This is a genomic window from Streptomyces tubbatahanensis, from assembly GCF_022699385.1.
GTDB classification, from domain to species: Bacteria; Actinomycetota; Actinomycetes; order Streptomycetales; family Streptomycetaceae; genus Streptomyces; species Streptomyces diacarni.
Map to the genome: position 1 here is coordinate 4,779,004 of NZ_CP093846.1, position 113,850 is coordinate 4,892,853.

A 113,850-nucleotide genomic window follows, 5' to 3' on the forward strand; every position below is an offset into this window, starting at 1 on the left:
CGCCCGGGCGGATCTGGTTGAAGACCTTGGCGATCGCCTTCTTGTCGCGGACGTTGACGCAGCCGTGGGAGGCTCCGGCGTAGCCGCGGGCGGCGAAGTCGGAGGAGTAGTGGACGGCCTGGCCGCGGCTGAAGAACATCGCGTAGGGCATGGGCGTGTGGTAGAGGGTCGAGACGTGGTGGCGGCTCTTGAAGTCGACCTTGAACTGCCCCTCGCGGGTCGGCGTGTAATCGGATCCGAAGCGCACGTCCATCGCCGTACGCACCGTGCCGTCGACCATCCACGCGGCTGTCCGGCTGCTCTTGCTGATGCACAGTGCCCGCCCCGTCTTGCAGCGCGGGTCGGGCGCGGCCGGCGGGCGGGAGGTGGTGGGGTGGAGTTCGGTGCGGGTGGGCTGGTGGGTGCGGGCGCGCAGTGCGGTGAGCACCGGGTCGGTGACCTTGCCGGTGCGGGGCATGCCGCGCTGTTTCTGGAAGGCGGTGACCGAGCCGGCGGTCACGGAACCGTAGTAGCCGGTCGGGTTGCGGTCGAAGAGGCCCAGTTGACGCAGTCTGGCCTGGAGTTCGCGGACGTTCTCGCCGCGGGAGCCCGGTGCCATCCGTATGGCGCTCTGCGCCGCGGGCCGGGCGGGGGGCGCGGGCTTCGGGGCCCGGGTGGTCGGTGGGGATGCCTTCTTCGTCGCGGGTTTCGTCGCGGGTTTCGACGGCGGCTCGGCGGGCGCCTGTTGCGGCGCCTTGGAGACGCGGATCAGCGGCTCCTGCGCGCCGGTGCCTTTCGTCTGGCAGCCGGCGACGGCCCCCGCGGCCAGCATGACGGCGGCGGCCGCGGTGAGGCGGCGGTACGCCGGTGCTCCCCTCCGGTGCATCCCCAACCCCCCGGGCGGTTCGACGGATGTACGGACCATCACTGCCCAGTACGCCGTCCTCGTGAACCTGTGGAGGTCTTCGGGTGTGCCCGGAGTCTCGGCACCCGGTTGGTTACTGACGGGTTTCGAACTGGGTGCCGATCGGGGACAGTAGCCGCGAGGACGAACGACGAGCAGCGTGCGAGGTGTCCATGGCGACCGGTACCGGGGCGGGGCCCGCCGAGCAGCCGCGGGCGGGCGGTCACGGCCCGGGCCCTGTCCGCCTGCCGGGCCTGGCGGCGGCCGTGACCGCGCTGGCGGACGGCCAGGTGACCGCGCGGGAGCTGACCGAGCGGGCGCTGCGCGGCATCGAGGCGACGCAGCCCACGCTGAACGCGTTCCGCAGGGTCCGCGCCGAGGCGGCACTGGCCGAGGCGGACGCGGCCGACGCGGCGCTGTCCCGGGGCGAGCGGCGGCCCCTGCTCGGGGTGCCGCTGGCCGTCAAGGACGACACCGACGTGTGCGGGGAGCCCACCGCGTTCGGTTGCCGTGGCGACTTCCCCCGCAAGAGCGCGGACGCGGAGGTCGTGCGCAGGCTGCGGGCCGCAGGAGCGGTCGTCGTCGGCAAGACCAACAGCCCCGAGCTGGGGCAGTGGCCGTTCACCGAGGGGCCCGCCTTCGGCGACACCCGCAACCCGTGGAACCACGACCACACCCCGGGCGGCTCCTCCGGTGGCGCGGCGGCCGCGGTCGCGGCCGGCCTGGTGCCCGCGGCGCTGGGCTCGGACGGCGCAGGATCGGTCCGTATCCCGGCGGCGTGGACGCACCTGGTCGGCGTCAAACCCCAGCGGGGCCGCATCTCCACCTGGCCGGACCCGGAGTCGTTCAACGGCATCACCGTCTTCGGACCGCTCGCGCGCACCGTCGAGGACGCGGCGCTGCTGCTCGACGCCGCGAGCGGCAACCACCCGGGCGACCTGCACAGGCCGCCGCCCGTCGAGGCGCGGGCCGCCGTCACCCGCGATCCGGGACGGCTGCGGATCGCACTGTCCACCCGCTGGGCGTTCACGGCCACCCCCAAGCGGCTTGACCCGCGCGTGGAGGCGGCCGTGCGGGCGCTGGCCGAGCGGCTGGCCGCCCTCGGGCACCAGGTCGAGGAGGCGGATCCGACCTACGGGCCGATCGGGCTGACGTTCGTGCCCCGGGCGACGGCGGGCGTCCGCGCCTGGGCCGGGCGCGCCCCCGATGCCGCACTGCTCGATCCGCGTACCCGGGGCGCCGCCCGTACCGGACGGCTGCTGGGCGGCCCCGTCCTGCGTGCCGCGCGCGCCGCCGAGGGGCCGCTGCGCCGCCACGTGGGCCGCGTCTTCCACCGCTACGACGTGGTGCTGGCCCCGACGACGGCCACGCCGCCGCCCCGTGTCGGCGATCTGGCGCGGCTGAGCGGCTGGCAGACCGACCGCCGGATGATCGCGCACTGCCCCTACGCGTGGCCGTGGAACGTGCTGGGCTGGCCCGGCGTCAACGTGCCCGCCGCCGTCACCGGCGATATGCGGCTGCCAGTGGGCGCCCAACTCCTCGGCCCTGCGGACAGCGAACCCCTGCTGCTCTCCCTCGCCGCCCAACTGGAGGCCGACCAGCGGTGGCACGAGCGGTGGCCGCCGACGGTGTGACTCCGGCGGTGTGCGGGCGGGTGGGTCCGCACGCCTGTCAGCCGGACAGTGCCGCGAGGTAGGAGGTGACCTCCTGCGCGTCCTCGGTGATCAGCGCGAGGTAGCCGTCGGGGCGGACCAGGTGGAGCGCGCCTGCGGCGTAGGGCGGCGTGGCGGGGAGCGGATGCGTACGCACGTACGGTGGCAGGCCGGCCGGGGGAGTGGCGTCGCCGATCGCCAGGAGGGTCAGGTGCGGGCCGCGTAGCAGGTCGAAGACGCGCAGCGGGCTGCCGTCGGGCGCGGTGGCGGGGGCGTCCGGGGCGCGGTCGCCCGGTGCCGGCGTGCCCGTGTGGGGCGCCGTCGAGTGGGGTGTCGCGTCGGGCGCGGTCGGGTGGCGGGTCAGCGGGCTGTCGGGGTAGGCGAGGTCCAGTTGGTGGGTCTCGGCGCCGCGCTTGGCTGCACGGCGGTGGAGCCGGGTCGAGAGCCCGAGGACCGCGGCGGCCAGCGGCGCGCGTTCGGCCTCGTAGCTGTCCAGCAGTGCCACGTCGGCGTGCCCGTGCAGCACCAGGCCCAGTTTCCAGCCGAGGTTGTAGGCGTCCTGCACGCCGGTGTTGAGGCCCTGGCCGCCCGCGGGGGAGTGGATGTGCGCCGCGTCGCCTGCCAGGAAGACCCGCCCCGAGCGGAAGCGGTCGGCGAGGGCGGCGTTGACCCGGAACTCGGACGCGTACACGACCTCCTTCAGCTGTTCCGGCGCCAGGTCGGTGCGGGCTGCGAGGAGTTCGCGCAGGAGCGCTTCCCGTGTGGCTCCCGGGGCGCCGTCCAGGGTGGCGTGCTGGGCGACGAGTTGAAAGGTGTCGTCTCCGGGCATCGGGCACAGGGCGAGCGCGCCGTGTGCCCCGTGTGCGCTGTCGCGCCAGATGTGCCAGTAGCGCTGGTCGAGCCCGGCGAGCCGGACGTCCGCGACCACGCTCGGCTCGGCCTCCACCGTCTCGCCCGTCATGCCGATGCCCAGCGTGGTCCTCACCGTGCCCCGGGCGCCGTCGCAGCCGACGGCGTACGCGGCACGCACGGTGCGCACGGTGTCTCCGGTGGCGAGTTGGGCGGTGACGCCGTCCGCGTCCTGTTCCAGGCCGGTGAGCGCGGTGCCGAACTCCACCTCGCCGCCCAGCGCGCGCAGCCGTGCGAGCAGCAGTTCCTGGGTGCGCCACTGGGGCAGCATCCACACCTCGGCGTAGGGGGCGTCGGGACGGGGTGCGGCCCGCTCGATCATGTCCCACTCGACGGGCGGCTCCCCGGCGCGGTGCACCAGCATCCGGGGGTAGGGACCGCCCGCTGCCCGTACGGCGTCGACGATGCCGAGGTCGTCGAAGACCTCCATGGTGCGCGGCTGCAGCCCCTTGCCGCGGGCGCCGGGGAAGAGGCCGTCCCCGCGTTCGACGACGGTCACCGCGACGCCGCGGCGGCGCAGGTCGCAGGCGAGCGTGAGGCCGGTGGGGCCCGCGCCGGCGACGAGGACGCGGCCGTCCCCGTCCTTAACACTGTTAAGTGGAGTCATGACCGGAGCCTGCGCTTAACGCCGTTAAAATGTCAAGCGTGTCCGAGAGGAAAGACCAGGGAAGCCGCCGCCCGGCACGGAAGAAGGCGAGCCCCCCGCGACTGGACCGCACGCAGGTTGCCGAGACCGGACTGCGGATGCTCAACGAGACCGGTCTTGAAGGGCTCAGCCTGCGCAGGATCGCCAAGGAACTGGACGTCCAGGCCCCCGCGCTCTACTGGCACTTCGACAGCAAGCAGGCTCTGCTGGACGAGATGGCCACCCTGATGACGCGCGAGATGCGCCACCTCGAGTACCGGGTGGCACAGGACGCCGGCTGGGACGAGTGGTTCGCCGAGAGCCTGCGCGTCCTGCGCCGGGCACTGCTGCGCTACCGCGACGGCGCCAAGGTCTTCAGCGGCACCCGCATGACCACCACCGAACACGGCGCGGGCCAGGAGCTCTACCTGCGCATGATGACGCAGGCGGGCTTCACCGTGAACGCCGCGGCCCGCGCCTTCTTCACCGCCTTCAGCTACACGATCGGCTTCGTCATCGAGGAACAGGCCGTCCAGCCGCTCCCCGGCGAACGCGCCGAGGGCTACGATCCCGCGGAGCGCGCGGAACGCATGGCGGCCTTTCCCCTGGCGGCGCAGATCAGCGCCGACCTGTTCACCGACTATGACGCCCGCTTCGACGAGGGTCTGCGGGCGGTGATCGAAGGCCTGCGGGCCACGGTGCTGGGCGAACCGCCGGGTTGAGCGCCGAAGGCGGTGATGGTCAGCCCAGTGCGGCGCGTTTGAGCGCGCGGGCGCGGCGGGCCACGCGGCGGACCGCCGGGCTGCGCGGTACGAACGCGAACTGGCGCGGCACCGCGCCCGGCAGGGCCAGTGACGTCAGCCTGCGGCGCTTGAAGTAGCGGCGGGTGGCGGGGGTCAGGTGGTCCGCCAGGTAGCGCTCGGCCTCCTCGCGCAGGTGCGGGTAGGTCCTCGGCTGCATGCAGAAGCCGACCGCCCCGACCAGCCCCGCCACATCCTCGCCCCGCGCGGGGACGAAACCGGCTGAGGCGGTCGCGTCCAGATCCGGCAGCAGGGCGTCCACCAGCGTGACCGGAACCCGGTTGCTGTTCTCGTACGGCGTGACCCGCTCCAGCAGCAGCTCGGTTCCCGTACGGGCCGCGGGCAGCCCGTAGAAGGCGGAGGCGGTCAGCAGTGCCGTGGAGAAACAGCCCACCACCAGCGCCGGGCGCATCCGCGCGTACAGCGCCTCGGCCGGCACCGGCGCGGAGAGCACCGTGAGGCCGACACCCAGTTCGCCCGCCTCCTTCTCCAGGGCGCGGGAATAGCGCGCCGGAGCCACCGGATGCGGTTTGAAGACGATGTCCCCGTGGCCCCGCGCCGCCGCACCCCGCAGCATGCGCAGGTGCAGCTCCTCCTCCTCGTCCACGGTCAGGATGTCCAGCGCCGACAGGTACTGGCCCAGCAGCAGCGCCCCGCCCTCCGGCGCCTCGGCCGCCGAGGGCGGCACGTCGGCAGACAGTTCGGCCAGTACGGCGCGGAAGGCGTCCGCGGGCACCACCTCGGCCGGCACCCCGAACTCGGTCAGCAGCAGTGGCGTGAGCCCCGGCACCAGGTCCAGGTGCAGCAGGCGGCGCACCCGGCCGCCGACCAGCGGGTCGAGCTTGTTGCGGGTGGGGCCGTAGCTCATCAGCCCGTCCGCGTACACGTCGATGGGGGCGTCCGCGAACAGCCGGGCCACCGCGAGCGCGGGCTCGACCTGGAGCGATTCGAGGACGAGCTGGACCTCGTCCGCGGGCCCGTCGCCCAGGTTCCACAGCATCCGCAGGTGCCGCTCCCACAGCGGGGCGTCGTCCGAGCGGGGCGACCAGCCGCCGGGGTGGAACGGGCGGATCGTCTCGTTCCAGGAGAGCACCCTATCGAAGCGGCCGCGCAGCCTCGCGAAGCCCGGCATGGCATCGAGTGCCGGCGTGGTCTCCGGGTTGCCCGCGTTGTTGCTGACCAGCAGCAGCCGCTGGTCCGCGGCCTCGAAGTGACCCGCGTCCAGCGCGGCGGCCAGGGTGGCGGCGCCGTAGAGGGTGGAGGCGAAGAAGATCTGGGTGCGCATCAGGCCGCCGCCTCCGTCCGCTTGCCGGTCGGGTCGGTGCTGTCCGGGTCCGTGCTGTCCGGGTCCGTGCTGTCCGGGGCCGTGCTGTCCGGGTCCGTGCCGTTCGGGGCCGTGCCGTCCGGGTCTGTGCTGCCTGGGTAGGGGCCGTCCTGGCCCGCGCCTCCGGGGCGTCGGCGCAGGCGCCGCAGCCGGGAGGCGCGCTCGGCGTCCATCGAGTCCAGCGCCTGGCCGAGCACGTCGGGAGGCAACCGCTTGAGGGCCGCCGCGCTCATCGCCCGCAGCCTGCGCGCGACCTGCGGCTCGAACCTGCCGCTGGTGAGGTGGTGCGAGATGATCGCGCAGTAGGTGCGGACCGCCTTGGGCAACAGCACCTCCGCGTCGCGGTCCCGCGCCGTCTCCTCGATCACCTGGTCGAAGGCGCGGATGAAGTCCAGCTGCCGCACGTCGCCGATCTGCGTCAGCGACGAGGCCACCCCGCGCCGGTAGAAGACCCCCAGCAGGCCGACCGCGGCGAACGAGCGTGCCCGACGGTGCAGCCGCCAGATCCACGGCCGGTCCTCGGCGGTGCGCAGCCCGTCGGTGAAGTGCAGCAGCCCCTGATCCAGCAGCCTGCGGTGGTAGATGCCCGCCCAGGCGTAGGCGTAGTCCACGGACGTGCTGCGCCCGGCCGGCAGTATCGCCTCCCGCGGGTCACCCACCACGCCGCGCCGGCCGTGCGGCACCCGCGCCAGCGTGCGGGCCCGCGCCGTGCACTGCACATGGTCGGTGCGCACGAAGTCGCAGCCGAGGCGCTCGATACAGGCCACCAGGCGCGGATAGTGGCCGGGGGCCAGCCAGTCGTCCCCGTCCAGGAACGTGACGAACTCGCCGCTCGCCTCGGCCAGCCCCGTGTTGCGCGCGGTCGCCAGCCCGCCGTTGCGCGCGTGCCGCACCCGGATCACCCGCGCGGCACCGTCGAGATCCTTTTCGGCGCGCTGGAGAATCTCCGGCGTCTCATCCTGGGAAGCGTCGTCGACGAGAATGAACTCGAAATCCCGACGCGCGTTCGCACCCAGGCTCCGAAGTGTTTCTGCGGCGTACGACTGCACGTTGTAAAACGGCACGATGACGGAGAGCTTTACCACCCGAGGGACGGTAGGCGCTGCGCCGCCCGCCGTCTTGACCTGCGGCGGGCCGGGGGGTGAACGCCGCATGGCGGGATGGTGAACGGGGCGGCGGGCCGGGCGGGTTGGCCGTTCGTCGACGCGCTGTTAACCGTCTGTTGCCTCCGCGTTGGGCCGCCTTGCGGAATCCCTTCCTAACGTCGGCGACGTGCCCTCACCAGAAACTCCCACTTCCGCGAACACGCCGGGACCGCGTGCGTTTCCCGACCAGCGTGCCCACGCGGAACCGCACGGTTCCCCCACCCCCGGGCCCCGCCGGGTCGCGGTGCTCGCGGACTCCGACACCCGGTGGAAATGGGGTGCGTCGACAGCCCGCCGGCTGGCCCCCGGTGCCGTCATCGACGGGCTGCTGCTGCGCGCCCGTGCCACGCCCACCCCGCGCCAGCTCGCCGAGGTCGGCGTCACCGTCGACGTGCTGCGCGAGGTCACCACCCGGGAGTTCCTGCGGGCCGCCACCGGGCCCGGCGGCTACGACATGATCGTCCTGGCGTGCGTCGGCGGCGCGGTACAGGCCATGCTCCACGGACTGCGCCGGGCGACCGCCGGCACCGAAGAGGGCGCGCCCGCGCACCGCCCCGTGGTCGTCACCGGTTACGTCGGCGTCGTCTACGAGAAGCTCACCGACGGGTTGCTGCTGCGGCACGGCGCCGATCTCGTCCTCGCCAACTCGGCCCACGACACCGACCGCTTCCGCGCCGTGTACGAGGGCGTGGGCGCGCCCGCGGACGGGGTGCTCGAGTGCACCCTGCCGTTCCTCACGGACGCGCGGCCGGCCCCCGGTACCACCGTCACCCCCCGAGACGGTGACGGACGCGCCCCCCTCACTCCCCAAGGCGGCCGCGACACCCCCACCCCCCAAGACGGTGACGGACGCGACACCTTCACCGTCGTCTTCGCCGTCCAGCCCTCCGTCCCCGCCTCCCGCGAGGACCGCGCCTACCTGCTGCGCCGCGCCGTCGCCCACGCACTGCGGCACCCCGAGCGCGAGGTGCTGATCAAGCTGCGCAGCAAACCCGGCGAACACACCACCCACATCGAGGAACTGCCCTACCAGAAGCTCGTACGCAAGCTGCCCGGCGGCGACGGCACCGGCGGCGGCCTGCCGGCCAACTGCCGCCTCGTCTACGGCAACATGGGCGCGCTGCTGGACCGGGTGCGGCGCACCGGCGGCCTGCTGGTGACCGTCAGCTCCACCGCGGCGCTCGAATCCCTGCACCGCCACGTGCCCACCGCCGTCCTCACCGACCTCGGAGTGCGCGAAGGCCTGGGCAACCACTACTTCACCGGCTCCGGCTGCCTCGCCTCCTGGGACGAACTCGACGACGGCCTGCTGCCCGAGGCCGACCCCCGGTGGGCGCTGCGCCAGGGGGTACGCGGCGGTGACGGATACGCGGCCGCGCGCGAGCGGGTCGCCGCGCTGACCGCCCGCTCCGCCCGCACCGGGCTGCCGCCCCTGTCCCCGTACTACACGGCACGCACCGCCCCCGGTTACCTGCCCGGCATCCTGCGACGCTACGGACTCGGCCCCGACGGAACCCCCGTAGGACCGGCAGCGGGCTCGGACGACGCCGACGAAGAACCTGGCGCCGTCGGTGCCGCCGGACGCGGCCTGCTGCGGCGCGTGGTGCGCGAGGCGGCGCGCGGCGCCTACCGGCACGGGGTGCAGCGCGTCGCACCGCTCATCCGGAAGGCGGGAGAGCTGTGACGGCCCGCCCCGCGTCCCCCGCAGCCGCCCCGCGGCCCTCGAAGACCTCCCAGCCCCACCCAGGAGTCAACATGTCCTCAAGCCCCGCGGTCCTCGCGGTGATACCGGCCCGCGGCGGGTCCAAGGGCGTGGCCGCCAAGAACCTGGCACCCGTCGCCGGCGTGCCGCTCGTGGCCCGCGCCGCCCGCGAATGCCTGGCGGCGCGGAACATCACCGACGTCGTCGTCTCCACCGACGACCCGGCCATCGCCGAGGCCGCACGCTCGGCAGGGGCCGAGGTCGTCGAGCGGCCCCCCGCCCTCGCCGGCGACCTGGCCAGCAGCGAGGCCGCCGTCCTGCACGCCATGGACCAGTGGGAGGAACGGCACCGCACGCCGCTGCACACCGTGCTCCTCGTCCAGTGCACCAGCCCGTTCCTGGTACGGGAGGACGTCGAACGCGTCGCGGCCGCCGTCATCGACGACGGAGCCGACAGCGCCCTGACCGTGGCCCCCTTCCACGGCTTCGTCTGGCGAGCCGGCGAGGCGCCGGAGCCCGGTGACCACCAGGCACGGCCCGGTGGCCACCAGGCACGGCCCGGTGGCCACCAGGCACGGCCCGGTGGTCACCAGGCATGGCCCGGTGGTCACCAGGCACGGCCCGGTGGTGAGCCGGCGGTATCCGGTGGTGTGCCGGCGGCACCCGGTGTGCCGGCGGTGTCGGGCGGCCACGCGGGCAGCGCGTACGGCGTCAACCACGACCGCGCCGTACGGCCACGCCGCCAGGACCGGCCCGAGGACCTGCTGGAAACCGGCGCCGCCTACGCCATGGACGCCATGGGCTTCCGGGAAGCCGGCCACCGGTTCTTCGGGCGGACCGCCGTCGTCCGCACCGACCCGGCGCGCGTCCTGGAGATCGACGACCCCCACGACCTCGACCGGGCCCGCGCACTGGCACCCCTGCTCGACGCCGACCGCCAGGGCCCCGGCGCGCTGCCCACCCGCGAGGACATCGACGCGGTCGTCCTCGACTTCGACGGCACCCAGACCGACGACCGGGTGTACGTCGACTCCGAGGGGCGGGAGACCGTCGCCGTCCACCGCGGCGACGGCCTCGGCATCGCGGCCCTGCGCCGCGCCGGCCTCGATGTGCTGATCCTCTCCACGGAGACCAACCCGGTCGTCGCCGCCCGCGCCGCCAAGCTCCGGCTGCCGGTGCTCCACGGCATCGACCGCAAGGACCTCGCGCTCAAACAGTGGTGCGAGGAGCGCGGAATCGCCCCCGAGCGCGTCCTGTACGCCGGCAACGACGCCAACGACCTGGGGTGCTTCGCCCTCGCGGGCTGGCCCGTCGCCGTCGCCGACGCCCACGACGCCGTACGGGCCGCGGCCCGCGCCGTCACCACACGGCGCGGCGGAGCGGGAGCGGTCAGGGAGATCGCGGGGTGGCTGGTGGGGGCGGGGCTGGGAGGGGACACGGATCGCGCTCGTGGGGCCCACCCACAAAGGAACCCCCGCCCGAACCCGGCGCCCACCCCCGCCGCCTCCTGACCTGCAAAAACCCTACCCCGCCCCACCGCCACACACCCCCCGAACCACCCCACCGCCCTTCAGTACCCATCCCAGAAAAAAACCCCCGGAAATGGTGAACATGAACAGCAACGGCCTCAGCGCCAGCCCCCGTACCCGCGCTCTCGGTACCAAGACCGTCGGCCCCGGCCACCCCGTCTACGTCACCGGGGAGATCGGCATCAACCACAACGGGGATCTCGACAACGCGTTCGCTCTGATCGACGCCGCCGCCGAGGCGGGCTGCGACGCGGTGAAGTTCCAGAAGCGCACGCCGGAGATCTGCACGCCGCGTGACCAGTGGGATCTGGAGCGGGACACCCCGTGGGGCCGGATGACCTACATCGACTACCGGCACCGGGTGGAGTTCGGCGAGGACGACTACCGGGCCATCGGCGAGCACTGTGCCGCGCGCGGCATCGACTGGTTCGCCTCCCCGTGGGACGAGGAGGCCGTCGCCTTCCTGGAGAAGTTCGACGTGCCCGCGCACAAGGTGGCTTCCGCCTCCCTGACCGACGACGACCTGCTGCGTGCTCTTCGCGCCACGGGCCGCACCGTCATCCTCTCCACCGGCATGTCGACGCCGAAGCAGATCCGGCACGCGGTGGAGGTGCTGGGCAGCGAGAACATCGTGCTCTGCCACGCCACCTCCACGTACCCGGCGAAGGCCGAGGAGCTCAACCTGAGGATGATCCACACTCTCCACGAGGAGTTCCCCAACGTCCCGATCGGCTACAGCGGTCACGAGACGGGTCTGCAGACGACGCTGGCGGCTGTCGCCCTGGGCGCCGTCTTCGTGGAGCGGCACATCACCCTCGACCGCGCCATGTGGGGCTCCGACCAGGCGGCTTCCGTCGAGCCGCAGGGCCTCACCCGTCTCGTGCGGGACATCCGCACCATTGAGGAGTCCCTCGGTGACGGTGTGAAGAAGGTCTACGACAGCGAGCTGGCCCCCATGCGCAAGCTGCGCCGCGTCAAGGGCACGGTCGCCGAGGCGGCTGAGGCGGCCGGAACGGCCGAGACGACCGGCGCCCGCGCGGGGACCCCCGAACCGGCCGCGGTCTGACGCCGGCCTTCGACGCCCCGACGCGGAAACGGAGCGTGTGCGCAGTGTCCCGTAACCGCTCCGGCCTCGGAGCATCCGCGGACCCGTCCGCGACCGACCCCGGGGGCGGAGCCACCCCCGGGCCCAGGGACGGGGCTCTCGCGTTCGTCGAGAGCCCCGTCCAGCTCCTCAACGTCCTCGAGTGGGCGCACAACCATCCCGCGCCCGCCACCTCGACCCCCCTCACCCTCGTCGTCCTGCCGCCGACCGACCCGATGACCCGCGGTCAGCTGCGCCGTATGGCCGAGCTGGCCCGCGACGAGGGGATCATCGTGCGCTGGCAGGAGGCCAGGGACGGGGTCGCCGGTGCCCTCACCAGCCTGTTCGCCCTCTCCCGGCGAGTGCGCAGGGCCCGCACTCTGGTCATCGGGGATCCGTTCTCCCGCTACGTCCAACTGCTGCTCGCCCTCACGTCGGCGCGCGCGGCGCACCGCGTCACGGTGGTGGACGACGGTACGGCCACCATGGAGTTCGTCGCCCAACTGGCGCGCGGCGAGCGCTTCGTGCGCTGGCACCGGCGTGGCACCGGGGGCGGGGCGCGTACGTGGCTGTTCGCGCCGGTCTCCCGCCGCGCCCGCCGCCGCCTCACGCCGCGTGCGGACGGTTCCCGTCCCGTGGAGGTCTTCAGTGCCATGCCGGTGGAGGCGCCCGGCAACGTCACCGTCACGGCCAACGAGTTCGCCTGGACCCGCGCCCGTTTCGGGCCGCCCCGGTTGACCAGGGGCGCCGACCTGGTGGGTACGTCCCTGGTGGAGACCGGCGTCGTGGACACCGACCGCTATCTGGAGGCCGTCGCCTCGCTGGCCCGCGACTACGGGGCCACCCGCTATTTCGCGCACCGCCGCGAGAGCAGCGAGAAACTCCAGCAGGTCGCCGCTGCCACCGGGCTGGAGATCGTCCGTCCGGATCTTCCGCTCGAACTGGTCGCCCGGCGCGGCCCGGTCGGCCGTACGGTCCTCAGCTTCCCCTCCACCGTCGTCCACACGCTCCCGCTCGCCCTCGCCGGCACCGCCGTGACCGTGGCCGTCTGCGACATAGACCCCGCCTGGCTCACCCGCACCGCCTCGCCCCGCGCCCACAGCTTCCTGACGGGTGTCACGGGCACGGCCGCGCGGGCCAGGAGACTCCCGGCCGCGCCGCCGGCCACGCCGGAACCGAGCGCTTAGGCCGTCTCGTTCGCGGCAGCGTGCGCGGGGCGCGGCGCTCGCAGGCGCATCGTCGGCTGCGGCGTGGCATCTGCCGCGACGTCGGTCTCGGGCGTGCGGGGGAGCGTCGGCGACGGTGCGGGGGCGAAGGTCAGCAGCAGCCCGGCGACGAGCGCCTGGAGGCCGAGCGCCATGGCGAGCGTTTCGGGGATGTGGACGTCGAGGAGGACCATGGTGACGTTCAAGGCGAGGTGGACCGCGATCGCCGCGACGACACCGCCCCGCTCGTAGGCGTACCCGATCAGCATCGCCATCGGGACGACGCCGGCGGCGAAGAGGATGCCGCTCGGGCTTCCCAGGCCCAACTCGTGCTGCACGGTGCCGTCGAGGAAGAAGAGCGGCAGGTGCCAGACGGACCAGACGACGCCCAGCACGAGGGCGGTCAGGTAGCGGCCGAGCGAGGCCCGCATCCGCGGGTGGACGGTGCCGCGCCAGCCGGGTTCTTCCGCGAGCGGCCCTCCGATGAGCATCACGCCGACGAACGCGGCGAGCCCCCCGGCGTCGCGTACCGCGTCCTGGGCCCGCTCCAGGCTGAGCGTCGGGCCGCCGGCCTGCTGCGCGAGCAGGCTCCCCAGGAAGACCGTCGCCGCGCCGAGCACCATCAGCAGCGGCGTCCACAGCAGCGTGCCGCGCTGGAAGCGCACCGCGTGCGCGGGGGCGGCCTCGCCGCGTCGGCCGCGGCGGACGCGGAGCACGAGTGCGGCTGCCGACGGCCCGAAGGCGCCGAGGAGGTGGACGCCTGCCGCGGCAGGCGAGTTCGCCGGTCCGCCGAGTGCGAAGGCCGCCGTCCAGGCCGCCCAGCTCACTCCGAAGGCGAGGGCGAAGAAGAGGGTCAGGTCGCTCCGGTAGCTGCGGGGGCGGGTGGCGACCTGCGAGGTGTCATAAGAGGTGGGCATGCCAAGAAGCTCTCTATGGGTTGCTCGGGATGGACTCCGAGGCGGGCGACCGCCCCTCGCCGTTCTCAACTTCGAGAACGTTATCATGTGTGAGAGCAATGAGTCACGAGGGGCCACCGCACTCGTCGACGAGAGCGACACCCAGGGGCGACCGGGCCGGGAGGAGAGAGGGAGGAAGGGGGAGAGGGCGAGGGCGAGGGAGGAGAGAGGGCGAGGGTGGGGGGAGAGGGCAAGCGAACAGCTATACCCATCCCCAAAAGGACATAACCGCCGCGGGGGCGAGATTCTCTTCCCCTGAGAGGTTGAACTTTCGTGGATCTCTCGCCAGTTGCGGCTTCGGTGCGCCTACTCTTCGACCATGAACGAACTCCTGTCCCCTGCAGCCCCGGAGGTAGACGCACGCGGAGCCGCCGGCGTACTTCCCGAGCTGCCCGGCCGCCTCACCGAACCCCTCCGGCGCGAGCTCATCGCCTTCCGTCGCGACCTCCACATGCACCCCGAGCTGGGCAACCAGGAGTTCCGTACGACCGCGGCGCTCAAGACCCGGCTCGAACGTGCCGGCCTGCGCCCCAGAGTGCTGGCCATGGGGACGGGCCTGATCTGCGACATCCACCCCGGGCTCGGCCAGGAGCCGGCCGGTGCCCGGGCCGCCGGAGGAGCGGAGTCCGTCGAGGCCGCGCCGCTGCTGGCGCTGCGGGGCGACATCGACGCGCTGCCCATCCCCGACACCAAGGACGTGCCCTACCGCTCGACGGTCCCGGGGCGGGCGCACGCCTGCGGGCACGACGTGCACACCACCGTGGTGCTCGGAGCCGGCCTGGTGCTGGCCGAGCTGGCGCGGGCCGGGGCGCTGCCCCGTCCGGTGCGGCTGCTGTTCCAGCCGGCCGAGGAGGTGCTGCCCGGCGGCGCGTCCGACGCGGTCGACTGCGGGGTGCTGGACGGGGTGGGCTCGATCCTGGCCGTGCACTGCGACCCGCGGGTGGACGCGGGCCGTCTCGGTCTGCGGGCCGGACCGATCACCTCGGCCTGCGACCGGCTGGAGGTGGTGCTCAGCGGCGCGGGCGGCCACACCGCGCGCCCCCACCTGACGACCGACCTGGTCACCGCCGCGGCCAAGCTCGTCACGGAGGCGCCCGCGCTGCTGGCGCGCCGTGTGGACGCCCGCTCGGGCCTCGCCCTGACGTGGGGGCGGATCGAGTCGGGGCACACGTCCAACGTCATCCCGCAGCGCGCCGAGATGTCCGGCACCCTGCGCTGCCTCGACCTGCCGACCTGGCGCGAGGCGCCCGATCTGGTGCACGCGGCGATCGACGAGCTGGCGACGCTGCACCGCGCCAAGTGCGAGCTGACGTACGTGCGGGGGGTGCCGCCCGTCGTCAACGAACCGTCCGCTACGGCCCTGCTGCGCGAGGCGATGACCGCACGCGCCGGTGCCGCCTCGGTGGAGAGCACGGAGCAGAGCCTGGGCGGCGAGGACTTCTCCTGGTACCTGGAGCACGTGCCCGGCGCCATGGCCCGCCTCGGCGTGCGGCCCGTCGGCGACCGCCGCAGCCGCGACCTGCACCAGGGCGACTTCGACGCCGACGAGACCGCGATCACCACGGGCGTCGAGCTGTTCACGGCCGCCGCCCTCCTGCACCGCTCCTGATCGCCCCCGCTTCGCTCCTGGCCACCACGCGCGGCCCGGCGCGTGAGCGGCATCACCGCCCACCGCGCGCCGCCTCGCACCGAGAGCCCTCGTGTCCCGTTCCGGTCTCCACCGGGCCCCGGCCCGGTGGAGGTATGTCGGACATGGGGGCTCTCGGCGCGGGCTCCGGCGGGGGGCCGGAGCGCCGTCCGTTCGCGACGATCCGATAACGGCTGGTTCCCGTCTCCTTCTGCTGGAAATCTACGCGCGTTAATGTGTGCCCGTCTCAAGGGCCGGAACCCAACTGCGGTGCCGGAACCGGTGCTTCCACGACCACAAAGGGGACTCCGTTGCGTCGGGTAACAAAGCTGGCCACCGCGGTCGCCGCCACCGCGACTCTCGCTCTGACGGCCACCGCCTGCGGTGAAAGCTCGACGGAGTCGAGCGACGGCAAGAAGAGCAAGGGTGTCGGGCTCGCGTTCGACGTCGGTGGCCGGGACGACCACTCGTTCAACGAGGCGGCGGCCCGGGGCACCGACAAGGCCGAGAAGGAACTCGGCGTCAAGACCAAGGAGATGACCGCCGGGAACAACGAGACGGAGGAGACCCGCGAGCAGCGGCTCACCTCCCTCGCGAAGGCGGGCTACAACCCTGTCATCGGCGTCGGCTTCAACTACGGCAAGTCCGTCAACAAGGTGGCCAAGGACTTCCCCGACACGACGTTCGGCGTGGTCGACGAGCAGTCCCACGCCAAGAACGTGGTCGGCATGACGTTCGCGGAGAACGAGTCGTCCTACCTGGTGGGTGTGGCCGCGGCCAAGAAGACCAAGTCCAAGAAGGTCTCCTTCATCGGCGGCGTGGACAACGCGCTCATCCAGAAGTTCGAGGCCGGTTACGTCAAGGGCGTCAAGGACACCGACCCCAAGATCAAGGTCGAGGTCGACTACCTCTACAAGGAGTCCGACGAGGGCTTCAACGCCCCGGACCGCGCCAAGAACATGGCCAAGGGCATGCTCGCCCGCGGCAACGACGTGATCTACACGGCCGCCGGGCAGTCCGGCGCCGGCTCGATCGAGCAGATCAGCAAGAAGAAGGGCGCCTGGGCGATCGGGGTCGACTCCGACCAGTACCGCCAAAAGGGCCTGGAGAAGTACAAGGACGTCATCCTGACCTCGTCCGTCAAGAACGTCGACGTCGCCGTCTTCGAGCTGATCAAGAGCGTGAAGGAGGGCAAGCCGCTGAAGGGGAACCAGACGTTCTCCCTGAAGGAGGACGGTGTCTCCGTCGCCACCTCGGGCGGCTACATCGACGACATCATGGACGACATCAACAAGGCCAAGAAGGACATCACCGCGGGCAAGGTGGACGTTCCCACCCGGCCGTGACGTTCCGCAGGCGGCCCCGGGTGCCGCGCGGCGCAGCCTGTGCTGCGCGGCGTGACGTGCGGGGCCGTCTTCCCTTCGTACCTCCTCCGTACGTCGCACCCCTCTCGCACCTCGTACCGTCTTCGCACTTCCTTCCGCACCCCGTGTGCGCCTCTTCGTGGAGGGCCTTCACCCTCGCGCCGGGAATCTGAGCTCAACCAGGGAGCACGTCAGTCAAGTGTCCAGCGAGTCCAGCGGCAGCAGCAGCGCGCCGTCCGGGGCGGGCCCGGGGCCCGGTCCTTCCGGGAGCGCCGTCGAACTGCGCGGCATCACCAAGCGGTTCCCCGGAGTGGTCGCCAACCGCGACATCGACATCTCGGTGGCGCGCGGCACCGTGCACGCCCTCGTGGGGGAGAACGGCGCGGGCAAGTCGACCCTCATGAAGATCCTCTACGGCATGCAGCGGCCGGACGAGGGCACCATCGGCATCGACGGCGAGGACGTCGTCCTGCACAGCCCCGCCGACGCCATCGCGCGCGGTATCGGCATGGTGCACCAGCACTTCATGCTCGCCGACAACCTCACCGTGCTGGAGAACACCGTCCTCGGCGCGGAGAAGCTGCACGGCATCGGGTCCGGGGCCCGCAGGAAGATCGCGGAGCTGTCGGACGCCTACCAGCTCGGGATACGTCCCGACGCCCTCGTCGAGGAGCTGGGGGTGGCCGACCGGCAGCGGGTGGAGATCCTCAAGGCCCTCTACCGCGGTGCCCGCACCCTCATCCTCGACGAGCCGACGGCCGTGCTGGTGCCGCAGGAGGTCGACGCCCTCTTCGACAATCTGCGCGAGCTCAAGTCCGAGGGTCTGACGGTGGTGTTCATCTCGCACAAGCTGGGCGAGGTGCTCTCCGTCGCCGACGCGATCACCGTCATCCGGCGCGGCACCACCGTCGCCTCCGTGACGCCGCGCGAGACGAGCCCCAAGCAACTGGCGGAGCTGATGGTCGGCAGCGAGCTGCCGACCGCAGAGACGCGCGAGTCGACCGTCACCGACACCCCCATGCTCGAGGTGGCCGGGCTGCGGCTCGCGGCCACCGACTCCGACGGCGTCGAGCGTGCCGTCCTGGACGGGATCTCCTTCACCATCCACAAGGGCGAGGTCCTCGGCGTCGCCGGGGTGGAGGGCAACGGGCAGGCCGAGCTGGTCGAGGCCATCATGGGCATGAGCGACCCGGACGGCGGCACCGTCACCCTCGACGGGCGGGACATCTCGCACGCACCCACCCGCGCCAGGCGCGAGAGTGGCATCGGCTACATCCCCGAGGACCGGCACCGGCACGGGCTGCTGCTGGAAGCGCCGCTGTGGGAGAACCGCATCCTCGGGCACGTCACCGAGAAGCCGAACACCAACGGCCCCCTCCTCTCCATCCCGGGCGCCCCGCGGCTGCTCGCGCTCGGTGACGCGCGGGCCGACAGCGAGCGCATCGTCGCCGAGTACGACGTGCGCACCCCGGGCATCGAGGTCACCGCCGCCAGCCTCTCGGGCGGCAACCAGCAGAAGTTCATCGTCGGCCGCGAGATGAGCCACCACCCCAAGCTGCTGATCGCCGCGCACCCCACGCGGGGCGTGGACGTCGGCGCGCAGGCGCAGATCTGGGACCAGATACGCGCCGCCCGGCGCGAGGGCCTCGCCGTGCTGCTGATCTCCGCCGACCTGGACGAGCTGATCGGGCTCTCCGACACGCTGCGGGTCATGTACCGGGGCCGCCTGGTGGCCGACGCCGACCCGGCGCACGTCACCCCCGAGGAGCTCGGCTCGGCCATGACCGGCGCCGCCACGGGACACCTGGAGCACCAGGAGGAGCCCACCGGCACGGCCGCCGAGGACGCCTCAGGGGACCTCTCCGCGAACGCCTCCGAGGACGCCTCCGGAGACGTCTCCGAGGACGTCTCGGGGAACGACGACACGAACGGGGGCGCCCAGTGAACCGCCTGAAGGAGAAGTTCGGCGCCGGGGCCGTGCTCCAGGCGCTGGCCGCACCCGCGCTCGCGCTCGTCGCGGCGTTCGTCCTCTCCTCCGTCGTCATCGCGGCGACCGGTGAGGATCCCTTTCACGCCTTCTACGTGATGATCGACTTCGGCTCGAAGAGCGACAGCCAGGTCTGGATCATCAACAAGGCCATCCCGTACTACCTGTCGGCGGCGGCCGTCGCCATCGGCTTCCGCATGAACCTCTTCAACATCGGCGTGGACGGCCAGTACCGGGTCGCCGCCTTCTTCGCCGCGGTCGTCGGCGGGGCGCTCGCCCTGCCGGGGGTGCTGCAGATCCCGCTGATCATCCTCGTCGCGATGGCCGTCGGCGCGCTGTGGGCGGGCATCGCGGGCGTGCTCAAGACGACCCGCGGGGTCAGCGAGGTCATCACCACGATCATGCTGAACTCCATCGCGGGCTCGCTGATCGGCTACTTCCTCTCCGAAGACAAGCTCGCCGTCAAGGACGGCAACCTCTTCCACACCCCCACCATCCCCGAGGCCGCCCGCTTCTTCCTCATCCCCACCGACCCCGACCCGATCTACGGCACCGTCATCATCGCCGTCGTCATCGGCCTGGCCTACTGGTTCGTGCTGGGCCGCACCCGCTTCGGCTTCGACCTGCGGGCCGTGGGCCGCAGCGAGTCGGCGGCGAGCGCCAGCGGCGTGAGCGTGCGCCGGATGGTCGTCACCAGCATGCTGCTGTCCGGCGCCGTCGCGGGCCTGGTCGGCATGCCGACGCTGCTGAACAAGTCCTTCAACTACGGCACCGACTTCCCCACCGGCGTCGGCTTCACCGGCATCGCCATCGCCCTGCTCGGCCGCAACCACCCCATCGGCATGGCGCTGGCGGCCCTGCTGTGGGGCTTCTTGGAGCGCACCGGCATCCAGCTGGAGTTCGAGGGCTACAAGCAGGAAATCGTCGGCGTGATGCAGGGGATCATCGTGCTGTGCGTCGTCATCGCGTACGAGATCGTCCGCCGCGTCGTGCTGCGCCGCCAGCAGCGTGAGGTGGGCGCCGAACTGAGCGCCCGGGCGGGCGCGGGCGCCGAGCAGGACGAGACCGAGCAGAAGGCGGGGGCCTCCGCATGAGCACCACCTCCACACCCAAGCCCGCCGCGCCGAAGAACGTGCCGGCCGCGTCCTCGTCGGCGGGCGGCAGGCGGAAGCTGTCCTACCCCGTCGTGCTCCTGCTCATCGCCGGCGGCCTGCTGCTGCTCTCCCTCGTCCGGGTCGTCACCGGCGACGTACAGCTCTCCAACAGCGGACAGTTCTCCACCGCGATCGCCGCCGCCGTCCCCATCGGACTGGCGGGCCTGGGCGGACTGTGGGCCGAACGCGCGGGCGTCATCAACATCGGCCTCGAAGGCATGATGATGCTCGGCACCTTCGGCGCGGGCTGGATCGGCTGGCAGTACGGGCCCTGGGCCGCCGTCCTCGCCGGGATCGCCGGCGGCGCACTGGGCGGGCTGCTGCACGCGCTGGCCACCGTCACCTTCGGCGTCGACCACATCGTCTCCGGCGTCGCCATCAACATCCTCGCCCTCGGAGTCGTCCGCTACCTCGCCAAGCTCTGGTTCGGCGCCGAAGGCAGCGAAGCGGCCAAGGCGGGCGGCAACGACAAGCAGTCACCGCCCATGGACAACATGCCGTCCTTCACCGTGCCCGGACTCGCCGACGGGCTCGGCAGCATCGAGAAACACCACTGGTTCCTCGTCTCCGACCTGGCCGGCATCCTGCGCGCCCTGGTCAGCGACGTCTCCTGGGTGACGGTGCTGACGGTCGTCCTGTTCGCCGGCAGCTTCTTCGTCCTGTGGCGCTCCCCCTTCGGCCTGCGGCTGCGCTCCTGCGGCGAGAACCCCGTCGCCGCCGAATCCCTCGGCGTCAACGTCTACACCTACAAGTACGCGGCACTGATCATCTCCGGCGCCCTGGCCGGACTCGGCGGCGCCTTCCTCGCCGTCGGCGTGCACTTCTACCAGGAGAACCAGACCGGAGGGCGCGGCTACATCGGCCTCGCCACCATGATCTTCGGCAACTGGCGTCCCGGCGGCGTCGCCATGGGCGCCGGACTGTTCGGTTTCATGGACGCCCTCCGCGTCGTCGGCGGCGGCGCCACCGTGCACGCCATGCTGCTGCTGATGGCCGTCCTGCTGGCCGGCCTCGCCGTCTGGAAGTTCCGCGCCGGGATGCGGGGCGCGCGCGGCGCCCGTGTCCAGGCCGCCGTCGCCCTCGTTATCGCCGTACTGCTCGTGCTGTGGTACGCGCTGACCGACACCGTGGCCCTGGAGTTCGTCGAGATGACGCCGTACGTCACCACACTGCTGGTGCTCTCCCTGGCGGCCCAACGGCTCCGCGCGCCACGCGCGGTGGGCAAACCGTACCGTCGAGGCGAGGGAACCTAGCGTGCCAAGCGTGCCAGACAACTCCGGCCCCGGTCCGGCGACCGGCGCGGCAACCGAGGCGGCGGTCGACTGGGCGGCACTGCGCGGGAAGGCCCGGGAGGCGCTCTCCCGGGCGTACGCGCCCTACTCCGGCTTCCCCGTCGGCGCCGCCGCGCTGGTCGCCGACGGCCGCACCGTCACCGGCTGCAACGTCGAGAACGCCTCCTACGGCGTCGGCCTGTGCGCCGAGTGCGGACTGGTGAGCGAACTGTTCGCGACAGGCGGCGGCCGGCTGGTCGCCTTCACCTGCGTCGGCGGCGACGGCGTGGTCGTCGCCCCCTGCGGCCGCTGCCGCCAACTGCTGTGGGAACACGGCGGCGCCGGCCTGCTGATCGAAGCCCCCTCGGGAGTGCGCCCGCTCTCCGAACTGCTCGCGGACGCGTTCGGGCCCACCGACCTGGCCCGCTGACCCTCACCGGTCGTCGAACGAATCAGGGAGTACCCCCCCATGGACGCCATCTCCGTCATCCGCGCCAAGCGGGACCGCGAGGAGCTGACCGGCGAACAGATCGACTGGATCATCGACGCCTACACGCGCGGCACGGTCGCCGACGAACAGATGTCCGCCCTCGCGATGGCCGTCTACCTCAACGGCATGACCCGCACGGAGATCTCCCGCTGGACCGCCGCCATGATCGCCTCCGGCGAGCGCATGGACTTCACGGCACTGCCCCGCCCCACCGCCGACAAGCACTCCACAGGCGGCGTCGGCGACAAGATCACCCTGCCGCTCGCCCCGCTGGTCGCCGCGTGCGGCGCCGCCGTCCCCCAACTGTCGGGCCGCGGCCTCGGCCACACCGGCGGCACCCTCGACAAACTGGAGTCCATCCCCGGCTGGCGCGCCTCGCTCACCAACCCCGAGATGATGGACGTCCTGCGCGACGCCGGCTCCGTCATCTGTGCCGCGGGCGACGGCCTGGCCCCCGCCGACAAGCGGCTGTACGCGCTGCGGGACGTGACCGGAACGGTCGAATCCCTTCCCCTGATCGCCTCGTCCATCATGTCCAAGAAGATCGCCGAGGGCACCGGCGCGCTCGTCCTGGACGTCAAAGCCGGCTCCGGCGCGTTCATGAAGAACGCCGACGACGCCCGCGAACTGGCCACCACCATGGTGGAACTGGGCCGCGACCACGGCGTGCGCACCGTCGCCCTGCTGACCGACATGAACACCCCCCTCGGTCTGACGGCGGGCAACGCACTGGAAGTCCGCGAGTCGGTCGAGGTCCTGGCGGGCGGCGGCCCCGCCGACGTCGTCGAACTGACGGTCGCCTTGGCGCGTGAGATGCTCGACGCGGCGGGCCTGACCGACGCCGACCCCGCCAAGGCCCTCGCCGACGGCTCGGCGATGGACGTGTGGCGTCGCATGGTCACCGCCCAAGGTGGTGACGCGGACGCGGACCTTCCCCGGGCGAGGGAGCAGCACGTCGTCACGGCCCCCTCCTCGGGCGTCCTGACCCGCCTCGACGCCTACTCCGTCGGCCTCGCCGCCTGGCGCCTCGGCGCGGGCCGCGCCCGCAAGGAGGACCCCGTCCAGGCGGGCGCGGGCGTGGAACTCCACGCCCGCGTGGGCGACCGAGTCGCGGCGGGCGCGCCGCTGCTTACGTTGCACACGGACACCCCGGAGACGTTCGCGCACGCGGAAGAGGCCCTGACGGCCGCCATCGACGTGACGGCCTCGGGCACCTACGAGCCGACCCCGCTGATCCTCGACCGGATCGAGTGACAGCGGGATCGTCCCGTTCGAATGCGGCGGGGGCCGGGCGCGTCTACGGTCAGCCAAGGTAGCTCTTCTGCCCAGGCGCCAAGGACGTGCCCATGCCACCAGCCCGCGAACTCGACCCGACCGCCTCCCTCGCCGCCTTCCTCGGCCACAAGGTGCGCCGCGAACGGGAACGACGGGGCTGGACCCAGCAGCATCTGGGGGAGCAGGTCTTCATCTCCCGCGTCCGCGTCACCAAGATCGAGCTGGGCACGGACCCACCCAACCCTTCGCTGGCCGGCCGCTTCGACCGAGTGCTCGGGCTCGAAGGGGAGCTGGAGAACCTGGCGAAGGTGCTCCAAAACGACCAGGTACGGGACTACGCCCGTGCGTACCTGGCCCGCCAGTTGGAGGCCGAGGCTATGCATGACCTCTGGATCGTGATCCCTGGGCTTCTCCAGACGGAGGACTACGCAGGAGCGTTGATGCGCGAGGTGCAGGCCGGGGCCCCTGCCGAGATCGAGCGGTATGTGGAGCGCCGCATCGCTCGCCAGGCCGTGTGGGACCGTGCCGCTCCGCCGTGGATGTGGGCGGTCATCGACGCGGCTGTGCTCGGCCGCGTCACAGGAGGCCGCGCGACGATGCGCGGCCAGTTGATCAGGATGCGGGAGATGTGTGAGATCCCGCAGGTCAACCTGCAGTTTCTTCCGTCGACCGCAACTGTGATCCCCGGCTCGATCTCTATGCTGACGCTGCCGAATGGAGACCGAGGGGCTTACACGGAAGGGTTCGAGACCGGTGCTTACACCGAGGAACCGAGTGGAGTCGCACGCTTCCAGCGGGTCTATGATCGGTTGCACGCCAATGCGTTGAGCGCAGATGCGTCCATGAACCTGCTCGAGAAGGCCATCGAGGGATACTCATGATCGATCTGACCGCCGCGAGGTGGCGCAAGTCCAGCTACAGCGGGCCGACCAACGACGCCTGCGTGGAAGTGGCCGACGGCGTTCCCGGCGCTGTCGTCCCGGTCCGCGACTCGCAGGCCCCCGGCGGGCCGACACTGTGCTTCTCCACCCCCGCGTGGTCGCATTTCGTCCGTACGGTGGGGACTCCCGGCTTCACTGACCGCTGACCGCGCGTCGCTGCCGCATCGGCTGCTGCTGCGGCACCTTGCCGCATGGTCGCCAGAAGCAACCCTTCCGGATGCCAGGTGGTCTTACCTGACGTCGTGTTCAGAGGGTCAGCCTCTGCCGACTCGTTCCCGGTAACCGACTGGAAGGTGCACCCCGTGGCGCGCGATCCCGATTTCTGTGTGGAGGTTCCAGAGGACTTCGACGACACGGACGACGAAACTGGCGTGTATCCCATAGCCGCGAAGCTGTTCGTCGCCTCAACCGCCGCGGAGGTCTTCAGGAAGGCCCATGAGTGGGTGGGGGAACACGATATCCGCCTGGTGGATGTCGCATGGAACTGCTTGTGCGGCGAGGAGCAGACCTACGCGCTGAGCATCTACTTCGCGTTCGAACTGGACCCCGAAGAACCCTGACGACGCTTGCTGAAGCTGCGTGGGGCGGTGACCGAGCCCGCCCGCCCCTCGTCAGGAGTCGTCGGCGTCGTTCGCGTCTTCCGTGGCCGTAGTCCGCGTGCCGATGAGGCCCGTCAGGGCACCTCCCATGAACACCAGCCCGACGGCGACGATCTTGGCGGCCAGGGGGCCCAGCAGGGGGACAGGCACGGTGTCTTCCCACCGGAAGTAGGCCCACATCCCCACGAGCGCCCCCAGAACGACGAGCGCGACAGCGCCCCAGGCCGCCAGCTTTGCCCGCCAGGCCGGCACGCTCTCCGGTTCAGCAGTCTGCTCTACGTCCTTGCCGGTCACGACAAACTCTCCCTCGTGCGGTGACGATCGTGAGGGAGGACGCGAGAGCCTGGCCGGACGTTCCTCCGGCGCCCCCTGGCGGGCGTTCCAACCTGATTCAGGTCAAGTGCGTCGTCACTTTGGCTGCCCGTAGCACGCGTAGCACCTCTGCCATGGCTTCTGGAACGACGGTTTCGGCTGAGGATGAGTTGTGCCAGGTCAGGGTAAAAGGTGCGACCGGGCCGAAGTTGCCTCGAAGGCAGTCCTTAAGCGCGTCCAGGTTGGCGCCGTAGTATCCGCCGGGGCCGTTCATGGCTTCACCCAAAGCGCAGTACAGGGCAGCCGCGTCGGTGACGTGTGCGCCTTCGACGATGAACTCGTCGGCATCGGTGGCGGGGAGGGGATAGTGCCATGCGGCACGCAGGCGAGCGGCGTCCAGCCAGGCCGTTCTGCCTTCCTCGTCGAGTCTTGCCCAGACGTGGGACTCATGGCCGGCGGTGTCCTCAAGGGACCTCAGGACCTGGCCCTCGTGAGATGCGGGTGAAGGTATGTTGGTAAGCGGCGGGTGTGATGCCGAGATGTGTCCGGAACCCTGGTGAGATGGTACGGCGGGGTAGTTTGCCGCGTCCGAGGGGCAGTTGGATGTCGAGCCGTGCGGTGGGCCACTCCAGCAGGGGCGCCAATGACTCGTTCGCCTAGACTGGGGCGGGCTGGGCGGCGTACTGGATTGGCTGCCTTCCCGGTGCGGCGACAGGACCGCCGTGTTCCTGGCGATCTGGGCGGCGTACGCCGCGCCGTGGTCGGAAGGGGCCAGGCACAGGCAAGGATGCCTGCGTCGTGGTAGCCAACGACTTCCCCGGTACCGTCCGGGTCCGGTCAGCAAGGCCCCGGCGGGCCAGCTCCCCTTCCCCGCCTCGTTCTGATTCGACTTCCTCCGTGAGCTGAACAATTGCCCTGGCTGTGTTCAGAGATGGTTTCTGCGTCTCAGCGGCACACAGGGTGCGCTTCAGGCACTGCCCACTTTCTATCGGTGTACGACAAACCTAACCACTGGCCCATCTTCGGTTTCCACGACCCCTCCGTCAAAGCTGTATTCGGGGTGATCAGACTCCAGTGCAGCCCTCCAAAAAAAAGCGATTTCGCGGGCGAGGTTGGCCACCATTTTTTCTTCGATGGAATTACCTTCGTTAACATCCACCAGTTGCCATAGTCTTACTTGGTTCAGGGTGCTCTCGACGGCAGTGGCATTCCCGTTGAGGGCTTGATACCATTCTCTGAAATTATCCTCCTCGTATGCGCGTTCCCAGATTAGGCAGCCAGATACTTCAATGAATCTTGGGTGGAATACCTGAGCTGCGGACAGCCAGTCGGTCAAGTTCAGGCGGAGTGCGGCGTGGTCGAAATAATCGAGCTCGTCAAACGGGTTATTGTTCATGTGTGTGCCTGGATTCCTGAGTTCACCTGACTCTTCTCTATGGCAATGGAAGTTCGTCGGGGCGAGCGGGGCGCGGCATCTTCTTCCACGTCAAAAATTCCTGACCGGTCTTAGGGTTGACATGTTTCTCTGTTTCCAGAACGTGCGGTGCCGGTACGCCGCCGTGTGGGGCCGAGTCCGGGTCCACGTCTACTCGCTTCAACGGTAGCCCGTCGGCGTCGTAGACAGCATAGGCTGTCACGGAACCGTCATCCTTGCGGCGCACCAGGGTTTCGTCTGGGTTAGCACTCTTGGGAAATCTTCCGCTGTGAGGAGTGGCCTTCGACAAGTCCAGGCCACACCCAGCCAGTCCCAATGAGTCGATCATTCCGAGTGGGTTTCCCACATAAGTGTCCGGATTTGGTGAGGGGTCCAAACCAAGTGGGTCCGGTGTCAGGTAACGACCCGTCCCAGGGTCGTAGTACCGAAAATAGTTGTAGTGCAGGCCCGTTTCCGGGTCGGCGTATTGGCCTGGGAAGCGGAGGGGGCAGTCGACGGAACCGGACGGGGTTGGGAGAGGAGTACCCCAGAGGGTGGTGCGGGATTGCCAGGCGAGGTCGCCCTCGGGGGTGAGCAACTCCGTGGGGGTGCCGACGGTGTCGGTCACGATCGCGTGCAAGGCCGGCACCTTGAGGAGGGGGTCGCGGGTCGTTTGGGCCAGGGGGCGGTGGGTGCCCGGGGCGTAGTCCCACGTCGTCGTCGCGCCGTCCGCGGACGTCTGTTCGGTGACGCGGGTGCCGTCCCAGGTGAAGGTGACCGTGCCGGAGTCCGGGCCGGACTTGGAGACGCGGCGGCCCAGAGGGTCGTAGGCGTAATGCCAGGTCTCGCCTTGGGGGTTGGTCGCTGATATCAGGCGGTCCTCGGCGTTCCACCGAAAGGTCCAGGTGCGGGTTTGGCCGTTGAGGAGTTTGCGGGTCTTGCGTATGAGGCGGCCGGCGGCGTCGTGCTCGTACCGTGTGCGGCCTGCGCAACGGATGAGGGTGCCCTCGTGTTCGCGGTCACCCGGCACGGGATGAGCCGGGGCTTCGGCGTGGGACTGGTTGCCGACGGCGTCGTAGGCGTACTTCTCGCTCCAGCCGTGGGCCTGGACACCCACCACGCGCCCCACCGTGTCCAGGTCGTAGCGACGCGTCCCGCTCGTGAGTTCGCGGATCTCCGTGACGTAGCCGTCGGGGCGGTAGGCGTAGGTGCGGTGCTGGAGGATCTCCTCCCCAGCGGAGTGGATCGTCTGGTGCGTGAGACGGTCGGTGGCGTCCCAGCGCTGGGCCAGGGTGGCCGACCCGGCCGACCCGGCCGGCCCGCCCAGGCGACGGAGTGTTTCGCGGCCCGCCGCGTCATACGCGAAGGAGAGCGTCCCTCCCTGCGTGGACAACTCGATCGGGCGGTCCGCCGTGTCGTGGGCCCAGGTCGAGAGGTGACCGACGGGTGTCGTACGGCGCACCCGTCGGCCCGCCGTGTCGTAGGCGTACGACATCCGGCGGCCGTTGACCGTCTCGGACAGTACGCGGCCCACCGCGTCCCGCTCCAGCACGACGTCCGTCGCCGCGTTCGTGGCGCGGACCACCGCGCCCGCCGCGTCGTAGGCGAACGTCGTCACCTCGCCGCCGGTCTCGTCGCGTTGCTCGACGGGGCGGCCGTGGGCGTCCACGACGTAACTCAGCCGCTCACCGCAGGCGTTCGTCCGGACGCGGAGCCCGCCCGCCGCGTCCAGCTCATAGGTCTGCGTCGCCCCGTTGAAGTCCGTCTCCGCGACGAGGCGGCCCGCCGCGTCGTACTCGTAGCGCCACTCACGGGCCTGCGGGTTGGTGACCTTCACCAGGCGGAGTTCGGTGTCGTACGTGAACGCGTACTCCGCGCCGTCCGGGTCGCGCCGGGTGGCGGGGAGATCGAAGTGGGTGTGCGTGTACGCCGTGGTGTGCCCCGCCTCGTCCGTGTGGGCGACGAGGTTGCCCTCGCCGTCCCAGTCCCAGGACTCGCGGCTTGCGTCGGGGTTCTCGCGCCAGGCGGGTTTGCCCTCGATGGTCCAGCCGTGGCGAGTGGTGTTGCCGAGAGGGTCGGTGAGGGCGGTGACGAGACCGTGCGGGCCTCGGCGGACCCTGGTCGTGTGCCCCAGAGGGTCGGTCACGGCGGTCGGGAGGCCCGCCGCGTTGGGGGTGACGGTCGTCGTGTGCCCGAGCGGGTCGGTGAGGGAGGTGAGGTGTCCGGTGCCGTTGTAGGCGTAGCGGGTCACCGCCCCTGCGGGGTCCGTCGTCGAGGTGCGGTTGCCGGCGTCGTCGTACGTGTGGTGCCACACGCCGCCGTTCGGGTCGCGCACCTCCAGCGGAAGGCAGTCGTCGTCGTAGACGGCGGTGATCGCGCTGCCGTCCGGGCGTTCGATACGGGTCGTGTTGCCCAGGTCGTCGTACACGTAGCGGGTCGTGTGGCCCAGCGGGTCGGTGACGGCGACCGGGTGGCGGTTGGCCTCGTCCCACTCGGTGAGGGTGGTGTGGCCGAGCGGGTCGGTCACCGAGACGGTTCTGTACGCCTCGTTGTAGACGTAGACCGACTGGTGGCCGAGAGAGTCCGTGTAGCGGGTGGTGCGGGCTGCTTCGTCGTAGTGGAAGCGGCCGGAGAGGGTTCCGTCAGGTCCGACCGTGCGCAGCACCCGGCCCCGGTGGTCGTAGACGTAGCCGAATGCCGTACCTCTGCGGTCCTCCCAGGACGTGATGCGGTGGTGGTCGTCGTAGCGGTAACGGAGCGGCAGGCCCGTCGAATTGATGACCTGGTCGAGGTTGCCTGCCGCGTCGTAGCCGTACGTGACGAGAGTGGTGCTGCGTTCGCCGTGGAGCAGGCGCAGAGCGGTGACGCGGAGGAGTCCGGGGTCGGTGTCGACGGCTATGCGGTAGCCGCCGGAGTGGCTGACCTCTTGCGGGGCGCCGTCCGCGTCGTACGTCACCTCGATGCGGTTGCCCGCGCGGTCCGTGATCGCCGCCAGCGGCAGCTCGCGGCCCCCGGCGGGCAGCGGGACGAAGTGCAGGACGCGGTTCCGCTCGGGCGCGGTGATGGTCATGGTCCCGTCGGGTTTGCCGTCCCAGTGCAGCGGCCAGCGCGGGCCGGAGAGGGGCAGCGTGGGGGTCTCCGGCTGCGGGACGGGGTAGGTGAGCAGCCTCCCGTCGTCGGCTATGTAGACGATGCCCTGGTCGTCGAGTTCCAGCCGTTGATCCAGCGTGCCCGCCCAGCTGGGGCCGAACCAGCCGCCGCAGGCGTGTCCTGACGAGAAGAAGCGGGTCAGCAGCAGGGGCAGCACGCCCGGCAGGTGCACGTCGGTGGCTGACGTGAACATCGCGCCGGTCGCCACGTCGACCGGCTCGTTGACGCCCTCCCTCTCTGTGTCGCCCTTGTTCTCCCTCTCCGGATCGCCGTTCGCCCTCTCGCGGGCGCTGCCGTCGCGGCGCAGCGCCTTCTCGCGGCTCGCCAGTCGCTGGGCGGCGCTCTTGGCGGAGGCGGCGCCCTTGCGGAGGGCTCCTCCTCCGCCGGTGGCCAGGGCGAGGAGGAGGTCGGGGGTGAGCTGGCCGGCGGCGCGTGAGGGGTTGCGCTGCCACTCCTCCCAGTTGGTGACGGCTTTGGCGAACTCCTTGGGGTGGTGGGCGGCGTAGGCCGCGCCGTCGGCCATGCCCGCCAGTTGCAGGGAGGCGCCGTCGGGCCCGTCCTCGACCAGGTACTCGAACTGCTTCCACAGCCCCTTGGCGCTGTCCCCCATGCCGCCGAGGAACTCGCCGGTCTCCTTCTTGAAGCGGTTCCAGCCCTTGGGCGCGTTCGGAGCCTTCCGTGTCGCCTTCTCGAGCTTGCGCTTGGAGTCGTCGATGACGGTCTGGAGTTCCCCCTCCAGGGTGTCCAGGCGCCGGTGGCAGTCCTCCATCGCCGCCATACCGGGGTTCTCCGCCGGCGGCTTGTCGGGGAGGTTCTCGTCCTTGCGCTCGACCGCCTCGGCGTAGGCGGCGTCCTGCTTGACGTAGGCCTTGGAGGCTGCCCGAGCGGCGTCCGCGTCAGCGATGATCGGCTTGAGCCGCTTGTGCACGGATCGCAGCTTGTCGGCGTAGGCATCCAGCGCGGACGCGGCGGAGGTGAAGTACTTCTCGGCCTTCTCCAACTCCTTGGGCAGATCCGAGCTGGCCTTCTGGAACTCGTCCGAGGCAGCACCGGTCCACGGCAGGAGGGACAGGTCGGTCAGCTTGTCGTAGCCGTCCTTGAACGCGCCGGCGTATGCCTTGAGTTTGACGACCAGGTCGTCGACCTTGTCGGGGTCGCCGTAGATGACGTCGCTGGGCTTGGCGTGCGGCGGTATGCGCTCCCGACCGCCCTCTGTGACGTCCTTGCCCGTCATGCGACCGGCCCCTTCTGGCCCCCGTCGACGACCCAGCCCTCGCCGCCCTCGCCGGCCACCCGGTAGCGGGGGTTGGCCGGCAGGTCGCCCGTCACCTTCGTACCGTCACCGCCAGCCCCACCGCCGTCCCCGACGCTGCTGCCGCCGTCGTCGTCCAGCCAGGGTTCCTGGTAGATCTCCGGAGGCGGGTCGAACGTCGGACGGTCCCCGTCCTTCCAGGCGCGCAGTCCGTGCTCGCCGAAGGGGAGTTTGGCGATGTTGTCCTCGGTCGGTGCGAAGTCCTTGACCCGCAGCAGGTCCGCCATCATGTACGCCGCGATCACCTGCCGCAGTGTGTCCACGATCACGTCCGTGTGCTCGGCGACCCGGCCCATGCCGAAGCCCCATTCCTCCAGCATGTCCTTGGCGGGCTGCTCGATGTCGAACACGGCCGCGGTGGTGATGCCACTGGACAACGACTTCCAGTCGTCCTTGATCTTGTGTGCCGCCACGACCGACTCCTCCAACGGCCGCAGGATCTTCCGCACCTCGGCGATCTCGATCGCATAGCCCTCACCCGGCTTCGGCTCGCCCCCGCCGCCCGGACCGTCCCCCTTGTCACCTGCCACGTTTACCGCCCCTCAGTCTCAGCCGGGTCCGCCGCCTCAGCCGGGCCCGTCGTGCCCGCCGGGCCCGCCAGCGTGGTGCCGTCCAGCAGGAATGGCTGCTCTCCCAGCGGATCGACCAGCGCCCGTACCCCCTCGGGCAACAAGCCGACCAGGTCCTCGGCCGTGGTCGACGCCCATCCGCACGCCCCCGCGAACAACGCCAACCGCTCCCACGAGGTGAATACCGGCACCACCGGTCCCTCCGACGTCTCCGCCACCAGAAACCCGGGCGTCTCGGGACGCCGGAAATACAGGCGCACGGTGCGCAGTTGAGCCAGCTTCTCCGCCGGAGACAGTCGCGCGACCGTCGCGTCACGGACCAGATCCCGCAACGACATGTCCTACCCCCCGTCCGCAGCGTGACCAGCCGCGAACCCATCGTATGTTCGCACGTCAGTGCTGTCGCCGACGGGGCGTTTCCGTGGGGGCTCGGTCAGCGTCCTGCCGACAGACGTGGGGTCAGCAGCCGCCCCACCTCGGCCATGGCGTCGGGTGCGCCCAGGGCGCTGTGGGTGTAGGCCAGGTCGTGGACGGTGAGCGGACCGGTGATGAGGGGGTGCCAGGCGTCGGGGGAGGGGCGCGGGGCCGGGGCGGCGAGGGGGTCGGGTTCCGTGGCGCGGAGGTAGAGGGCCGGGCCCTCGTAGACGGCCGGGGCGTAGGTCGGCAGCAGGGCCGCGTAGTGGGACAGCATGCGGGTGACGGCGCGCAGTTGGGCCTCCTCGGCCAGCCCCGAGCCGAGGGCTTCGGTGACCAGGCGGCGGACCAGGTGGGGGTGCGCCGCGGGGTCGACGCGCAGCCGCGGATCCAGGGGCGCGGCGTCCAGCAGGGTCAGCAACTCCACCTCCTCGCCCTCCTTCTGGAGGTGCGCCGCCATCGCGTGGGCCAGCGCGCCGCCCAGTGACCAGCCCAACAGCCGGTAGGGGCCGCGGGCCTGCACGGCGCGGAGGCGGGCGACGTACTCGGCGAGCAGGCCGGGGAAGGTGGCGGCGAGTGGTTCGCGGGTGTCGCGCAGCCCCTGCGCCTGGAGGGCGTGGACGGGGACGGAGGGCGGCAGGTGCGGGGTGAGGGTGGCGTAGCACCAGCCGAGCCCCCCGGCGGGGTGGACGCAGAACAGCGGCCGGTCCTCGCCGCCCGCGCGCAGCGGGAGCAGCATGGCGTAGGCGTCGTCCGTGGTGCCGCACGGGTCGCTCGCGGTGTCGAGGAGCTTCGCCAGCTGGCCCGGGGTCGGCGCGTGGTAGAGCGCTCCGAGTGAGACGTCGGCGCCCAGTTCGGTGCGGATGCGGTTGAGCAGGCGGGTGGCGGTCATGGAGTGGCCGCCCAGGGCGAAAAAGTCGTCGTCCAGGCCGGTTTCGGGGACGCCGAGGACGGCGGCGAAGAGGGTGCACAGGGTGCGTTCGCGGGGGGTGCGGGCCGCGCGCGGGCCGGCGTCCGCCGCGGGGGGCGCCGTCGCGGCCCGCGTGGGCAGCGCGGCGCGGTCCAGTTTGCCCTGCGGGGTGAGCGGCAGCGCGTCGTGGGTGACGTACACGGCGGGCACCATGGCGGCGGGCAGGCGGCCTGCCGCCCAGGAGCGCAGTTCGGCGCCGGCGAGGCCGGTGGCGGGCTGCGTGTCGTCACCGGGGGCGCGCGGTGCGGGCACGATGTGCGCCGCCAGGTGCAGCGGGCTCTCGGGGGATCCGGTGCGCTGTGCCGCGACGGCGACGTGGGCGACGCGGGGGTGCGAGGCCAGTACGGCCTCCACCTCCCGGGGTTCGATGCGGACGCCGCGCAGTTTGATCTGCTCGTCGGCGCGGCCCAGGTACGCGAGCATGCCGTCGTCGGTCCAGCGGACGAGGTCGCCGGTGCGGTACATCCGCGCACCGGTCCCCGCAACCGCCCCAGCACCGGCCCCCGCAACCGCCCCAGCACCGGCCCCCGCAACCGCCCCCGCGTACGGGTCCGGCACGAAGCGTTCGGCCGTCAACGCGTCGGCGCCCAGGTAGCCGCGCGCCACCTGGGCGCCGCCCAGGTACAGCTCGCCGCGTGTTCCGGGCGGGACCAGGCGCCCGCAGTGGTCGAGGACGTAGGCGCGGACGTTGTGCTGGGGCCGTCCGATGACCGGCTCGTCCCGCTGCGCGTCGAGGCGGCACCACACGGCGTCCACGGTGCATTCGGTCGGCCCGTAGTAGTTGAGGACGGTGGTGGCGGGCAGCGCGCGCAGCCGCTGCCACAGGGTTTTGTCCAGCGCCTCGCCGCCGACCATGAGGGTGCCGGGCTGGTGCCTGCCGGCGGCGAAGAGGCCGGCGTCGAGGAGTTGGCGCAGGTAGGAGGGGGTCAGGTCGAGGAAGTCGAGGCGCCATTCCTCGATCCGGGCGACGAGCGCGGCGGGGTCGTGCCGCACCCCGTCCTCGGCCAGGTGTACTTCGTGGCCCGCGGCCAGGAACAGCCAGGCCTCCCAGGAGGTGTCGAAGGAGAACGACGCCGTCAGCGCGGCCCGCAGCCTGCCGCCGCCCCCGGCCCCGGCCCCGCACTCGGCCCTGGCCCCGCCCCCGGCCCCGCGGGCGGCGCGCTCCCGCGCCGCCGGGGTGATGAGGGAGACGAGGTGGTCGTGGAAGAGGTGGGTGAGCTGCCGGTGTTCGACGACGACACCCTTGGGGCGGCCGGTGCTGCCGGAGGTGAACGCCAGGTACGCGGCGTCCTCGGGGCGCGGGGGCCTGGTCAGGTCGCCGGGCGCGGGGTCGGTGGCGGGCTGGGCTTGGAGCCGGCGCCTCGTGGGCGCCGTGTCCGTCACGACGACGGGCACGGCGCACCGCGGCCCGTCGGTGCCCTCGCCGGTGCCCTCGCCCGTCAGGCGGGCGGCCGTCTCCTCGTGTGCCAGTACGCACAGCGGCGCGGCTTGCGCGAGCATCATCCGGGTCCGTTCGGCCGGGTGTCCGGCCTCCAGGGGCAGGCAGGCGGCGCCGGTCTTGAGGACGGCGAGGAGCGCGACGGCGTAGGCCTCGGTGCGGGGCAGGCCGAGGGCGATGGTGGTGCCGGGGCCCGCGCCGCGGGCGAGGAGTAGGTGGGCGAGCCGGTTGGCTCGCGCGTTCAGCTCGCGGCGGGTGAGGACGGCGCCGCCGCCGGCGGGGCCGCAGACGACGGCGACGGCGTCGGGCTCCTCCCGTACGCGCTGCTCGAACTCGGCGTGCAGCGGCGTGGCGGGGACCGGGAGCGCGGGGCCACGGCCCCAGGCGAGCACCTGGTCGCGTTCGGCCGGGGTCGCCAGGTCGATGTCCGCCACGCGGCGTGTGCCCTCGCAGGTGGCGAGCGTACGCAGCAGCGAGAGGAAGCGAGCGTGGTGGGCGGCGACCTCGGCGGCCGGGTAGGTGTCGGGGTCGGCCTGGAAGTCGATGCGCAGGGAGCCGTCGCTGGGGCGGTCGTAGACGTTGACGCTCATCCCGGTGACGGGGCCGTTGGAGAGGTTGTGCAGGACGGCCGGGTGGCGGCCGAAGCTGACCTGCGGGTCGTAGACCATCACGTTGATGCCCCAGTCGGCCATGCCTCCCGCCAGCGTGGGGGCGGCCTTCAGCTCCCGCACCATGTCCCAGAACGGGTACCGCTGGTGCCGTACCAGGCCCTTGGCCTGCGCCGCCGTGCGCCGCAGCAGGTCCTCGACGGTGCCCGCCGAGGGCGCGGGCACCCGCAGCGGCAGCACGTTGGCGAGCATGCACGGCACCTCGCGGGTGGCCCCGCCGCGTGCGGTGACGGTGACGTCGAGCATGACGTCACCCACGCTGCCGGGCCCGCCGGGACTCCCGGAGCCGACACCGCCGTCGGACGGGGCGGCCCCCGCGGACCCCACAGACCCCGCGGCCCCCGCAGCCCCCTCGGCGTGCTCCCGCTCGCCGAGCCGGTCCACGTACAGGGCCAGCGCCGCCATCGCCGCGGTGGCCAGCCCGGTACGGGCGCCCCGCGCCAGGGCGCGCAGACCCCGTGCGGCCTCGGCTTCGAGGTGCCCGCTCTCCCGCACGAACCGGCGCGCGGGGCGCAGCCAGTGCTGGGAGGCGTGCGCGGAGGTGCCCCAGGCGGCGAGCTGCTCGGCCCAGTAGGCGCGGTCGCGGGCCATGCGCGCGGAGCCGCGGTAGTCGGCCTCGTCGGCCAGCGCCTGCGCCAGGGGGGCGAGGCGCCCGTCGGGGGCGGGGGTCCCGCTCTCCAGCGCGGTGTAGAGCTGCGCCAGCCGCGGCAGAAAGAGCGTCATGGAGAAGCCGTCCATGACGATGTGGTGGATGGCCATGTAGAGCGTGTACCGGTCGTCGGCCGTGCGCAGCAGCGTGAAGGTGAAGGCCCGTGCGTGCCGCGGGTCCACGGGATTGCCGAGATCGGCCCACATCAGGGCGTGCGCGGCGGCGGCCGGGTCGTCCTCGCCGCGCAGGTCCAGCAGCGGCAGCGGCCAGTCCTCGCAGTCCTCGACGACCTGCCGCACCTGCTCCTCGGGCCCCGCCGTGCCCTCACGCTCGCTCGTGGTGAACCGGACGCGCAGCGCCTCCGTCTCGGCGACGGTGCGCCGCAACGCCCGCTCCAGCAGCTCCGGATCGACCGGGCCCTGGATCTCCAGGGCCTCGGCGGCCCGGAAGCACGGGTTGTCCGGGTCGAGTTGCTGGGCGTACCACATTCCTGTCTGCGCCGCCGTCAACGGCAGCCCTTCTCCGCTGCCGACCTGTCCCATCGAAACCAGCTCCTGATTGCGCCACACCGTCTGGGAGCACAACGAGAGGAGCTGTCAGAGGGCACCTTCCGACCGTGGCGCCGGTGTTCAGGCCTGTGCCGGCACCGCCGCGCGTCGGCTCGCGTACAGCGTGATCCCTCCGGCCAGCACCATGGCGCCCAGTGCCAGCGCGACGGTCGCGCTCCAGCCGCCCGCGGCGAACGCGGCGGCGCCCAGCGCACCGCCCAGGGAACTGCCCACGTAGTAGGACATCTGGTAGAGGGCCGAGGCCTGCGCGGGGCCGTGGGTGGCGGTGCGGCTGACCGATCCGGAGGCCACCGCGTGCCCCGCGAAGAACCCTGCCGTGATCAGGACGAGCCCGGCGACGACGGCGACCAGGCTGTCGGCGAGGCTGACGAGCAGGCCCGTGGAGGCGGTGCCGATCCCCAGGTAGAGGGTTCCGCGCCGGCCCAGCCGGGCGTTGAGCCGCCCGGCGGTGGCCGAGGCGAGCGTGCCCACCAGGTAGATGACGAAGATGGAGCCCACCAGGCCCTGGGAGAGCCCGAAGGGGGCGGCAACCAGCCGGTAGCCGATGACGGTGTACACGGCGCCGAAGACGACCATGAACAGCAGCCCGATCGCGTACAGCCGCAGCAGCAGCGGGTTGCCCAGGTGGGAGCGGACCGTCGCGGCGACCCGGCGCGGGTGCAGGGGCACGGGGGTGAAGTGCCGTGCCCGCGGTACCAGGAGCCGGAAGGCGACCGCGCACAGCAGGGAGGTGACGGCGACGGCACCGAGCCCGGCCCGCCAGCCCCACGCCTCGGTGACCCAGCCGGTGAGGATGCGCCCGCTCATGCCTCCGACGCTGTTGCCCGCCACGAACAGCCCGACGGCGCCCACCAGGTGGGTGCCGCGTACCTCGTCGGAGAGGAACGCCATGGCCGAGGCGGGCACGCCGGCCACCGCCGCGCCCTGGAGCGTCCGCAGGGCGATGAGGACCGGCAGGCTGGGGGCGAACGGGACGACGAGCGCGAGTGCGACCGCCACCGCCATGGAGACGGTCAGCATGCGGCGCCGGCCGAAGCGTTCGGACAGCGCGGCCAGCGGCAGCACGGCGACGGCCAGTCCGACGGTTGCGCCGGAGACGGTCCAGCTCGCCTGGTCGGGCGAGGCGTGCAGCGAGCGGGAGATCTCGGGCAGCAGCGCCTGGGTGGAGTAGAGCAGGGCGAAGGTCGACAGGCCGGCGGCGAACAGCGCGAGACGCATCCGCCCGTGCCCGGGGTCGCCGGGGCTCAGCTTCGTCGCGTCGGCGGCCTCCGCCGTCCCTTCGGCGGGACACCTATCAGCAGGGCCCGAGTCAGCGGGACCCGTATCAGCAGGACACGAAGAGGCGTCCACCGGCTGGGTGGACGCCCCGGTATCGAGAGCAGGCATGGCTCGAACGTACGAACTCTCCTCTCATCCGTCCAATGCATGAAAGTGCGAGAATCGATGCCCGTCCGCATCACCGCAGGTAAGGGCCGCCCGTGTCACCCTCCCGTAGCGTGGAAGACAGCTCCGTCACACCGCGGCCCGCCTCGGTCGGCGCGACGGCGCCCACGGTGTACGCGCTCACGCCCCGCCTCGCGCAGTTCGCGGCCGTCGCCCGCCACGAGCACGTCACCCGCGCCGCGCAGGAACTCGGCGTTCCGCAGTCCTCGCTCAGCCGGGCCCTGGCCCGGCTGGAGGCCGACCTGGGCGTGGCCCTCTTCGCCCGCCACGGCCGCACCGTCTCCCTCACCCCGGCGGGCCGCACGTTCCTGGCCGCCGCCGAGCGGGCCCTGACCGCCGTCGAACAGGGCGCCGAAGCGGTGCGCTCCGACGCCGACCCCGCCACCGGCAAGGTCGCCTTCGGCTTCCTCCACACGCTCGGCTGGGAGACGGTCCCCGAACTGCTGCGCGCCTTCCGCGCCGACCACCCGCGCGTCCGCTTCGCCCTGGTGCAGAACTACGGTGACGCCATGCTGGAGCGGCTCCGCGCCGGAGAGCTCGACCTGTGTCTGACCTCGCCCGTCCCCGACGCCCCCGACCTCGTCGCCCGCCGCCTGGACGAACAGCGGCTGCGGCTCGTCGTCCCCGACGACCACCGGCTCGCGCGGCGCAAACGGATCCGGCTCGCCGAGGCCGCCGAGGAGTCCTTCGTCACCCTGGAGCCCGGCTACGGCATGCGGCGCCTCCTGGACACGATGTGCGCCGAGGCCGGGTTCACCCCCCGGATCGCCTTCGAGGGCGAAGAGGCCGAGACCATCCGCGGACTGGTCGCCGCCGGGCTGGGCGTCGCACTGCTGCCCCCGCCCGTCTTCCCCCGGCCCGGCGTACGGGAGGTGGCGGTGACCGCGCCGCGCGCCGTCCGCGAGATCGGGCTGGCCTGGTCCGCCGGGCGCCCTGACACGCCGCCGGTGGCCGCGTTCAAAGCGTTTCTGCTCAGCCGCAGGGGCCGACTCCTGCGCGCCGAACCCACCCACCACCCCGCCCCGGAGGACAACCGATGACCCCGCACCCGAACGGCCCCGACGGTCACGCGCACGGCCACGGGCACACCCACGCCCACGCCCACGGAGGCGACACCACCCCTACCCAACCCGACTGGGAGGCCCTCGCCGAGCACCTCGAACGCGAGGCCGAACTGAACGTGCCGTTCCTCGAGGAGGCCGCCGCCTGGCTGCACGACCTCACGGGCAGCCGCGAGGTCACCCGCGTCCTCGACCTGGGCAGCGGCCCCGGCGTCTCCACCACCGCACTCGCCCACGCCTTCCCCGGCGCCGAGACGGTCGCCGTGGACAGCGCCCCCGGGCTGCTGGAGCGCGCCCGCGCCCGCGCCGCACGCGAGGGGCTCGCCTCCCGGATCACCACCCGCTCCGCCGCACTCCCCGACGACGTCCCCGGCCTGGGCACCGCGGAACTGATCTGGACCAGCAACGTCGTCCACCACCTCGGCGACCAGCGCGCCGCCCTGGAGACGTTCGCCGGAGCGCTGCGCCCCGGCGGTGTCCTGGCCGTCCGCGAACGCGGGCTGCCCACCCGCTACCTGCCCCGCGACATCGGCCTGGGCCGCCCCGGCCTCCAGGCACGGCTGGACGCCGCCGAGGAGGACTGGTTCACCGCCATGCGCGCCGAACTGCCGGGCCACACCCGCACGGTGGAGGACTGGCCGGCGCTGCTCGTCGCCGCCGGGCTGACCCCGACGGGCAGCCGCACCTTCCTCACCGACCACCAGGCGCCCCTCGACCCGGTCGCCCGCGCCCACGTGCGCGGCCGCCTCGAACGCTTCCGCACCGGCCTCGCCGACAGCCTGGACGCCGAGGACCTCGCCACCCTCGACACGCTCCTGGACGACACCTCGCCCGAAGGCGTCCTGCGCCGCCCCGACGTCTTCTTCCTGACAGCGACGACCGTGCACACGGCGGTCCGCACCTGACCCGCGACGCCTGGCGCGCCCGCGCGGGAGCTACCGCAGACTCTTGCCGAAGCCGCTCGCCAGCGGCATCCGCAGGCCCAGGGGCGGGGGAGCCGCCAAGGCGTCGGTCAGGGGGCGGCACAGGTCGCGGGCGCACAGGGTGCCGAGGACGAAGTCCTGGGTGAGCGCGGCGACCTCGGCCGCGTAGCCGCGCAGCCCGTGCCCGTCCGTGTGCACCTCGAACCGGCACACCTGGGCGTTGACCTTCTTGGCGCGCTCGGCGAAACGGAAGGACAACTCCGGGTCCGTCCGCGTGTCGTTGGTGCCGTGCACCAGCAGCACGTGACGGCCGCGCAGGTGCCGTACGGGCTCCGCGTCGTCCGTGCCGTCCACACCGTCGGCACCGTCCAGCACGGGTCCGAGCGCGACGACGGAGGCGACCGCGGGATGGCCGGCGGCGCGCAAGGCCGCGCGTCCGCCGATGCCCCTGCCGACCAGGCAGACGGGCACGTCACCGTACCGGCGTACGACTTCCTCGACGGCCCACTCGGCGTCCTCGGCATACGCGCACCCGGCGCGCCGGGCCCGACTGTCCGTGGCCGTCCGGGGCTCACCGACAGATCCGGCACCGTCGCCCGCCGACGCCTCGCCGGGAGGCCTGTCGGCGCCAGGCGCCCCGGCGGGAGGTGTGTCGAGACGAGGCGCGTCGGTGGGCGGCGCGTCGGCGTGAGGCCGGGGTTTCCCGATGTCCTCGACACCGCCTGCGCTCGGGGCCTCGACGCCTCTCCGTGCCTCGTCAGCGCTCGGGTCCTCGACCCCGCTCCTCACCCAGCCGGCTCCCGCGCCTTGGGCGCCCGAGGCGGAGCGCGCGCCCCCGGGCGCGTCGGACGACGGGTCCGGATCCGCGTCCCGGCGGGCGGCAGCGGCGCGGTAGTGGACGACGTGCGCGGTCAGCGGGTCGTCCCGGGTTCCGGCGCGCCCCAGCCGGCGCGCCAGCGGCAGCGCGGCGGCCGCCGCCAGCGCGGAGCCGCGGAGCGCGCCGCCGTTGTCACCCGGCAGGACGAGCACGACGGCGTGCGGTGCCTGCCCCACGGCCCCGTGGGGCCGTCCCAGGCGTGCTTCCCTCTCGGGCAACGCTCGCTGAGCCATGGCGCAACAATGGCACGCCGCCGCGCGGAGGGAAGGGAGTTGACGCAAGGGAGTGGGGAAACCGGGTGGAAACCGCGTGGAAACCCGGGAACGGAGGTCCTGAACGCCCCGAAGGCCCAAAACCACGGGTTCCCCGCACACGGGTCAGCCGCGGCCCCCTCCCATCCCCCGGTCCGGGCCCGGCGCACGCACGGAACCGGACAACACCGAAAACTCTCCCTCGCCCCCCATGCGTTCTACGCGCGTAGGAGCTAGAGTGCCGTGATGGTAAGCGAATCCGAGAGCACCGTCCCCCAGGGAGTCGTTCCCGGGGGTGTCGTCCCCACCGCGGAGCAGATCCGCCGCGCACCGAAGGTTCTGCTCCACGATCACCTCGACGGCGGGCTGCGCCCCGCGACCATCGTCGAACTGGCCCGCGAGACCGGTTACGACGCGCTGCCGGAGACCGACGCCGACCGGCTGGAGAACTGGTTCCGCGAGTCGGCCGACTCGGGCTCCCTGGAGCGCTATCTGGAGACGTTCTCGCACACGGTCGGCGTGATGCAGACCCGCGACGCGCTCTTCCGCGTCGCCTCGGAGTGCGCGCAGGACCTGGCCGCCGACGGAGTCGTCTACGCCGAGGTCCGCTACGCGCCCGAACAGCACCTGCTGGGCGGCCTGACGCTGGAGCAGGTCGTCGAGGCGGTCGACGAGGGCTTCCGCGAGGGCGAACGGCTGGCGCACGCCGCGGGCCACCGCATCCGGGTCGGCGCGCTGCTGACGGCGATGCGGCACGCGGCCCGCGCGCTGGAGATCGCGGAGCTGGCCAACCGCTACCGGGACCTGGGCGTGGTCGGCTTCGACATCGCGGGCGCGGAAGCGGGTCACCCGCCCACCCGGCACCTGGACGCGTTCGAGTACCTCAAGCGCGAGAACAACCACTTCACCATCCACGCGGGCGAGGCGTTCGGGCTCCCCTCGATCTGGCAGGCCCTCCAGTGGTGCGGCGCCGACCGGCTCGGGCACGGGATGCGCATCATCGACGACATCCAGGTCGGCGACCAGGGAGACGTCAAGCTGGGCCGCCTCGCGGCGTACGTGCGCGACAAGCGGATCCCGCTGGAGCTGTGCCCCTCCTCCAACCTGCAGACGGGCGCGGCGCCTTCGTACGCAGAGCACCCCATCGGGCTGCTGCGCCGGCTCCACTTCCGTGCGACGGTCAACACGGACAACAGGCTCATGAGCGGCACGAGCATGAGCAACGAGTTCGAGCACCTCGTGCGGACGTTCCGCTACACGCTGGATGACATGCAGTGGTTCACCGTCAATGCCATGAAGTCGGCGTTCATTCCTTTCGATGAACGTCTCGCCATGATCAACGACGTCGTCAAGCCGGGATACGCGGCGCTCAAGGCCGAGTGGCTCTTCCCCACCGCCGCCGTCTGACCCCCGGTGACCAGCGCTTCCGCCGCCGCCTCGCGCCCCGCGGGCGGCGGCGGAAGGCGGCGGGCGCCCCGCCGCGCATCCCGTCTCGACGGCGACTTACGGCGTCGCCCGCGTGTTTGCGACTCCTCGGAATTCCTGGCTACGTTCGCCGGGCTGCTCAGGCCCCCGGGCCGCTGATGGCCCCTCACCGGGGCACTCACGCCCTGTTCGAGCTGCTCAAAGCCCCCACTCCGAGGACGTAAACACTGATGAAGCAGGTAGCCAAGAAGACCCTGGGTGTCGCCGCGCTGGGTGCGGCCGCCGTCGTGGCCGGCGCGGGTTCCGCCTCCGCCGCCCCCACCGACATGCTCGGCGGCGCGCCCGCGGGCAAGGCCCTCGGTCCGGTCGCCGAGACCGCGGGCAAGACCGTGGGCGACCTTCCGCTCCGGGAGGCCACCCAGGGCCTGCCGGGCGGGCTGTCCCAGCCGGTGGGCGTCGCCCAGCAGGCGCTGTCCGGGGCCCTGACGGGTACCCCGCTGGACGCGACCGAGACGGTGGCCGACAACGCGCAGAAGTCCACCGAGGGCAAGAGCTCGGCCCCCGGCGGCGGCATGCTCGGCGGCCTGCCCCTCGGCAAGGCCCTCCCGGTGGGCGGCTCCCACTGACGCAGCGCGGCGGCGGCCGCCGCTGAGGCAGGCGGCCGGGCCGACGGCGGCGGCGCCCCGCAGGGGCTCTCCACGGCGGAGGGGCTGCGTCACCCGTGGCGGGTGACGCAGCCCCTTTTCGTTCCCCCCCCGGTCACGTGGCGAACGGTCCGTCCCGCCGGTCAGTGCCCGGGGAAGGTGGCCTGGTGCCGGGCGCCCGCGAACCCGGCCTCATCGGTGCCCGCACCGTCACCGCGCGTGCGGAGGGCTTACTCGGATCTGTCGGAGGCTGCCGCCAGACGCGGCAGCGTCACCACGCTGACCTGTGGTGCTGTCGCTCGTTGGGGAGCAGCACCCACAGTGCCAGGTAGAGCAGGCACTGCGGTCCTGGCAGGAGGCATGAGACGAGGAAGAGGACGCGCATCGTGGTGGGCGTGGTGCCGAAGCGCCGTGCGAGGGCGGCGCAGACGCCGCCGATCATGCGTCCCTGTTCGGGGCGGGCCAGTGCGGGCATGAGGCTGCTCCTTCGTCGGTCGTTCTCGCTCTTCTTCCGACGATAGAACGGACCAACGGTACGAACATCGCACTACGGTGCCATCCCGACCCTGGTGGCTCTCGGGGTCGACCCCTGGGAGGTCTCCTCCCGCAGGCGTACACCGGTGCCGGTCCGACGCTCGGCCGTCCCGGACCGCTGCCCGCCGTCCGGCAGGCGGCCTCCTGTGCTGCGGTCGCCCCGGGAGCGCAGGCCGCGCCGCACCAGCGGGAAGACGAGCCCGGCCGCCAGCGCCACTCCCGCGGTGTTCAGCAGCACCGTGTCGACGTCGACGAGCTGCCCCGACACCCCTGTCTTCACCAACGTGAGCCCCACCGAGAGCATCGCCCCGGCGAAGACGGTGCGCGCCACGGTGCCCGGGAGCCTGCGGTGCAGGCGTCCTGTGGCCAGCGGCAGCAGCACTCCGAACGGCGCCGGCAGCAGCAAGGCGGGCCCCAGCTCCTCCAGCGCGACCCGCGGCCCGTCGGCGAGTGCGGCGCGGATGGTGGCCAGCGGTTGCAGGTTGGCGGGCGCCATCCAGGGAACCGAGACGGGGCGCAGCGTCAGCCAGCCGACGAGACACAGGTGTACCGCCAGCAGGAGGAGTCCCGCGGCGCGGATACGGGAGGCGGAGGTCAGACCGCCGGAGCCAAGGCGCTGCACGTCCTCAAGGACGCCTCCGCGTTCCGCCGCGGTTCCTTGCGGTGTCCTGAGCGGGTCAGGACTGTGTCACACGCGTGTCCCGGCTCGGGCCGCCGCACGTGTCCCACCGCCGCGTGTGTCCCGGCTGCCGCCGCTCCACGTCCGGCACGGGTGCCACTCACACCTCCGTGCCCGCCGTCTCGGCCGCCTCCGGACGAGTCCGCAGCCCGGCACCGCACTCGTAGCGCTTCAGTGGCGCCTTCGTCTCCCCGGCCGCCTCTTCCTCGCCGCCGTCGCCGCCGTCCGACGGGGAGCCGGCCGGGCCGCCGAGGACCACTCCGTCGTCGGCGTCGGCCGCCGCGGTGTCCGCGTACGTGCACACCAGCTGTGCCAGCGCGAACGACGGCAGCTCATCCGGTGGCCGGTTGAGCCGCAGCGCCTCGTCCGGGTCGCCGTCGGCGCCCGGCTCGACCGTCAGGTCGTCGGGCACGGCCGTGGTGAAGCCCGCCGCACCCTCCGTGGTGCGCGGCTGCCGCTTGAGCTCCTCAAGCAGCTTCCGCGCCACCGGCAGCCGCTGCGCGGACGAGCGCCCCTGCGGCATCCGTACCTCCCGCTCGACGGGCGAGACGCGGGAGCCGCACACCAGATAGACGCGGACGAGTGACCGCGCGCCGTCCGCTTGCGGGCTCTCGTGGCCGTCGGGCAGCACGCAGCCCACCCGGGAGGGGGCCGCGCCCGCGTCCACGGGGACGGAGGTGGCGCGGATGCCGCAGCCGGTCGCCACCGCGGCGAGGACGCACAGGAGTATGAGCGGCGCCGGGCGCCCGCGCCGGGCCCCGGCACGTTTCCGGGTGAGCGGCCCCGGCGGTGACTGCCTCCGCCGTGCGGAGCGGCTCATCGGTCTTCTCCCTCGTCCTGAGCGCCGTCGTCGCCGTTGCGCGGGCGCTCGCCGGTGCCTTCGCCGTTCTCGCGCTCCCACTCCTCGGCGACCCGGCGGGCGTCCCTGGGCAGGTGGAGGGTGAAGACGGCGCCGCCCTCGCCGCTGGGGGCGTTGTGCGCGGTGATCTCCCCGCCGTGGATGTGGGCGTTCTCCAGCGCGATGGAGAGGCCGAGTCCGCTGCCCTCGGAGCGGGGGCGGGAGGCGCTGGCCTTGTAGAAGCGGTCGAAGACGTGCGGCAGGACGTCCTCGGGGATGCCGGGGCCCTGGTCGGCGACCTCGATGGCCAGTTCGTCACCGTCCCCGCCGTCGGGCCGCTCGCGGGTGTGCACCGACACCCGCACCGGGGAGCCGCCGTGCTTGAGGGCGTTGCCGATCAGGTTGGCGAGGATGACGTCCAGCCTGCGCGGGTCGAGCCGGGCCATGATGCCCCGGTCCGCGTCCAGCTCCACCGCGTCCAGCCAGGCCCTGGCGTCGATGCAGGCGGTCACCTGGTCGGCCACGTCCACGTCGTCCAGCACCAGCCTGGCCGTGCCCGCGTCGAAGCGGGTGACCTCCATCAGGTTCTCGACCAGGTCGTTGAGCCGCCGCGTCTCGCTGACCACCAGCTGCACGGCGGGCGCGATCATCGGGTCGAGATTGTCCTGCTCCTCCTCCAGCACCTCGGTGACCGCCGAGATCGCCGTCATCGGGGTCCGCAGCTCGTGCGACATGTCGGCGACGAACCGCCTGCTGGAGGCCTCCCGCGCGCTCAGCTCGGCCACCCGCTGCTCCAGCGAGGCCGCCGCGTCGTTGAACGTGCGCGACAGCTCGGCCAGCTCGTCCGTGCCCGAGACCCGCAGCCGCGTCTCCAGCTTGCCCTCGCCGAGCCTGCGCGCCGCCTCGCCGAGCCGCCGCACCGGGCGCAGCACCGTCGTGGCCGCGGCCTGCGCCAGCAGCATCGCGCCGATCAGCGCGAGCCCGGTGGCGATCCCCAGCGACCAGCCCAGCGAGCTGAGATCGTCCCGCTCCGGGGCCAGCGACTTGAGCAGGTACCCCGTCGGCGTGGGCTCCTCGCCGATCACCTTCGCGCCGCCGACCAGATACGGGTCGCCGTCCAGCGTGATGCGCTGCCAGTACAGGTGGTAGGGGTGCTTGTTCTGCTTGGTGACCGGGCGCTTCTCCTCGACCGCGTGGCGCAGCCGGTCCGGTACGTCCCCCAGGGCGAAGTCGTCCTGGTTGGAGGCCGCGGCGCACCGCTTGCCGCTCTCCGTCTCGTCGACGAGCAGCACCTGGTAGTTCTGCGAGCTGCGCGCCATCTTCGCCGCCGCCTCGCGCAACTGCCCGCAGTCGACCTTGCGGGGCAGGTTGCCCGCGTTGTCCTCCATCGCCTTGCGGAAGTCGTTGAGCGCCGCGTTCTGGGCGCGGGTGAGAACGGCGTCGCGGTTGAGCCAGTAGGCGATGCCCGAGGCGGAGACCGCCGCCGTCAGCGCCACCAGCGCGAAGACGACGACGAGGCGGAGCCGCAACGTCGGCAGCAGACCGGCGAGCCGGGAGCGCAGGCGCGCCCCGAAGGAAGGGGCGTCGGTCACTGGGCGGTTCCGTTCTGCGTGCTCGTACGGTGCTGTGCGCCCCTGTGGTTCCGCGTGCTCGTACGGTTCCTGCTCGTGCGGTCCGTCACTGCGGCGGGTCCAGCCGGTAGCCGACGCCGCGCACCGTGCGGATCAGGGTGGGGGAGGACGGCACGTCCTCGACCTTGGCGCGCAGCCGCTGCACGCAGGCGTCCACGAGACGCGAGTCGCCCAGGTAGTCGTGCTCCCACACCAGGCGCAGCAACTGCTGGCGGGAGAGGGCCTGCCCGGGGCGTCTGCTCAGCTCCAGCAGCAACCGCAGCTCGGTCGGCGTCAGTTGCAGATCCTCGCCGTTCTTGGTGACCGTCATCGCCGCGCGGTCGATCACCAGCGAACCGAAGGCCGCCGCGTCGTTGGACTCCCGCTCGCCGCGCCGCATGACCGCGCGGATGCGCGCGTCCAGCACCCGGCCCTGCACCGGTTTGACGACGTAGTCGTCCGCACCGGACTCCAGGCCCACGACGACGTCGATGTCGTCGCTGCGGGCCGTCAGCAGGATGATCGGCAGCTGGTCGGTGCGCCGGATGCGGCGGCACACCTCGAAACCGTCGATGCCGGGCAGCATCACGTCCAGCACGATCAGATCCGGGCGCTGTTCGCGCAGCAGTTTGAGGCCGTCCTCACCGGACGCGGCGGTCACCACGCGGTGCCCCTGGCGGGTCAGACCCATCTCCAGGGCGGTACGGACAGCGTCATCGTCCTCGATCAGCAACAGGAAAGGCACGCGCGCCATTCTGGCCCATGGCGGCCCCATACTTCGACCGGCGGTCGGCACCCGGCAGCGACACGCCCCGCGACCTGCGCTGTGTGTGACCCGCCGCCCCTTGTGACACCGCTGTGACAGACGGGGGACCTCGCCATGAAATCGGGGCGGCAAGGTTTATCCCACAAGCAAGCGACCGGTTGGCTCCGAGGGGGCGCGAGATGAACACACTGCACAGCACCAACACCAGCGCAGTCCTTCACACGCGTCTGCACGTCCCCGCGGTTCCCGCCACACAGAACCGGTCGGAGATCTCCGGCGCCGAGACGGGCACAGCGCTGCTCGAGCACGGCCGGGAGCTCGGGGGGACACGGGGGTGTCCGCGCGGCACCGGACGGATGCGTACGCGAACGGTCTTCGGGCCCGCGGTCGAGGGGCTGAGGGGAGACGCCCCGGGGGGGAAGACGGGGGACCGGGGGGAGCCGGGTCACACCGGCGACACGTCGGGTGACACCGGCGACACGGGGGAGAACGGGAGCGAGGGGGGCTCCCGGGGCAGTGGTGAGTACAGGAAGGCGACGGCTCTCGGTACCGTCGAGGAGCCCGGGGGGACTCCGGAGACGGACGCGGACGCCGAGGCGGCGTTCACCGCCTACGTGCGCGAGCGCCGTGCCTCCCTGTACGCCACCGCCTACCACCTGACAGGCGACCGGTTCGAGGCCGAGGACCTGCTGCAGAGCGCGCTCTTCTCCACCTACCGCGCCTGGGGCCGCATCACCGACAAGGCGGCGGTCGGCGGCTACCTGCGCCGCACCATGACCAACCTGCACATCAGCGCCTGGCGCCGCCGGAAGCTCAACGAGTACCCGACGGAGGAGCTGCCCGAGACGGTGGGGGAGCAGGACGCGATGCGCGGCACCGAACTGCGCACCGTCCTGTGGCAGGCCCTCGCCCGGCTGCCCGAACTCCAGCGCACCATGCTGGTCCTGCGCTACTACGAGGGCCGCACCGACCCGGAGATCGCGGACATACTCGACATCAGCGTCGGCACGGTGAAGAGCAGCATCTGGCGCTCCCTCCGCCGCCTGCGCGACGACGAGGTCCTCAGCTTCGGGCGTGACCAGGAAGAGAGCTTCGACGAACTGGTCGCCTGACCGACGCGACCACACGCACGTCCACCTGACCCCGCGGGGACATGGGGCACAGGGGGCTACGGGGAAACAACGGGGATACGGGGGAGCAACGGGGAAAGGGAGAGAGCGGTTCCGCCTGGACAGGGGGTCCAGACGGAACCGCTTTCTTGTGTGCGCCGGCCCCCTGTTGGCGTGCGGACAAGCGCCGGCCCCCGGGTAGCGGCCGGCCCCTCTCACCTCCCCGTGACTGCCGCGGTGAGGTCCGTGGCCGTGCGCAGGCGGGTGATGCGGGCGTGGGCCTCCGTGTGGGCGCAGGGGGTGGCGCCCAGGGCGCGGTGGCGGGCGACGAGGGCGGGTTCGGCGCGCATGAGGCGCCAGCCTCTGCGCAGCAGGACGGGCAGCGGCTTGCGCGCCTCGCGGATGTCGCGCAGGAGGCGGCGGCGGAAGGTGGTGGAGGGGCGCCCCCGCAGGCAGATGGCGTCGGCCAGCAGCCCGAGGGCCGCGCAGCGTGCGGCGATGTCGGCGGCGAAGATGCCCTCCGCGAGGAAGAGGGGCGAGCCGTCGAGGGCGAGGCGGTCCGTGCCGGTGCGGGCGCTGCGGGAGAGGTCGTAGCGGGGGGCGGTGGTGGCGCCCTCGCGGCACAGTTGGGCGATGGCGCGGACGGCGGCGTCGGCGTCCCAGGAGCGGGGCGAGTCCCAGTCGACGGTGTCTTTCACGAAGGGGAGGGTGGGGTCGTCGCCCTCCTTGTAGAAGTCGTCGAGGCGCAGGACGGGCAGTCCGCTGCGGGCGGCCAGCCGGGTCTTGCCGGAGCCGGAGGGGCCGGTGACGAGGACGACCCGGGCGAGGACGGGCGCGGCGGCCCCGTGGTGCGAGGCGGCCCCGTGGTCCGGGGCGGAGGCCCGGTCCGCGGTGGCGGCGCGGGGCGTCGTGGAGGGTGCGTCCGGTGCGAAGCTGGCGGTCGGTGCGGGGCTCTCGGCCTGCGCGGGTACGTCCGCTGCGGACGCGGTCCGTGTGGGGGCGTCACAGGTGTCGCTGGAGTCGGTCACGGGCAACGATTGTCCGTCATGCACCCGGCGTCTTCGAAGGCCCGTACGAAAGTGGGATACGCGGCTCCTGTTGCCGACCGGCGGGCGGGGCCGACCGGCGGGCGGGGCGGACCGGGGCGGACCGGGACAGGGCGGGCCCCCTGCCGCCTCGCGGGGAAACCGGCCGCCGCGACCCGCGTACCGCCCCTCCCGGAAACCGTCCCTGGACAGGGAGAATGGCGTCCCGGACATCCGATGGAGAAGGGAGGCCCTTCCGTATGGCACAGGAAGTACGCGGGGTCGTCGCACCCGGCAAGAACGAGCCCGTGCGGGTCGAGACGATCGTCGTGCCGGACCCGGGCCCCGGCGAGGCCGTCGTCCAGGTGCAGGCGTGCGGTGTCTGCCACACCGACCTGCACTACAAGCAGGGTGGGATCAGCGACGACTATCCCTTCCTCCTCGGGCACGAGGCGGCGGGTGTCGTGGAGGCCGTGGGTGCGGGCGTCACGGATGTGGCGCCCGGCGATTTCGTGGTGCTCAACTGGCGCGCGGTGTGCGGCCAGTGCCGGGCCTGCAAGCGGGGCCGGCCCTGGTACTGCTTCGACACCCACAACGCCGAGCAGAAGATGACGCTGGCGAGCGACGGACGTGAGCTGGAGCCGGCGTTGGGCATCGGCGCCTTCGCCGAGAAGACGCTGGTCGCGGCCGGACAGTGCACGAAGGTGGACCCGTCGGTCTCGCCCGCCGTCGCCGGGCTGCTCGGCTGCGGGGTGATGGCCGGGATCGGCGCCGCGATCAACACGGGTCAGGTGACCCGCGGTGACTCCGTGGCCGTCATCGGGTGCGGCGGTGTGGGCGACGCCGCGATCGCGGGCGCGCGGCTCGCGGGCGCCGCGCGGATCATCGCCGTCGACATCGACGCGAGGAAGCTCGCGACGGCGGAGAAGATCGGCGCCACCCACACGGTCAACTCCGCCACCGCCGACCCCGTCGAGGCGATCCGTGAGCTGACCGGCGGCTTCGGCGCCGACGTGGTCATCGAGGCGGTCGGCCGCCCGGAGACGTACAAGCAGGCGTTCTACGCCCGCGACCTGGCCGGCACCGTCGTGCTCGTCGGTGTGCCGACGCCGCAGATGACGCTGGAGCTGCCGCTGCTGGACGTCTTCGGCCGGGGCGGCTCCCTCAAGTCCTCCTGGTACGGGGACTGCCTGCCCTCGCGGGACTTCCCCATGCTGATCGACCTGCACACGCAGGGCCGCCTGGACCTGGGCGCGTTCGTCACCGAGACGATCAACCTGGACGAGGTGGAGAAGGCGTTCGAGCGGATGCACGCGGGTGACGTTCTGCGTTCGGTGGTGATGCTGTGATGGCGGCCCGTATCGATCACCTCGTCACCAGCGGCGAGTTCCGCCTCGACGGGGAGACGCACCAGGTCGACAACAACGTGTGGATCGTCGGCGACGACACCGAGGCGGTGGTCATCGACGCCGCGCACGACGCCGACGCCATCGCCCAGGCGCTGGGCGGGCGCACGCTGCGGGCGATCGTGTGCACGCACGCGCACAGCGACCACGTCGACGCGGCCCCCGAACTGGCCGACCGCACCGGCGCGCCGATCCGGCTGCACCCGGACGACATGCCGCTGTGGAAGATGACCCACCCGGACCGCGACCCCGACGGTGAACTCGCCGACGGTGACGTGGTCTCGGTCGCGGGGGTCGACCTGACCGTCCTGCACACCCCGGGACACGCGCCGGGAGCCGTCTGCCTGTTCGCGCCGAGCCTGGGCACCGTCTTCACCGGCGACACGCTCTTCCAGGGCGGCCCCGGCGCGACGGGACGCTCCTTCTCCGACCACCCGACGATCGTCCGCTCGATCAAGGAGCGCCTGCTGACGCTGCCGCTGGAGACGGTGGTGCGCACCGGGCACGGGGACAGCACGACGGTGGGCGAGGAGACCGCGCACGTGTGACGGGGCGACGGGGTGACGGCCTGGAGGGCTACTGCCGGTAGCCCTCCAGGAAGCGGCCGATGCGCGAGATCGCGGCGTCGAGGTCGTCGGCGCGCGGCAGCGTGAGGACGCGGAAGTGGTCGGGATGGGCCCAGTTGAAGCCCGTCCCCTGGACGACCTGGATCTTCTCGCGGAGCAGCAGATCGAGGACGAAGCGCTCGTCGTCGTGGATCTTGTGGACCTCGGGGTCGAGCCGCGGGAACGCGTACAGCGCGCCCTTGGGTTTGACGCAGCTGACGCCGGGGATCTCGTTGAGTTTGCGCCAGGCCACGTCGCGCTGCTCGTGGAGCCGGCCGCCGGGCAGGACGAGTTCCTCGATGGACTGGCGGCCACCGAGCGCCGCCTGGATGGCGTGCTGGGCCGGGGCGTTGGGGCACAGCCGCATCGAGGCCAGCATGGACAGGCCCTCCAGGTAGTCGCGGGCGTGCTGCTTGGGCCCTGAGACCAGGAGCCAGCCGGAGCGGAAGCCGGCCACCCGGTAGGCCTTGGACAGCCCGCTGAAGGTGAGGCAGACCAGGTCGGGGGCGAGGGTGCCGACGTGGTGGTGGGCGGTGCCGTCGTAGAGGATCTTGTCGTAGATCTCGTCGGAGAAGACCATCAGGCCGTTGCGCCGCGCCAGGTCGAGGATGCCCTCCAGCACCTCGCGCGGGTAGACGGCGCCGGTGGGGTTGTTGGGGCTGATGATGACGACGGCCTTGGTGCGCGAGGTGATCTTGGCGGCCATGTCGTCGAGGTCGGGCAGCCACTCGGACTGCTCGTCGCACACGTAGTGCACCGCCTTGCCGCCCGCCATCGTCGTCACGGCCGTCCACAGCGGGAAGTCGGGCGAGGGGATGAGGATTTCGTCACCGTCCTCGACCAGCGCCTGCACGGCCATCGACACCAGCTCGGAGACGCCGTTGCCGAGGTAGACGTCGTCCACGTCCGCCTCGGGGAAGCCGCGCTGCTGGTAGTGCTGGGCGACGGCGCGGCGCGCGGGCAGGATGCCGCGCGACTCGGTGTAGCCGTGCGCCTGGGGGAGCATCCGCACCATGTCCTGGATGATCTCCTCGGGCGCCTCGAACCCGAAGAGCGCCGGGTTGCCGGTGTTCAGCCGCAGCACGCTGTGCCCGGCCTCCTCCAGCGCGTCCGCCTGTTCGATGACCGGACCCCGGATCTCGTAACAGACCTCGCTGAGCTTGTTCGACTGCCGGAACTCCATGCTCGCCCGCCCTCCTGCGCCTCACTTGGTTACTTGGTTCTACCAAGCCCGGACTTGGAAAGTCCAACCACATGTCTAGACTGACGGACATGCCGAGCCACGCGAGCGACCTCACCACCGGGCGGCCCCGCCGCAGCTACGACCAGTTCTGCGCCCTCGCGCGCGCCCTCGACTCCGTCGGGGACCGCTGGACGCTGCTCATCGTCCGCGAACTGCTGGCAGGCCCTCGCCGCTACACCGACCTCCACGCCGATCTGCCCGGCGTCAGCACCGACATGCTGGCCGCCCGGCTCAGGCACATGGAGGCCGAAGGGCTGGCCGAACGGCGCCGCGCGCCGCGCCCGGCCACCGGACACGTCTACGAACTCACCGCACGCGGCCGCACGCTGCTGCCGGCCCTGACCGCGCTCGCCGCGTGGGGAGCCCCCGCGCTGGGCAAGCCGCGCCCCACCGACGCGGTACGCGCCCACTGGTGGGCCCTCCCCCTGCGGGACGCCGTGCGGCGGGATGGCTCCGGCGACGTACCGGGCGTCGTCGACGTGGTTCTGCCCGAGGGCACCTTCCACCTGCGGCTCGACGAGGAGCCCCGGGGCGGACCCGCGTACGCGGAGGGCCCCGCGCCCGAAGAGGCCGGGGCGCGGCTCGAACTGGACGCCGACGCGTGCGCCGCTCTCGCCGACGGTTCGCTGACACTGGCGGACGCGGTGGCCGCGGGGACGGTCCGCGCGGCCGGGAGCGGTCCCTGGGCCCGGAAGCTGCGGGGCGAGTGACAACACCGCCGCGGTACGGAAACGCGGGCGTGCGCTCCCGTACCGGACGGGCCGCCGCGGCGACGGAAGAGGGGCCGCAGGAGGCCACCACGGCCCCTCCGGCCCCTCTTCTCCGTTCTTCCTCTGCGTTTTTCTCCCGCGTCGAACGTCAGGCGCCGACCGGGTGCCAGACGGTCTTGGTCTCCAGGAAGGCCGTCATCCGTTCGAGACCCGGCTGCGCCGACCAGTCCGGGTCCTGCGCCGCGGGCCGCAGCACGCGCTTGAGGTTCTCCGCGGCGGCGGCCTCCAGCTCGGCCGCCAACTCGCCCTCCGCGCCGGCCAGGTCGACCGCGTTGACGTCCGCGTGCGCCGCCAGCGGGCGGGCCAGCTCGGCGGTGTCACCGGAGAGGACGTTGACGACGCCCCCTGGCAGGTCGGAGGTGGCCAGCACCTCGGCCAGGGACAGCGCGGGAAGCGGGGCGTCCCGCGAGGTGACGACCACCGCCGTGTTGCCGCTGACGAGCACGGGCGCGAGGACGGAGACGAGCCCCAGCAGCGAGGAGCGCTGCGGCGCCAGCACGGCCACCACGCCCGTCGGCTCCGGGGTGGAGAGGTTGAAGAAGGGGCCCGCCACCGGGTTGGCGCCGCCGACCACCTGGGCGAGCTTGTCCGACCAGCCCGCGTACCACACCCAGCGGTCGATCGCCGCGTCCGCCGCCGCCTGGGCCTCCGCCTTCGGCAGGCCTTCCGCTGCGGCCACCTCGGCGGCGAACTGCTCCCGGCGGCCCTCCAGCATCTCCGCGACGCGGTAGAGGACCTGCCCGCGGTTGTAGGCCGTGGCACCCGACCAGCCGCCGAACGCCTTGCGGGCGGCGACGACGGCGTCCCGCGCGTCCTTGCGCGAGGCGAGCGGCGCGTTGGCCAGCCACTGGCCCTTCCCCGCCGCGCCGGCGGCTGATGTCGCTGCGGTCACCTCGTACACCCTGCCGCTCTCGGAGCGGGGGAACTTCCCCCCGACGTACAGCTTGTAGGTCTTCAGGACGGCCAGCCGCCCCCGTGACGTCTCAGGCGTGCTCAAGGTAGGCCTCCAGACCGTGCCTGCCGCCCTCGCGGCCGTAACCCGACTCCTTGTAGCCGCCGAACGGCGAGGTCGGATCGAACTTGTTGAAGGTGTTGGCCCACACCACCCCGGCCCGCAACTGGTTGGCCGTCTTCAGGATGCGCGAGCCCTTCTCGGTCCAGATGCCGGCCGAGAGGCCATAGGGGGTGTTGTTCGCCTTGGCCACCGCCTCGTCCGGCGTGCGGAAGGTCAGCACGGACAGCACGGGGCCGAAGATCTCCTCGCGCGCGATGCGGTGCGCCTGGCTGACGTGGGTGAAGACGGTCGGAGCGAACCAGTAGCCCTCGCCGGGCAGTTCACACGGTGCCGACCAGCGCTCCGCGCCCTCGGCCTCGCCCGCCTCGGCCAGCTCGGTGATGCGGGCCAGCTGCTCGGCGGAGTTGATCGCGCCGACATCGGTGTTCTTGTCGAGCGGGTCGCCCACGCGGAGGGTCGCCAGCCGGCGCTTGAGCGCGTCGAGCACCTCGTCGTGCACCGACTCCTGCACCAGCAGGCGGGAGCCCGCGCAGCAGACCTGGCCCTGGTTGAAGAAGATGCCGCTCACGATGCCCTCGACCGCCTGGTCGAGCGGGGCGTCCTCGAAGACGATGTTGGCGCCCTTGCCGCCGAGTTCGAGCGTGAGACGCTTGTCCGTGCCCGCGACGGTGCGGGCGATCTGCCTGCCGACGGCGGTCGATCCTGTGAAGGCCACCTTGTTCACGTCGGGGTGTGCCACCAGCGCCGCTCCCGTCGCCCCGCCACCCGTGACGATGTTGACGACACCCTTGGGCAGCCCGGCCTGGCGGCAGATGTCGGCGAAGAACAGCGCCGACAGCGGCGTCGTCTCGGCCGGCTTGAGGACGACCGTGTTGCCGGCGGCCAGCGCGGGGGCGATCTTCCAGGCCAGCATCAGCAGCGGGAAGTTCCAGGGGATGACCTGCGCGGCGACACCCAGCGGGCGCGGATCGGGGCCCAGCCCGGCGTAGGAGAGCTTGTCGGCCCAGCCCGCGTAGTAGAAGAAGTGCGCGGCGACGAGAGGAAGGTCGGCGTCGCGCGACTCGCGGATCGGCTTGCCGTTGTCCAGCGTCTCCAGCACCGCCAGCTCGCGGGAGCGCTCCTGGATGACGCGGGCGATCCGGAACAGGTACTTGGCGCGCTCGGCGCCCGGCAGCGCCGACCACGGGCCGAACGCGGCGCGGGCCGCCCGCACCGCCGCCTCGACGTCCTGATCACCGGCGTGCGCCACCTCGGCCAGCACCTCCTCGGTGGCCGGGGAGAGCGTCTTGAAGACCTTGCCCGCCGCGGCCTCGCGGAACTCGCCGTCGACGAACAGCCCGTAGGAGGGCGCCAGGTCGACGACGGCGCGGGACTCGGGCGCGGGCGCGTACGCGAACAGCTGCGACGCCGTGGCGGCCGCGCCGGCCGCGGGCGGGTTCGGCGGGGTGGTGTTGTCGGTCATGCTCAGTCCACCGTCACGTAGTCGGGGCCGGAGTAGTGGCCCGTGGTCAGCTTCTGGCGCTGCATCAGCAGGTCGTTGAGCAGGCTGGAGGCGCCGAAGCGGAACCAGTCGGGGCTGAGCCAGTCGCCGCCCGCCGTCTCGTTGACCAGCACCAGGTACTTGATCGCGTCCTTGGCCGTCCTGATACCGCCCGCCGGCTTCACGCCCACCTGGCGCCCGGTGGCCGCCCGGAAGTCGCGGACCGCCTCCAGCATGAGCAGCGTGTTCGGCGGCGTCGCGTTGACGGCGACCTTGCCCGTGGAGGTCTTGATGAAGTCGGCGCCCGCGAGCATGGCCAGCCACGAGGCGCGGCGGATGTTGTCGTAGGTGGCCAGCTCGCCGTTCTCGAAGATCACCTTGAGGTGCGCGTCGCCGCAGGCCTGCCGCACCTCGCGGATCTCCTCGAAGACCTGTAGGTAGCGGCCCGCGAGGAAGGCGCCGCGGTCGATCACCATGTCGATCTCGTCCGCTCCGGCCGCCACCGCCTCGCGGGTGTCGGCGAGCTTGACGGAGAGCGCGGCGCGCCCCGCGGGGAACGCCGTGGCGACGGACGCCACGTTGATCTCGCCCGCGCCGGCGTCGGCCAGCGCCCGCCGGGCGGTGGCCGCCATGTCCGGGTAGACGCAGATGGCCGCGACGCGCGGCGCGGTGCGGTCGCTCGGGTCGGGGCTCGCGCCCTTGGCGCACAGGGAGCGGACCTTGCCCGGGGTGTCGGCGCCCTCCAGGGTCGTCAGGTCGATCATGGAGATCGCCAGGTCGAGCGCGTACGCCTTCGCTGAGGTCTTGATGGATCGGGTTCCCAGCGCCGCTGCCCGGGCTTCCAGCCCGACCGCGTCGACACCGGGGAGTCCGTGCAGGAAGCGGCGGAGAGCGGCGTCGGAGCTCGTCACGTCGGGGAGGGTGCCCCTCCCGGCGTCGCGAGGGGCCGCATCGGTAGGCATGCTCACCAGAGCACCATATCTACGCGCGTAGCCGCGTGTCACCCCTCGGAATCGGAATGCGGTCGAACGCCGGCGGAAAGGGCCCTGCACCAACGGGAGAACGGCCCTGCACCAACGGGAGAACGGCCCTGCACCGACGGGAGAACGGCCGGGTACCAACGGGAGGACGAGTCGTGGACCCGCGGGAACGGCTCGCGCGTGAAGCCGTCCCCGGGTGCGGCAGCGCAGCGGGGCCGGCGGGGGGCGGTTCCGCCGCGTGTTTCGATGCCGTACCGCAATGTCCGCCATCCGGACGGTCGGGCACAATCGATCGCATGACGAGCGAGGACAAGCGCCAGGACGACGGCCCCGAGGGCCAGGGCGACGGGGGCCGAGCCGCGGGGGAGGAGTTCCCCGACCGGGTCTACCGGTCGCCCGCCGGGATGGCGGGCGGCATCGTGCTGCTCGCCATCGGCCTGTGGCTGGCCGGTGACGCCGTCTTCGGCGGCGAGGGCCGCACCCCGTGGCTCGCGCTCGCCGGGCTGCTGCTCGCCGTCCCCCTCGTCGTCGCCTTCACGCTGCGGCCCGCCGTCTTCGCGGGGGAGCGCCGGATGAAGGTGCGCAACCCCTTCCGCACCGTCGAGGTCCCCTGGGGCACGGTCGACACGATCCGCGCCGGCTACTCCAGCGAGGTCGTCGCCGGCGGCAGCAAGTACCAGCTGTGGTCGATCCCCGTCTCGCTGCGGGCCCGCAAGAAGGCGACCCGGCACAACGAGCGCGTGGCCACCGGGAGGCCGCCCGTCTCGCGCGGGCTCTTCGGCGGACGCGGGGTGCCCGACCTTGCGGGCGAGGCCGACGCGAGTGACAAGCGCGCCCCCTCCGACCAGGCGGTCGACGAGCTGCGTGCGCTGGTGGAGGACCACGGCGCCAAGGAGAAGTCCCAGGGCGAGGTCACCGTCCGCTGGTCCTTCGAGGTCCTCGCCCCCGCGCTGGCGGGCGCCGTGCTGCTGGCGGTACTGCTGGCGACGCAGTGACCCGCACCGCTGGCCACGCAGTGACCCGCACCGCTGGCGACGCGGTGACCCGCGCGGCGCCCGGCCGGCCCTGACGGCTCTCACCGCCCGGGCCGCGGTGCGGGCGGCGGCCCGTCGCGGTCCCGCCCCGATCGCCAGGGCAGGGGCGTTCCAGCCCAGGGAAAGAGCGCGCTGGTGTGGCCCGCCGTCGCGGCGCCCGGCCGGCCCCGCCCGTGCCGACGCCGGGCCGAAATGCGCCCGCGGCACCGGGTGTTTAGCGTACGCGGTCTGAGTACGCGCACTCATGTTCGCGCCCCTGGGCCGCCATAGCCTCCTGGCATGGGCATACACAGCACCGCCGCGCACGGGCCCGCACGCTGTGCGAGGGCCGGCGTCACAGGGGTCGGCGCCGCGCTGCCGGGGCGGGTCGTGGACTCCGAGCAGCTGCGGCGTACCGTCGCCGCGCACAGCGGGCTCGCGCTTCCCGAGCGGATGTTCGAGCGGGTCACCGGCATCGAGACCCGGCGGGTCGCCGCCGAGGACGAGTACGCCTCCACGCTCGCCACCCGGGCCGCCCGCACCGCGCTCGACCGGGCCGGGCTGGACCCGCTGGACCTCGACCTGCTCCTGTTCGCCTCCGCCACCAGGGACGTGGCCGAACCCGCCACCGCGCACATCGTGCAGGACGCGCTGGGCTCCCGGGCGCACGCGCTGGATGTGACCAACGCCTGCAACAGCTTCGTCGGCGGCATCGACCTGGCCCGCGCCATGCTGCTGGCGGGGCGGGCCCGCCGGGCGCTGGTCGTCACGGGGGAGACCCCGAGCCGGGCGGTGCGCCACGATCCGGCCGATCTCGGCCAGTTCCGGGACGCGTTCGCCGGCTACACCTTCGGCGACGCGGGCGCGGCCGTGGTGCTGGAGCCCGTCGCGGCCGGCGGCATCCTCGACGTCGACACCGAGACCCACTCGGAGCACTGGGCCGTCGGCGGCATAGCCGGCGGCGGATCGCGGCATCCGCGCGGTGACGCACACACCTACTTCCACGGTGACGGCGCCGCGCTGCGCGACGTGTTCGAGAAGGTCGGCACCTCCGTGCTGGACCGGGTGCGCCACCGCACCGGCCTCGGCTGGGACGACTTCCGGCACGTCCTCGTCCACCAGGTGACGGTCCCCTACCTGGAGCGGTTCGCCGAACTGACCGGCGTGCCGTGGGACCGGCTGGTGGTGACCGTGCCCGAACTCGGCAACGTGGCCAGCGCCACCCTCGGCATCCAGCTCGACCGGGTGCACGACCAACTCGACCCCGGCGACCGGGTGCTGCTGGTCGGGCTCGGCGGCGGCGTCAGCCTCATGACGATGGTCTGGGAGAAGTCGTGACACGGACAGCACCCGCACCCGTACCGGCAGCCGCAGCCGCAGCCGCACCCGCGGCACAGGGCACCGCGCCGGTCCCGGCGGTCCACCCCCTGTGGGTCGTGGTCCCGGCCCACCAGGAAGCCGCACGGCTGCCGGGCACCCTCGACGCGCTCGCCGCACAGACCGACAGGGACTTCACCCTCGTCGTCGTCGACAACGCCTCCACCGACGGCACGGCCCGCCTCGCCCGCCGGTTCGCGAAGCGGGCGCCGTTCCCCGTGCACGTCGTCACCGAACCGGAGAAGGGTGTCGGAAGCGCCGTGGACACCGGCTTCCGGTACGCCCTCGCGTACGGAGCCGCCGCGCTGGCCCGCACCGACGCCGACTGCCTCCCGCACCCTGGCTGGGCCGCCGCCGCCCGCGCCGCGCTCGGCAGCGGTGCGGGTCTGGTGTGCGGACGCGTCGTCGCCCGCGCCGACGAACACGGGCCCCTCGGCCGCGCCGCCTTCCGCCTCCTGGTGAGCCTCGCCGCGCTCTTCGGCAGGATCAGGCCCGCGCACCGGCGCCGCCACGGCTACCTGGCGCCCTACCGGATGCACGCGGGCAACAACATGGCGATCACCGCGCACCTCTACCAGCAGGTCGGCGGCATGCCGCGGCGCCCCTCGCCCACCGACCGGCTCTTCCTCAACCGGGTGCGCCGCCACACCAGCGCCGTCACGCGCGAGCGCCGCATGGTCGTCGGCAACTCGACCCGGCGGCTGCGCGCCTACGGACTGCTCGGCACCGCCCGCTGGTACCTCGACAAGGGCCCCGGACGACACAGAGAGGACCCACGCTGATGCTGGACACCCTCGTCACGGCGCTGCGCCGCGACCCGCACCTGCCGGCGCTGCTGGGCACCACCCCCGCGGGCGGCGTCCGCGTCCGTGCCACCCGCGGCGACCTGACCGGCCTGGCAGACCGCTACGCCGCCGCCCTCCACCGCAGGGGCCTGGGCCCCGGCGCCACCCTCGGGGTCGCCGTCCGGCCGGGACCGCGCGCCCTCGCCGTGCTGCTGGCCGCCTGGCGGCTGGGGCTGCGCGCCGCCGTGCTCGACCCCGGCGCCGGACCCGACGTGCTCCGCGCCCGCCTCGCCTTCGCCCGCCCCGACCTCGTGCTCGCGGACGCCACCGCGCAGGCCGTCGCAGGATGGGCCGGCCCGCTGGCCCGCCGCGCCCACCTCGCCTTGCCCGACCTCGCCGGGCTGGGCGGCCCGCTGGCCACGCTCGGGCCCCGGCTGCCCGGGTGCGCGCCCGCGCTGGAGACGGACTCTCCCGCCGCGCCTCCCCGCGCGGTGGACCATGCCGTCGACGCGGACGCGGACGCGGTCATCGTCTTCACCTCGGGCACCACCTCCCGGCCCCGCGCCGTCGTCCACTCCCGCGCGTCCCTGGCCGCCGGCATGGCGACGGTCACCGACCTGGTGCGCCCATCGGCGGGCAGCCCCGTGCTCGGGGGAACGTTCTTCGTGCTCGTACCGTCCCTGGCCGCGGGCGCCCCCGTCGCCCTGCCGGCCCGCCGACCCCGCCTGCTGGCCCGGCAGTTGCGCCGGCTGCGCCCGCAGGCCACCTACCTGACGCCGCCGCAGCTGCGGGCCGCCCTCGCGGCGGACGCCCGCTTCACCGGGCGGGTGTGGACCGGCTCCGCGCCGGCGGGCGCCGCGCTGCTCGGCCGCGTGAAGGAGGCCGGAGCATCCGAGGCCTGGGGCGTGTACGCGCTCACCGAACTCTTCCCCGCGGCCGCCGTCGAAGCGGCCGACAAGGCGGCGTACGAGGGAGACGGCGACCTGCTGGGCGCTCCGCTGCCCGGCGTCGAGGCCGAGACGGGGCCGACGGGAGAACTCTTCCTCTCCGGTCCAGGCGCCCGCCACCGCTACCTCGGCGAGGACCCCGACCCGTGGGTGGCCACCGGCGACCGCGCCCACCTGGACGGCCGGGGCCGTCTCGTCCTCGAAGGACGCGTGAAGGACATGGTGCTGCGGCGCGCGGAGAACATCTACCCGGGGCTGTACGAGCCCGCGCTCCACGTGCCCGGTGTCGATCTCGCGCTGCTCGTGGGGGTCCCGGTGGGGAACGGGGACGAGCAGCTCGTCGCCGTCATCCAGCCCAGCCCCGGCGCCGACCGCCGGCTGCTGCGTGCCGCGCTGCGGGAGCCCCTGCGGCGCATGGGCGCGGCCCGCCCCGACGGCGTGCTGCTCGCCGACATCCCCCTGAGCGGACGGTCACGCAAACCCGACCGTGCGGCGACCGCGCTGCTGGCCGCGGGGCGCCGCCGCCAGCTGGCCGGCCGATGAGGCGGCGCACCGGTCCCCGTGCCGGCACACCGGCCAGGGCCGCCCGGCCATCCGGTGTGCGGGCAGCCCGGCGCCGGGACCGGCGGGTCTACACCCGCGCGCACCCGCTGCTGTTCGCCCTGCTGGCCGCCGCACGCCGCCGTCCCGTCGTCCGGCTGGGCCGCACGGTGCTGGTGCACGACGCGGAGGCCTACCGCCACGCGCTCACCCGGCTGCCGCTGGACCGCGCGGCGGCCGGGACGACGGGCGGCGCCGTACGCGCACACGCGGGCGAAGGCGCACTCTTCGACCAGCAGGGCAACGGGCACCGAGGCACCCGGCGCACCCTCGCAGACGACCTCGGCTCGGCGGGAGTGGAGCGGCTGCGCCCGGTGTGGCAGCGGGTCATCGCCCGCCACCTCGCCCCCCTCGCGACCGGAGGCGAGGCCGACCTCGCCGCCCTGGCCCACGAGCTGGCGGGCGCCACGGTGTGCGCGCTGCTGGGCGCCGCCGCCGGACCGCGGGTGCTCGCGCGGGCCGCGGCCGAAGCGGCGGCAGCCACCGTCCGCGACCACCTGCCGGGACCCCGCCGCCCCGGCGCGGCCCGTGCCGCCGCCCGCGCCACCGCACGGCTGGAGAGCCTGCTGGCACAGGACCCCGCCCTGTCCGATCCGCCGGGCAGGGCGCGGTCCGGCCGGTGCGCGGCGGACCCTTCCGAGCCGCACGGGCGCGCCGGCGACGGGCTGCGCGCCGTGGTGGCGGTCGCCGCCGTCACCACGACGGTCGCCGCGCTGCCCCGTGCCGCCGCCTGGTGCGCGGACGCCGGGCTGTGGGAGCAGGCCGGTGACCGGCGCACGCGGGACGCGCTCGTCGGCGAACTGCTGCGGGTGACGGCGCCCTCGCCGCTGCTGCCGCGGGTGGCGGCAGCGCCGGGGACGCTGGGGGGCCGCCCGGTACGGGGCGGTGACCGGCTGGTCCTGGTGGCGCGGCACGCGGTGCGCGCCCACCGTGACGCGCCGTGCGGCGCCGCTCCGGCCCCGGCCGCCGTGGCGCACCTTGTCTTCGGGGCGGGTCCGCACGCGTGCCCGGGGGCGCGGCTGGCGCGGGCACAGCTCGCCGACCTGCTGGCCGCACTGGCCCCGTACCGCCCCGCCGTCGTCCGCGCCCGCGCCGACCGCCGGGCGGCTCTCCCCGCCTGGCGCACGCTCACCGTCCGCCCGGACCCGCGCACCGGCACCGCGCCCGAGGGGAAGCGCGGCATGGTGCCCGAGGAGAGGAGCGGCACGGCGCCGCAGCACGCTCCGGGGCCGCCGGGGCACGGCTGGGGGCCGCCACCTGAGCACCGCACCACCCGTCGGACAGGGGAGGAACCGTGACCACGATCGCCGTCACCGGAGCGAGCGGCTTCTGCGGCAGCCACGTCGCCAGGGCCGCGGCCGCAGAGGGCGCCGAGGTGGTGTGCGTGGGCCGGCGCCCGGGACCCGTCGGCCGTCACGTCCACTGGGACGCGGCGCTGGGCCGCCCCCCGGACCTGGGCGGTGCGGACACGGTGGTGCACTGCGCCGCCGCCGTGGGCGACCCCGTGCCGGGCTCGCCCCGCGAGGCGGCGATGCGCGCCGTCAACGTGGCGGGGACGGCGGCCCTGCTCCGGGCCGCGGCAGGCCGGCCTCTGGTGTGGGTGAGCAGCGCCAGCGTCTACGCCCCGGGACCGGAGCGGGCGCGGCTGCGGGAAGAGCACCCGGTGGGCGCCCAGCTGAACGCCTACGGGCGCACGAAGGCGGAAGGCGAGGCGCTGGCGCTGTCGGCCGGTGCGGTGGTGCTGCGGCCCCGCGCGGTGTACGGCGTGGGGGACCCGCACCTGGTGCCGCGGCTGCTGGGGCGGGTGCGGCGCGGCCTGTTGCTGCTGCCCGGCCGCGACGTGCAGCTGAGCCTGACGGCTGTGGAGAACCTGGCCGACGCCTGCCTGGCCGCCGCCGGTTGGCCGCCGGGCGCCTACAACATCGCGGACCCGGTCCCCTACAGCAGGGACGAGGCGGTCCGCACGGTCCTGGCCGCCCACGGGGTGCACGCCCGTGTGGGGCACCTTCCGGCGGCGTTCGCCCGCGCGGCGGCGACGGCCGCCGAGCGGCTGGCGCGGCGGCGCCCCTTGGCCGAGCCGCCGCTGACCCGCTACGCCGTCGCACAGTTGGCGCGCGGCGTCGTCCTGGACGTCACCAGGGCCCGCCGCCAGGGCTGGACGGCCCAGCGCACCCTGACCGACTACGCCCAAGACCTCACCCGGGGCCCTCGTCGGTAGAGCGGACGCGCCCCGAAGGGGCGCGGGGAACTGCCGGAGCACGAGCCGCAGGAAAAGTCCTAGTCGCCTTCGACGTGGTCGACCAGCAGCCGGGCGTCCTGCTCGGACAGGTCGATGCCGAAGGGGTCGGCGAACAGCTCGGGCAGCTCGGAGGGTTCGACGGTGCGTTCCTCTTCGGGGGCCAGGCCACTGGCGGCGGTGGTCGTCCAGGTGAGGCCGTCGAGCTGGTCGGTGCGGTCGGGGCGTACCCGCTGGAGGAAGGGGCGGCGGTTGAACGGGGAGTGGGAGCTGGTGGCGATGAAGTGGTTGCCGAGCGCGAAGTCGGCCGGGTACTGCGGGTTCTCGGTGAAGGTGTGGCGCGCTATCCAGCCGCCGTCGGCGTCCTGCTGGTGCAGCATCCAGCCCTCGGCACCCGGGGTGACCTCGGTGTGCCGCAGCCAGAACCTGCGCCCCTCGATGGTCGGCTCGTTGCCGTCCACCAGTTCGATGACATCCAGCGGGCTGGTGCCGAAGCCGATGTCGCTCAGCCAGCGGCGCCCCTCGACGGTGACCAGCACCATCGCGTGCGTCGCGGGGCGGATCTTGTCCGCGCCCATGCGGGGGCGGCCCGAGACGGCGGTGAAGGTGAACCCGAGCCGCTCCAGCGCCGCCGCGTAGAGCACGGTGTGCTCGAAGCAGTAGCCGCCCTGGCCGCGGCGCACCAGCTTGTCCTGGACGGTGTCCAGGTCGAGCGGGACATCGCCGTGCAGCAGGCAGTCCAGGTTGCCCCAGCGCACCGTCAGCACATGGGCCCGGTGCAGCGCGCGCAACGTGCCCAGGGCGGGGGTGCGCCGCCCCGCGTACCCCAGCCGCGCCAGGTAGGCGTCGAGGTCCAGCTGATCGCCGTGCCACATCGGGCGGGCTCCTCCGTTCGTGGTGGTCGTGGGGACGACACGCCCCTCCCACCCGAACTCGAACAAGAAGGCGACTATTCCGGTTGGTGCGCAGGTACGCACCAACCGGAACAGCCGCCCGACAGCCCTGCCCGACAACCCTGCCCGGCTACGCCGCTACAGCCCCGTCGCCCGCCTCAGGTCGTCCTTGAAGCGGGCCAGCACCGCGGCGCCACGCTCACGCGCCGGCCCCAGGCCGGCGGCGTCACCCACCGGAACGACGACCTCCAGATAGCACTTGAGCTTGGGTTCGGTGCCGCTCGGCCGCACCACCACGCGGCCGCCGCCGACCCCGTCGGCGCCTGCCAGCGAGTAGCTCAGCCCGTCCGTCGGCGGCAGCGACGCGGTGCCCTGGGTGAGGTCGTCCGTACGGGCGACCCCGAGCCCGCCCAGCGCCGTCGGCGGCTCGGCGCGCAGCCGCTCCATCGCCGCGCCGATCAACGACAGGTCGGACACCCGCACCGAGAGCTGGTCGGTGGCGTGGACGCCGTACTCGACGTCGAGGTCGTCCAGCAGCTCGCCCAGCGTGCGCCCCGCCTGCTTCAGCTCGGCGGCCAGCTCGGCGACCAGCAGCGCCGCCGTGATCCCGTCCTTGTCGCGGACGCCCTCCGGATCGACGCAGTAGCCCAGCGCCTCCTCGTAGCCGTAGCGCAGCCCGTCGACGCGGGCCAGCCACTTGAACCCGGTCAGCGTCTGGGCGTACGGCAGCCCGGCGGACTCGGCGATGCGCTCCAGCAGCGAGGAGGAGACGATCGTCGTCGCGAACGTGCCCTTGGCGTGCTTGTGGATCAGGTGGGTGGCCAGCAGCGCGCCCACCTGGTCGCCGCGCAGCATCCGCCAGCCGTCCTCGGCCGCCGCGTCGGGTACGGCGACGCCGCAGCGGTCGGCGTCCGGGTCGTTGGCGATGATCACGTCGGGGCGCTCGCCGTGCTCGGCCTCCCAGGCACGCGCGGTCGCGTACGCGCGCTCCATCGCGCCGGGCTCCTCCGGATTGGGGAACGCGACCGTGGAGAAGTCCGGGTCGGGCTCGGCCTGCTCGGCGACCGGCACCGGCGAGGGGAAACCCGCCCGCTCGAACGCCAGCCGCGCCGTCTCGTGGCCCACACCGTGCATCGCCGTGTGCACCACCCGCACCTCGCGCGGCGACCCCTCGGTCAGGACGGCACCCGAACGCGCCAGGTAGGCGTCGAGCACCTCACCGCCCAGCACCTGCCAGCCGGATTCCGCCCGGGGCACACCGGCGAGCGGGCCGACGGCGGCGATCTCGTCGGCGATCTGCCCGTCGGCGGGCGGCACGATCTGCAACCCGTCGCCCAGGTAGACCTTGTAGCCGTTGTCGCGGGGCGGATTGTGGCTGGCCGTGACCATGATCCCGGCGGCCGCGCCCAGGTGCCGCACCGCGAAGGCCAGCACCGGCGTGGGCAGCGGCGACGGCAGCACCGCCGCGCGCAGCCCCGCGCCGACCATCACGGCGGCGGTGTCGCGGGCGAAGTCGGCGCTCTTGTAGCGCGCGTCGTAGCCGACGACCACCAGCGGCTGTCCGCCCCCCTCGCCCCGCTGCTTCCGCAGGTGGGCGGCGATTCCGGCGGCCGCGCGGATGACCACGGAGCGGTTCATCCGCATCGGTCCCGCGCCCAGCTCACCGCGCAGACCCGCCGTGCCGAACTGGAGAGTGCCGGAAAACCTCTCCCGCAGTTCCTCCACCGCCCGCGCTTCGACGAGCTCGGCCAGCTCCTGCCGCGTCTGCGGGTCGGGGTCCTCGGCCAGCCAGTCGCGGGCCCGGGCGAGCAGCGCCTCGTCGGACTCCCGGGCCCGTGCGTCGTCCCGCCGGGCGTCGCTCATCGTGTCCGTCCTGCCTTTCGGGGAGGGGAGCCCTCGTGGTGGGGCTCTCTTGTGGGGGCTCTCACGGTGGAGAGCCGGAGACCGCGGGCGCGGCCTCAGAGCCGCTGGAGCACCTGGGCCAGCAGCGTGCCCATCCGGGAAGCCGAGTCGCGGCCCGCCTGCAGGACCTCCTCGTGGTTGAGGGGCTCGCCGGTCATGCCCGCCGCGAGGTTGGTGACGAGGGAGACACCGAGCACCTCGGCGCCCGCCTCCCGCGCCGCGATGGCCTCCAGGACGGTGGACATGCCCACCAGGTCACCGCCGATGGTGCGGACGAAACCGATCTCCGCGGGCGTCTCGTAGTGCGGCCCGGGGAACTGGACGTAGACGCCCTCTTCCAGCGTCGGGTCGATCTCCTGGCACAGCGCGCGCAGCCGCGGCGAGTACAGGTCGGTGAGGTCGACGAAGTTGGCGCCGACGATGGGGGAGGCGGCGGTCAGGTTGATGTGGTCGCTGATGAGCACCGGCTGGCCGGGGCGCATGCCCGCGCGCAGGCCGCCGCACCCGTTGGTCAGGACGATGGTCTTGCAGCCCGCCGCCACGGCCGTGCGCACCCCGTGCGCGACGGCCGCGACACCGCGGCCCTCGTACGCGTGCGTACGGCCGAGGAAGACGAGCGCGCGCTTGCCGCCCACCGTGTGGGAGCGGATCTTGCCCGCGTGCCCCGCGGCGGTCGGCGGCGGGAAGCCGGGCAGCTCGGTGACGGCCAGTTCGTGGTCGGGGACCCCGAGCGCGTCGGCCGCGGGCACCCAGCCCGAGCCCATGACGAGGGCCACGTCGTGGCTCTCCTCGCCGGTCAGGGCCCGCAGCTTGGCCGCGGCCTCGTCGGCGGTGCGGTAGGGGTCGTCGGGGATGTGCGTAGTGGCTGAAGCGTTCACGCGACGAGGGTAGCCCTTTCTCGCCTACGCGCGTAGACGTGGGACGCAACTCCGGACGAACACACGGACGAGTCCGTGCCGAGCCGCCTTACGTGTGTACGTTCCGTGCCCCGAGCGCCCCGCCCCCACGTCGCCCGCGCACCCAGTCCCTAACAGGGGCGCTTACGCAGCTCCATCACATAGTCGTGCGGCGCGCCCGCGGACTCCGCCGCATCCGCGATGTCGCCCAGGTAGCGAGCCGAGGGCAGACCCCCCTCGTACCCGTTGAGCACGTAGCACCACGCGGGCTCCTCACCGTCCAGCGTGTGCACCCGCACCCGCATCCGCCGGTATATGTCGAGCCCGACGCCCTCCCAGCGGTCCATCGAGTCCTCGTCCATCGGAGCGATGTCGTACAACGCGACGAACAACTGCGACCGCGGCGCCTCCACGAGGGTGGCCAGCGCGCCCTCCCACCCCATGTGCTCCCCACCGAAGGTCAGCCGCCAGTCGGTCATCCATCCGGTGCTGCGGAGGGGGGAGTGGGGGGCGCGGCGGGACATCAGGCGGGCGTCGAGGTTGCCGGCGTAGGCGGCGTAGAGCGACATCCCACGAGGGTAGCCGCCACACCCCTCGGGGCTCCGCCCCATCGCCCCCTCCTGGGGCGGGCCCCCCAGACCTCCCCCTTTACCAGTGGGGCCAGCCCACCCCCGGTGTTGCCGATCTCTATCCGGGGGGCTCCGCCCCCCAGACCCCCGGCCCCTCGCCGGGGAGGCTTTGGGGCGGCGCTGCCCCCCAAAGGCCCCCCGCTACGGGGGCTCCGCCCCCCTAGGAACCCCCGCCAAGGGGCTCCGCCCCCTGGACCCCCACATGAGACAGCACCACAGAACGCATTCGCCGGGCCGTCTCTTGCGTAAGAGGGGAACTGGCTCTCCCCCAGGGGGCTCCTAGGGGGGGGCGGAGCCCCCCGTAGCGGGGGGCCGTTGGGGGGCGGAGCCGCCCCAACGCCCGGCCGGCGAGGCCACGGGGGTTTGGGGGCGGAGCCCCCGACCACGGCCGAGGGCACCCTCACGGAAGAAGGGGAAGACCATGTCGAGGGGGCAGGGGCGCAGCCCCGAGGAGAGGGGGTACGCGGGGGCGGAGGCCCCAGCGAGGTGGGGTCGGGGTGGGTGCGGGACAATGGGGGGGTGACTCGGATCGTGATCATTGGCGGCGGCCCCGGCGGATACGAAGCGGCCCTGGTAGCCGCCCAACTAGGCGCGGAGGTGACCGTCGTCGACTGCGACGGCCTCGGCGGCGCCTCGGTCCTCACCGACTGCGTGCCGTCGAAGACGCTGATCGCCACGGCCGAGGTGATGACGAACTTCGACTCCTCGTACGAGGAGCTCGGTATCCGGGTGGAGGACAAGACCCATGACCCGGACGACCCGGCGAGGGTCGTGGGCGTCGATCTCGGCAAGGTGAACCGCCGTGTCAAGCGGCTGGCCCTCGCCCAGTCGCATGACATCACCGCGTCGGTCACCCGTGCGGGGGGCCGCGTCATGCGGGGCAGGGGGAGGCTGGAGCCGGGGCAGGCGGTGGATGGTTCCCGTACGGTCACGGTCACGGTGGCGGACGGCAGCCAGGAGGAGCTGACGGCGGACGCGGTGCTGGTCGCCACGGGTGGTCATCCGCGGGAGATCCCGGACGCCCGTCCGGACGGCGAGCGCATTCTGAACTGGACGCAGCTCTACGATCTGGAGGAGCAGCCCGAGGAGCTGATCGTGATCGGCTCGGGTGTGACCGGTGCCGAGTTCGCGGGCGCCTATCAGGCGCTGGGTTCCCAGGTGACGCTCGTCTCCTCGCGGGACCGGGTGCTGCCGGGGGAGGACCCGGACGCCGCCGCCGTCCTGGAGGATGTCTTCCGCCGTCGGGGCATGAACGTGATGAGCCGTTCCCGCGCGGCGTCCGCGAAGCGGACGGACGACGACCGGGTGGAGGTCACGCTGCAGGACGGCCGCACGATCTCGGGGACGCACTGTCTGGTGGCGGTGGGCGCGATCCCCAACACCGCGGACATGGGTCTCGAGGAGGCGGGGGTCCGGCTCAAGGAGTCGGGGCACATCTGGACGGACAAGGTGTCGCGCACCTCGGCCCCGGGCGTCTACGCCGCGGGCGACTGCACCGGTGTCCTCGCGCTGGCCTCGGTGGCGGCGATGCAGGGCCGGATCGCGATGTACCACTTCCTCGGTGACACGGTGAATCCGCTGGACCTCAAGACGGTCGCCGCGAACATCTTCACCGATCCGGAGATCGCGACGGTCGGCTACTCGCAGGCGGACGTGGACAAGGGCGCCATCGAGGCGCGCGTCGTCAAGCTGCCGCTGCTGCGTAACCCGCGCGCGAAGATGCAGGGCATCAGGGACGGTTTCGTGAAGCTGTTCTGCCGTCCGGGGACGGGGATCATCGTCGGCGGTGTCGTCGTGGCGCCCCGGGCGAGTGAGCTGATTCATCCGATCGCGATCGCGGTTGACAACAATCTGACCGTGGAGCAGATCGCCAACACGTTCACGGTGTACCCGTCGCTGACGGGGTCGATCGCCGAGGTGGCGCGGCAGTTGCACACGCGCAAGCTGGCCGAACTGCACTGAGGGGCCGCGGGGGCCCTGTCCGAAAGGGCCCCTATACCACGTTGGGTGCCCTCCTACGAACAACTTCTGTTAATCGGCGCATACCGCTGAAAGCAGACGGTCGTTGGCGTTACTGTCAGTTTCGTGTTCGCTGCGGAACGTCGTCAATTGATCCTTGAAATGGTGCGCGCCAACGGGGCGGTCTCGCTCCGGGAGCTCGCCCGCGTCGTCCAGACCTCCGAAGTGACCGTGCGCAGGGACGTACGGGCGCTGGAGGCAGAAGGACTGCTCGACCGCCGGCACGGCGGCGCCGTGCTCCCTGGCGGTTTCACCCGTGAGTCCGGCTTCCCCCAGAAATCCCATCTGGCCACCGCCGAGAAGACGGCCATCGCCGACCTCGCCGCCGGCCTGGTCTCGGAGGGCGAGGCCGTCGTCGTCGGAGCCGGTACGACGACTCAGGAGCTCGCGCGGCGGCTCGCGCGGGTGCCCGGGCTGACCGTGGTCACCAACTCGCTGCTGGTGGCGCAGGCGCTGGCCCACGCCAACCGGGTGGAGGTGGTGATGACAGGCGGCACGCTGCGCGGGAGCAACTACGCGCTCGTCGGCAGCGGCGCCGAACAGTCACTGCACGGGCTGCGCGTCTCCCGGGCCTTCCTGTCGGGGAGCGGGCTGACCGCCGAGCGGGGCCTGTCCACCTCCAACATGCTCTCCGCGAGCGTGGACCGGGCGCTGGTACAGGCGGCCGGGGAGGTCGTCGTGCTGGCCGACCACACCAAGCTGGGGACCGACACCATGTTCCAGACGGTGCCCACCGATGTGATCACCCGACTGGTGACGGACGAGCCGCCGCCGCACGACGACCGTGCCGAGACGGAGTTGCAGGCGCTCGCCGACCGCGGGGTGCAGGTCGCCGTCGCGGGCTCCGCCTCCACCGGGCGCGGCCGCCAGGACGTGCCGATGCCCACCCCGCGGCGGGCCGCCGCGCAGGGCGGGAGTCCGCCCCCCACCCACCTGCGGCCCACGGCCGCACCGGGCCCCCGGGTGGCCGACCTGGCACCGCGCCGCCGCTGACGCACAACGCGCCGTCGGCGGTGCCGGGCCCCCGCGCGGGGGCCCGGCACCGCCGACGGCGTCAGGGAAGGTGGGCGGCGCTCGCCGCGGCTCAGTCCTTGATCTCGCAGATGACGGCGCCGGAGGAGACCGAGGCGCCGATCTCCGCCTTGAGGTCCTTCACGGTGCCGGCACGGTGGGCGTTGAGCGGCTGCTCCATCTTCATCGCCTCCAGGACGATGACCAGTTCGCCCTCCTCGACGACCTGACCCTCCTCCACGGCGACCTTCACGATGGTGCCCTGCATGGGGGAGGCGAGCGCGTCACCCGAGGCCGCGGAACCGGACTTCTTGGCGGCCTTCCTGCGGGGCTTGCGTGCGCCGCCCTCGACCGCGGCACGCGCCAGCGGCATGCCCAGCGACGAGGGGAGGGAGACCTCCAGGCGCTTGCCGCCGACCTCGACGACGACCGTCTCGCGGGTCGCCTCCCCGGCGTCCTCGTCCTCGCCCGCCGACGGCGCGAACGGCTTGATCTCGTTGACGAACTCCGTCTCGATCCACCGGGTGTGGACGTCGAAGGGCTCGCCGGCGCGGCCGGTGATCTCGGGGGCGAACGCGGTGTCGCGTACCACGGTGCGGTGGAAGGTCAGCGCGGTGGCCATCCCGGACACCTCGAACTCGTCCAGCGCGCGCGCCGCCCGCTCCAGGGCCTGGCCGCGGCTCGCGCCGCTGACGATCAGCTTGGCCAGCAGCGAGTCCCACGCGGGGCCGATGACCGACCCCGACTCCACACCGGCGTCCAGCCGCACACCCGGGCCCGAGGGCGGCGCGAACGTGGTGACCGTGCCCGGGGCCGGGAGGAAGTTGCGGCCCGGGTCCTCGCCGTTGATACGGAACTCGAAGGAGTGACCGCGCAGCGGCGGGTCGTCGTAGCCCAGCTCCTCGCCGTCGGCGATGCGGAACATCTCGCGGACCAGGTCGAGGCCCGTGACCTCTTCGGTGACCGGGTGCTCGACCTGGAGACGGGTGTTGACCTCCAGGAAGGAGATCGTGCCGTCCTGGCCGACGAGGAACTCGCAGGTGCCCGCGCCCTCGTAGCCGGCCTCGCTCAGGATCGCCTTGGAGGCGCGGTACAGCTCGGCGTTCTGCTCGTCGCTCAGGTAGGGGGCCGGGGCCTCCTCGACGAGCTTCTGGTGGCGGCGCTGGAGGGAGCAGTCACGGGTGGAGACGACCACGACGTTGCCGTGCTTGTCGGCCAGGCACTGGGTCTCCACGTGCCGGGGGCGGTCGAGGTAGCGCTCGACGAAGCACTCGCCGCGGCCGAAGGCGGCCACCGCCTCGCGCACGGCCGAGTCGTACAGCTCGGGCACTTCCTCCAGCGTGCGCGCGACCTTCAGGCCGCGGCCTCCGCCGCCGAAGGCCGCCTTGATGGCGATGGGCAGGCCGTGCTCCTCGGCGAAGGCGACGACCTCGTCCGCGCCGGAGACCGGGTCCTTGGTGCCGGCGACGAGCGGGGCCCCGGCGCGCTGTGCGATGTGCCTCGCCGCGACCTTGTCGCCCAGGTCGCGGATGGCGTGCGGGGGCGGCCCGATCCAGTTGAGCCCCGCGTCCAGGACCGCCTGCGCGAACTCGGCGTTCTCCGACAGGAATCCGTAACCGGGGTGGACGGCGTCAGCGCCCGAGTCGGCGGCGGCCTTGAGGACCTTGGTCATGTCCAGGTAGCTGGCTGCGGGGGTGTCACCGCCCAACGCGTAGGCCTCGTCGGCCACCCGGACGTGGAGTGCGTCCCGGTCCGGCTCGGCATAGACGGCGACACTCGCGATTCCCGCGTCCCGGCACGCGCGGGCGACGCGGACGGCGATTTCGCCGCGGTTGGCGATGAGCACCTTGCGCACGATGACTCCCTCCTTGAAACAAGCTGAGTTTAGGTACTGGCGACACCTGACGCCGAGCCGCCCAGGGGGGTGAGCTTGCCCACACGGAGTGTCATGCGCGTCTCGCGCGGAACCGGATCTCCCCTCGTCATCCCACGGTACGCCGCTTTCGGGCACGGGTTGTCCGACTCAGGAGTGTGGGCTAACTCTCTGTCCCGGTGGTTCGGTGAAACCGGGGGTCTTTGTGGATTCCCTACGAGAGGAGAAGCGAAATTTTGCTGTGCGCCGTTTCCCTTGCCCCGGCATGTACCCGCCAGTAGCGTTCGCCCTGGCGAGTACACGTACCCGGAGTAACCCGGGCGCGTCGAGCGGGCGGGCCGCAACAGGCGTCCCGCCGAGGGAAGATGCAAGCCACAGAAGGGGTGGGCGCGGTGCCAGTGCGCAGACGAGCGGTGGCCGCGGTGACGGCGTTGGTGCTGACGCTGGAGGCCGTCGTACTCGTAGGACTCAATCTCTTCCTCGGCAAGGTCGCCGACGTCCAGCAGATGTCGCTGGCGGGCATCGAGCCGCGCGCCATGACGATCTCCGCGGTGATCGGCGCCGTGCTGGTCGGCGGCTACGTGCTCACCTGCGCGCTGATCCTCGCCCGCACGGCGATCCGCGACCTGCCGCCGCGCGGGTTCTGGCGCATCGTGCTGATCAGCTGCGCCGTCGTCCACGGTGTGCTCGGCGCCTTCTGTGTCGGCCTGGTGGGGTGGACGGCCTTCGTGGTGCTGATGGCCGTCCTCGGCCTCATCGTGTGGTCGCTGACCTGGTACGGCGCAGGCGACGACGAGCACGTCGAGCGGGCGCCCGCAAGCCGGGATGCGGCCGCCCCCGCGCAGGGCGAGGTCAGCGCGCCACCCACAGGTCGGTGACGGCGACCCCCAGCTTGGCCAGCAGCCTGCGCAACGTCGGCAGCGAGAGCCCCAGCACGTTGCCGTGGTCGCCCTCGATGCCCTCGACGAACGGGCCCGAGCGGCCGTCCAGCGTGAAAGCGCCCGCCACGTGCAGCGGTTCGCCGCTCGCGACATAGGCGGCGACCTCCTCGTCGGACGGTTCACCGAAGTGCACCGTCGTCGAGGCCGTCACCGAACAGCGCGCCTGAGCCGTCCGGGTGTCGACCACGCAGTGCCCGGTGTGCAGCACACCCGAGCGGCCCCGCATGTCCTTCCAGCGGGCCGCCGCCTCCGTCGCGTCCGCCGGCTTGCCCAGCGCCCGCCCGTCCAGCTCCAGCACCGAGTCGCAGCCCACGACCAGCGCCCCCGCCGCCTCGGCGCGGCCCGCCACCTCCGCCGCCTTCGCCTCCGCCAGCACCCGGGCCAGCTCCGAAGGGGTCGACGCGTCGATCGCGTCCTCGTCCACACCGCTGACGACGACCTCCGGCGCCATCCCCGCCTGCCGCAGCAGCGCGAGACGGGCAGGGGAAGCGGAGGCGAGGACGAGACGCGGAGAGTTCATGCGAGCCATCGTAAGGACCCGCAGGACGTGCCGCGCGCCCCCGCGCACGCGCCCGGCGTCCCCGGGCGGCTCACGAGTAGGCCACCGACAACAGCAGCAGCATCACGACCGCCACCACCACCAGCAGCACCCAGCCGAGACGGTGCACCTTCTCCTGGGCCCTGCGCAGTTCCGGCGGCGGCTCGTCGCGGGGGTCCGACCACAGCATGCGCCCCATGGTGGGACCGCGCGGGCGCCCCCGCCTGAGTACGCGTACTCAGATGCGGACGCCCCGCGGCCACCGGATGCCCCGGCGGGCACCGGCCCTGCCCCTCACCCCGGCCAGTACGTACGGTGCCAGGCGCCCGGGCCCGGCTGCGGCAGCCGGCGCGGCACCGTACGCGCCGGCGACGACCACGCCCCCGGCACCCGGCGGCCCGGCTCACCCGGCGCAACGGCCGACGCGCGGGCCCGCACCACCGCCAGCGCGGCAGCCAGCTCCTCGGGCGTCGGATTGCCCCGCACGACCCGGATGGGCGGCTCCATGGGCTGGGGGGACGTCTCCTGGGAATCCGTCATCGCGGCCTCCTCACAGCGGGATGTTGCCGTGCTTCTTCGGCGGCAGCTGCTCGCGCTTGGTACGCAGCGTGCGCAGACCGCGGGTGATGTGGCGGCGGGTCTCGGCGGGACGGATCACCGCGTCCACATAGCCGCGCTCGGCCGCCACGTACGGGTTGAGCAGCGCGTCCTCGTACTCCTGCGTGAGCTGGGCGCGCAGCTCCTCGGTCTCCTGCGGGGTGCCGGCGGCGGCCAGCTTCTTGCGGTGCAGGATGTTGACCGCGCCCTGCGCGCCCATGACGGCGATCTGCGCCGTCGGCCAGGCGAAGTTGAGGTCCGCGCCCAGGTGCTTGGAGCCCATCACGTCGTACGCGCCGCCGAACGCCTTCCGCGTGATCACCGTGACCAGCGGCACCGTCGCCTCCGCGTACGCGTAGATCAGCTTGGCGCCGCGCCGGATGATCCCGTCGTACTCCTGATCGGTCCCCGGCAGGAACCCCGGCACGTCCACGAACGTGAGGACCGGCACGTTGAACGCGTCGCAGGTACGCACGAACCGCGCTGCCTTCTCGCTCGCGTCGATGTTCAGACACCCCGCGAACTGCAACGGCTGGTTGGCCACCACACCGACCGGCTGGCCCTCGATCCGGCCGAACCCGGTGACGATGTTCGGCGCGAACAGCGCCTGCGTCTCCAGGAACTCCCCGTCGTCCAGCACGTGCTCGATGACGCCGTGCATGTCGTACGGCTGGTTCGCCGAGTCCGGGATGAGGGTGTCCAGCTCCCGGTCCTCGTCCGAGGTCTCCAGATCCGCCTCTTCGGCGAAGACCGGCGGCTCCGAGAGGTTGTTGGACGGAAGGTAGGAGAGCAGCGCCTTCACGTACTCGATGGCGTCCTTCTCGTCGCCCGCCAGGTGATGCGCGACGCCGGACGTGGCGTTGTGCGTCCGCGCCCCGCCCAGCTCCTCGAACCCGACGTCCTCACCGGTGACCGTCTTGATGACGTCGGGCCCCGTGATGAACATGTGCGAGGTCTGGTCCACCATCACCGTGAAGTCCGTGATGGCGGGCGAATAGACGGCTCCGCCCGCGCAGGGGCCGAGAACGAGGGAGATCTGCGGAATCACGCCGGAGGCGTGCGTGTTGCGGCGGAAGATCTCCGCGAACAGGCCGAGCGCCGCCACGCCCTCCTGGATACGGGCGCCGCCGCCGTCGTTGATCCCGATGACCGGACAGCCCGTCTTCAGCGCGAAGTCCATCACCTTGACGATCTTCTCGCCGTAGACCTCGCCCAGGGCGCCGCCGAAGATCGTGAAGTCCTGCGAGAACACGCAGACGGGGCGGCCGTCGATGGTGCCGTAGCCCGTGACGACACCGTCGCCGTACGGACGGTTCGCCTCCAGGCCGAAATTCGTCGAACGGTGGCGGGCGAACTCGTCCAGCTCCGTGAAGGACCCCTCGTCCAGCAGGAGTTCCACGCGCTCGCGCGCGGTCAGCTTGCCCTTCGCGTGCTGCTTCTCCACCGCGCGCTCCGAGCCCGCGTGCACGGCTTCCTTCGTGCGGTGCTCGAAATCCGCGAGTTTGCCCGCGGTGGTGTGGATGTCGAGGTCGTCGGACATCTCGGAGGGCTCCTAACCGTCACGGGGTGGCTACCGATCCGTAGGCTATCTGCGGCAAGCCCGTTACGGAGTGCGTCATTGACCACACCGCCAGCCCCCTTTCCCTGTCACAGCACCCTCTCTCCCCGTCTCCGAGCCCCTCTCACCCAAGAGCAAACCCCCACATACCCCCGGGGGCTCCTAGGGGGGCGAAGCCCCCGTAGCGGGGGGCCGTTGGGGGGCGGAGCCGCCCCAACGCCTGGTCGGCGAGACCCCGGGGCTTGGGGGCGGAGCCCCCAAACAGAGGGTGCCCCTCGGGGGTGGGCGGCCCACAGAAAGACGGAGGCCAAGGGGGGCCCGCCCTACAAGGAAGGGGCGAGGGGCGAAGCCCCCACAAAGAACGGGTCCAGGGGCCGGGGGCCCATGGGCGGGGGGAACAGCCGAGGGCGGCACATAGTGTGGCGGCATGACGCCCAACCGCTGGTCGGACCTGTCCCGCCCCCCGCTCAACCAAACAGCCCTCCGCCGCGCCCTCCTCCACGAGGAGAACCCGTTCTGGACGCACCTGGAGGTGCTGGAGTCCGTCACCTCGACCAACACGGAGCTGGTCTCCCGCACCCGCGCGGGCGAAGCCCGCCCCGGCACCGTCCTCGTCGCGGAGGAGCAGACCGCGGGCCGAGGCCGCCTGGGCCGCGCGTGGAGCGCACCGGCCAAATCGGGTCTGTTCTTCTCCGTACTGCTGCGTCCGCACGCGCCAGCCGAGCGCTGGGGATGGATCCCGCTCCTCGCGGGCGTCGCCGCGGCGGGCGCGCTCGCCCGCACGGCGGGTGTCGACACGGGGCTGAAGTGGCCGAACGACATCCTGGCCACGGGGGCGGACGAGGAGCGGAAGATCGGCGGCATCCTCGCTGAGCGGGTGGACGGCGAACACGTCGTGCTCGGCATCGGGCTGAACGTCACTCTGCGCGAGGAGGAGCTGCCGGTCCCCACGGCGGGCTCGCTCGCCCTCGCGGGCGCCCAGGGCACGGACCGCGACCCGATCCTGCGCGCCGTGCTGCGCGCGTTCGAGGACTGGTACGGCCGCTGGACGGCCGCGGACGGCGATCCGGCGTCCTCCGACGTCCTGGAGGCGTACGCGGCGGGGTGCGTGACGCTGGGCAGGTCGGTACGGGCGATGCTGCCGGGCGGGGAGGAGCTGCTGGGCGAGGCCGTGGCCGTGGACGGGGACGGTCGGCTGGTCATCGCCTCGGAACAGGGCGTGCAGCGTCCGGTCGCGGCCGGTGACATCGTCCATCTGCGTCCGGCGACCGGTAAGTGAGGTAGCGCACAACTGCCGTATGGTGGGCAATCGGCGGTGACATCGGGTGCCATCGGGCGCCGGGGTCCGGCTCACGGGCGGTGCCGGTGTGCCGCCGCGAGCAGGAGCGGCAAGAGGAACGGAAGGGCTGTGCGCAGGGACGACGCGAGGGCGCGACGCCACGTCGCGGAGGGTGCGGGGAGCCCCCGGTGACCGCGGACGATCCGGGTGCGCCCCAGCAGGGGCAGCCGGCCGGCTCCCGGGAGGACGACCCGGCGAGCGGCGGGGACGCCGACCCCCAGCGCACCGAACCCGAGCGCGCCGATCCCGAGCGCGCCGATCCCGAGCCCGTCGGCGAGCGCCCCGACCCCGCGCCCGCCGGCGAGCGCGCCGGCCCCGCGCGCGCCGCCTCGCAGGACCCGGTCCAGGCCAACTCGTTCGCCGAGGACGTCGGCGAGGCGGAGATCGTCGAGGACGACACCGATCCCAGCGCGCTGCGTATCGAGGAGCTGATCCTCGGCTCCGCGCGGCAGTACACCCCGTTCCAGGCGGCCCGTGCGGCGGGCGTCTCGATGGAGCTGGCGTCCCGTTTCTGGCGGGCGATGGGCTTCGCCGACGTCGGCCAGGCGCGCGCGCTGACCGAGGCGGACGTACTGGCACTGCGGCGGCTGTCCGGGCTGGTCGAGGCGGGGCTGCTGAGCGAACCGATGGCAGTGCAGGTGGCCCGGTCCACGGGGCAGACCACGGCGCGGCTCGCGGACTGGCAGATCGACTCGTTCCTGATGGGGCTGACGGAGCCGCCCGAGCCGGGGATGACGCGCAACGAGGTCACGTTTCCGCTGGTGCAGTTGTTGCTGCCGGAGCTGGAGGAGTTCCTGGTCTACGTCTGGCGCCGCCAGCTCGCGGCGGCGACCGGGCGGGTCGTGCAGGTCAAGGACGACGACGAGATGGTCAACCGCCGCCAGGCCATCGGCTTCGCCGACCTGGTCGGCTTCACCCGGCTGACCCGGCGCCTGGAGGACGAGGAACTGGGCGAGCTGGTGGAGGCGTTCGAGACGACCGCGGCCGACCTGGTGGCCGCGCACGGCGGGCGGCTCATCAAGGCGCTGGGCGACGAGATCCTCTACGTCGCGGAGGACGCGGGCACGGCCGCCGAGATCGGCGTGCGGCTGATCGAGACGATGGCGAACGACGAGACGATGCCGGAGCTGCGCGTCGGCATCGCCTTCGGCACGATGACGACCCGGATGGGTGACGTCTTCGGCAACACGGTCAACCTCGCCAGCCGGCTGACGTCGATAGCGCCCAAGGACACCGTGCTGGTCGACGGCGCCTTCCGTGCCGAGCTGACGGCTTCGGGGGCCGCTCCCGAGTCGGAGAAGGAGAGCGAGGACCTGTCGGGTTTCCGGTTCGCGCTCCAGCCGCTCTACCAGCGCCCCGTGCGGGGTCTGGGCGTGGTGGAGCCCTGGCTGCTGAGGCGGCGCACCCCGCCGGGACCCTGACCGCCTGCTGCGCGCGGGCGGCCGCCGGTGTCCGGGCGGCCTCCGGGGCCCGGGGTAGGGGGTTGTCCCCCGGGAGAAGGTAGCGCGAGCGCTATCGTGACGGCCATGGACCATGGCGAGCAGGTGTTCGGGGAGTGGGTGCGGGTCCGCAAGGACGGGCACGTCGCCGAGTTGGTGATGGATCGGAAGGCGGCCATGAACGCCGTCTCGACGGCGTTCGCGGGCGCGCTCGCCGACGCGTGCGCGGCCCTCGCCGCGGACGGCGACGTGCGGGCGACGGTGCTGACCTCCACGCATGAGCGCGCGTTCTGCGTCGGCGCCGACCTCAAGGAGCGCAACGCGCTCAGCGACGCGGAACTGGGTGCCCAGCGTCCGTACACCAGTGCGGCCTACCGGGGCGTGCTGGAGCTGCCGATGCCGACCCTCGCCGCCGTGCACGGCTACGCGCTGGGCGGCGGCTACGAGCTGGCGCTCTCCTGCGACCTGATCGTCGCCGACCCCTCGGCCGTGGTCGGGCTGCCCGAGGTGTCCGTCGGCGTGGTGCCGGGCGGCGGCGGCACCCAGCTGCTCCCGCGCCGGGTGGGCGCGGCCCGCGCCACCGAGCTGATCTTCTCCGCGCGCCGGGTGGCGGCCGAGGAGGCGCACGCGCTCGGTCTCGTCGACCAGCTCGCCGAGGCGGGCGAGGACCGCGCGCAGGCGCTGGCCCTCGCCGGGCGGATCGCGGCGCACTCGCCCGTGGGGCTGCGGGCCGCCAAGCGCGCGCTGCGCACCGGATGGGGCATGGACCTGCGGGCGGGCCTCGAGGTGGAGGAGGCCGCCTGGCGCACGGTCGCCTTCTCCGGGGACCGCGCCGAGGGCGTCGCGGCCTTCAACGAGAGGCGGAAGCCCGACTGGCCGGGAGCCTGAGCGGCCTGCCTCCGCAGTTCCCCGGCACGAGATGTGTCAAGAGCGCCCCACCGCGCACGTGTCGTACGTAGAGTGAGGCCCTCCGTAGGGGGCCGCGCGGCAGAACGGCACGAAGCCTCCTAATCTTGGCCGTATGGGCCGAATACGTCAGGACGGGGACGCGGACACGCGCCTGAGCGCCGTCGTGGGGCTGTCGCAGGCCATGGCGGCGGCCCAGACCTCCGCCCCCGCACCGGCCCCGACCACCTCCGGCGCCGCACACGACCCCGAGGCCGTCGCCGCCCTCTCCCACCGGGACATCGCCCACGCGGCCGCGCGCGGCGCGTGTGAGGCGATGGGCGGCACGTTCGCGGCGATCTCCGTCTGGGAACGGGCGCGCGGGCGGCTGCGCGTCCTGGTCAACGTCGGGGACCGGGCGCCGGGAGAGGCCGAGTTCCCCGACGACGAGTCCTACCCCGCGCACGACTTCCCGCAGATCGCCGAGTCGCTGCACGAACGCTGGGCGGGCGGCGCCGGTGCCCAGGCCTGGGTGGAGGACGAGGAGGGACCGCTCAGGGACGGAGACGAGGCGGCGCCCGGCTACCGGCGGGTGGCGGTGTGGCGGCGCAGGGGCCGCGGCTCGGGCGTGATCGCCCCGATCGTGCTGCACGGGCGCGCCTGGGGCGAGCTGTACGTCGCCAGGGCCGCCGACGCGCCCGCCTTCACCAGGAACGACGCCGACTTCGCCGCTGTACTGGCCGCGCTCATCGCCTCCGGCATCGCGCAGAACGAACGGCTGGAGGAGGTCCGCCGCCTGGCCTACACCGATCCGCTGACCGGCCTGGCCAACCGCCGCGCCGTGGAGTCCCGGCTCGACGAGGCCGTCGAGCTGCACCGGGATCTCGGCACGGTCGTCAGCCTCGCGGTCTGCGACATCAACGGGCTCAAGGCCGTCAACGACCAGCAGGGCCACGAGGCGGGCGACCGGCTGCTGGAACGGTTCGCCGAGGTCCTGGCCGACTGCGCGGCGACGCTGCCCGGCGCCCTGGCGGGGCGGCTCGGCGGCGACGAGTTCTGTCTGCTGACCGTCGGGCCGACCGCCGATGAGGTGGTGCGTGCCGCCGACGACCTCTGCCACGGCGCGGCGGCACTGGAGCTGGGGGAGGGCGTGGCCTGCGGCGTCGCCTCCACCGGCGACCCGGTCGGTGACGTGCGCACGGCCCACCGGATCTTCCGGCTCGCGGACGCGGCCCAGTACCGGGCCAAAGCGCTGCGTTCGGGCAAGCCGGTGGTGGCGGGCCGCGAGGGCGGACCCGACGACCCCACGGTGCGGCTGGCCGCCGACCCCGCACCGCTGCCACCCGCCCCGGAGCGCCGCCGCTTCCGCCGCGGATGAGCCCCGGCGGCTCCAGGGGCCGGCCCGGTTCCAGGGGCCGGCGGCCGCGGTGTTCCGGCGGCGGAGGGACCCGGCTCCGGGCCCCAGCGCCAGAAGCCCCCACGCGGGCGGCGCGAGAAACCTAGTGGCCCGTCGGCGGCAGCGCCTCGGCCAGCGCCTGGGCGAAAGCGGCCGGGTGTTCGACGCAGCCCACGTGCCCGCCGGGGAACTCCCGGCACTCCGCGCCCACCGCCTCGGCCAGCGCGGTGGCCATCGTGTGCTGGAGCTGTCCGCGTGAGGCCCGGCCGACGGCGACGACCAGCCGGTCCGCCACCCCCTTCAGCTCCGTCAGGTCAGGGGCGTGGTGGCTGAAGGACCGCAGCACGTTGCGGAGGAAGTGCGCGCTGCTCGCCTCGATCGCGGCCCGCAGCCCGTCGGGCACGGGCGCGGGATCGCCCACGGCCGGGTCGTCGACGGGCTCCGGAGCGCCGAGGACGGCACCCATGCGGGCGTAGGCGGCGCCGACCCCCTCGCGCACGGCGGTCTCCTGGATGCCGGCGAAGGCGGCCAGGACGGGATGCGGGTCGGGCAGCACGCGGATCAGCGGCGGCTCGTGGGCGACGACGAGGCGCAGGCGCTCCGGATGCCGCGTCAGGAGTTCGACGGCGGCGACAGCGCCGGAGCTGGTGCCGAGGACGGTGGCGGGCTCGTCGGGGGAGAGCAGGTCGAGCAGGCGCCGCGCGTCGGCCGCGTGCACCTCGACCGCCTCTTCCTCGCCCGGGGAGTCCAGCGGGCTGCCGCTGATGCCGCGCGGCGCGTAGCTGGCGACGGTGAAGCGGTCGGCGAGCACCGGCGCGACGCCGTGGAAGACGTCCGCGTTTCCGGCGCCGCCCGGTATGAGCAGCAGAAGCGGCCCGGTGCCGCGCACTTCGTAGCGCAGGGTGGCGCCGGGGACGGGCAGGACGCCGACGCGCGGTGCGGTGGCGTCGGCGGACAGGTCACTCATGGGTCGTGCTCTCCTTCTCCGTGAGGTGCTGGTGAGGGTGCTGCCCGGTGCCGGCATCGGTATCGGTCTCTGTGCCGGTCTCCGTGCCGGTGTCCGTGCCGGTGGCCTGGACGTCCTCGCGCGGCTGGGGCGCTTCCGTACGGGGCCAGTTCGTCAGCACCTGGTGCAGGGCCTCCAGGGCGCGGTACCAGGAGGCGTCCAGTGAGCGCGGGTGGCTGAATCCGGCGCGGGTGTCCAGGTCGGCGTAGCCGTGGAAGACGCTGCGCAGCAGCCGTCCCGCGTCGGTCAGGTCGGGCTCTTGGAGGCCGTAGGCGCGCAGCATGCCCATGGTGAGGGCGACGCTGCGGCGGTGCCCTGCGGAGCGGGCGGCGAGGGCGGGGTCGATCTGAAGCTGCCCCGCGGCGTAGCGGCCCGGGTGGGCGAGGGCGTAGGCGCGGTAGGCGTCGGCGAAGGCGACCAGGGCGTCCTTGCCCGCGCGCCCCGCGACGGCGAGGGCGATGCGTTCGGTCATCTCGTCGGCGGCCAGGACGCACAGCCGGGTGCGCAGGTCGGCCAGGTTGCGCAGGTGGGAGTAGAGGCTCGCGTCGCGTACGCCGAAGGTGCGGGCCAGCGCGGACAGCGTCACGTTGTCCAGGCCCACCTCGTCGGCCAGTTCGGCTGCCGCCCCGACGATGCGCTCCACCGTCAGCCCCGCCCGCACCACGCGCCCCCGCCTCTCCTCATCGGCCCACATCGGCCCGCATCGGCCCACATCGGCCCCCATCGGCCCGCATCGGCCCGCATCGGCCCCCATCCGGCCGCATCGGCCCGCCCCGTCGCGTGCCGCCGCGAGCCTAAAGCTAGGAGCTCTAGGAAGGCACCTGCTTTTCCTAGGCTCGTCGGAGGTGGGCGACCGTGACAGATGGCAATTCACTCATTAGTGTTTCTGAATATGAATATGCACACTGTGGTCGTGGGGAGCTCGGGGACCACCCCGGAGGAGGTCATCGCCGTCGCCCGGGACGGCGCCCGGATCGAGCTGCACCCGGAGGCGGTCGAGGCGCTGCGCACCGCCCGCCGCTTCATCGACGACCTGGCCGCCAAGCCCGACCCCGTCTACGGCGTCTCCACCGGCTTCGGTGCCCTGGCCGTCCGCCACATCGGCCCCGAGCTCCGCGCCCAGCTACAGCGCAACATCGTCCGCTCGCACGCGGCGGGCATGGGCCCCCGGGTCGAGCGCGAGGTCGTCCGCGCGCTGATGTTCCTGCGGCTCAAGACGCTGGCCTCCGGCCGCACCGGCGTGCGGCCCGAGGTCGCCCAGACGATGGCCGACGTCCTCAACGCCGGCATCACCCCCGTCGTACACGAGTACGGCTCCCTCGGCTGCTCCGGAGACCTCGCCCCGCTCTCGCACTGTGCGCTCACCCTGATGGGTGAAGGCGAGGCGGAGGACCGTGACGGCGCGGTCCGCCCGGCAGGCGACCTGCTCGCCGAGGCGGGCATCGCCCCCGTCGAGCTCCGCGAGAAGGAGGGGCTGGCCCTCCTCAACGGCACCGACGGCATGCTCGGCATGCTGCTGATGGCCTGCGCCGACCTCGCCCGCCTGTTCACCAGCGCCGACATCGCCGCGGCGCTCTCCCTGGAGGCGCTGCTGGGCACCGACCGGGTGCTGGCCCCCGAGCTGCACGCCATCCGCCCGCACCCGGGGCAGGCGGCCAGCGCCGCGAACATGCTCAAGGTGCTGGCCGGCTCCGGGCTGACCGGGCACCACCAGGACGACGCCCCCCGCGTGCAGGACGCCTACTCGGTGCGGTGCGCCCCGCAGGTCGCGGGCGCGGGCCGGGACACCCTCACGCACGCCCGTACGGTGGCCGAGCGGGAGCTGGCGGCCGCCGTCGACAACCCGGTCGTGCTGCCGGACGGGCGGGTGGAGTCGAACGGGAACTTCCACGGTGCTCCCGTCGCCTACGTCCTCGACTTCCTGGCCGTGGCCGCTGCCGACCTCGCCTCCGTCGCCGAGCGCCGCACCGACCGGCTGCTCGACAAGAACCGCTCGCACGGCCTGCCGCCTTTCCTCGCGCACGACGCCGGGGTGGACTCCGGGTTGATGATCGCCCAGTACACGCAGGCGGCCCTGGTGAGCGAGCTGAAGCGGCTGGCCGCACCGGCCTCGGTGGACTCGATCCCCTCCTCGGCGATGCAGGAGGACCACGTCTCCATGGGCTGGTCCGCGGCGCGGAAGCTGCGGACAGCGGTGGACGGGCTCTCGCGGGTGATCGGCGTCGAGCTGTACGCGGCCGCGCGGGCCGTCGAGCTGCGCTCCCGTACGGCGGGCGCGGCGCCCGGTGAGGCGGCGCGCGCGGTGGTCGCGGCGCTGCGCGAGGCGGGGGCCGAGGGCCCGGGGGAGGACCGGTTCCTGGCGCCCGACCTGGGCGCCGCCGAGGCGTTCGTCAGGTCCGGCGCCCTGGTGGCGGCGGCCGAGTCCGTCACCGGGCCGCTGGCCTGATTCCGGCGGTCGGTCGGCTCCCCACCTGAGGCCGGTGGCCGGTCGCGGGACGGCGGGGCCGGTCCGACTCCGGCGGTCCCGGCCGGGCCCGGCGACTCCGCCCGGCCCGGCGGCCGTGCTCCCGTCCGACCGGTCCGGCCCGCCCGGCTCCGCCCTGGCCGCCCACCGGTCCGCTCTGGCCGCCCACCGGTCCGGCCTAGCCGGTCCGGGCGGCGTCCCGATCGTGTCCCAACCGCGTCACAGTGTCGCTGTGATGAGTGGGATGGTCAGGTTTTTCGGGGGTAGCGTTGGCTGTGGGGACGAACCAGAGGGCGCACAGTACTCCGCCGGCCGCCGCGGCGGTCGCCAGAGAGCGGCGGTGGACTGACAGCTTCGAGGGTCCGGCCTCGGACACGAAAAGGCCCTCCAGTGTGCGTCGGAACGGCGTACGGCTCGGGGCAGCGACGAACTGACCGTACGCGGGCTGATGTTACTGAGTGGTGGAGGAGATGGGGAAGGCATGCTTCCGCTCTTCCCGGGAACCGGAAAGGTTCCGTCCTTCTCGAACGGGACAGAACCACAACGGCTCTGTGCGCATCTAACGGGACAAGAGACGGAACGGCTCGCGAACGGGTCGGATACGTGTCCTAGACCACAGTTTTACCGAAAGTGGAACCGGTCATAGTCCCCCGTGCGTTCTTATGCGAGGAGCTGGAGCGCACATGTCCGATATCGGGCGCTGTGGGGGCCAAGCAGCTTTACCGGGGAGACATGGGGTTCCGAAGGCAAATGGAGAAGCCAGTGATGACGGGTGGGAAGCACCGCAGGGGTCTCGCGGCCACGGCCGTGCTGCTCGGCGGGGTGCTCGCGCTGAGCGGATGCGGTGGCGACGACGGGGGTGACACCGAGAAGTCCGCGGCGAAGAACGACATATCCGCCGAGAAGGACGCCTCGCAGGCCCGAATAAAGATCGCCTCCAAGGACGGCGCCACCAACGCGAGCATCAACAGCGGCGGCAAGGTCTCGGTCAAGGGCGGCAAGCTCACCAAGGTGAGCATGAAGGCCGCCCAGAGCGGTACCGAGGTCGAAGGCTCCCTCTCCTCCGACGGTACGTCCTGGAAGCCCGGCAAGCAGCTGGAGCGGGCCACGAAGTACGAGGTCACCGCGACAGCCAAGGACAGCGAGGGCCGCAAGGCCGTGGAGAACTCCACGTTCACCACCGTCTCGCCCGAGAACAGCTTCATCGGCACCTACGCGGGTGAGGACGGCGCCACCGTCGGTGTCGGCATGCCGGTCTCCCTCACCTTCGACAAGCAGATCCAGAACAAGAAGGCCGTCGAGTCCGCGATCAAGGTCAACTCGACCAGCGGCCAGGAGGTCGTCGGCCACTGGTTCGGCAACGACCGGCTCGACTTCCGCCCCGAGGAGTACTGGAAGCCCAACTCCAAGGTCACCCTCGATCTCGACCTCGACGGCGTGAACGCGGGCAACGGCAACGTCGGCGTCCAGGACAAGAAGGTCACCTTCAACATCGGCCGCCAGCAGGTCAGCACCGTCGATGTGAAGAACTACCAGATGAAGGTCGTCAGGGACGGCAAGACGATCAAGACCATCCCGATCTCCGCGGGCAGCGCCAGCAACCCGACCTACAACGGCAAGATGGTGATCTCCGAGAAGCACAAGGAGACCCGCATGGACGGGGACACCGTCGGGTTCGGCCGCAAGGGCGCCGAGGGCTACGACATCCCCGACGTGCCGCACGCCATGCGCCTGTCCACCTCCGGCACCTTCATCCACGGCAACTACTGGGGCGCTCCCTTCGGCTCCGGCAACACCAGCCACGGCTGCGTCGGCCTGAAGGACTCCCAGGGGGCGAACAACTCCGGCACCGACGGTGCCTGGTTCTACGAGAACTCGATGATCGGCGACGTCGTCGAGGTCAAGGGCTCGCCCGACAAGACGATCCAGCCGGACAACGGCCTCAACGGCTGGAACATGGACTGGGCGGAGTGGAAGTCCGGCTCCGCACTGTGACGCCGCAGGCCGGCGGCGAGCACCGCACCGGCTGAGCTTCGGCACCCACGAGGGTGGCCCCCGGCAGGGGGCCACCCTCGTCGCCGTATGCCGCCCCTGCCTCCAAAGCCCACGGGCGGGAGGAGCCCAGAGGGCCGGGAGGGGAGAGAAGGGGCGGGGAGAGCCGTAGGAGGCCGGGGGCGTCGTTACGTCAGGCCCAGTACCTTCGGGTCGGTCGCCAGCTCGCGCAGCGCCGCGCCGGGGTCGGCCACCAGGCGGCGCGCCCGCAGGTCCATCACCCCGCCGACGCCGGTCAGCTCCGCGGCGAGTGTGCCGTCTGCCGTGCGGATGAGCTGGCGCATGCGGAAGCTCTTGCCCTGGCCCCACTCGAAGGCGCAGCTGACCGTCACCTCGTCACCCGCGTGCAGCTCCCGCAGGTACCGCACCGTCTGCTCCAGCACGACGGGCCCCACACCCCGGGCCACCATGGCGGCCTGTTCGATGCCGGCCGCTCTCAGCGCCGACCAGCGCGCGTGCTCGCCGTACTGGAGGTACACGGCCTGGTTCACATGTCCCTGGGTGTCGGTCTCGTAGCCCCGTACCGTCACCGGGACGGTGAAAGGATCGGCTGCGGGCTGGTCTTGTGACACGGTCTCCTCCGTCTCGTGGGCGGGCTCGTCGGTGCCGCCCTGCCCGTCCGGTACGCGTCCGCGGGGGGCGGCGCGGCAACACCGGTCACGCTATCCGGCGGCCCGACGGCACCGCTGGGGGATTCCGGGCCCCGGCCAGGCCGCGGAGCGCTGGACTCGCCGGGCGTCCGCTGACGGTGTCGTCGCCGGCCGGGCGGTCGATCACGTACCGCCAGTGGCCGTCGCCCCCGCGCCGGGCGACGTCGGTATCGCCCCCGGCGGGTCAGCCGCGGAAGACCTGGGCCGTGTGCCAGGCGGTGTGCTTCTCCGCGACCGGAGGGGCGCCGCCGGTGGGCGGGGTCATCGGACGGTCGGCGAGGTCAAGGACCTGGAGACGGGCGGCCGTGCCGGTGCCCGTGAAGTGGCGGGAGACGGTGATGCGCAGGCCGCCGTCCAGACCGAGGACGCCCCGGTCGAACAGCTTGTGGTGGAGGGCACACAGGCACAGGGCGTTCGAGAGGTCGTCAGGCCCGTCGAAGGCCCACCAGCGCACATGCGCGGCCTCCAGCCCCACGGGGCGCGGGCGCGGACCCAGCGCGCCGTCGAACCCGCAGAACGCGCAGCGGTTCCCGTACGCCGACACGACCTCGGCGCGGAGCCGGGCCGCCCGCGCCGGGTCGCGGACCAGGCGCCGCACGGCGACCCGCGCCAGGTCCGCCACGTCCAGATCCAGCCCGGCGTCCGCTGCGACGTCCTCGTGCAGCGAGGGCGGGAAGTGCAGGTCGAGCAGGGTGTGGGCCAGAGTGGACAGCAGCCCGGGATCCTCGGCCAGGGCCGCGCGCAGGCCGGGCGCCAGCCGTCCCGTCGCGCCGCTGGCCCGCAACCGTCCGACCTGCGACCCCGGGCTGTCGCCTCCCGCGTCCGTGCGGACCTCCCACACGCCGTCGCTCACCAGGTGGTGGAACGGGTAACCCGGCGACGTGTCGCGCGGCGGGCCGTACTCCCGCAGCAGGCGCGCCACGTCGCGCTCGACCTCCGTGTAACGGAGCCCGCCGTCGGGATCGGTCTGCTGGCGGCCGAGCGCGTACAGCAGCAACAGCGGTTTGTGCGGCGCCCGTTCGCCCTTCTGCGTCCACTGCCGGAGGTTGCCGACGCGTGCCACCCAGTCCATGCGTGCACTGTAGGGCGTGCGCTGCTGTGACACGACGGCCACTGTTCCGGCCGACACCCCCTCGACAACCTCCTGCTGATCGCATCTGCACACGAAGGGATGGGCTCCACTCTCTCCTTCGAGGCGCCCGTCGAGCCAGGCCCGTTCGACAACGTGACCGCAGGGTCCGGCTGCGCGGCCCGGCGCGCGGCAGGCGCCGACCTCCACGGGGTTTCCGCTCCGCGGCGCCAGGATGCCGCGTATGTCATCTTCTGCACGGAGTGCGGGGCGGGCCGCACGGGCGCCCGGATACGTGGCACCGGCCGCCGGGCATTCCGCACCGGCCGCCAAGTACCCCGCGCCCGCGGCCGGGCCCGCCGCCGCGCCCGCCGCCGGGCCCGCGCGGCGGACCGTCGAGCGGCACCCGTGGTGGCAGGACGCACGCTGGTGGCTCGCCGGGGTGTGCGCCGCCTTCGGACTGCTCTCGCTCACCGTCGTCCACCCAGGACTGCCGCTCGGCTGGGACGAACTCGTCTACGCGAGCCGCTTCGCGCCCTACGGGCCCGAGACACCCTTCAGCGCCCCCCGTACCCGCGGCGTCCCCGTGCTCCTCGCACCCGTCGCGGCGTTCAGCGACTCGGTCGTGCTGCTGCGCTGCTACCTGACGCTGACCGCGTCGCTCTCCCTCTTCCTCGGCTACCTGCCCTGGCTGGGCAGGTTCCCCGGACGCGGGACCGTGCCGCTCGCCGCCGCGCTCTACGGCAGCGTGTGGATCGCGCTCTTCTACGCGGGCGCGGCGATGCCCAACCACTACGTGGCCACGGGCCTGGTGGCCGCCGTCGGCTGTTTCCTCCGCCGCCCCGCCACGGGACGGACCCGCGCGGGCGCGGCCGCCGCGCTCGCCCTCGCCGCCCTGATGCGGCCCAACGACGCGGTGTGGCCCGCGCTCGTGCTGCTCGCCGCCGCCGCGCTGGGCGGTCGCCGACCGTCCCTGCGCGTCCGGACGCGGACCGCGCTCGCCCTCGCCTGCGGCCTCGCGGCCGGGCTGCTGCCCTGGGCCGTGGAGGCCTCGCTCCGCTTCGGCGGCGTGCTGCGACGGGTGCGCGCCGCGAGCGAGATCCAGGGCGGCATGAGCCCGCGCCTCACCCTCGACACCCTGAGGGCACACGCCGCCGCGCTGGACGGGCCCCTGCTGTGCCGCCCGTGCGACGGTGCGGCGATCGAGTGGGCGAACGCCGGATGGTGGCTGCTGATCCCCCCGCTGCTGGTGCTCGGCCTCCGTGCGGCACGCGAGCAGGGGCGCACCGCTTCGGCGGTGCTTCCGCTGGCGGCGGCCGCCGCCGTCGCCCTGCCGTACCTCTTCCTCATGGAGTACGCCGCACCCCGCTTCCTGCTGCCCGCCTACGCGCTGCTGGCCCCCGTCGCCGCGCTCGGCGCGCTCCGGGCCGCACGGTGGGCCCGCGCTCGCGGAGCACGGCCCGCACGGGTACTCGTCCGGCTGGGCGGTGGTGCCCTCGCCGCCCTCCACCTCGCCCTCCAGCTCCAGCAGTTGGGCCTCCACTCCGGCATCCAGGCTGCGGCCCGCCACGACTGGCAGCGCATCGAGGAAGTGCTGCGCGCCCACGGCGTACGCCCTCCCTGCGTACTCGGCGGCAACAGCTCCACCATCCCGGTGGCCCACACCGCCGGCTGCCACCCCGCCCAGGGGCGCACGCCCCACGCCCTCGTGCTCCGCGGAGCGCCGCTGCCCGCCTGGGCCGAGGCAGCCGACTGGCACCTCCACCCGGTGCCCCACACCTACAACCCCGGCTGGCACGTCGCCTTCCCACCCCGCGCCGACGCTCCCCACGGGCCGCCGGGTCTCCCACGGCCGCCGGGTCCCTCACGGCCGACGGGCCCTACGTGGCCGACGACCTCGCCAGGCGTGCGCGGCTCCTCCTACGAGGCCAGCCCCACCGGGCAGCTCACACCCGTGCCGCCGATACCGCAGTAACCCGCCGGATTCTTGTCGAGGTACTGCTGGTGATAGCAATGCCCTTCACGCACAATAAATGCAGGGAGGGGAAGCATGGTTGAGCAGGACGAGGCCGTACCGGTGGTGGCATACGCCCGCATCTCCGCCGACACGGCGAAGGACAACCACGGTGTCGAGGACCAGCACGCGGTGAACGGCCAGACGGCCGAACGTCTCGGTTGGACCATCGTGCACCGTTACACCGACAACGACCTGTCGGCAGCCAAGGCGGGGTTGGTGCGTCCGGACTTCGAGGCGATGTTGAGGGCCCTCAAGGCCGGACACCTGCCGGACGGCCAGCCTGTACGCGGAGTGGTCGTCCTCGCGGATGACCGTCTGACACGTCGGGCCGGGGACTACGAACGGTTCGTGGACGCTCTCACGTACGAGGAAGGGCGCGTTTTCGCGGACGCCAAGGGACCGAAGAACCTCTACAGCGAAGATGTTGAGTCCATGGGGCTCTTCGGTGTGGTCATCTCCAAGATGGAAGTCCGGAAGATGCAACGGCGTATGCGTCGCTCTCACCGGCGCCGCGCCGAACAGGGAATCCCGGTCGGAGGTAAGCGCGCATTCGGCTGGAAGGAAGACAAGCTGACGCTTGAGCCGGACGAGGCGAAATGGTTGGCGAAGGCCGCTCGCGATGTAATCGCCGGAAAGTCTCTGCATTCGATTCTGAGGGAGTGGCAAGAGGCCGGATTGCGCACGGTCAACGGCAAGATGTGGGCAAGCCGTTCTCTGAAACTCGCCCTTTGGAATCCGCGCATGTGCGGCTGGCGCAAGCACAATGGAGAGTTGGTCAGAGACGCCAACGGAGTACCGGTGGTGGGGCAATGGGAGCCCGTCATCATTCCGAAGGAATGGATGGCAATCGACGCGATCTTTACTGCCCGCGTGGGTGCCAACGTCAAGGCCGATGGCACGGTTACCGACTACCGCACTCCGTCGCACCTTCTGACGGGAATTCTGCGATGCGGCAAGAAGAAGCCAGACGGACAGGTCTGCAACGCTCCTCTACGCGTCAGCACGCGGCCGGACCTGTCGGGAGGGTTCATCTACCAGTGCCCGAGCCGGGAGATGGGCGGTTGTGGTGGCACAGCTCGAAACGGCGCCAAGATCGACGAGTACATAACCGAGGCTGTTCTGGCCAAGCTCGAAGAGCGAGCCGCCAAGGCGCACCGCGTAGAGGCCGAATGGGACGGGGAGGAGGAGCTGAACCGGCTGACCGGGAAACAGCGCAAGCTTTTGCAAGCGTGGCAGGACGATGCAATTTCCGATGAGCTCTTCTTTCCGGAGAATCAAAAGATGGAGAAACGTATCAAGGACCTTCGGAAGGATCGGACCCAGCACGCCCTGCGGGTGCAGCGAGCATCGGCGGTCACGGATAATGTTCGGGAACAGTGGCATTCGGATAGACTGGAAATCGCCCAGAAAAGAGCCTTGATTCGGCAAGCGCTGCACGCGGTGATCGTTCTACCGGTGGGAGGTGGCGGGAGGCGACCTTTCAACCCTGATCTACTCGTTCCCAAGTGGACGGAAGACTAAGAGAGTCGCGAATCAAAGAGGGGGAGGTGTCGCTAAAGACACCTCCCCCTTTAGCTATTCACTCCTTATGCGGCTTCGTCTTCTCCTTTCTTCCTACCTTCGTCCTGTTGAGTGTCTACTAGACGCACCCCGAGGATCTGTGAAATACGTTCCCAATGTTCCTCACTCCAAGCCGGTGCTTTTGCTGCTTGTTGCTTTCCCCATTCGCGAGCGCTGATGACCGTCATACGCCGCCCCTGCGTAGACGGGGAGCTTCATCCTCACGCTGCTCGGAGGCCAGTTGGCGGGAAGTAGCGATGTCGTCGGCTATTCCACGCGCCAGTTCGGCAGCCCCAGGGGTGTGACCGGAGTCAACATAGCGAAGGTTGGACTCCTTCACTGTGTCGGTCTTCTCGGAAAGTCCTATACTGCTGAGCTTGTAAGTGGCGCGTTCCGAGCGGAGTTCGGCGTAAGTGGTCGAGTAACGACGAGACTTTGTAAGGATGTGCCCTCGGAACCCGAGAGAGTGTGCCCAGGCTCGTAGCCGAAGGTGCTCCAGTTCGCGCAACCCGCCAAGACGCCAGCACGTACCCATAAGCGCTCGTGTGTGACGAGCTACGGGAACCAATCCGATGTCCGCGTAACTGGTGACTCGATAGTCCAAGCCGACGCCCGTTTCCGCTGCGCCTTTAGAAACGTACTTGGCGACGTATGCGGCAACGGCGTCGTCTGTTATTTCGTCGCCGTCTGAGAATGAGTGAATGGTGCGAATATCGAATTGAGTGCCCCAGGTGACGATTTCCGTTCCGTAGGCGTCAGACTCCGGCACCCTGACGAATGTGCCAGCCACGCCAGCGGCTACGGCTTCCCCGAGCAGTTCCGAGGTGGCCCACTCAGGAGGAGGCGAGCCGGGGCCGTCAGGACCGTCAAGGCGCACAACGGCGTGGAAGTGAACGGCTGCCCGCTGCTGGAACTCTGCGACTTTCGCAAAGGACACAACCAGGTGCCTACCGAGTTGGGAGCGGGGTACCCCACCTGCCGCCGCGAGCTGTCGCCGGACACTCGTGGTGAAGCGGTCCCACAGCCGCCCAGCGTGCGCGTGCCAGAGCACATGCCCCGCGTAGTCGTAGCAGGCTGAGCACAAGGGCTGTCCGACGTTGCTATCCCATTCGGCGTGCGTGATGCCACAGCCGAGGGGTATTCCGTGCTCACAGTCGGCCCTGTCACGGCGCGGCCGACAGGACCCGTCGCGATGCCGATGCACCGGGCCGAAGGACGGAGCGGTGAGCGTTACAAATAGCCGAGGATTCTGACGCACCGTCTGAGGTACGCTCTTTCCGCCCGAGAGGCCCGAGCGGATGAGTTGGAAGGTGTCCCCGGCGTGCAGCCGCGAACAGGGCTCACAGACCGAAGCACGGCGATTGCGGCAGCGCACGGCTAGCCGTTCACCAGGTTCGCCCGCTGTCGAGTACGAGGAGCGACTTCTCCCGTTTCCGTGCTGCGGGTCACGGTGGTGCCGGACAGATACAGAGGTTGAGCGCAGCCCCCGATAGACCGGATTTGTTCCAGCCACCGGGAAAATTGCGGATCATTGACGATCCGGATCAAACCCCGTTCAACGTCCGAGAGTTGCCGCAGACGGTTTTCACGCCTCAGTATCTTCCTGTGATCAGCAACGTGGACAGACGGAACTTCCACCTCTTTCGAGGTGTCGGACATATTGCACCTCCATGAGAAACGAAACGACGCGGAGGAGCACGAGCGCAGGTGCATGTGTGATTCATGAAAATTCCAAGAGAATAGATGGGCGGCAGAAAGGAAGGGGATGGCGGCAGATAAGAAGGGAAGGGGAGTATGTCAAAGAGATGCCGCAGTCAATATTTGGAATGCCGCAATAAAAAATGAGAGAGAGGGAGAGTGTTTTAGAGTTTTGCAATATGGGGCCCGTGGCTCCACTCGCTCAAGCTTGACAGGCACCCTCTGCTCGCGTCCACCAAATACCCTGCGTGAAAGACCACTTGGATCACGCAGAGTGCTACGCCCTGCATGTGGCCAGCCTCTACGCCGTGTTCGGCTGGTGCCGTCCTGCCGTGCGCTACCCAGACTGGCAGCCTGCCATGGTCGTAGCGGGGTGTGGCGGAAACTGTCTTCACTTGCTCAAGGGCGCGCCTTCGGCGCGCCGCCCGGACGCGGCTCCAGCCGCCCCGGCCAGGCGTGCGGCCTTCGGCCGATCCTGTCCGGGCGGCCCGCCGCGCCGGGCAGACAGCGGCAGCCTGAGACGTGAACCCGAGTCGCCCGCCCGCATCCCGTGAGGTTGTGTCAGGTTCGCTGTGGCCGGGGCGGGCGGCCTCCACGGCTTTAGGCAGCCACCATGGGGCGAGCCTCTAAGATCAGGGGGCCAGATCGGGCTATTGCGGGCAGGCGAGGAGCCCGCCCGATTCGCGGGCGAGCGTAGGGCCCTCTGATCTCTCGCCCCATGGCAGCTCCCGCCCAAAGCCGCTCCGGCCGCCCGCGTGCCCACAGCGCGCCACCCGGCACTGCGGCGAGCGGGGCGGTCCGTAGCTGTTCTGGGCAGCGCTCAGGGCCCGGTCGTCTCGTAGAGAGCGAACAGGCCCAGGAAGCCGAAGCCGGCGCCGATGAGCAGCAGCAGCACGGCAGCCCCCTCCCCGCGCATCAGTGTGCGAAAGATCCGACGCCCAACGCTGTCCTGCGAGGGGCGAGTTGCCGACGGCCGGTCGTACAGCAGCGCGCCGCAGACATCGCAGTAGGTACGGCCGTCCTCAACGCGCGTCCGGGGGTGGAGGCAGCCAGCCAGCGCGTGGAGCGCGTGCCTACCGCGTGAGCGTGTCCGCATCATCGGGCCGCCCCCTTCGTGATGACTGCCGCCATGTCCCGCGCGGTCACGGGCGAGACCTCCCCAAGGGCGATAAGTCCGTGCGAGGACTCAAGTCGTACGTCCATCGCGGGGAATGAGACCCCAGCGCTCTTGAAGGCCGCTGTCAGTTCCTCCCGGGCATCCATGACTTCTTTGATCTTCTGGGGTTCCGAACTGCCTTGCACGCTCATGTGCGTTCCCCTCTTCTGTCTGAGTTGGCTCCACGGTGAATCGCGAGCGCGTACCGTCACCAGGGGTGGAGGAGTGCTAACGCGGAGCGCACACGGAGGACGCGGAATGGCTCTGTCGGAGAAGCAGGCGAAGCGGAACGCGTACGGGGAGGAACTGAGGGAGCGCCGGGAGCGTGCGGGGCTGACGCAAGCCCAGCTTGGCAAGTTGGCCGTCCTTTCCCGGTCCCACATCGCGCACATTGAAGCCGGGCGCCGCTTGCCGTCGAGGGAGGACGCGGAGCGTCTTGACCAGGCCCTGAACACGGGCGGAGTGTTCGTCCGCTTCTTGCCGGACGCGAACCTAGCGGCATTCTTCGAGGAGGTCGCGGAGCTGGAGCCGCAGGCAGTCATGATCCGCGAGTATCAGAACTCGCTGGTACCCGGACTGCTTCAGACGGAGGAGTACGCACGTGCCGTCTTCGCCCGTGGATTCCCTCGCGTGAGTGACGAGAAGTGTGCGGAGAACGTTCGCACACGACTCGGCAGGGCCAAGATCCTTGAGGATTCGCTGACCCCGGAGGTCTGGGCCCTGCTTGACGAGGCTGTACTGCGCCGCCCCGTTGGCGGGTATCGCGCTATGGCTGAACAGTTGCGGCACATCGTTCACCTGGGCGAACACAGGATTCGCGTACACGTGTTGCCCTTCAGTGTCGGGGCACATGCACTGATGGAGAGCGGTGTGACGCTCATGCGGTTTGCCGACATGGCGCCGCTTGCCTACGTCGAGGGCCTGAACACTGGAACTGTGCTCGATTCGCCAGCGGTGGTCGAACAATCCCTCGTGTCCTACGATCTCGCCCTAGGCGACGCCCTGTCGCACCAGGAGTCACTAGCCCTGATCAGGGCTGTTGCAGAGGAATACGAAGATGCACAGCGGCCAGCACATCCGTAAGGCGTCAGCACTCACCACCTGGCGCAAGTCCAGCTACAGCGGCGCAAGTAACGGCAACTGCGTTGAGGTGAGCGACGGGTACTCTGCGGTCGTCCCGGTGCGCGACTCGAAGAACCCGGAAGGTCCCGCCCTCGTCTTCGGGTGCGCCGCATGGTCCTTGTTCGTCACCGGCCTCCATCAGGGGAAGGCCGGGAGTCGCTGACCTCAGCCCCCTGACGCCCCCGGCTCGTGCCTGAGCGGGGGCGTTCGTCTTGGGGGGTCACTCGTCCGTCGAGGTAAGCCCGATCGGGCAGCTCACGCCCGTGCCACCGATTCCGCAGTAGCCGTTAATGTTGCGGTCGAGGTACTGCTGGTGATAGCCCTCGGCCGGGTAGAAGGGGCGGTCCTCGGCGGGCAGGATCTCCGTGGTGATCTCTCCGTGCCCGGAGGCGGTCAGGACCTGCTGGTAGGCGGTCCTGGACGCCTCCGCCGCGCTCGCCTGCGCGGCGGAGTGGGTGTAGACCGCCGAGCGGTACTGGGTGCCCGTGTCGTTGCCCTGGCGGAAGCCCTGGGTCGGGTCGTGCGCCTCCCAGAAGCGCTTGAGGAGCGTCTCGTAGGAGACCTTCGCCGGGTCGAAGACCACGCGGACGGCCTCGGTGTGTCCCGTGAGGCCCGAGCAGACCTCCTCGTACGTGGGGTGCGGTGTGGACCCGCCCTGGTAGCCGACGAGAGTCGTCCAGACGCCGTCCGTCGTCCAGAAGACCCGCTCGGCGCCCCAGAAGCAGCCCATGCCGAAGTCGGCCACCTCCAGGCCCTCCGGGTACGGGCCCTGCAGTGCCGTGCCCAGCACGGTGTGACGCTCGGGTACGGCGAACTCCGGCTCAGGGCGGCCCTGCAGGGCCTCCTCCGGGGTGGGGACGCGGTTTTTGAACCTGCCGAACAGCATGTCGTTCTCCAGACGGAAGTCGGAGGGATGTGGGGGAGTCGCCAGGGCCGTGTCCGGGGCGGCGGAGGCGGCACGGGGCCGGTGCGGCGCTTTGCGTGGCCGGTGCGGTCGTCAGCCCTTCGAGTTGGCGGAGGAAGACGCCGAGGGTGCCGTGGACGCCTTGGACTCCGAGGGTGCCGTGGACGCCGTGGGCGAAGCCGCCGGGGCGGAGGATGTGGCGGCCGCGCCGGCCGTGACCTCGGTCTTCTCCCCCTCCGCCGGGGTCTTCGTGCTCTCGCTCGACCCCGCGGCCTCAGCCGCTTCGTCCGCCTCGGCGGCCTCGTTCGGCTCGGTGACGTCCTTGGACGTCCCCCCGGGCGTGCCGCCGTCCCCGGCTCCGTCCGGTCCGCCGACGGGGGCGCTGCCGCCCCCGGCCGTCGGCTGCTCCTCGAAGTCCACCCGGTTCATGTGCTTGTTCATCGACTTCATCAGCAGCCACACGGCCAGGCCGATGACCGCGAAGACGACGAAGCCGAGCACGCCGGGAGTCACCTTGTTCTCGTCCAGGTCCTTGGCCAGCGGAAGGACCTGGACGAGCGTTGTCTGCGTCGGGCTCATACCATCAATTCTCGCGGATCCCCGCGAAGAGGTCGTCCTCGGGGAGGGAGGTCTCCACGAGGGACTTCGCCAGCTCGTACTCCTCGGTCGGCCAGACCTCCCGCTGGATGTCCATCGGGACGCGGAACCAGCCGCCGTCCGGGTCGATCTGCGTGGCGTGCGCGATGAGCGCCTTGTCCCGGATCTCGAAGAAGTCGCCGCAGGGCACGAACGTGGTGAGCTCGCGCTCCTTGACCTTCATCTTCTCCCAGCGCTCCAGCCACTGCGTGTACGGCGACTCCAGACCGCGCTCGATCATCGCGGTGTGCATCGCCAGGGTGCGCTGCCGGTTGAAGCCCTGGTTGTAGTAGACCTTCAGCGGCTGCCAGGGCGCGCCGAACTCCGCCTCCGGATACTTCTCCGTGTCCGCGGCGTGCTCGAACGCGACCATCGTGATCTTGTGGGTCATGATGTGGTCGGGGTGCGGGTAGCCGCCGTTCTCGTCGTAGGTGGTGATCACCTGCGGGCGGAACTCGCGGATCAGCCGCACCAGCGCGCCGGCCGCCTCGTCCACCTCGACCAGAGCGAAGCAGCCCTCCGGCAGCGGCGGCAGCGGGTCGCCCTCGGGCAGCCCCGAGTCGACGAAGCCGAGCCACGCCTGCTTCACCCCCAGGATCTCCCTGGCCTCGTCCATCTCCTTCCTGCGCACCTCGTGGATGTTCGCCTCGACGTAGGTGTCGCCCTGGAGTTTCGGGTTGAGGATGGAGCCACGCTCTCCCCCGGTGCACGTCGCGACCAGCACGTCCACCCCCTCGTCGACGTACTTCGCCATGGTGGCCGCGCCCTTGCTCGACTCGTCGTCGGGGTGCGCGTGCACGGCCATCAGTCGCAGTTGCTCAGTCACAACTCAATCCTCGTAAGTCGGCCATCGGCCCGCCGTCAGCGGTAGTGCGGGCGGCTTCTATAGTGACCGAACGAGGACCGTGATGTATTCCCGGTACGATCCCCCGCGCCGCCGAGAGGAACCGCCGCCATGGCCGATCTGAGCCAGAAGGCCCCGGAAGGGCGCTACGGGCGCACCACAGGGCGCTCCGGCACGGGCGTGGGCCGCACGGACGCGCGCACGGACCGTCGGCTGAAGGTCACCGGCGGTGTGCTCGGTGTCCTGTTTCTGGCGCTCATCGGCTGGATCGGCGCCTCCTACGTCTCCGGGCAGGACGTCAGCGGCGAAGTGATCAAGTTCAAGGTCGTCTCCGACAGCGCCGTGGAAGTGCACCTGGAGGTGCGCAAGGACGAGGGCGCCGAAGGCGTGTGCACGCTGCGCTCCCGTGCGGAGAACGGTTCCGAGGTCGGACGCAGGTCCGCGGCGTTCGACGCGGGTACCGCGCGCGTCGACAGGGTCGTCACCGTGCGGACCACCTCCCGCGCTACCAGCGCGGAGCTGCTGGGCTGCGAGAAGAGGTAACCGGCCGCGCGCCGGTCACTTCCGGCCGTTCTCTGCCGCACCCGGTCGTGCCCGCCGGTTCCAGTCCTCCTCCCGGGGAAAAGGAGGAGTCGGTTCGCGGATCAGGGGCAGGGGTCGTGGCGGCAGCACCAGCGCGACCAGGAGCAGAGCGAGCCGCATGTACCGCCACGAAGCCACCCAGGCCATCACAGCGCAGCGCGCGTTCGGCATCGTCCGCACAGCCACACCGGGCGAAGCCGTCACAGCGGCGGGCACCGTGCTCGACGCGGGGCTCCACGCGGTCGAGGTGGCCCTCACCACCCCGCAGGCGCTCCGCGCCCTCGACGAGCTGACGGCGGCGCGCCCGACCGCTCTCATCGGCGCCGGATCCGTCCTCGACGCGACCGCGGCACGCGCGGCGGTCGAGGCGGGCGCGCGCTTCCTCGTCTCGCCGAGCCTCCACCGGGAGGTGCTGCGCACCGGTCACCGGTACGGGGTGCCGGTGTTCCCGGGTGTCGGCTCTCCCACGGAGATCGTCCGTGCCCTGGAGGACGGCGCGGACGCGCTCAAGCTCTTCCCCGCCTCCGCCGTCGCGCCCTCGTGGGTCACGGATGTGCGGGCCGCGCTGCCCCAGGCGCCGCTCATCCCCACCGGCGGGGTGACCGTCGAGACCGCACCGGAGTGGATCGCGGCGGGAGCCGTGGCCTGCGGCCTGGGCTCCGCGCTCACCTCGGGCGGCCCCCAGGCGGCCGGGCAGCGGGTGGCCGCGCTGCTGGACGCGCTGGCCCGCGCGCGGTGACCGCCCCGCGCGGCGCGGGGCGTCCCTGGCCCCGGTGAGGCCCACGGCCTGCGCGTGTGGTGTGCTCGTGCGGCTGTGACCTGCGACGGAGCCATGGCCTTCTTCCCTTTTCCGCCGGAATTGTTAAGCTCGTGGTTTCGCCCACCAGTGAAGGCGCAGCCTGTCTGGTAGGGCGATTGCTGCATCAGCTGACATCCCAGTACCGACGAGGAGCACCTGTGACCCAGACCAGCGACAACGTCACCTGGCTGACCCAGGAGGCGTACTCCCAGCTCAAGGCCGAGCTGGAGTACCTGTCGGGTCCTGCACGTACCGAGATCTCGAAGAAGATCGAGGCGGCTCGCGAGGAGGGCGACCTCCGCGAGAACGGCGGGTACCACGCGGCCAAGGAGGAGCAGGGCAAGCAGGAGCTGCGGATCCGCCAGCTCCAGCAACTCCTGGAGAACGCGAAGGTCGGTGAGGCTCCGGCGGACGACGGTGTGGTCGAGCCCGGCATGGTGGTGAAGATCGCCTTCGACGGCGACGAGGACGACACCATCACCTTCCTGCTGGCGTCCCGCGAGTACGCCAGCACGGACATCGAGACGTACTCCCCGCAGTCGCCGCTGGGCACCGGTGTGAACGGCAAGAAGGTCGGCGAGGACGCCGAGTACGAGCTGCCGAACGGCAAGATGGCCTCCGTCCGCATTCTGGAGGCGAAGCCCTACCAGGGCTGAGGGGCGGCGAACCGGCCCACGGGTGCTGAGGGCGGGCGGCCCGCGCGTGAGGTGCGCGGGCCGCCCGCCGTTTTCCGGCCGTTGGGCCTGACGGCGGTTGAGCCTGTCGGCCGTTGGGCGTGCCCGCCGCTGAGCCGGCCGTCGGGCCGCCTTCAGGCCCTGGCGGCGGTGGCGTTCGCGGTCGTCAGGCCGTGGCGTTGCGGTATCTGCGGACCGCCAGGGTGCGGAAGACCGCGATGATGGCGGCCGACCAGATCAGTGAGGCCCAGACCGGGTGCTGCATGGGCCAGGCGTCCGGTACCGGGTAGCCCGGCGGCAGGTTGCCGAACAGCTCCCGCGCGGCGACGACGGTGGCGCTGAACGGATTCCACTCGGCGAGGTGCTGGAGGAAGCCGGGCATGTTCTGGGAGGGCACGAACGCGACGGAGATGAACGTCAGCGGGAAGAGCCACACCAGCCCGCCCGAGGTGGCGGCCTCCGGCGTCCGCACCGAGAGGCCGATCAGTGCGCCGATCCAGGTGAACGCGTACCCCAGCAGCAACAGCAGCCCGAACCCTGCCAGTGCCTTGGGGATGCCGTCGTGGGCGCTCCACCCCACGAGGGCGGCGACGACGGCGAGGACGACGAGCGTCAGCGCGGTCTGCACGAGGTCGGCCAGCGTGCGCCCGGTCAGTACGGCGCCGCGCGCCATGGGCAGGGAGCGGAAGCGGTCGATGAGGCCCTTGTGCATGTCCTCCGCTATGCCGGCTCCCGCTCCCGCCGTCGCGAAGGTGACGGTCTGCGCGAAGATGCCCGCCATCAGGAACTCGCGGTAGGAGGCGGCGTCGGTGCCCGACCCTGGGACCTTGATGGAGCCGCCGAAGACGTAGCTGAAGAGCACCACGAACATGATCGGCTGGATCAGGCCGAAGATGACGACCTCGGGGATGCGCACCATGCGGATGAGGTTGCGCTTGGCGATCACCAGGGAGTCGGTGACGGACTGGACGATTCCGCCGCGCCCCTTCGGCGCGGTCCCGGCGGGCGCCGCCTGGGCGGTGGCACTCACTTGGTGGCCTCCTTGCGCTGCGCCGCGTTCTTGCGCTGTGCCGCGTTGCGGGACGCGTCGGTGTCGTTGCCCGGCTGGTTGCCGGCGTCCGTCCCCTGTCCGGTCTCGCCCTCGGCGGCGTGGCCCGTCAGGGAGATGAAGACGTCGTCGAGGGTGGGGCGGCGCAGGCCGATGTCGTCGATCTCGACGCCGCGGGTGTCCAGCTCCCGGATCACCTCGGCGAGGAGCTTGGCTCCGCCGGTGACGGGCACGGTCAGCTTGCGGGTGTGCTCCTCGACGGTGCAGCTCTCCCGCCCGGCGCCGCGCAGCGCGTGGCTTTCGAGGACCTCCCGCGCGGTGGGGATGTGCTCGCGCTCGTGGACGACGACTTCGACCCGCTCGCCGCCGGTCTGGGCCTTGAGCTGGTCGGAGGTGCCGCGCGCGATGACCCTTCCGTGGTCGACGACGGCGATGTCGTGCGCGAGCCTGTCGGCCTCGTCGAGATACTGCGTGGTCAGCAGCACCGTCGTACCGCCGGCGACGAGTTCCTCGATGACCTCCCACAGCTGCTGCCTGTTGCGGGGGTCGAGCCCTGTGGTGGGCTCGTCCATGAACATCACGGGAGGGCTGACCACCAGCGCGGCGGCGAGGTCGAGCCGGCGGCGCATGCCGCCCGAGTAGGTCTTGGCGGTGCGGTCGGCCGCGTCGGCGAGGTTGAACCGCTCCAGCAGTTCCTTCGCGCGCTGCTTCGCGTCGCGGCCGGACATCTGGTAGAGCTGCCCGACCATCTGCAGATTCTCACGTCCTGTCAGGTACTCGTCGACGGCGGCGAACTGCCCGGACAGGCCGATCGAACGGCGCACCGCCGTCGGGTTCTTGAGCACGTCGGTGCCCGCGACGACGGCCTTGCCCGCGTCGGGCCTCAGCAGGGTGGTCAGGACGCGGACCGCGGTGGTCTTGCCCGCGCCGTTGGGTCCGAGCAGGCCGAGCACGGTGGATTCGGGGACGTCGAGGTTGACGCCGTCCAACGCCCTCACGTCGCCGAAGGCTTTCACCAGCCCCTCGGCGTAAATGGCACCTGGCATGGATGGTCTCCCGGGGTGTGGAGCGCGTGGCTCTACGAAAAATGCTAGATCCGTCCGAAAATTCCGGCGTGCATACGCGGGCGTGCGGCGGGTTCCGGCCCGGCGACAGCAGTATGAGCCGACGCGATGTATCGCGTCAACCGCCTTTCGCGATAGTTCGCGAGTGCCCCTGTGTCTCGCGCGGCGCGTGCTGCGGGTCGCGCGCGCTGCGCGCTGCGCGTGCTGTGCTCGGCGAGCGACCCCTCAGCTGACCACCGTGTAGCCCGCCGCGCGCAGCCCGGACGCCACCTCGACGCAGTGTTCGGGACCCTTGGTCTCCAGGTGCAGCTCCACCTCGACCTCGTCGAGCCCGAGTCGCGGGTCGGTGCGGACGTGGCTGACGTCGAGCACGTTGGCGTCGGCCGTGGACAGCTCGCTCATCAGTGCGGCCAGCGCCCCGGGCCTGTCGGACAGGCGCAGCCGCAGCGACAGGTAGCGGCCGGCCGCCGCCATGCCGTGCCGCAGCGTGCGCTGGAGGACGAGGGGATCGACGTTGCCGCCCGAGAGCACCGCGGCGAGGGGGCCCTCGAAGCTCTTGGGGGCCGACAGCAGCGCCGCGAGGGAACTGGCTCCTGCGGGCTCGACCACGAGCTTCGCCCGTTCGAGACAGAGCAACAGGGCCCGGGAGAGGGCGTCTTCGGAGACGGTGCGGATCTCGTCCACCAGCGCGTCGATGATGCGGAACGGGACGTCTCCCGGCCTGCCGACCTTGATGCCGTCGGCCATGGTCGAGGCCGACTCCAGCGCGGTCGGCCGCCCGGCCGCCAGCGACGGGGGGTAGGCGGCCGCGCCCTCGGCCTGCACGCCCACGAGCCGCACGTCGGGGCGGAGCGCCTTGATGGCCACCGCCATGCCGGCGAGCAGTCCGCCTCCGCCGACGCCCACCACGACCGTGCGCACCTCGGGGCACTGTTCGAGCAGTTCCAGGCCCAGCGTGCCCTGGCCCGCCACCACGTCCGGGTGGTCGAAGGGGTGGATGAAGACGGCACCGGTGGCGTACGCGTACTCCTTGGCCGCCTCCAGCGTCTCGTCCACCACCTGCCCGTGCATGCGCACCCGTGCCCCGTACTCGCGGGTGGCCGCCACCTTCGGCAGGGGTGCGCCCACCGGCATGAAGACGGTGGAGGCCACGCCCAGCAGCGAGGCCGCGAGCGCGACGCCCTGCGCGTGGTTGCCCGCGCTCGCCGCCACGACGCCGCGCCGCCGCTCCTGCGCGGAGAGCCCGGCGATGCGCACGTAGGCGCCGCGCAGTTTGAAGGAGCCGGTGCGCTGGAGGTTCTCGCACTTGAGGTGGACCGGTGCGCCGACGAGTGAGGAGAGGTGCCGGCTTCCCTCCACGGTGGTGGTACGGGCGATCCCGGAGAGCGTCTTGTGGGCGCGGCGCACGTCGTCGAGACAGACGGGCAGTTCGGATCCTGGGGTGGCGCGGGGCGGTGCACTGGAGGCCATGCCGCCAGTCTGGCAGTCAGCCGGTACGGCCGGAGTGCCGTCGCCCGGGGTGGTCCGCGTCACTGGTTCGTGCAGTGGAGGTACGCCCCGGGCCACTCCCGCGTACTCTGTCGGCACATGCTCAGGTCATCCCGACCAACAAACCACCCCTGAACCGTCAAATCTCCTCAAAAACTCCCGCAGACTGACGAAGTGAGCGCACGTGCCATGCCCACGCACCCGGACATGACGACAGACACCTCAGACACCACGGGACCACTCCAGGACGAACCCGCGGTGCCTGCCGACAGCGGTGCCCCCTCCTCCACAGCCGTGCTGGACGCGATGCAGCACCAGCTGGCGGTGTACGCACGCCGCGCGGAACAGACCCGGCTCGGCGGGCTCGGACAGGCCCGCAACTCCATGGACCGTGCCGCCTACCTCCTGCTCAACCGGCTCGACCAGGAGGGCCCCATGGGCGTCAAGGCGCTCGCCGCCGGCATGGGGATCGACTCCTCCACCGTGACCCGGCAGGTCGCACCCCTCGTCGAGTCCGGACTGGTCAAGCGGACCTCCCACCCGGAGGACGGCCGTGCGGTGGTGCTCCAGCTCTCCCCGCGCGGTGAGGCCAGGCTCGAAGAGGTCCGCTCCTCGCGGCGCAACCTGATGCAGCTCATCACGCAGGAGTGGACGGAAGAGGAACGCGGCACCTTCTGCGAGCTGCTCACCCGTTTCAACGGGGCGATGCTCGACCTGCACCCCGGCGGCCTCGGCCAGCCACCCAGGTCCGGCGCCTGAGCGCCCACGGGACGCCCACGGGACGCGCGCGGGGACGCCCGCGGTGGCGCCACCGGCCCGTTCCGGCCCCGCCGGTTGCACCCGGCGGCACGGGCACCGGAGCGGACCCGCGCGCCGCGCTCCGGTGAAGCTGACGACGCGCCTCTTGATTTGATCTGTCCGCCTGCCGTCCTATAGCGGCACAAGAGGCCGGGGGAGCGTCGCGCGGAACGCGCGCGGGAGGCGGCGTGCGAGAGCGTCAGGCACAGACGGAGCGCCTGAGCGCGCGCGAGTTCGAGGCGTTCGTCGCGGGGGCGGGCGGCCGGCTTCTGCATGCCGCCACCCTGCTGACCGCCGAACCCCCCGGCAGCGCGCCCGCGGCTGAGCGGCTGCTCGTGCGGGCGCTGGCCCGCACCCGCGCCGACTGGTACCGGATGCGCGGCGAGGACCCCTACGAACGCACACGTCAGGAGCTGGCCGCGCACTTCGCCCGCACCGGCCTGCGCCACCGCCGCTCCCGCGGCGGCCTGTTGGGGGCGCTCACCCCCTCGGAACGGCTCGTCCTGGTGCTGCGGCTGTACGAGGGCGTCGCCGAGGAACAGGTCGCCGCCGGGCTCGGACTCCCCGTCGAGCGGATACGCACACTGCACACGCGGGCCCTGGCTGCGGTGCTCAGCCGGCCACCGGCTCACCGGAGCGGCGCATGAGCCTGCCTGACCGCAGGGAAACGGAGGTGCGGCGGCTGCTGGAGCAGCGCGCCGCGGAAACCGTGCCCCCCGACCTCGCCGAGCGGGCGCGCGAGGAGGGGGAGCGGTTGCTGGGGCGGCGGCGGGCCCTGCGGACGGCGCTGTGGGCCGGGGCCCTGGTCGGGCTGGCCGCCCTGCTGGTGTGGGCCCTCGCCCTCGACCCCTGGACGGCGACGCCCCCGAAGACGACGTCTCCCACCGCGGGGTGGTGACACCTTCCCGTCCCTCCGTGCGGGGTTCCTCCGTGCGGGGGTCCTCCGGGCGGGGTTCCTCCGTGCGGCGTCCCTCCGTGCGGGGTTCCTCCGTGTGGGGTCCCTCCGGGCGGGGGTCCCTCCGCCCAGGTTTCTCCGCACGGGAGGGGCGGGAAGAAGCGAGGCCCGTCTCTCCACTCGGGAGGGACGGGGAGGGCGAGGTGCCCGGTCGCTCAGCCCAGGGCCTGGGTCAGGTCGGCCAGCAGGTCGTCGGCGGACTCGATGCCGACCGACAGCCGCACCAGGTCGGCGGGCACCTCCAGGGCCGAGCCCGCGGCCGAGGCGTGGGTCATCCGGCCCGGGTGCTCGATCAGCGACTCGACACCGCCGAGGGACTCACCCAGGGTGAACAGGCGGGCCCGGTCGCACACCCGCACGGCGGCCTCCTCGCCGCCCGCCACGCGGAAGGACACCATGCCGCCGAAGCCCCGCATCTGCTTCGCCGCGATCTCGTGCCCCGGGTGCGAGGGCAGCCCCGGGTAGAAGACCTCGGTCACCTTCGGGTGCGCCGTCAGAAGCTGCACGAGGCGGGCCGCGTTCTCCCCGTGCCGGTCCATGCGCACCCCCAGCGTCTTGATGCCGCGCATCACCAGCCAGGAGTCGAACGGTCCCGCGATCGCCCCCATCGCGTTCTGGTGGAAGGCCAGCTCGTCACCGAGCGCGGGGTCGGCGACGACGAGGGCCCCGCCGACCACGTCGGAGTGCCCGCCCATGTACTTGGTCGTCGAGTGCACGACGACGTCGGCGCCGAGCGCGAGGGGCTGCTGCAGGTAGGGGCTGGCGAAGGTGTTGTCCACCACCAGCCGCGCGCCCGCCGCGCCGGCGACCTCGGCGACGGCCGCGATGTCGGTGACGCCCAGCAGCGGATTCGAGGGGGTCTCCACCCAGACGGCCTTGGTGCGCTCGCGCAGCGCGGCCCGTACGGCGGCCGGGTCGGAGGATTCGGCGACCGACCACTGGACGCCCCACCGCTCGGCGACCCGCGCGAACAGCCGGAAGGTGCCGCCGTACGCGTCGTTCGGGATCACCACGTGGTCACCGGGCGTGAGCACGGTGCGCAGCAGGCAGTCCTCCGCCGCGAGCCCGGAGGCGAAGGCCAGGCCCCGCCTGCCGCCCTCCAGCGCGGCGAGGTTCTCCTCCAGCGCGGTGCGGGTGGGGTTGGCGGACCGGCTGTACTCGTAGCCGCCGCGCAGCCCGCCGACACCGTCCTGCTTGTAGGTGGAGACCTGGTGGATGGGCGGGACGACGGCCCCCGTGGCCGGATCGGCGGTCTGGCCCGCGTGGATGGCGAGGGTCTCGAAGCCGTGCGGAGGGGGCGCCGAGGTCGTCCGGTCCCCGCCGCTGGTGCGGTTGTCACGCTGCTCACTCATGGGGGCGAGACTAGTGGGCCGTACGGTGGAGTGGGGGCGTGCTCACCAGAGCCCACCCCTCAGCACCGCCCAGCCCGCCGCCGACCCGCCGCCGCCCCGTCACCCCGTGGAGACCCGCCGCCATGGAAGCCCTGTTCCTGCTGATCGCACTCGCCGCCCTCTTCGGTGTGGTGGCCTATCCCGCGATGCGCCGCCGACGGCTGCGGCAGGAGGGCAGGCAGGGGCTGGTCCAGGCGCTCGACCCGGGCGCCGGATACGGCTTCGTCCCCGCCGAGCAGCTGGACGTACGGCTGCCCGGCCCCGACAGGGAACTCGTCGAGGCGCTGGAGGAGGCCCAGCGGACGCAGGACTGGGAGCCGGTGGCGCGGATGCTGGCACTGACGGGCGACGAGTACGAACTGCGCTGGCAGCGGGTGCAGTCCCTCGCGGGCGCGGCGGCCATGGAGCTGGCACGCGCGCGGGAGCAGGCGCGGGACGCCGGCGCGGAAGGACCCGCCGACGTGGTGTCCTTCAGCAAGGAGCGGGCCGCGGTCCAGCAGGACGCGAGGTGGCTGCGGCAGTGGCGCGCACAGCAGCCGAACGACCACGGCGGTGCGCAGGTGTACGCGCAGTTCCTCGTCTTCCAGGCGCTGGCCGAGCCCGGCTCCGCCGACCACCGCATCATCCTGGAGGAGGCGCGCAACGTCGCTCAGGACGCGGCCAAACTCGCCCCCGCCGACCCCACACCCCACCTCACCGAACTGCACATCGCCCGCCGGCTCAACTACCGCGAGGCCGATTTCGCGTCCCTGTGGGACACCGTGCGCCGCCTCGCCCCCGACCACATGGGCGCCCACCTGGCGGCGCTGCCGTACTGGTCGGCGAAGTCGATGGGCTCCAAGGAGCAGGCCGACGGCTTCGCCCGCGCGGCGGCCGCCCACGCCCCCGAGGGCTCCCTCCTGGCCGCCCTGCCGCTGTTCGCGGCCTACGACCACCTGCCCGAGGTCAACATGGTCCGCGGCCTGTACGAGAGCGAGGAGATCAGCCACGCCATCGAGGCCGCCGAGTACGCCGTCGACCAGGTCGACGACGACCACCCGGTGCGCCCCCACGTGCTGCACCTCCTGGTGTGGTTCCTCGTCCGCGCCGAGCGGTACGGCGAGGCCATGGAGGCCCTCGCCGCCGTCGACGGCCACGTGGGCGCCGTCCCCTGGGTCGACGAGGGCGACCCGGCCGCCACGTACGCCGCCTACCGCGCACTGGCGGTCGCCGGCTGGGAGTCCACGGGAGGCGCCAGGGCCTCCCAGACCTGACCGCCTCGCAGCGCTGTCAGATGACTGTCGGATCAGCGGTGACGGGAAAGGGCGCGGTCGCTTCCACCGTGCCGGTGAACATCTCGCCCTCCCCGTCTGCCTTGGTGGCGGGGTCGAGGACGTAGGTGTAGGTGATCGGGATGCCGGTGGCGGCCTGCTCGATGCGCCAGTAGAAGGGGAGGCCGGCCTTGGCGTACTGGTCCACCTACACGATCCGGTTGCGCCGCTTGGACGCGCTCGGGCTCACGACGACCACCCCGTCCACGATCTCGATGCCGGCGCACTGCTCCTCGGACCAGGAGTCGTACTGTTCCGCGCTGATGGGCGTGCGCATCCACCCGGCGCCACCATCCCGGCGGCCATGGTGTACCTCCTGCGAGGAGCCGTGCCAGTTCGAGCACCGCTGAGCTCAGCCTCATGTCCGGTCGTGCCGGAGTGCCCGACACAGGAGAGCGGCGGGACGTTCGGCGGTGGCCCCGGGACTCGGCCGGGCGCTGAGCAGGGCGAGCGCGGCAGCGGGTCCATGCGGGGCCCGGTCGCGGGGCGGGCGCTGTGAGAGGCTGGAGCGATGAACAGGCTGGCTGGTGTGACCTCGCCTTATCTGCTTCAGCACGCCGACAATCCCGTCGACTGGTGGCCCTGGACGCCGGAGGCGTTCGAGGAGGCGCGGCGGCGCGATGTGCCCGTGCTGCTGAGCGTCGGGTACGCGGCGTGCCACTGGTGCCACGTGATGGCGCGCGAGAGCTTCGAGGACGAGGCGACGGCGCGGGTGATGAACGCGCACTTCGTGTCCGTGAAGGTGGACCGCGAGGAGCGCCCCGACGTGGACGCCGTCTACATGGAGGCCGTGCAGGCGGCCACCGGGCAGGGCGGCTGGCCGATGACGGTGTTCCTGACGCCGGATGCCGAGCCCTTCTACTTCGGTACCTACTTCCCGCCGGCCCCGCGGCACGGCATGCCCTCCTTCCCGCAGGTGCTGGAAGGGGTGCGCACCGCGTGGGAGGACCGGCGCGCGGAGGTCGCCGACGTGGCCTCCCGCATCAGCGCGGACCTCGCGGGCCGCACTCTCGGTCTCGCCGCGCCGCAGGTGCCGGGCGCCGAGGAGATGGGGGCCGCGCTGCTCGGGCTGACGAAGGACTTCGACGCGAGCAGGGGAGGCTTCGGGGGCGCACCGAAGTTCCCGCCGTCGATGGTGCTGGAGTTCCTGCTGCGGCACCACGCCCGTACCGGCTCCGAGGGCGCGCTCCAGATGGTCGAGGCCACCTGTGAGGCGATGGCCCGCGGTGGGATCTACGACCAGCTCGGCGGCGGCTTCGCCCGCTACTCCGTGGACGCGGAGTGGGTCGTGCCGCACTTCGAGAAGATGCTCTACGACAACGCGCTGCTGTGCCGCGTCTACGCCCACCTGTGGCGCGCCACGGGGTCGGAACTGGCCCGCCGTGTCGCGCTGGAGACCGCCGAGTTCCTCGTGCGGGAGCTGCGCACCGCGGAGGGCGGGTTCGCGTCCGCGCTGGACGCCGACAGCGACGACGGGCACGGCGGCCACGCCGAGGGTGCCTACTACGTGTGGACGCCCGCGCAACTCGCCGAGGTGCTCGGTGAGGAGGACGCCGCGCTGGCGGCGGCCCGCTTCCGCGTCACGGACGAGGGCACGTTCGAGGGCGGTGCCTCGGTGCTGCAACTGCGCGAGGGGGACGGGCCGTCCGCCGACGAGGCGCGCGTGGAGTCCGTACGGCGCGCCCTGTTCGAGGCGCGCTCGGCGCGGCCCCGTCCCGCGCGCGACGAGAAGGTCGTCAGCGCCTGGAACGGGCTGGCCGTCGCCGCGCTCGCCGAGACCGGCGCCTACTTCGAGCGGCCCGACCTGGTGGACGCGGCGCGTGCGGCGGCCCGGCTGCTCGCCGACGTGCACACCGTCGACGAGGGGCGCCGCCTGGTCCGCACCTCGCGCGAGGGCGTGCCCGGCACCAGCGCGGGGGTGCTGGAGGACCACGCCGACGTCGCCGAGGGCTATCTCGCGCTGTACGCGGTCACCGGCGAGACGGAGTGGCTGCGGCGTGCGGGCCTGCTGCTCGACACGGTGCTGGAGCACTTCGCCGCGGACGACGGCACGCTGTACGACACCGCAGACGACGCCGAGCAGCTCATCCGGCGGCCCCAGGACCCCACGGACAACGCGGTGCCCTCCGGCTGGAACGCGGCGGCCGGCGCGCTGCTCACCTACGCGGCCTACACCGGTGACTCCCGCTACCGGGAGGCCGCCGAGCGGGCGCTCGGTGTCGTGCGTGAGCTGGCCTCCCGGGTGCCGCGGTTCCTCGGCTGGGGCCTCGCGGTGGGAGAGGCGCTGCTGGACGGGCCCCGGGAGGTGGCGGTGGTCGGGGAGTCGCCCGCGCTCCACCGTGCCGCGCTGCTGTCGACCGCGCCGGGCGCGGTGGTCGCGGTGGGGGACGCGTCGGGGGAGTCGTCCGTGCCCCTGCTCGAAGGGCGCGGCCTCGTCGACGGGCGTGCCGCCGCGTACGTGTGCCGCGGCTTCGTGTGCGCGGCCCCGGTGACCGACCCCGACGCCCTGGAAACCGCCCTGAACGAGTGATCCCGGCGCCCCTCCATCCCTAGCCGTCCCCTCCGGAGGGGGCTACAGCGTCAGGCCGCGTTCCAGGACGCCCAGCGCGCGGGTCACCAGGGCGCGCAGGTCCTCCAGGCTGCCTGCCGGGCCCGGTTCCTGGCCGGAGTCGACCCAGGAGTACAGGGCCTCCATCAGGGCCCCCAGCATGGCGCCGGTGACGATCCGCAGCTCCAGGTCGTCCTCGGCGCGTCCGGTGCGCTCGGCCAGCGCCCTGCGCAGCAGCCACGCCGTGTCGGCCGAGTGCTCGCTGAGGCGGCCGCGCAGGGCGGGGACCTCGCGGATGAGGCGCACGCGCTGGAACGTCTCGGTGGCGTCCGACCGGTAGACGCGGGCCAGCGAGGCGTACAGCGCCTCGCGCAGCGCCGCTACCGGTGGCTCGCCGGTGGGCCGCTCGCGCAGGGCGTCCTCGACGAGCGCGTCGTACTCGTCGGTCAGCACGATGTCTTCCTTGGTGGGGAAGTAGCGGAAGACGGTGCTGGGGGAGACCTCCGCCTCGTCGGCGATCTGGTCGACGGGTGTGGCGTCGTAGCCCTGTTCCGCGAAGAGGTGGTAGGCGGCCGTGCGGATGGCCTGGCGGGTCTGGATCTTCTTCCGCTCGCGCAGACCCGGTTTCGCTGGGGGGAGGTCCGCGCCGGCGGCGGCGGTGTCGTCGGCGGATGCGGTGCGTGCGGGGGCCATGACCCTCATTGTCGGCCATGACCTGCTGGTGCGGCCATGAGCGGGCTGTCACCGAGGTGAGGGAAAACACGGGGCGAGGTGTGCGGGGCGCGCTTAGGCTGGCTCCATGCAGGTCATCCAGTCGACGAAGCTCGCCAACGTCTGCTACGAGATCCGGGGCCCGGTCCTGGAGGAGGCGCAGCGGCTGGAGGCGGCGGGGAACCAGATCCTCAAGCTCAACACCGGCAATCCGGCGGCGTTCGGTTTCGACTGCCCCCCGGAGATCCTCGAAGACATGCTCCGCAACGTGGGCACGGCGCACGGGTACGGCGACGCGAAGGGGCTGCTGGCCGCACGCCGTGCGGTGATGCAGCACTACCAGAAGCAGGGCATCGAGGTGTCCGTCGAGGACGTCTATCTGGGCAACGGCGTCTCCGAGCTGATCCAGATGGCGATGCAGGCGCTGCTGGATGACGGTGACGAGGTGCTCGTACCGGCCCCCGACTATCCGCTGTGGACGGCGTCCGTCTCGCTGGCGGGCGGTACGGCCGTGCACTACCGCTGCGACGAGCAGTCCGACTGGATGCCCGACCTGGCGGACCTGGAGAGCAAGATCACCGACCGTACCAAGGCGCTGGTGATCATCAATCCGAACAACCCGACGGGTGCGGTCTACGACGAGGAGATGCTGCGCTCCCTCACCGACATCGCGCGCCGCCACTCCCTCCTCGTGTGCTCGGACGAGATCTACGACAAGATCCTCTACGACGGTGTCACGCACACCCCGACCACCAAGATCGCCCCCGACCTGCTGACGCTGACGTTCAACGGCCTCTCGAAGTCCTACCGGGTGGCCGGCTACCGCAGCGGCTGGCTGGCGGTCTGCGGGCCCAAGACGCACGCCGACAGCTACATCGAGGGGCTGACGATCCTCGCCAACATGCGGCTGTGCGCCAACATGCCGGCCCAGCACGCGGTGGCCGCCGCGCTGGGCGGGCGGCAGTCGATCGAGGACCTGGTGCTGCCGGGCGGGCGGCTGCTGGAGCAGCGCGACGCGGCGTACGAGATGCTCACGCAGATTCCCGGGGTCACCTGCGTGCGGCCCAAGGGCGCGATCTACGCGTTCCCGCGCCTCGACCCGAAGGTGTACAAGATCAAGGACGACCGGCAGATGGTGATCGACCTGCTCAGGCAGGAGCAGATCATGATCGTGCACGGCACCGGTTTCAACTGGCCCGAGCCCGACCACTTCCGCATCGTCAACCTGCCGGCCGCCGACGAGCTGCGCGAGGCGGTGACGCGCATCGGGCGCTTCCTGGACGGATACGGGCAGCCGTGAGCGCTGCGTGACCGTTCCGTGAACACCGGACAACTTTAGACGGAGTCCAAGTTAGGATGGTTTCCTGAACGCACCAGGAGGCCCTCCATGTACGAACCGATCCGCACCAAGTCGGTCCACACCGTGGCCGAGGACGCCCATGCCGAGCTGCCCCGGCGCACTCGCGAGGAAGAGCTCGACATCCGGCTGGCCGGGCACCTGACCGCGCTGCTGACCGTTACCGACGAGCTGCGCGTGCTGGCGCCCTCCGCCGCGCTGGACACCGCGGCGCACGAGCTCGCCGCCCACGCGGCACGGCTCCTGTCGGGCCGCGCGCCCCTGCGCGCTGAGCCGACCGCCGCGCGGGACGACGCAGCGCACGTGGCCTCGCTCCATGCGCGGGCGCACACCCTCGCGGGCACCGCCCTCGCGGTGGCCTCCTCGCGTGGCGACGAGGCCGTCACCGCTTTGATGACCGAG

97 protein-coding genes and 3 pseudogenes (2 of these 100 cut by a window edge) are annotated in these 113,850 nt (G+C 72.3%); 52 read left to right on the forward strand and 48 right to left on the reverse strand.

The features are described from left to right. Positions 1–865, reverse strand: the 5' portion of a protein-coding gene (locus tag MMF93_RS20620) for a L,D-transpeptidase family protein (RefSeq protein ID WP_242753636.1). The gene continues 23 nt to the left of window position 1, outside the view; 865 of the gene's 888 nt are visible here — the first part of the coding sequence; its start codon is at positions 863–865; the stop codon falls past the left edge of the window. Positions 866–1,056: 191 nt separating this feature from the next. On the opposite strand from MMF93_RS20620, the gene MMF93_RS20625 reads away from it, so the two are divergent. Next, positions 1,057–2,517 (forward strand): amidase, encoded by a 1,461-nt coding sequence (locus MMF93_RS20625; RefSeq protein ID WP_242753638.1) that lies wholly within the window; start codon positions 1,057–1,059, stop codon positions 2,515–2,517. A 37-nt stretch (positions 2,518–2,554) separates the two neighbouring features. Here the strand turns inward: MMF93_RS20625 and MMF93_RS20630 are convergent, their stop codons facing one another. Further along, positions 2,555–4,051 carry an FAD-dependent monooxygenase gene (locus tag MMF93_RS20630; RefSeq protein WP_242753641.1) on the reverse strand — a complete coding sequence of 499 codons (1,497 nt, stop codon included), beginning with the start codon at positions 4,049–4,051 and terminating at the stop codon, positions 2,555–2,557. A gap of 29 nt (positions 4,052–4,080) precedes the next feature. On the opposite strand from MMF93_RS20630, the gene MMF93_RS20635 reads away from it, so the two are divergent. After that, entirely contained in the window at positions 4,081–4,791 is a 711-nt protein-coding gene (locus MMF93_RS20635; protein WP_423835482.1) for a TetR/AcrR family transcriptional regulator C-terminal domain-containing protein, read from the forward strand. 19 nt (positions 4,792–4,810) lie between these two features. Here the strand turns inward: MMF93_RS20635 and MMF93_RS20640 are convergent, their stop codons facing one another. Together MMF93_RS20640 and MMF93_RS20645 are read right to left on the reverse strand one after the other, a co-directional pair. Continuing rightward, positions 4,811–6,154: an alpha-2,8-polysialyltransferase family protein gene (locus tag MMF93_RS20640; protein WP_242753646.1), complete on the reverse strand. Its 1,344-nt coding sequence runs from the start codon at positions 6,152–6,154 to the stop codon at positions 4,811–4,813. Next, positions 6,154–7,278, reverse strand: coding sequence for a glycosyltransferase family 2 protein (locus MMF93_RS20645; protein WP_242753649.1), 1,125 nt, complete (start codon positions 7,276–7,278; stop codon positions 6,154–6,156). Before MMF93_RS20645 ends, MMF93_RS20640 begins: the two co-directional genes overlap by 1 nt. Positions 7,279–7,582: 304 nt before the next feature. Here MMF93_RS20645 and MMF93_RS20650 point away from each other — a divergent pair, with 304 nt between their 5' ends. The 4 genes from MMF93_RS20650 (at position 7,583) to MMF93_RS20665 (ending at position 12,840) form a co-directional block, all read left to right on the forward strand. Beyond that, positions 7,583–9,022 (forward strand): DUF6716 putative glycosyltransferase, encoded by a 1,440-nt coding sequence (locus MMF93_RS20650; protein WP_242757679.1) that lies wholly within the window; start codon positions 7,583–7,585, stop codon positions 9,020–9,022. A 71-nt stretch (positions 9,023–9,093) separates the two neighbouring features. Beyond that, a complete protein-coding gene (locus tag MMF93_RS20655; RefSeq protein WP_242753652.1) occupies positions 9,094–10,551 on the forward strand; it encodes an acylneuraminate cytidylyltransferase in 1,458 nt (485 codons plus the stop codon). Positions 10,552–10,642: 91 nt separating this feature from the next. After that, positions 10,643–11,635, forward strand: a complete 993-nt coding sequence (locus MMF93_RS20660; RefSeq protein ID WP_423835483.1) for an N-acetylneuraminate synthase family protein — start codon at positions 10,643–10,645, stop codon at positions 11,633–11,635. 44 nt (positions 11,636–11,679) lie between these two features. Beyond that, positions 11,680–12,840, forward strand: coding sequence for a hypothetical protein (locus tag MMF93_RS20665; protein ID WP_242753657.1), 1,161 nt, complete (start codon positions 11,680–11,682; stop codon positions 12,838–12,840). Here the strand turns inward: MMF93_RS20665 and MMF93_RS20670 are convergent. Next, a complete protein-coding gene (locus tag MMF93_RS20670; RefSeq protein ID WP_242753660.1) occupies positions 12,837–13,775 on the reverse strand; it encodes a CPBP family intramembrane glutamic endopeptidase in 939 nt (312 codons plus the stop codon). The genes MMF93_RS20665 and MMF93_RS20670 overlap by 4 nt on opposite strands. 358 nt (positions 13,776–14,133) lie before the next feature. Here MMF93_RS20670 and MMF93_RS20675 point away from each other — a divergent pair, with 358 nt between their 5' ends. The 10 genes from MMF93_RS20675 (at position 14,134) to MMF93_RS20720 (ending at position 24,483) form a co-directional block, all read left to right on the forward strand. Next, a complete protein-coding gene (locus tag MMF93_RS20675) occupies positions 14,134–15,423 on the forward strand; it encodes an amidohydrolase (RefSeq protein ID WP_242753663.1) in 1,290 nt (429 codons plus the stop codon). Positions 15,424–15,752: 329 nt separating this feature from the next. Further along, entirely contained in the window at positions 15,753–16,787 is a 1,035-nt protein-coding gene (locus tag MMF93_RS20680) for a BMP family lipoprotein (protein ID WP_242753666.1), read from the forward strand. Between the two features lie 217 nt (positions 16,788–17,004). Then, entirely contained in the window at positions 17,005–18,750 is a 1,746-nt protein-coding gene (locus MMF93_RS20685; protein WP_423835484.1) for an ABC transporter ATP-binding protein, read from the forward strand. Further along, entirely contained in the window at positions 18,747–19,886 is a 1,140-nt protein-coding gene (locus tag MMF93_RS20690; protein WP_242753669.1) for an ABC transporter permease, read from the forward strand. The genes MMF93_RS20685 and MMF93_RS20690 overlap by 4 nt, the downstream gene beginning before the upstream one ends. Continuing rightward, on the forward strand, positions 19,883–21,199 hold the full coding sequence (locus MMF93_RS20695; RefSeq protein ID WP_242753672.1) for an ABC transporter permease: 1,317 nt from the start codon (positions 19,883–19,885) through the stop codon (positions 21,197–21,199). Before MMF93_RS20690 ends, MMF93_RS20695 begins: the two co-directional genes overlap by 4 nt. A gap of 10 nt (positions 21,200–21,209) precedes the next feature. Beyond that, a complete protein-coding gene (locus tag MMF93_RS20700; RefSeq protein WP_242753675.1) occupies positions 21,210–21,647 on the forward strand; it encodes a cytidine deaminase in 438 nt (145 codons plus the stop codon). 39 nt (positions 21,648–21,686) lie between these two features. Continuing rightward, positions 21,687–22,961, forward strand: a complete 1,275-nt coding sequence (locus MMF93_RS20705) for a thymidine phosphorylase (protein ID WP_242753678.1) — start codon at positions 21,687–21,689, stop codon at positions 22,959–22,961. 92 nt (positions 22,962–23,053) lie between these two features. After that, positions 23,054–23,863 carry a helix-turn-helix domain-containing protein gene (locus MMF93_RS20710; RefSeq protein WP_242753681.1) on the forward strand — a complete coding sequence of 270 codons (810 nt, stop codon included), beginning with the start codon at positions 23,054–23,056 and terminating at the stop codon, positions 23,861–23,863. Further along, positions 23,860–24,069, forward strand: a complete 210-nt coding sequence (locus tag MMF93_RS20715) for a DUF397 domain-containing protein (protein ID WP_242753683.1) — start codon at positions 23,860–23,862, stop codon at positions 24,067–24,069. The genes MMF93_RS20710 and MMF93_RS20715 overlap by 4 nt, the downstream gene beginning before the upstream one ends. 156 nt (positions 24,070–24,225) lie before the next feature. After that, positions 24,226–24,483 carry a hypothetical protein gene (locus MMF93_RS20720; protein WP_242753685.1) on the forward strand — a complete coding sequence of 86 codons (258 nt, stop codon included), beginning with the start codon at positions 24,226–24,228 and terminating at the stop codon, positions 24,481–24,483. 51 nt (positions 24,484–24,534) lie between these two features. Here the strand turns inward: MMF93_RS20720 and MMF93_RS20725 are convergent, their stop codons facing one another. The 8 genes from MMF93_RS20725 to MMF93_RS20765 form a co-directional block, all read right to left on the reverse strand. Continuing rightward, positions 24,535–24,816, reverse strand: a complete 282-nt coding sequence (locus MMF93_RS20725; RefSeq protein WP_242753688.1) for a YidH family protein — start codon at positions 24,814–24,816, stop codon at positions 24,535–24,537. Positions 24,817–24,913: 97 nt separating this feature from the next. Continuing rightward, the gene (locus tag MMF93_RS33520) at positions 24,914–25,744 is read right to left on the reverse strand and encodes a barstar family protein (protein WP_341483297.1); all 831 of its coding nucleotides are present in this window, start codon (positions 25,742–25,744) and stop codon (positions 24,914–24,916) included. A 75-nt stretch (positions 25,745–25,819) separates the two neighbouring features. Beyond that, positions 25,820–26,230 (reverse strand): hypothetical protein, encoded by a 411-nt coding sequence (locus MMF93_RS20740; protein WP_242753695.1) that lies wholly within the window; start codon positions 26,228–26,230, stop codon positions 25,820–25,822. Between the two features lie 37 nt (positions 26,231–26,267). Then, the gene (locus tag MMF93_RS20745) at positions 26,268–30,632 is read right to left on the reverse strand and encodes a DUF6531 domain-containing protein (protein WP_242753698.1); all 4,365 of its coding nucleotides are present in this window, start codon (positions 30,630–30,632) and stop codon (positions 26,268–26,270) included. Continuing rightward, positions 30,629–31,240: a hypothetical protein gene (locus MMF93_RS20750; RefSeq protein ID WP_242753701.1), complete on the reverse strand. Its 612-nt coding sequence runs from the start codon at positions 31,238–31,240 to the stop codon at positions 30,629–30,631. The genes MMF93_RS20745 and MMF93_RS20750 overlap by 4 nt, the downstream gene beginning before the upstream one ends. Positions 31,241–31,242: 2 nt before the next feature. After that, positions 31,243–31,617 (reverse strand): SseB family protein, encoded by a 375-nt coding sequence (locus tag MMF93_RS20755; protein ID WP_242753704.1) that lies wholly within the window; start codon positions 31,615–31,617, stop codon positions 31,243–31,245. A 95-nt stretch (positions 31,618–31,712) separates the two neighbouring features. Next, positions 31,713–35,960 carry an AMP-binding protein gene (locus tag MMF93_RS20760; protein WP_242753707.1) on the reverse strand — a complete coding sequence of 1,416 codons (4,248 nt, stop codon included), beginning with the start codon at positions 35,958–35,960 and terminating at the stop codon, positions 31,713–31,715. Positions 35,961–36,047: 87 nt separating this feature from the next. Beyond that, a complete protein-coding gene (locus MMF93_RS20765; protein ID WP_242753710.1) occupies positions 36,048–37,373 on the reverse strand; it encodes an MFS transporter in 1,326 nt (441 codons plus the stop codon). 92 nt (positions 37,374–37,465) lie between these two features. Here MMF93_RS20765 and MMF93_RS20770 point away from each other — a divergent pair, with 92 nt between their 5' ends. Further along, positions 37,466–38,470: a LysR family transcriptional regulator gene (locus MMF93_RS20770; protein WP_423835485.1), complete on the forward strand. Its 1,005-nt coding sequence runs from the start codon at positions 37,466–37,468 to the stop codon at positions 38,468–38,470. Next, positions 38,467–39,396 carry a class I SAM-dependent methyltransferase gene (locus tag MMF93_RS20775; protein ID WP_242753713.1) on the forward strand — a complete coding sequence of 310 codons (930 nt, stop codon included), beginning with the start codon at positions 38,467–38,469 and terminating at the stop codon, positions 39,394–39,396. Before MMF93_RS20770 ends, MMF93_RS20775 begins: the two co-directional genes overlap by 4 nt. 30 nt (positions 39,397–39,426) lie before the next feature. Here the strand turns inward: MMF93_RS20775 and MMF93_RS20780 are convergent, their stop codons facing one another. Next, positions 39,427–40,122 (reverse strand): alpha/beta hydrolase family protein, encoded by a 696-nt coding sequence (locus MMF93_RS20780; RefSeq protein ID WP_423835627.1) that lies wholly within the window; start codon positions 40,120–40,122, stop codon positions 39,427–39,429. A 666-nt stretch (positions 40,123–40,788) separates the two neighbouring features. Here MMF93_RS20780 and MMF93_RS20785 point away from each other — a divergent pair. Further along, positions 40,789–41,949: an adenosine deaminase gene (locus tag MMF93_RS20785; RefSeq protein WP_242753715.1), complete on the forward strand. Its 1,161-nt coding sequence runs from the start codon at positions 40,789–40,791 to the stop codon at positions 41,947–41,949. 248 nt (positions 41,950–42,197) lie between these two features. Then, on the forward strand, positions 42,198–42,593 hold the full coding sequence (locus tag MMF93_RS20790; RefSeq protein WP_114023332.1) for a hypothetical protein: 396 nt from the start codon (positions 42,198–42,200) through the stop codon (positions 42,591–42,593). Positions 42,594–42,882: 289 nt separating this feature from the next. Here the strand turns inward: MMF93_RS20790 and MMF93_RS20795 are convergent, their stop codons facing one another. From MMF93_RS20795 to afsQ1, 5 genes are all read right to left on the reverse strand, one after another. Beyond that, positions 42,883–43,086 (reverse strand): PspC domain-containing protein, encoded by a 204-nt coding sequence (locus tag MMF93_RS20795; protein WP_242753718.1) that lies wholly within the window; start codon positions 43,084–43,086, stop codon positions 42,883–42,885. A 72-nt stretch (positions 43,087–43,158) separates the two neighbouring features. Then, positions 43,159–43,767 (reverse strand): VanZ family protein, encoded by a 609-nt coding sequence (locus MMF93_RS20800; protein WP_242753721.1) that lies wholly within the window; start codon positions 43,765–43,767, stop codon positions 43,159–43,161. 157 nt (positions 43,768–43,924) lie between these two features. Beyond that, the gene (locus MMF93_RS20805; protein ID WP_242753724.1) at positions 43,925–44,644 is read right to left on the reverse strand and encodes a hypothetical protein; all 720 of its coding nucleotides are present in this window, start codon (positions 44,642–44,644) and stop codon (positions 43,925–43,927) included. Continuing rightward, positions 44,641–46,254, reverse strand: coding sequence for a sensor histidine kinase (locus tag MMF93_RS20810; RefSeq protein WP_242753727.1), 1,614 nt, complete (start codon positions 46,252–46,254; stop codon positions 44,641–44,643). The genes MMF93_RS20805 and MMF93_RS20810 overlap by 4 nt, the downstream gene beginning before the upstream one ends. An 85-nt stretch (positions 46,255–46,339) precedes the next feature. Then, on the reverse strand, positions 46,340–47,017 hold the full coding sequence (gene afsQ1 / locus MMF93_RS20815; RefSeq protein WP_242753730.1) for a two-component system response regulator AfsQ1: 678 nt from the start codon (positions 47,015–47,017) through the stop codon (positions 46,340–46,342). A 200-nt stretch (positions 47,018–47,217) separates the two neighbouring features. Here afsQ1 and MMF93_RS20820 point away from each other — a divergent pair, with 200 nt between their 5' ends. Further along, positions 47,218–48,150 carry a SigE family RNA polymerase sigma factor gene (locus MMF93_RS20820; protein WP_242753733.1) on the forward strand — a complete coding sequence of 311 codons (933 nt, stop codon included), beginning with the start codon at positions 47,218–47,220 and terminating at the stop codon, positions 48,148–48,150. Positions 48,151–48,362: 212 nt separating this feature from the next. Here MMF93_RS20820 and MMF93_RS20825 read toward each other — a convergent pair whose 3' ends face one another. Continuing rightward, a complete protein-coding gene (locus MMF93_RS20825) occupies positions 48,363–49,175 on the reverse strand; it encodes a uridine kinase family protein (RefSeq protein WP_242753736.1) in 813 nt (270 codons plus the stop codon). 257 nt (positions 49,176–49,432) lie between these two features. On the opposite strand from MMF93_RS20825, the gene MMF93_RS20830 reads away from it, so the two are divergent. Further along, positions 49,433–50,521, forward strand: a complete 1,089-nt coding sequence (locus tag MMF93_RS20830; RefSeq protein ID WP_242753739.1) for an S-(hydroxymethyl)mycothiol dehydrogenase — start codon at positions 49,433–49,435, stop codon at positions 50,519–50,521. Beyond that, positions 50,521–51,126, forward strand: coding sequence for an MBL fold metallo-hydrolase (locus MMF93_RS20835; RefSeq protein ID WP_242753742.1), 606 nt, complete (start codon positions 50,521–50,523; stop codon positions 51,124–51,126). Before MMF93_RS20830 ends, MMF93_RS20835 begins: the two co-directional genes overlap by 1 nt. A gap of 28 nt (positions 51,127–51,154) precedes the next feature. Here MMF93_RS20835 and MMF93_RS20840 read toward each other — a convergent pair whose 3' ends face one another. Further along, on the reverse strand, positions 51,155–52,366 hold the full coding sequence (locus tag MMF93_RS20840) for a pyridoxal phosphate-dependent aminotransferase (RefSeq protein ID WP_242753745.1): 1,212 nt from the start codon (positions 52,364–52,366) through the stop codon (positions 51,155–51,157). Positions 52,367–52,455: 89 nt separating this feature from the next. Here MMF93_RS20840 and MMF93_RS20845 point away from each other — a divergent pair, with 89 nt between their 5' ends. Next, positions 52,456–53,136 (forward strand): winged helix-turn-helix transcriptional regulator, encoded by a 681-nt coding sequence (locus tag MMF93_RS20845; protein ID WP_242753748.1) that lies wholly within the window; start codon positions 52,456–52,458, stop codon positions 53,134–53,136. Between the two features lie 148 nt (positions 53,137–53,284). On the opposite strand, the gene MMF93_RS20850 is transcribed toward MMF93_RS20845, so the two are convergent. From MMF93_RS20850 to deoC, 3 genes are read right to left on the reverse strand one after another with little or no spacing between them, the layout of a single operon-like run. Next, positions 53,285–54,193, reverse strand: coding sequence for an aldehyde dehydrogenase family protein (locus MMF93_RS20850; protein WP_242753751.1), 909 nt, complete (start codon positions 54,191–54,193; stop codon positions 53,285–53,287). Then, complete coding sequence (locus MMF93_RS20855; protein ID WP_242753754.1) at positions 54,180–55,673, reverse strand: aldehyde dehydrogenase family protein; 1,494 nt, start codon at positions 55,671–55,673, stop codon at positions 54,180–54,182. Before MMF93_RS20855 ends, MMF93_RS20850 begins: the two co-directional genes overlap by 14 nt. Positions 55,674–55,675: 2 nt before the next feature. Next, positions 55,676–56,653: a deoxyribose-phosphate aldolase gene (deoC, locus tag MMF93_RS20860; protein ID WP_242757682.1), complete on the reverse strand. Its 978-nt coding sequence runs from the start codon at positions 56,651–56,653 to the stop codon at positions 55,676–55,678. A gap of 314 nt (positions 56,654–56,967) precedes the next feature. On the opposite strand from deoC, the gene MMF93_RS20865 reads away from it, so the two are divergent. The 6 genes from MMF93_RS20865 (at position 56,968) to MMF93_RS20890 (ending at position 63,611) form a co-directional block, all read left to right on the forward strand. Continuing rightward, on the forward strand, positions 56,968–57,666 hold the full coding sequence (locus MMF93_RS20865; protein WP_242753758.1) for a PH domain-containing protein: 699 nt from the start codon (positions 56,968–56,970) through the stop codon (positions 57,664–57,666). Between the two features lie 318 nt (positions 57,667–57,984). Further along, the gene (locus MMF93_RS20870) at positions 57,985–59,022 is read left to right on the forward strand and encodes a 3-oxoacyl-ACP synthase III family protein (RefSeq protein ID WP_242753761.1); all 1,038 of its coding nucleotides are present in this window, start codon (positions 57,985–57,987) and stop codon (positions 59,020–59,022) included. Next, the gene (locus tag MMF93_RS20875; protein WP_242753764.1) at positions 59,019–59,843 is read left to right on the forward strand and encodes a glycosyltransferase; all 825 of its coding nucleotides are present in this window, start codon (positions 59,019–59,021) and stop codon (positions 59,841–59,843) included. The genes MMF93_RS20870 and MMF93_RS20875 overlap by 4 nt, the downstream gene beginning before the upstream one ends. Continuing rightward, the gene (locus MMF93_RS20880) at positions 59,843–61,336 is read left to right on the forward strand and encodes an AMP-binding protein (RefSeq protein WP_242753766.1); all 1,494 of its coding nucleotides are present in this window, start codon (positions 59,843–59,845) and stop codon (positions 61,334–61,336) included. The genes MMF93_RS20875 and MMF93_RS20880 overlap by 1 nt, the downstream gene beginning before the upstream one ends. After that, positions 61,333–62,691: a cytochrome P450 gene (locus MMF93_RS20885; RefSeq protein WP_242753769.1), complete on the forward strand. Its 1,359-nt coding sequence runs from the start codon at positions 61,333–61,335 to the stop codon at positions 62,689–62,691. Before MMF93_RS20880 ends, MMF93_RS20885 begins: the two co-directional genes overlap by 4 nt. Beyond that, the gene (locus MMF93_RS20890; RefSeq protein WP_242753771.1) at positions 62,688–63,611 is read left to right on the forward strand and encodes an NAD-dependent epimerase/dehydratase family protein; all 924 of its coding nucleotides are present in this window, start codon (positions 62,688–62,690) and stop codon (positions 63,609–63,611) included. The genes MMF93_RS20885 and MMF93_RS20890 overlap by 4 nt, the downstream gene beginning before the upstream one ends. A gap of 59 nt (positions 63,612–63,670) precedes the next feature. On the opposite strand, the gene MMF93_RS20895 is transcribed toward MMF93_RS20890, so the two are convergent. The 4 genes from MMF93_RS20895 to MMF93_RS20910 form a co-directional block, all read right to left on the reverse strand. After that, a complete protein-coding gene (locus tag MMF93_RS20895; RefSeq protein ID WP_242753774.1) occupies positions 63,671–64,504 on the reverse strand; it encodes an arylamine N-acetyltransferase family protein in 834 nt (277 codons plus the stop codon). A 156-nt stretch (positions 64,505–64,660) separates the two neighbouring features. Continuing rightward, a complete protein-coding gene (locus MMF93_RS20900; RefSeq protein ID WP_242753777.1) occupies positions 64,661–66,385 on the reverse strand; it encodes a phospho-sugar mutase in 1,725 nt (574 codons plus the stop codon). 95 nt (positions 66,386–66,480) lie between these two features. After that, positions 66,481–67,302 carry a purine-nucleoside phosphorylase gene (locus MMF93_RS20905; RefSeq protein ID WP_242753780.1) on the reverse strand — a complete coding sequence of 274 codons (822 nt, stop codon included), beginning with the start codon at positions 67,300–67,302 and terminating at the stop codon, positions 66,481–66,483. A 149-nt stretch (positions 67,303–67,451) separates the two neighbouring features. Then, positions 67,452–67,889, reverse strand: coding sequence for a gamma-glutamylcyclotransferase family protein (locus MMF93_RS20910; protein ID WP_114015518.1), 438 nt, complete (start codon positions 67,887–67,889; stop codon positions 67,452–67,454). A 579-nt stretch (positions 67,890–68,468) separates the two neighbouring features. Here MMF93_RS20910 and MMF93_RS20915 point away from each other — a divergent pair. Beyond that, the gene (locus MMF93_RS20915; RefSeq protein ID WP_242753782.1) at positions 68,469–69,911 is read left to right on the forward strand and encodes an NAD(P)H-quinone dehydrogenase; all 1,443 of its coding nucleotides are present in this window, start codon (positions 68,469–68,471) and stop codon (positions 69,909–69,911) included. A 123-nt stretch (positions 69,912–70,034) separates the two neighbouring features. Next, a complete protein-coding gene (locus MMF93_RS20920) occupies positions 70,035–70,961 on the forward strand; it encodes a DeoR/GlpR family DNA-binding transcription regulator (RefSeq protein ID WP_274709485.1) in 927 nt (308 codons plus the stop codon). A 91-nt stretch (positions 70,962–71,052) separates the two neighbouring features. On the opposite strand, the gene MMF93_RS20925 is transcribed toward MMF93_RS20920, so the two are convergent. Beyond that, on the reverse strand, positions 71,053–72,834 hold the full coding sequence (locus MMF93_RS20925; protein WP_242753785.1) for an ATP-binding protein: 1,782 nt from the start codon (positions 72,832–72,834) through the stop codon (positions 71,053–71,055). Positions 72,835–73,265: 431 nt separating this feature from the next. Between MMF93_RS20925 and MMF93_RS20930 the strand changes: the two genes are divergently transcribed. Then, positions 73,266–73,730: a hypothetical protein gene (locus MMF93_RS20930; RefSeq protein ID WP_423835629.1), complete on the forward strand. Its 465-nt coding sequence runs from the start codon at positions 73,266–73,268 to the stop codon at positions 73,728–73,730. Here the strand turns inward: MMF93_RS20930 and MMF93_RS20935 are convergent. The 4 genes from MMF93_RS20935 to MMF93_RS20950 form a co-directional block, all read right to left on the reverse strand. After that, the gene (locus tag MMF93_RS20935) at positions 73,705–74,322 is read right to left on the reverse strand and encodes a Maf family protein (protein WP_242753791.1); all 618 of its coding nucleotides are present in this window, start codon (positions 74,320–74,322) and stop codon (positions 73,705–73,707) included. The genes MMF93_RS20930 and MMF93_RS20935 overlap by 26 nt on opposite strands. A 61-nt stretch (positions 74,323–74,383) precedes the next feature. Next, positions 74,384–74,521 carry a morphogenic membrane protein MmpB gene (gene mmpB, locus MMF93_RS20940; RefSeq protein ID WP_181856385.1) on the reverse strand — a complete coding sequence of 46 codons (138 nt, stop codon included), beginning with the start codon at positions 74,519–74,521 and terminating at the stop codon, positions 74,384–74,386. Between the two features lie 104 nt (positions 74,522–74,625). After that, complete coding sequence (locus MMF93_RS20945; RefSeq protein ID WP_242753794.1) at positions 74,626–74,871, reverse strand: acyl-CoA carboxylase subunit epsilon; 246 nt, start codon at positions 74,869–74,871, stop codon at positions 74,626–74,628. A 10-nt stretch (positions 74,872–74,881) separates the two neighbouring features. Beyond that, positions 74,882–76,468: an acyl-CoA carboxylase subunit beta gene (locus tag MMF93_RS20950; RefSeq protein ID WP_242753796.1), complete on the reverse strand. Its 1,587-nt coding sequence runs from the start codon at positions 76,466–76,468 to the stop codon at positions 74,882–74,884. 445 nt (positions 76,469–76,913) lie between these two features. Here MMF93_RS20950 and MMF93_RS20955 point away from each other — a divergent pair, with 445 nt between their 5' ends. From MMF93_RS20955 to MMF93_RS20970, 4 genes are all read left to right on the forward strand, one after another. Beyond that, a complete protein-coding gene (locus MMF93_RS20955) occupies positions 76,914–77,765 on the forward strand; it encodes a biotin--[acetyl-CoA-carboxylase] ligase (protein ID WP_242753799.1) in 852 nt (283 codons plus the stop codon). 188 nt (positions 77,766–77,953) lie between these two features. Beyond that, positions 77,954–79,246 carry an adenylate/guanylate cyclase domain-containing protein gene (locus MMF93_RS20960; RefSeq protein WP_423835486.1) on the forward strand — a complete coding sequence of 431 codons (1,293 nt, stop codon included), beginning with the start codon at positions 77,954–77,956 and terminating at the stop codon, positions 79,244–79,246. Positions 79,247–79,351: 105 nt separating this feature from the next. Then, the gene (locus MMF93_RS20965) at positions 79,352–80,152 is read left to right on the forward strand and encodes an enoyl-CoA hydratase/isomerase family protein (protein WP_242753804.1); all 801 of its coding nucleotides are present in this window, start codon (positions 79,352–79,354) and stop codon (positions 80,150–80,152) included. Between the two features lie 133 nt (positions 80,153–80,285). Continuing rightward, on the forward strand, positions 80,286–81,527 hold the full coding sequence (locus tag MMF93_RS20970; RefSeq protein ID WP_242753805.1) for a GGDEF domain-containing protein: 1,242 nt from the start codon (positions 80,286–80,288) through the stop codon (positions 81,525–81,527). Positions 81,528–81,648: 121 nt separating this feature from the next. Here the strand turns inward: MMF93_RS20970 and MMF93_RS20975 are convergent, their stop codons facing one another. Together MMF93_RS20975 and MMF93_RS20980 are read right to left on the reverse strand one after the other, a co-directional pair. Further along, entirely contained in the window at positions 81,649–82,512 is an 864-nt protein-coding gene (locus MMF93_RS20975) for an alpha/beta fold hydrolase (protein WP_242753807.1), read from the reverse strand. A 133-nt stretch (positions 82,513–82,645) separates the two neighbouring features. After that, a pseudogene (locus MMF93_RS20980) lies at positions 82,646–83,215 on the reverse strand (TetR/AcrR family transcriptional regulator); the annotation flags it as partial. Positions 83,216–83,449: 234 nt separating this feature from the next. Between MMF93_RS20980 and hutH the strand changes: the two are divergent. Both hutH and MMF93_RS20990 read left to right on the forward strand, forming a co-directional pair. Then, a complete protein-coding gene (hutH, locus tag MMF93_RS20985) occupies positions 83,450–84,997 on the forward strand; it encodes a histidine ammonia-lyase (protein WP_242757685.1) in 1,548 nt (515 codons plus the stop codon). A 783-nt stretch (positions 84,998–85,780) separates the two neighbouring features. Further along, complete coding sequence (locus MMF93_RS20990; RefSeq protein WP_242753809.1) at positions 85,781–87,010, forward strand: L,D-transpeptidase; 1,230 nt, start codon at positions 85,781–85,783, stop codon at positions 87,008–87,010. A 185-nt stretch (positions 87,011–87,195) separates the two neighbouring features. Here the strand turns inward: MMF93_RS20990 and MMF93_RS20995 are convergent, their stop codons facing one another. The 3 genes and pseudogenes from MMF93_RS20995 to MMF93_RS21005 form a co-directional block, all read right to left on the reverse strand. Beyond that, the gene (locus tag MMF93_RS20995) at positions 87,196–87,639 is read right to left on the reverse strand and encodes an acyl-CoA thioesterase (RefSeq protein ID WP_242753811.1); all 444 of its coding nucleotides are present in this window, start codon (positions 87,637–87,639) and stop codon (positions 87,196–87,198) included. Positions 87,640–87,901: 262 nt separating this feature from the next. Next, positions 87,902–88,789 (reverse strand): phosphorothioated DNA-binding restriction endonuclease, encoded by an 888-nt coding sequence (locus tag MMF93_RS21000; protein WP_242753812.1) that lies wholly within the window; start codon positions 88,787–88,789, stop codon positions 87,902–87,904. A gap of 1,917 nt (positions 88,790–90,706) precedes the next feature. After that, a pseudogene (locus MMF93_RS21005) lies at positions 90,707–90,799 on the reverse strand (peptide-methionine (S)-S-oxide reductase MsrA); the annotation flags it as partial. Between the two features lie 37 nt (positions 90,800–90,836). Between MMF93_RS21005 and MMF93_RS21010 the strand changes: the two are divergent. Beyond that, a complete protein-coding gene (locus MMF93_RS21010; protein ID WP_242753814.1) occupies positions 90,837–92,324 on the forward strand; it encodes a recombinase family protein in 1,488 nt (495 codons plus the stop codon). Between the two features lie 223 nt (positions 92,325–92,547). Here MMF93_RS21010 and MMF93_RS21015 read toward each other — a convergent pair whose 3' ends face one another. Further along, a complete protein-coding gene (locus tag MMF93_RS21015; RefSeq protein ID WP_341483298.1) occupies positions 92,548–93,876 on the reverse strand; it encodes a replication initiator in 1,329 nt (442 codons plus the stop codon). A 1,599-nt stretch (positions 93,877–95,475) separates the two neighbouring features. Here MMF93_RS21015 and MMF93_RS21020 point away from each other — a divergent pair. Both MMF93_RS21020 and MMF93_RS21025 read left to right on the forward strand, forming a co-directional pair. Next, the gene (locus tag MMF93_RS21020) at positions 95,476–96,300 is read left to right on the forward strand and encodes a helix-turn-helix domain-containing protein (protein ID WP_242753817.1); all 825 of its coding nucleotides are present in this window, start codon (positions 95,476–95,478) and stop codon (positions 96,298–96,300) included. Next, positions 96,275–96,502, forward strand: a complete 228-nt coding sequence (locus MMF93_RS21025; protein ID WP_242753820.1) for a DUF397 domain-containing protein — start codon at positions 96,275–96,277, stop codon at positions 96,500–96,502. The genes MMF93_RS21020 and MMF93_RS21025 overlap by 26 nt, the downstream gene beginning before the upstream one ends. Positions 96,503–96,559: 57 nt before the next feature. Here MMF93_RS21025 and msrA read toward each other — a convergent pair whose 3' ends face one another. The 3 genes from msrA to mca all read right to left on the reverse strand — a co-directional run bounded on the left by msrA (position 96,560) and on the right by mca (position 98,705). Continuing rightward, positions 96,560–97,225 (reverse strand): peptide-methionine (S)-S-oxide reductase MsrA, encoded by a 666-nt coding sequence (gene msrA, locus MMF93_RS21030; RefSeq protein WP_242753823.1) that lies wholly within the window; start codon positions 97,223–97,225, stop codon positions 96,560–96,562. A 111-nt stretch (positions 97,226–97,336) separates the two neighbouring features. After that, entirely contained in the window at positions 97,337–97,822 is a 486-nt protein-coding gene (locus MMF93_RS33745) for a hypothetical protein (RefSeq protein ID WP_423835487.1), read from the reverse strand. A 4-nt stretch (positions 97,823–97,826) separates the two neighbouring features. Continuing rightward, positions 97,827–98,705, reverse strand: a complete 879-nt coding sequence (mca, locus tag MMF93_RS21040; RefSeq protein ID WP_114023292.1) for a mycothiol conjugate amidase Mca — start codon at positions 98,703–98,705, stop codon at positions 97,827–97,829. Between the two features lie 129 nt (positions 98,706–98,834). Here mca and MMF93_RS21045 point away from each other — a divergent pair, with 129 nt between their 5' ends. From MMF93_RS21045 to greA, 3 genes are all read left to right on the forward strand, one after another. Then, on the forward strand, positions 98,835–99,266 hold the full coding sequence (locus MMF93_RS21045; protein WP_242753826.1) for a DUF4307 domain-containing protein: 432 nt from the start codon (positions 98,835–98,837) through the stop codon (positions 99,264–99,266). A 157-nt stretch (positions 99,267–99,423) separates the two neighbouring features. Continuing rightward, positions 99,424–100,044, forward strand: coding sequence for a bifunctional 4-hydroxy-2-oxoglutarate aldolase/2-dehydro-3-deoxy-phosphogluconate aldolase (locus MMF93_RS21050; RefSeq protein ID WP_242753829.1), 621 nt, complete (start codon positions 99,424–99,426; stop codon positions 100,042–100,044). A gap of 218 nt (positions 100,045–100,262) precedes the next feature. After that, positions 100,263–100,760, forward strand: a complete 498-nt coding sequence (gene greA, locus MMF93_RS21055) for a transcription elongation factor GreA (protein WP_114015538.1) — start codon at positions 100,263–100,265, stop codon at positions 100,758–100,760. 184 nt (positions 100,761–100,944) lie between these two features. Here greA and MMF93_RS21060 read toward each other — a convergent pair whose 3' ends face one another. The 3 genes from MMF93_RS21060 to ilvA form a co-directional block, all read right to left on the reverse strand. Continuing rightward, positions 100,945–101,808: an ABC transporter permease gene (locus MMF93_RS21060; protein ID WP_242753831.1), complete on the reverse strand. Its 864-nt coding sequence runs from the start codon at positions 101,806–101,808 to the stop codon at positions 100,945–100,947. Next, on the reverse strand, positions 101,805–102,872 hold the full coding sequence (locus tag MMF93_RS21065; protein ID WP_242753834.1) for an ATP-binding cassette domain-containing protein: 1,068 nt from the start codon (positions 102,870–102,872) through the stop codon (positions 101,805–101,807). The genes MMF93_RS21060 and MMF93_RS21065 overlap by 4 nt, the downstream gene beginning before the upstream one ends. Positions 102,873–103,115: 243 nt before the next feature. Beyond that, positions 103,116–104,360, reverse strand: coding sequence for a threonine ammonia-lyase (gene ilvA / locus MMF93_RS21070; protein WP_242753838.1), 1,245 nt, complete (start codon positions 104,358–104,360; stop codon positions 103,116–103,118). 207 nt (positions 104,361–104,567) lie between these two features. Between ilvA and MMF93_RS21075 the strand changes: the two genes are divergently transcribed. The 3 genes from MMF93_RS21075 (at position 104,568) to MMF93_RS21085 (ending at position 106,074) form a co-directional block, all read left to right on the forward strand. Continuing rightward, positions 104,568–105,137 carry a MarR family winged helix-turn-helix transcriptional regulator gene (locus tag MMF93_RS21075; protein ID WP_423835630.1) on the forward strand — a complete coding sequence of 190 codons (570 nt, stop codon included), beginning with the start codon at positions 104,568–104,570 and terminating at the stop codon, positions 105,135–105,137. 227 nt (positions 105,138–105,364) lie between these two features. Beyond that, positions 105,365–105,823: a sigma factor-like helix-turn-helix DNA-binding protein gene (locus MMF93_RS21080; RefSeq protein WP_242753840.1), complete on the forward strand. Its 459-nt coding sequence runs from the start codon at positions 105,365–105,367 to the stop codon at positions 105,821–105,823. Further along, the gene (locus tag MMF93_RS21085) at positions 105,820–106,074 is read left to right on the forward strand and encodes a hypothetical protein (protein WP_242753843.1); all 255 of its coding nucleotides are present in this window, start codon (positions 105,820–105,822) and stop codon (positions 106,072–106,074) included. Before MMF93_RS21080 ends, MMF93_RS21085 begins: the two co-directional genes overlap by 4 nt. Before the next feature lie 212 nt (positions 106,075–106,286). On the opposite strand, the gene MMF93_RS21090 is transcribed toward MMF93_RS21085, so the two are convergent. Then, positions 106,287–107,483, reverse strand: a complete 1,197-nt coding sequence (locus MMF93_RS21090; RefSeq protein ID WP_242753846.1) for a cystathionine gamma-synthase — start codon at positions 107,481–107,483, stop codon at positions 106,287–106,289. Positions 107,484–107,605: 122 nt separating this feature from the next. On the opposite strand from MMF93_RS21090, the gene MMF93_RS21095 reads away from it, so the two are divergent. Next, positions 107,606–108,775, forward strand: a complete 1,170-nt coding sequence (locus MMF93_RS21095) for a tetratricopeptide repeat protein (RefSeq protein WP_242753849.1) — start codon at positions 107,606–107,608, stop codon at positions 108,773–108,775. 16 nt (positions 108,776–108,791) lie between these two features. Here MMF93_RS21095 and MMF93_RS21100 read toward each other — a convergent pair. Continuing rightward, positions 108,792–109,138: pseudogene (locus tag MMF93_RS21100) on the reverse strand (hypothetical protein). Positions 109,139–109,343: 205 nt separating this feature from the next. On the opposite strand from MMF93_RS21100, the gene MMF93_RS21105 reads away from it, so the two are divergent. After that, positions 109,344–111,362, forward strand: coding sequence for a thioredoxin domain-containing protein (locus MMF93_RS21105; RefSeq protein WP_242753852.1), 2,019 nt, complete (start codon positions 109,344–109,346; stop codon positions 111,360–111,362). A 42-nt stretch (positions 111,363–111,404) separates the two neighbouring features. On the opposite strand, the gene MMF93_RS21110 is transcribed toward MMF93_RS21105, so the two are convergent. Continuing rightward, positions 111,405–112,073: a TetR/AcrR family transcriptional regulator gene (locus tag MMF93_RS21110; RefSeq protein WP_242753854.1), complete on the reverse strand. Its 669-nt coding sequence runs from the start codon at positions 112,071–112,073 to the stop codon at positions 111,405–111,407. A 106-nt stretch (positions 112,074–112,179) separates the two neighbouring features. Between MMF93_RS21110 and MMF93_RS21115 the strand changes: the two genes are divergently transcribed. Further along, a complete protein-coding gene (locus MMF93_RS21115; protein WP_242753857.1) occupies positions 112,180–113,391 on the forward strand; it encodes a pyridoxal phosphate-dependent aminotransferase in 1,212 nt (403 codons plus the stop codon). 87 nt (positions 113,392–113,478) lie between these two features. Next, positions 113,479–113,850: the 5' portion of an SCO4983 family protein gene (locus tag MMF93_RS21120; protein WP_242753859.1), read on the forward strand. Its footprint extends 42 nt past the window's final position; only the first 372 of its 414 coding nucleotides appear in the window; it begins with the start codon at positions 113,479–113,481; its stop codon lies beyond the right edge, outside the window.

What these genes read in the sequence shown, in the direction of transcription:
- MMF93_RS20635 (WP_423835482.1), top strand. Translation starts at nt 4,081, where the DNA reads ATGTCAAGCGTGTCCGAGAGGAAAGACCAGGGAAGCCGCCGCCCGGCA.
- MMF93_RS21085 (WP_242753843.1), top strand. Translation starts at nt 105,820, where the DNA reads ATGAGCCTGCCTGACCGCAGGGAAACGGAGGTGCGGCGGCTGCTGGAG.
- MMF93_RS21010 (WP_242753814.1), top strand. Translation starts at nt 90,837, where the DNA reads ATGGTTGAGCAGGACGAGGCCGTACCGGTGGTGGCATACGCCCGCATC.
- MMF93_RS21050 (WP_242753829.1), top strand. Translation starts at nt 99,424, where the DNA reads ATGTACCGCCACGAAGCCACCCAGGCCATCACAGCGCAGCGCGCGTTC.
- MMF93_RS21115 (WP_242753857.1), top strand. Translation starts at nt 112,180, where the DNA reads ATGCAGGTCATCCAGTCGACGAAGCTCGCCAACGTCTGCTACGAGATC.
- MMF93_RS20805 (WP_242753724.1), bottom strand. Translation starts at nt 44,644, where the DNA reads ATGAGCCGCTCCGCACGGCGGAGGCAGTCACCGCCGGGGCCGCTCACC.
- MMF93_RS20970 (WP_242753805.1), top strand. Translation starts at nt 80,286, where the DNA reads ATGGGCCGAATACGTCAGGACGGGGACGCGGACACGCGCCTGAGCGCC.
- MMF93_RS21075 (WP_423835630.1), top strand. Translation starts at nt 104,568, where the DNA reads ATGCCCACGCACCCGGACATGACGACAGACACCTCAGACACCACGGGA.
- deoC (WP_242757682.1), bottom strand. Translation starts at nt 56,653, where the DNA reads ATGCCTACCGATGCGGCCCCTCGCGACGCCGGGAGGGGCACCCTCCCC.
- MMF93_RS20745 (WP_242753698.1), bottom strand. Translation starts at nt 30,632, where the DNA reads ATGACGGGCAAGGACGTCACAGAGGGCGGTCGGGAGCGCATACCGCCG.
- MMF93_RS20785 (WP_242753715.1), top strand. Translation starts at nt 40,789, where the DNA reads ATGGTAAGCGAATCCGAGAGCACCGTCCCCCAGGGAGTCGTTCCCGGG.
- MMF93_RS20870 (WP_242753761.1), top strand. Translation starts at nt 57,985, where the DNA reads ATGGGCATACACAGCACCGCCGCGCACGGGCCCGCACGCTGTGCGAGG.
- MMF93_RS20675 (WP_242753663.1), top strand. Translation starts at nt 14,134, where the DNA reads ATGAACGAACTCCTGTCCCCTGCAGCCCCGGAGGTAGACGCACGCGGA.
- MMF93_RS21045 (WP_242753826.1), top strand. Translation starts at nt 98,835, where the DNA reads ATGGCCGATCTGAGCCAGAAGGCCCCGGAAGGGCGCTACGGGCGCACC.
- MMF93_RS33745 (WP_423835487.1), bottom strand. Translation starts at nt 97,822, where the DNA reads ATGAGCCCGACGCAGACAACGCTCGTCCAGGTCCTTCCGCTGGCCAAG.
- MMF93_RS20895 (WP_242753774.1), bottom strand. Translation starts at nt 64,504, where the DNA reads ATGTGGCACGGCGATCAGCTGGACCTCGACGCCTACCTGGCGCGGCTG.
- MMF93_RS20755 (WP_242753704.1), bottom strand. Translation starts at nt 31,617, where the DNA reads ATGTCGTTGCGGGATCTGGTCCGTGACGCGACGGTCGCGCGACTGTCT.
- mmpB (WP_181856385.1), bottom strand. Translation starts at nt 74,521, where the DNA reads ATGCTGTGGTCGGACCCCCGCGACGAGCCGCCGCCGGAACTGCGCAGG.
- MMF93_RS20955 (WP_242753799.1), top strand. Translation starts at nt 76,914, where the DNA reads ATGACGCCCAACCGCTGGTCGGACCTGTCCCGCCCCCCGCTCAACCAA.
- MMF93_RS20900 (WP_242753777.1), bottom strand. Translation starts at nt 66,385, where the DNA reads ATGAGCGACGCCCGGCGGGACGACGCACGGGCCCGGGAGTCCGACGAG.
- MMF93_RS20950 (WP_242753796.1), bottom strand. Translation starts at nt 76,468, where the DNA reads ATGTCCGACGACCTCGACATCCACACCACCGCGGGCAAACTCGCGGAT.
- MMF93_RS20630 (WP_242753641.1), bottom strand. Translation starts at nt 4,051, where the DNA reads ATGACTCCACTTAACAGTGTTAAGGACGGGGACGGCCGCGTCCTCGTC.
- MMF93_RS20945 (WP_242753794.1), bottom strand. Translation starts at nt 74,871, where the DNA reads ATGACGGATTCCCAGGAGACGTCCCCCCAGCCCATGGAGCCGCCCATC.
- MMF93_RS20695 (WP_242753672.1), top strand. Translation starts at nt 19,883, where the DNA reads ATGAGCACCACCTCCACACCCAAGCCCGCCGCGCCGAAGAACGTGCCG.
- MMF93_RS20715 (WP_242753683.1), top strand. Translation starts at nt 23,860, where the DNA reads ATGATCGATCTGACCGCCGCGAGGTGGCGCAAGTCCAGCTACAGCGGG.
- MMF93_RS20740 (WP_242753695.1), bottom strand. Translation starts at nt 26,230, where the DNA reads ATGAACAATAACCCGTTTGACGAGCTCGATTATTTCGACCACGCCGCA.
- MMF93_RS20660 (WP_423835483.1), top strand. Translation starts at nt 10,643, where the DNA reads ATGGTGAACATGAACAGCAACGGCCTCAGCGCCAGCCCCCGTACCCGC.
- MMF93_RS20765 (WP_242753710.1), bottom strand. Translation starts at nt 37,373, where the DNA reads ATGCCTGCTCTCGATACCGGGGCGTCCACCCAGCCGGTGGACGCCTCT.
- MMF93_RS20820 (WP_242753733.1), top strand. Translation starts at nt 47,218, where the DNA reads ATGAACACACTGCACAGCACCAACACCAGCGCAGTCCTTCACACGCGT.
- MMF93_RS20855 (WP_242753754.1), bottom strand. Translation starts at nt 55,673, where the DNA reads ATGACCGACAACACCACCCCGCCGAACCCGCCCGCGGCCGGCGCGGCC.
- MMF93_RS20965 (WP_242753804.1), top strand. Translation starts at nt 79,352, where the DNA reads ATGGACCATGGCGAGCAGGTGTTCGGGGAGTGGGTGCGGGTCCGCAAG.
- ilvA (WP_242753838.1), bottom strand. Translation starts at nt 104,360, where the DNA reads ATGGCCTCCAGTGCACCGCCCCGCGCCACCCCAGGATCCGAACTGCCC.
- MMF93_RS20625 (WP_242753638.1), top strand. Translation starts at nt 1,057, where the DNA reads ATGGCGACCGGTACCGGGGCGGGGCCCGCCGAGCAGCCGCGGGCGGGC.
- MMF93_RS20990 (WP_242753809.1), top strand. Translation starts at nt 85,781, where the DNA reads ATGACGGGTGGGAAGCACCGCAGGGGTCTCGCGGCCACGGCCGTGCTG.
- MMF93_RS20885 (WP_242753769.1), top strand. Translation starts at nt 61,333, where the DNA reads ATGAGGCGGCGCACCGGTCCCCGTGCCGGCACACCGGCCAGGGCCGCC.
- MMF93_RS20710 (WP_242753681.1), top strand. Translation starts at nt 23,054, where the DNA reads ATGCCACCAGCCCGCGAACTCGACCCGACCGCCTCCCTCGCCGCCTTC.
- MMF93_RS21110 (WP_242753854.1), bottom strand. Translation starts at nt 112,073, where the DNA reads ATGGCCCCCGCACGCACCGCATCCGCCGACGACACCGCCGCCGCCGGC.
- MMF93_RS20975 (WP_242753807.1), bottom strand. Translation starts at nt 82,512, where the DNA reads ATGAGTGACCTGTCCGCCGACGCCACCGCACCGCGCGTCGGCGTCCTG.
- MMF93_RS20845 (WP_242753748.1), top strand. Translation starts at nt 52,456, where the DNA reads ATGCCGAGCCACGCGAGCGACCTCACCACCGGGCGGCCCCGCCGCAGC.
- msrA (WP_242753823.1), bottom strand. Translation starts at nt 97,225, where the DNA reads ATGCTGTTCGGCAGGTTCAAAAACCGCGTCCCCACCCCGGAGGAGGCC.
- MMF93_RS20835 (WP_242753742.1), top strand. Translation starts at nt 50,521, where the DNA reads ATGGCGGCCCGTATCGATCACCTCGTCACCAGCGGCGAGTTCCGCCTC.
- MMF93_RS20775 (WP_242753713.1), top strand. Translation starts at nt 38,467, where the DNA reads ATGACCCCGCACCCGAACGGCCCCGACGGTCACGCGCACGGCCACGGG.
- MMF93_RS20790 (WP_114023332.1), top strand. Translation starts at nt 42,198, where the DNA reads ATGAAGCAGGTAGCCAAGAAGACCCTGGGTGTCGCCGCGCTGGGTGCG.
- MMF93_RS21025 (WP_242753820.1), top strand. Translation starts at nt 96,275, where the DNA reads ATGCACAGCGGCCAGCACATCCGTAAGGCGTCAGCACTCACCACCTGG.
- MMF93_RS20865 (WP_242753758.1), top strand. Translation starts at nt 56,968, where the DNA reads ATGACGAGCGAGGACAAGCGCCAGGACGACGGCCCCGAGGGCCAGGGC.
- MMF93_RS21020 (WP_242753817.1), top strand. Translation starts at nt 95,476, where the DNA reads ATGGCTCTGTCGGAGAAGCAGGCGAAGCGGAACGCGTACGGGGAGGAA.
- MMF93_RS21000 (WP_242753812.1), bottom strand. Translation starts at nt 88,789, where the DNA reads ATGGACTGGGTGGCACGCGTCGGCAACCTCCGGCAGTGGACGCAGAAG.
- MMF93_RS20910 (WP_114015518.1), bottom strand. Translation starts at nt 67,889, where the DNA reads ATGTCGCTCTACGCCGCCTACGCCGGCAACCTCGACGCCCGCCTGATG.
- MMF93_RS21105 (WP_242753852.1), top strand. Translation starts at nt 109,344, where the DNA reads ATGAACAGGCTGGCTGGTGTGACCTCGCCTTATCTGCTTCAGCACGCC.
- MMF93_RS20830 (WP_242753739.1), top strand. Translation starts at nt 49,433, where the DNA reads ATGGCACAGGAAGTACGCGGGGTCGTCGCACCCGGCAAGAACGAGCCC.
- MMF93_RS20640 (WP_242753646.1), bottom strand. Translation starts at nt 6,154, where the DNA reads ATGCGCACCCAGATCTTCTTCGCCTCCACCCTCTACGGCGCCGCCACC.
- MMF93_RS20760 (WP_242753707.1), bottom strand. Translation starts at nt 35,960, where the DNA reads ATGGGACAGGTCGGCAGCGGAGAAGGGCTGCCGTTGACGGCGGCGCAG.
- MMF93_RS20705 (WP_242753678.1), top strand. Translation starts at nt 21,687, where the DNA reads ATGGACGCCATCTCCGTCATCCGCGCCAAGCGGGACCGCGAGGAGCTG.
- MMF93_RS20840 (WP_242753745.1), bottom strand. Translation starts at nt 52,366, where the DNA reads ATGGAGTTCCGGCAGTCGAACAAGCTCAGCGAGGTCTGTTACGAGATC.
- hutH (WP_242757685.1), top strand. Translation starts at nt 83,450, where the DNA reads ATGCACACTGTGGTCGTGGGGAGCTCGGGGACCACCCCGGAGGAGGTC.
- MMF93_RS20655 (WP_242753652.1), top strand. Translation starts at nt 9,094, where the DNA reads ATGTCCTCAAGCCCCGCGGTCCTCGCGGTGATACCGGCCCGCGGCGGG.
- MMF93_RS20670 (WP_242753660.1), bottom strand. Translation starts at nt 13,775, where the DNA reads ATGCCCACCTCTTATGACACCTCGCAGGTCGCCACCCGCCCCCGCAGC.
- MMF93_RS21065 (WP_242753834.1), bottom strand. Translation starts at nt 102,872, where the DNA reads ATGCCAGGTGCCATTTACGCCGAGGGGCTGGTGAAAGCCTTCGGCGAC.
- MMF93_RS21095 (WP_242753849.1), top strand. Translation starts at nt 107,606, where the DNA reads ATGGAAGCCCTGTTCCTGCTGATCGCACTCGCCGCCCTCTTCGGTGTG.
- MMF93_RS20795 (WP_242753718.1), bottom strand. Translation starts at nt 43,086, where the DNA reads ATGCCCGCACTGGCCCGCCCCGAACAGGGACGCATGATCGGCGGCGTC.
- MMF93_RS20935 (WP_242753791.1), bottom strand. Translation starts at nt 74,322, where the DNA reads ATGGCTCGCATGAACTCTCCGCGTCTCGTCCTCGCCTCCGCTTCCCCT.
- MMF93_RS20880 (WP_242753766.1), top strand. Translation starts at nt 59,843, where the DNA reads ATGCTGGACACCCTCGTCACGGCGCTGCGCCGCGACCCGCACCTGCCG.
- MMF93_RS21090 (WP_242753846.1), bottom strand. Translation starts at nt 107,483, where the DNA reads ATGAGTGAGCAGCGTGACAACCGCACCAGCGGCGGGGACCGGACGACC.